Origin of the sequence: Aquabacterium sp., from assembly GCF_034003525.1 — a bacterium.
In the GTDB taxonomy this organism is placed as follows: domain Bacteria; phylum Pseudomonadota; class Gammaproteobacteria; order Burkholderiales; family Burkholderiaceae_C; genus Aquabacterium.
In genome coordinates this window covers 1-113,494 of the sequence record NZ_JAVEYN010000007.1, presented here as the reverse complement: position 1 = coordinate 113,494, position 113,494 = coordinate 1, and the positions used below count along the sequence as shown (strand labels likewise).

102 protein-coding genes and 1 riboswitch (1 of these 103 cut by a window edge) are annotated in these 113,494 nt (G+C 65.0%); of the genes, 58 read left to right on the top strand and 44 right to left on the bottom strand.

Annotation, left to right across the window (positions count from 1 at the left end):
- Positions 1-712 carry the 3' portion of an ATP-binding protein gene (locus RBT42_RS06330; protein ID WP_320363224.1) on the top strand. Its footprint begins 203 nt before the window's first position, so 712 of the gene's 915 nt are visible here — the last part of the coding sequence; its start codon lies beyond the left edge, outside the window; the stop codon is at positions 710-712.
- Entirely contained in the window at positions 705-1,205 is a 501-nt protein-coding gene (locus tag RBT42_RS06325) for an NUDIX domain-containing protein (RefSeq protein ID WP_320363223.1), read from the top strand. Before RBT42_RS06330 ends, RBT42_RS06325 begins: the two co-directional genes overlap by 8 nt.
- A gap of 29 nt (positions 1,206-1,234) precedes the next feature.
- Here the strand turns inward: RBT42_RS06325 and RBT42_RS06320 are convergent, their stop codons facing one another.
- Together RBT42_RS06320 and RBT42_RS06315 are read right to left on the bottom strand one after the other, a co-directional pair.
- Positions 1,235-1,468: a hypothetical protein gene (locus RBT42_RS06320; protein WP_320363221.1), complete on the bottom strand. Its 234-nt coding sequence runs from the start codon at positions 1,466-1,468 to the stop codon at positions 1,235-1,237.
- A gap of 210 nt (positions 1,469-1,678) precedes the next feature.
- The gene (locus tag RBT42_RS06315) at positions 1,679-1,987 is read right to left on the bottom strand and encodes an SWIB/MDM2 domain-containing protein (RefSeq protein WP_300157166.1); all 309 of its coding nucleotides are present in this window, start codon (positions 1,985-1,987) and stop codon (positions 1,679-1,681) included.
- Between the two features lie 235 nt (positions 1,988-2,222).
- On the opposite strand from RBT42_RS06315, the gene RBT42_RS06310 reads away from it, so the two are divergent.
- The gene (locus RBT42_RS06310) at positions 2,223-3,488 is read left to right on the top strand and encodes an NADH:flavin oxidoreductase/NADH oxidase family protein (RefSeq protein ID WP_320363216.1); all 1,266 of its coding nucleotides are present in this window, start codon (positions 2,223-2,225) and stop codon (positions 3,486-3,488) included.
- Positions 3,489-3,501: 13 nt separating this feature from the next.
- On the opposite strand, the gene RBT42_RS06305 is transcribed toward RBT42_RS06310, so the two are convergent.
- The 8 genes from RBT42_RS06305 to RBT42_RS06270 form a co-directional block, all read right to left on the bottom strand.
- Positions 3,502-4,515, bottom strand: a complete 1,014-nt coding sequence (locus RBT42_RS06305) for an extracellular solute-binding protein (protein ID WP_320363214.1) — start codon at positions 4,513-4,515, stop codon at positions 3,502-3,504.
- Between the two features lie 32 nt (positions 4,516-4,547).
- A complete protein-coding gene (locus RBT42_RS06300; protein ID WP_320363213.1) occupies positions 4,548-5,231 on the bottom strand; it encodes a Fe2+-dependent dioxygenase in 684 nt (227 codons plus the stop codon).
- Positions 5,225-6,340: an alpha-hydroxy acid oxidase gene (locus tag RBT42_RS06295; RefSeq protein WP_320363211.1), complete on the bottom strand. Its 1,116-nt coding sequence runs from the start codon at positions 6,338-6,340 to the stop codon at positions 5,225-5,227. Before RBT42_RS06295 ends, RBT42_RS06300 begins: the two co-directional genes overlap by 7 nt.
- 71 nt (positions 6,341-6,411) lie before the next feature.
- Positions 6,412-8,694: a TonB-dependent siderophore receptor gene (locus tag RBT42_RS06290; protein ID WP_320363209.1), complete on the bottom strand. Its 2,283-nt coding sequence runs from the start codon at positions 8,692-8,694 to the stop codon at positions 6,412-6,414.
- A 168-nt stretch (positions 8,695-8,862) separates the two neighbouring features.
- On the bottom strand, positions 8,863-10,782 hold the full coding sequence (gene feoB / locus RBT42_RS06285) for a ferrous iron transporter B (RefSeq protein ID WP_320363207.1): 1,920 nt from the start codon (positions 10,780-10,782) through the stop codon (positions 8,863-8,865).
- A complete protein-coding gene (locus tag RBT42_RS06280; protein WP_320363303.1) occupies positions 10,779-11,033 on the bottom strand; it encodes a FeoA family protein in 255 nt (84 codons plus the stop codon). Before RBT42_RS06280 ends, feoB begins: the two co-directional genes overlap by 4 nt.
- 155 nt (positions 11,034-11,188) lie before the next feature.
- On the bottom strand, positions 11,189-12,160 hold the full coding sequence (locus RBT42_RS06275; protein ID WP_320363205.1) for a TerC family protein: 972 nt from the start codon (positions 12,158-12,160) through the stop codon (positions 11,189-11,191).
- Positions 12,161-12,579: 419 nt separating this feature from the next.
- Complete coding sequence (locus RBT42_RS06270) at positions 12,580-14,154, bottom strand: M48 family metalloprotease (RefSeq protein WP_320363203.1); 1,575 nt, start codon at positions 14,152-14,154, stop codon at positions 12,580-12,582.
- 212 nt (positions 14,155-14,366) lie between these two features.
- Between RBT42_RS06270 and moaC the strand changes: the two genes are divergently transcribed.
- The gene (gene moaC, locus RBT42_RS06265; RefSeq protein WP_320363201.1) at positions 14,367-14,843 is read left to right on the top strand and encodes a cyclic pyranopterin monophosphate synthase MoaC; all 477 of its coding nucleotides are present in this window, start codon (positions 14,367-14,369) and stop codon (positions 14,841-14,843) included.
- Between the two features lie 28 nt (positions 14,844-14,871).
- Here the strand turns inward: moaC and RBT42_RS06260 are convergent, their stop codons facing one another.
- A complete protein-coding gene (locus RBT42_RS06260; protein WP_320363199.1) occupies positions 14,872-16,671 on the bottom strand; it encodes a PglL family O-oligosaccharyltransferase in 1,800 nt (599 codons plus the stop codon).
- Between the two features lie 221 nt (positions 16,672-16,892).
- On the opposite strand from RBT42_RS06260, the gene hpf reads away from it, so the two are divergent.
- The 3 genes from hpf (at position 16,893) to hprK (ending at position 18,997) form a co-directional block, all read left to right on the top strand.
- Positions 16,893-17,243: a ribosome hibernation-promoting factor, HPF/YfiA family gene (hpf, locus tag RBT42_RS06255; RefSeq protein WP_320363197.1), complete on the top strand. Its 351-nt coding sequence runs from the start codon at positions 16,893-16,895 to the stop codon at positions 17,241-17,243.
- A gap of 254 nt (positions 17,244-17,497) precedes the next feature.
- Complete coding sequence (locus RBT42_RS06250) at positions 17,498-17,968, top strand: PTS sugar transporter subunit IIA (RefSeq protein WP_320363301.1); 471 nt, start codon at positions 17,498-17,500, stop codon at positions 17,966-17,968.
- Positions 17,969-18,034: 66 nt separating this feature from the next.
- Entirely contained in the window at positions 18,035-18,997 is a 963-nt protein-coding gene (hprK, locus tag RBT42_RS06245) for an HPr(Ser) kinase/phosphatase (protein WP_320363195.1), read from the top strand.
- A gap of 5 nt (positions 18,998-19,002) precedes the next feature.
- On the opposite strand, the gene fur is transcribed toward hprK, so the two are convergent.
- Positions 19,003-19,458: a ferric iron uptake transcriptional regulator gene (gene fur, locus RBT42_RS06240; protein WP_320363193.1), complete on the bottom strand. Its 456-nt coding sequence runs from the start codon at positions 19,456-19,458 to the stop codon at positions 19,003-19,005.
- 138 nt (positions 19,459-19,596) lie between these two features.
- On the opposite strand from fur, the gene RBT42_RS06235 reads away from it, so the two are divergent.
- The 5 genes from RBT42_RS06235 (at position 19,597) to RBT42_RS06215 (ending at position 23,817) form a co-directional block, all read left to right on the top strand.
- On the top strand, positions 19,597-20,145 hold the full coding sequence (locus tag RBT42_RS06235; protein WP_320363191.1) for an outer membrane protein assembly factor BamE: 549 nt from the start codon (positions 19,597-19,599) through the stop codon (positions 20,143-20,145).
- Positions 20,146-20,226: 81 nt separating this feature from the next.
- Positions 20,227-21,063 (top strand): 4-hydroxy-tetrahydrodipicolinate reductase, encoded by an 837-nt coding sequence (gene dapB / locus RBT42_RS06230; RefSeq protein WP_320363189.1) that lies wholly within the window; start codon positions 20,227-20,229, stop codon positions 21,061-21,063.
- Positions 21,064-21,085: 22 nt separating this feature from the next.
- Positions 21,086-21,736 (top strand): MotA/TolQ/ExbB proton channel family protein, encoded by a 651-nt coding sequence (locus RBT42_RS06225; protein ID WP_320363187.1) that lies wholly within the window; start codon positions 21,086-21,088, stop codon positions 21,734-21,736.
- Between the two features lie 12 nt (positions 21,737-21,748).
- On the top strand, positions 21,749-22,183 hold the full coding sequence (locus RBT42_RS06220; RefSeq protein WP_320363185.1) for a biopolymer transporter ExbD: 435 nt from the start codon (positions 21,749-21,751) through the stop codon (positions 22,181-22,183).
- Positions 22,184-22,317: 134 nt separating this feature from the next.
- Positions 22,318-23,817: an AMP nucleosidase gene (locus RBT42_RS06215; RefSeq protein ID WP_320363183.1), complete on the top strand. Its 1,500-nt coding sequence runs from the start codon at positions 22,318-22,320 to the stop codon at positions 23,815-23,817.
- A gap of 28 nt (positions 23,818-23,845) precedes the next feature.
- Here the strand turns inward: RBT42_RS06215 and RBT42_RS06210 are convergent, their stop codons facing one another.
- A complete protein-coding gene (locus RBT42_RS06210) occupies positions 23,846-24,163 on the bottom strand; it encodes a HigA family addiction module antitoxin (protein ID WP_320363182.1) in 318 nt (105 codons plus the stop codon).
- A 147-nt stretch (positions 24,164-24,310) separates the two neighbouring features.
- Here RBT42_RS06210 and RBT42_RS06205 point away from each other — a divergent pair, with 147 nt between their 5' ends.
- Positions 24,311-25,108, top strand: coding sequence for a Crp/Fnr family transcriptional regulator (locus RBT42_RS06205; protein WP_320363181.1), 798 nt, complete (start codon positions 24,311-24,313; stop codon positions 25,106-25,108).
- Here the strand turns inward: RBT42_RS06205 and purT are convergent.
- Positions 25,096-26,349 (bottom strand): formate-dependent phosphoribosylglycinamide formyltransferase, encoded by a 1,254-nt coding sequence (gene purT / locus RBT42_RS06200; protein ID WP_320363179.1) that lies wholly within the window; start codon positions 26,347-26,349, stop codon positions 25,096-25,098. The two genes, RBT42_RS06205 and purT, sit on opposite strands and share 13 nt — an antisense overlap.
- 105 nt (positions 26,350-26,454) lie before the next feature.
- Here purT and RBT42_RS06195 point away from each other — a divergent pair, with 105 nt between their 5' ends.
- Both RBT42_RS06195 and RBT42_RS06190 read left to right on the top strand, forming a co-directional pair.
- Complete coding sequence (locus RBT42_RS06195) at positions 26,455-27,240, top strand: 5'-methylthioadenosine/adenosylhomocysteine nucleosidase (protein WP_320363177.1); 786 nt, start codon at positions 26,455-26,457, stop codon at positions 27,238-27,240.
- A 64-nt stretch (positions 27,241-27,304) separates the two neighbouring features.
- Positions 27,305-27,607, top strand: coding sequence for a DUF962 domain-containing protein (locus RBT42_RS06190; RefSeq protein ID WP_320363175.1), 303 nt, complete (start codon positions 27,305-27,307; stop codon positions 27,605-27,607).
- A gap of 98 nt (positions 27,608-27,705) precedes the next feature.
- Here RBT42_RS06190 and ssb read toward each other — a convergent pair whose 3' ends face one another.
- Positions 27,706-28,230, bottom strand: a complete 525-nt coding sequence (gene ssb / locus RBT42_RS06185) for a single-stranded DNA-binding protein (protein WP_320363173.1) — start codon at positions 28,228-28,230, stop codon at positions 27,706-27,708.
- A 175-nt stretch (positions 28,231-28,405) separates the two neighbouring features.
- On the opposite strand from ssb, the gene RBT42_RS06180 reads away from it, so the two are divergent.
- Entirely contained in the window at positions 28,406-29,158 is a 753-nt protein-coding gene (locus RBT42_RS06180) for a class II glutamine amidotransferase (RefSeq protein ID WP_320363171.1), read from the top strand.
- Positions 29,159-29,188: 30 nt separating this feature from the next.
- On the opposite strand, the gene RBT42_RS06175 is transcribed toward RBT42_RS06180, so the two are convergent.
- Complete coding sequence (locus RBT42_RS06175; RefSeq protein WP_320363169.1) at positions 29,189-29,977, bottom strand: SDR family NAD(P)-dependent oxidoreductase; 789 nt, start codon at positions 29,975-29,977, stop codon at positions 29,189-29,191.
- 115 nt (positions 29,978-30,092) lie between these two features.
- On the opposite strand from RBT42_RS06175, the gene RBT42_RS06170 reads away from it, so the two are divergent.
- The 5 genes from RBT42_RS06170 to RBT42_RS06150 all read left to right on the top strand — a co-directional run bounded on the left by RBT42_RS06170 (position 30,093) and on the right by RBT42_RS06150 (position 36,263).
- Positions 30,093-30,548: a thioesterase family protein gene (locus tag RBT42_RS06170; protein WP_320363167.1), complete on the top strand. Its 456-nt coding sequence runs from the start codon at positions 30,093-30,095 to the stop codon at positions 30,546-30,548.
- The gene (recQ, locus tag RBT42_RS06165) at positions 30,545-32,386 is read left to right on the top strand and encodes a DNA helicase RecQ (protein ID WP_320363166.1); all 1,842 of its coding nucleotides are present in this window, start codon (positions 30,545-30,547) and stop codon (positions 32,384-32,386) included. The genes RBT42_RS06170 and recQ overlap by 4 nt, the downstream gene beginning before the upstream one ends.
- A gap of 210 nt (positions 32,387-32,596) precedes the next feature.
- The gene (locus RBT42_RS06160) at positions 32,597-33,604 is read left to right on the top strand and encodes a porin (protein WP_320363164.1); all 1,008 of its coding nucleotides are present in this window, start codon (positions 32,597-32,599) and stop codon (positions 33,602-33,604) included.
- Positions 33,605-33,899: 295 nt separating this feature from the next.
- Entirely contained in the window at positions 33,900-34,979 is a 1,080-nt protein-coding gene (locus RBT42_RS06155) for a porin (protein ID WP_320363162.1), read from the top strand.
- A gap of 210 nt (positions 34,980-35,189) precedes the next feature.
- On the top strand, positions 35,190-36,263 hold the full coding sequence (locus RBT42_RS06150) for a porin (RefSeq protein ID WP_320363160.1): 1,074 nt from the start codon (positions 35,190-35,192) through the stop codon (positions 36,261-36,263).
- A gap of 62 nt (positions 36,264-36,325) precedes the next feature.
- On the opposite strand, the gene metW is transcribed toward RBT42_RS06150, so the two are convergent.
- The 3 genes from metW to RBT42_RS06135 form a co-directional block, all read right to left on the bottom strand.
- A complete protein-coding gene (gene metW, locus RBT42_RS06145) occupies positions 36,326-36,910 on the bottom strand; it encodes a methionine biosynthesis protein MetW (protein WP_320363158.1) in 585 nt (194 codons plus the stop codon).
- Between the two features lie 11 nt (positions 36,911-36,921).
- Entirely contained in the window at positions 36,922-38,133 is a 1,212-nt protein-coding gene (gene metX, locus RBT42_RS06140) for a homoserine O-succinyltransferase MetX (protein WP_320363156.1), read from the bottom strand.
- Positions 38,134-38,184: 51 nt separating this feature from the next.
- Positions 38,185-38,259, bottom strand: a riboswitch (SAM riboswitch).
- A gap of 31 nt (positions 38,260-38,290) precedes the next feature.
- Positions 38,291-38,911 carry a glutathione S-transferase N-terminal domain-containing protein gene (locus RBT42_RS06135; RefSeq protein ID WP_320363154.1) on the bottom strand — a complete coding sequence of 207 codons (621 nt, stop codon included), beginning with the start codon at positions 38,909-38,911 and terminating at the stop codon, positions 38,291-38,293.
- A gap of 225 nt (positions 38,912-39,136) precedes the next feature.
- Between RBT42_RS06135 and purB the strand changes: the two genes are divergently transcribed.
- The 4 genes from purB (at position 39,137) to uvrA (ending at position 45,181) form a co-directional block, all read left to right on the top strand.
- The gene (purB, locus tag RBT42_RS06130) at positions 39,137-40,510 is read left to right on the top strand and encodes an adenylosuccinate lyase (RefSeq protein WP_320363152.1); all 1,374 of its coding nucleotides are present in this window, start codon (positions 39,137-39,139) and stop codon (positions 40,508-40,510) included.
- Between the two features lie 15 nt (positions 40,511-40,525).
- A complete protein-coding gene (gene pyrF, locus RBT42_RS06125) occupies positions 40,526-41,365 on the top strand; it encodes an orotidine-5'-phosphate decarboxylase (protein ID WP_320363150.1) in 840 nt (279 codons plus the stop codon).
- Between the two features lie 57 nt (positions 41,366-41,422).
- Positions 41,423-42,088, top strand: coding sequence for a hypothetical protein (locus RBT42_RS06120; RefSeq protein WP_320363148.1), 666 nt, complete (start codon positions 41,423-41,425; stop codon positions 42,086-42,088).
- 153 nt (positions 42,089-42,241) lie between these two features.
- Positions 42,242-45,181 (top strand): excinuclease ABC subunit UvrA, encoded by a 2,940-nt coding sequence (gene uvrA, locus RBT42_RS06115; protein WP_320363146.1) that lies wholly within the window; start codon positions 42,242-42,244, stop codon positions 45,179-45,181.
- 60 nt (positions 45,182-45,241) lie between these two features.
- Here the strand turns inward: uvrA and metH are convergent, their stop codons facing one another.
- From metH to RBT42_RS06100, 3 genes are all read right to left on the bottom strand, one after another.
- Complete coding sequence (metH, locus tag RBT42_RS06110) at positions 45,242-47,989, bottom strand: methionine synthase (protein ID WP_320363299.1); 2,748 nt, start codon at positions 47,987-47,989, stop codon at positions 45,242-45,244.
- Between the two features lie 244 nt (positions 47,990-48,233).
- Positions 48,234-48,476, bottom strand: a complete 243-nt coding sequence (locus tag RBT42_RS06105; RefSeq protein WP_320363144.1) for a YdcH family protein — start codon at positions 48,474-48,476, stop codon at positions 48,234-48,236.
- 95 nt (positions 48,477-48,571) lie between these two features.
- Entirely contained in the window at positions 48,572-49,762 is a 1,191-nt protein-coding gene (locus RBT42_RS06100; RefSeq protein ID WP_320363142.1) for a patatin-like phospholipase family protein, read from the bottom strand.
- 152 nt (positions 49,763-49,914) lie between these two features.
- Between RBT42_RS06100 and recA the strand changes: the two genes are divergently transcribed.
- From recA to gap, 13 genes are all read left to right on the top strand, one after another.
- Positions 49,915-50,988 (top strand): recombinase RecA, encoded by a 1,074-nt coding sequence (gene recA / locus RBT42_RS06095; protein ID WP_320363140.1) that lies wholly within the window; start codon positions 49,915-49,917, stop codon positions 50,986-50,988.
- Complete coding sequence (recX, locus tag RBT42_RS06090) at positions 50,975-51,472, top strand: recombination regulator RecX (protein ID WP_320363138.1); 498 nt, start codon at positions 50,975-50,977, stop codon at positions 51,470-51,472. Before recA ends, recX begins: the two co-directional genes overlap by 14 nt.
- Before the next feature lie 184 nt (positions 51,473-51,656).
- Positions 51,657-52,817, top strand: a complete 1,161-nt coding sequence (sucC, locus tag RBT42_RS06085; RefSeq protein WP_320363136.1) for an ADP-forming succinate--CoA ligase subunit beta — start codon at positions 51,657-51,659, stop codon at positions 52,815-52,817.
- A gap of 23 nt (positions 52,818-52,840) precedes the next feature.
- A complete protein-coding gene (gene sucD / locus RBT42_RS06080) occupies positions 52,841-53,734 on the top strand; it encodes a succinate--CoA ligase subunit alpha (RefSeq protein WP_320363134.1) in 894 nt (297 codons plus the stop codon).
- Positions 53,735-53,806: 72 nt separating this feature from the next.
- Positions 53,807-54,508, top strand: a complete 702-nt coding sequence (locus RBT42_RS06075; RefSeq protein WP_320363297.1) for a TerC family protein — start codon at positions 53,807-53,809, stop codon at positions 54,506-54,508.
- Positions 54,509-54,524: 16 nt separating this feature from the next.
- A complete protein-coding gene (locus RBT42_RS06070) occupies positions 54,525-56,060 on the top strand; it encodes a serine/threonine-protein kinase (protein WP_320363132.1) in 1,536 nt (511 codons plus the stop codon).
- Positions 56,061-56,102: 42 nt separating this feature from the next.
- The gene (locus tag RBT42_RS06065; protein ID WP_320363130.1) at positions 56,103-56,906 is read left to right on the top strand and encodes a Stp1/IreP family PP2C-type Ser/Thr phosphatase; all 804 of its coding nucleotides are present in this window, start codon (positions 56,103-56,105) and stop codon (positions 56,904-56,906) included.
- Positions 56,907-56,954: 48 nt separating this feature from the next.
- Positions 56,955-57,713 carry an FHA domain-containing protein gene (locus RBT42_RS06060; protein ID WP_320363128.1) on the top strand — a complete coding sequence of 253 codons (759 nt, stop codon included), beginning with the start codon at positions 56,955-56,957 and terminating at the stop codon, positions 57,711-57,713.
- Between the two features lie 30 nt (positions 57,714-57,743).
- Entirely contained in the window at positions 57,744-58,568 is an 825-nt protein-coding gene (locus RBT42_RS06055) for a 3',5'-cyclic-nucleotide phosphodiesterase (RefSeq protein WP_320363126.1), read from the top strand.
- A 230-nt stretch (positions 58,569-58,798) separates the two neighbouring features.
- A complete protein-coding gene (locus RBT42_RS06050) occupies positions 58,799-59,317 on the top strand; it encodes a pilin (protein WP_320363124.1) in 519 nt (172 codons plus the stop codon).
- Positions 59,318-59,480: 163 nt separating this feature from the next.
- Complete coding sequence (locus RBT42_RS06045; protein ID WP_320363122.1) at positions 59,481-60,227, top strand: pilus assembly protein; 747 nt, start codon at positions 59,481-59,483, stop codon at positions 60,225-60,227.
- Positions 60,228-60,577: 350 nt separating this feature from the next.
- A complete protein-coding gene (gene tkt / locus RBT42_RS06040; protein ID WP_320363120.1) occupies positions 60,578-62,623 on the top strand; it encodes a transketolase in 2,046 nt (681 codons plus the stop codon).
- A gap of 51 nt (positions 62,624-62,674) precedes the next feature.
- Complete coding sequence (gene gap / locus RBT42_RS06035; protein ID WP_320363118.1) at positions 62,675-63,676, top strand: type I glyceraldehyde-3-phosphate dehydrogenase; 1,002 nt, start codon at positions 62,675-62,677, stop codon at positions 63,674-63,676.
- A gap of 120 nt (positions 63,677-63,796) precedes the next feature.
- On the opposite strand, the gene RBT42_RS06030 is transcribed toward gap, so the two are convergent.
- The 3 genes from RBT42_RS06030 to RBT42_RS06020 are packed head-to-tail and all read right to left on the bottom strand — an operon-like array spanning position 63,797 to position 66,112.
- A complete protein-coding gene (locus RBT42_RS06030) occupies positions 63,797-64,672 on the bottom strand; it encodes a hypothetical protein (protein ID WP_320363116.1) in 876 nt (291 codons plus the stop codon).
- Complete coding sequence (locus RBT42_RS06025) at positions 64,630-65,550, bottom strand: biotin--[acetyl-CoA-carboxylase] ligase (RefSeq protein WP_320363114.1); 921 nt, start codon at positions 65,548-65,550, stop codon at positions 64,630-64,632. The genes RBT42_RS06030 and RBT42_RS06025 overlap by 43 nt, the downstream gene beginning before the upstream one ends.
- A 34-nt stretch (positions 65,551-65,584) precedes the next feature.
- Entirely contained in the window at positions 65,585-66,112 is a 528-nt protein-coding gene (locus RBT42_RS06020; protein ID WP_320363112.1) for an SET domain-containing protein, read from the bottom strand.
- A gap of 94 nt (positions 66,113-66,206) precedes the next feature.
- Between RBT42_RS06020 and RBT42_RS06015 the strand changes: the two genes are divergently transcribed.
- The 5 genes from RBT42_RS06015 (at position 66,207) to RBT42_RS05995 (ending at position 73,331) form a co-directional block, all read left to right on the top strand.
- Positions 66,207-68,861 (top strand): DNA topoisomerase III, encoded by a 2,655-nt coding sequence (locus RBT42_RS06015; RefSeq protein ID WP_320363109.1) that lies wholly within the window; start codon positions 66,207-66,209, stop codon positions 68,859-68,861.
- Positions 68,862-68,955: 94 nt separating this feature from the next.
- Positions 68,956-70,020 (top strand): phosphate ABC transporter substrate-binding protein PstS, encoded by a 1,065-nt coding sequence (gene pstS, locus RBT42_RS06010; protein ID WP_320363295.1) that lies wholly within the window; start codon positions 68,956-68,958, stop codon positions 70,018-70,020.
- A 63-nt stretch (positions 70,021-70,083) separates the two neighbouring features.
- Positions 70,084-71,124, top strand: coding sequence for a protein-methionine-sulfoxide reductase catalytic subunit MsrP (gene msrP, locus RBT42_RS06005; protein ID WP_320363107.1), 1,041 nt, complete (start codon positions 70,084-70,086; stop codon positions 71,122-71,124).
- Complete coding sequence (locus RBT42_RS06000; RefSeq protein ID WP_320363105.1) at positions 71,124-71,756, top strand: protein-methionine-sulfoxide reductase heme-binding subunit MsrQ; 633 nt, start codon at positions 71,124-71,126, stop codon at positions 71,754-71,756. The genes msrP and RBT42_RS06000 overlap by 1 nt, the downstream gene beginning before the upstream one ends.
- A gap of 90 nt (positions 71,757-71,846) precedes the next feature.
- Positions 71,847-73,331 carry a diguanylate cyclase domain-containing protein gene (locus RBT42_RS05995; protein ID WP_320363103.1) on the top strand — a complete coding sequence of 495 codons (1,485 nt, stop codon included), beginning with the start codon at positions 71,847-71,849 and terminating at the stop codon, positions 73,329-73,331.
- Positions 73,332-73,350: 19 nt separating this feature from the next.
- Here the strand turns inward: RBT42_RS05995 and RBT42_RS05990 are convergent, their stop codons facing one another.
- The gene (locus RBT42_RS05990; protein ID WP_320363101.1) at positions 73,351-79,371 is read right to left on the bottom strand and encodes an excinuclease ABC subunit A; all 6,021 of its coding nucleotides are present in this window, start codon (positions 79,369-79,371) and stop codon (positions 73,351-73,353) included.
- 172 nt (positions 79,372-79,543) lie between these two features.
- Here RBT42_RS05990 and RBT42_RS05985 point away from each other — a divergent pair, with 172 nt between their 5' ends.
- On the top strand, positions 79,544-80,629 hold the full coding sequence (locus RBT42_RS05985; RefSeq protein WP_320363294.1) for a GGDEF domain-containing protein: 1,086 nt from the start codon (positions 79,544-79,546) through the stop codon (positions 80,627-80,629).
- Between the two features lie 7 nt (positions 80,630-80,636).
- Here RBT42_RS05985 and RBT42_RS05980 read toward each other — a convergent pair whose 3' ends face one another.
- From RBT42_RS05980 to RBT42_RS05950, 7 genes are all read right to left on the bottom strand, one after another.
- Entirely contained in the window at positions 80,637-81,059 is a 423-nt protein-coding gene (locus tag RBT42_RS05980) for a universal stress protein (protein WP_320363099.1), read from the bottom strand.
- A 62-nt stretch (positions 81,060-81,121) separates the two neighbouring features.
- Entirely contained in the window at positions 81,122-81,901 is a 780-nt protein-coding gene (locus RBT42_RS05975) for a metallophosphoesterase (protein WP_320363097.1), read from the bottom strand.
- Between the two features lie 27 nt (positions 81,902-81,928).
- Positions 81,929-82,648 carry a UPF0149 family protein gene (locus RBT42_RS05970; RefSeq protein ID WP_320363095.1) on the bottom strand — a complete coding sequence of 240 codons (720 nt, stop codon included), beginning with the start codon at positions 82,646-82,648 and terminating at the stop codon, positions 81,929-81,931.
- A 99-nt stretch (positions 82,649-82,747) separates the two neighbouring features.
- Positions 82,748-84,643, bottom strand: coding sequence for a propionate--CoA ligase (locus RBT42_RS05965; protein ID WP_320363093.1), 1,896 nt, complete (start codon positions 84,641-84,643; stop codon positions 82,748-82,750).
- Positions 84,644-84,780: 137 nt separating this feature from the next.
- The gene (locus tag RBT42_RS05960) at positions 84,781-84,966 is read right to left on the bottom strand and encodes a hypothetical protein (RefSeq protein ID WP_320363091.1); all 186 of its coding nucleotides are present in this window, start codon (positions 84,964-84,966) and stop codon (positions 84,781-84,783) included.
- 18 nt (positions 84,967-84,984) lie between these two features.
- Positions 84,985-85,920, bottom strand: a complete 936-nt coding sequence (gene lpxC / locus RBT42_RS05955) for a UDP-3-O-acyl-N-acetylglucosamine deacetylase (RefSeq protein ID WP_320363089.1) — start codon at positions 85,918-85,920, stop codon at positions 84,985-84,987.
- An 86-nt stretch (positions 85,921-86,006) separates the two neighbouring features.
- Positions 86,007-87,224 carry a class I SAM-dependent methyltransferase gene (locus tag RBT42_RS05950; RefSeq protein ID WP_413785863.1) on the bottom strand — a complete coding sequence of 406 codons (1,218 nt, stop codon included), beginning with the start codon at positions 87,222-87,224 and terminating at the stop codon, positions 86,007-86,009.
- 20 nt (positions 87,225-87,244) lie between these two features.
- On the opposite strand from RBT42_RS05950, the gene RBT42_RS05945 reads away from it, so the two are divergent.
- From RBT42_RS05945 to RBT42_RS05920, 6 genes are all read left to right on the top strand, one after another.
- On the top strand, positions 87,245-88,042 hold the full coding sequence (locus RBT42_RS05945) for an SDR family oxidoreductase (RefSeq protein WP_320363087.1): 798 nt from the start codon (positions 87,245-87,247) through the stop codon (positions 88,040-88,042).
- 5 nt (positions 88,043-88,047) lie between these two features.
- Positions 88,048-88,419 (top strand): dihydroneopterin aldolase, encoded by a 372-nt coding sequence (locus tag RBT42_RS05940; RefSeq protein WP_320363085.1) that lies wholly within the window; start codon positions 88,048-88,050, stop codon positions 88,417-88,419.
- A gap of 110 nt (positions 88,420-88,529) precedes the next feature.
- Positions 88,530-89,522, top strand: a complete 993-nt coding sequence (gene ttcA / locus RBT42_RS05935; protein ID WP_413785862.1) for a tRNA 2-thiocytidine(32) synthetase TtcA — start codon at positions 88,530-88,532, stop codon at positions 89,520-89,522.
- 1 nt (position 89,523) lies between these two features.
- Complete coding sequence (locus RBT42_RS05930; RefSeq protein WP_320363080.1) at positions 89,524-90,132, top strand: DUF4136 domain-containing protein; 609 nt, start codon at positions 89,524-89,526, stop codon at positions 90,130-90,132.
- A 25-nt stretch (positions 90,133-90,157) separates the two neighbouring features.
- Positions 90,158-91,552, top strand: coding sequence for a bifunctional UDP-N-acetylglucosamine diphosphorylase/glucosamine-1-phosphate N-acetyltransferase GlmU (gene glmU / locus RBT42_RS05925; RefSeq protein WP_320363078.1), 1,395 nt, complete (start codon positions 90,158-90,160; stop codon positions 91,550-91,552).
- Positions 91,553-91,597: 45 nt separating this feature from the next.
- The gene (locus tag RBT42_RS05920) at positions 91,598-92,425 is read left to right on the top strand and encodes a J domain-containing protein (protein ID WP_320363076.1); all 828 of its coding nucleotides are present in this window, start codon (positions 91,598-91,600) and stop codon (positions 92,423-92,425) included.
- A gap of 4 nt (positions 92,426-92,429) precedes the next feature.
- Here the strand turns inward: RBT42_RS05920 and RBT42_RS05915 are convergent, their stop codons facing one another.
- Positions 92,430-92,927, bottom strand: coding sequence for an Lrp/AsnC family transcriptional regulator (locus tag RBT42_RS05915; RefSeq protein ID WP_320363074.1), 498 nt, complete (start codon positions 92,925-92,927; stop codon positions 92,430-92,432).
- A 161-nt stretch (positions 92,928-93,088) separates the two neighbouring features.
- On the opposite strand from RBT42_RS05915, the gene glmS reads away from it, so the two are divergent.
- The gene (gene glmS, locus RBT42_RS05910) at positions 93,089-94,969 is read left to right on the top strand and encodes a glutamine--fructose-6-phosphate transaminase (isomerizing) (RefSeq protein ID WP_320363072.1); all 1,881 of its coding nucleotides are present in this window, start codon (positions 93,089-93,091) and stop codon (positions 94,967-94,969) included.
- A 314-nt stretch (positions 94,970-95,283) separates the two neighbouring features.
- On the opposite strand, the gene RBT42_RS05905 is transcribed toward glmS, so the two are convergent.
- Positions 95,284-96,201: an alpha/beta hydrolase gene (locus RBT42_RS05905; RefSeq protein ID WP_320363070.1), complete on the bottom strand. Its 918-nt coding sequence runs from the start codon at positions 96,199-96,201 to the stop codon at positions 95,284-95,286.
- 42 nt (positions 96,202-96,243) lie between these two features.
- Complete coding sequence (locus tag RBT42_RS05900; protein WP_320363068.1) at positions 96,244-98,733, bottom strand: flavin-containing monooxygenase; 2,490 nt, start codon at positions 98,731-98,733, stop codon at positions 96,244-96,246.
- Between the two features lie 131 nt (positions 98,734-98,864).
- Between RBT42_RS05900 and RBT42_RS05895 the strand changes: the two genes are divergently transcribed.
- From RBT42_RS05895 to RBT42_RS05880, 4 genes are all read left to right on the top strand, one after another.
- On the top strand, positions 98,865-99,899 hold the full coding sequence (locus RBT42_RS05895; protein WP_320363066.1) for an AraC family transcriptional regulator: 1,035 nt from the start codon (positions 98,865-98,867) through the stop codon (positions 99,897-99,899).
- A gap of 1,535 nt (positions 99,900-101,434) precedes the next feature.
- Positions 101,435-101,797 carry a hypothetical protein gene (locus RBT42_RS05890; RefSeq protein WP_413785865.1) on the top strand — a complete coding sequence of 121 codons (363 nt, stop codon included), beginning with the start codon at positions 101,435-101,437 and terminating at the stop codon, positions 101,795-101,797.
- A 65-nt stretch (positions 101,798-101,862) separates the two neighbouring features.
- Entirely contained in the window at positions 101,863-102,525 is a 663-nt protein-coding gene (locus RBT42_RS05885) for a cupin domain-containing protein (RefSeq protein WP_413785861.1), read from the top strand.
- A complete protein-coding gene (locus RBT42_RS05880) occupies positions 102,522-103,661 on the top strand; it encodes a flavin monoamine oxidase family protein (RefSeq protein ID WP_320363062.1) in 1,140 nt (379 codons plus the stop codon). Before RBT42_RS05885 ends, RBT42_RS05880 begins: the two co-directional genes overlap by 4 nt.
- Here RBT42_RS05880 and RBT42_RS05875 read toward each other — a convergent pair.
- Both RBT42_RS05875 and RBT42_RS05870 read right to left on the bottom strand, forming a co-directional pair.
- Positions 103,647-103,883 carry a hypothetical protein gene (locus RBT42_RS05875; protein ID WP_320363060.1) on the bottom strand — a complete coding sequence of 79 codons (237 nt, stop codon included), beginning with the start codon at positions 103,881-103,883 and terminating at the stop codon, positions 103,647-103,649. The genes RBT42_RS05880 and RBT42_RS05875 overlap by 15 nt on opposite strands.
- A gap of 85 nt (positions 103,884-103,968) precedes the next feature.
- A complete protein-coding gene (locus RBT42_RS05870; protein WP_320363058.1) occupies positions 103,969-104,217 on the bottom strand; it encodes a hypothetical protein in 249 nt (82 codons plus the stop codon).
- A gap of 167 nt (positions 104,218-104,384) precedes the next feature.
- On the opposite strand from RBT42_RS05870, the gene RBT42_RS05865 reads away from it, so the two are divergent.
- Positions 104,385-107,390, top strand: a complete 3,006-nt coding sequence (locus RBT42_RS05865; RefSeq protein WP_320363056.1) for an EAL domain-containing protein — start codon at positions 104,385-104,387, stop codon at positions 107,388-107,390.
- 56 nt (positions 107,391-107,446) lie between these two features.
- Here RBT42_RS05865 and RBT42_RS05860 read toward each other — a convergent pair whose 3' ends face one another.
- The 3 genes from RBT42_RS05860 to RBT42_RS05850 all read right to left on the bottom strand — a co-directional run bounded on the left by RBT42_RS05860 (position 107,447) and on the right by RBT42_RS05850 (position 110,417).
- Positions 107,447-108,259, bottom strand: coding sequence for a hypothetical protein (locus tag RBT42_RS05860; RefSeq protein WP_320363054.1), 813 nt, complete (start codon positions 108,257-108,259; stop codon positions 107,447-107,449).
- A gap of 18 nt (positions 108,260-108,277) precedes the next feature.
- The gene (locus tag RBT42_RS05855) at positions 108,278-108,868 is read right to left on the bottom strand and encodes a malonic semialdehyde reductase (protein ID WP_320363052.1); all 591 of its coding nucleotides are present in this window, start codon (positions 108,866-108,868) and stop codon (positions 108,278-108,280) included.
- A 103-nt stretch (positions 108,869-108,971) separates the two neighbouring features.
- Entirely contained in the window at positions 108,972-110,417 is a 1,446-nt protein-coding gene (locus RBT42_RS05850) for a DUF692 domain-containing protein (protein ID WP_320363050.1), read from the bottom strand.
- A gap of 164 nt (positions 110,418-110,581) precedes the next feature.
- Here RBT42_RS05850 and RBT42_RS05845 point away from each other — a divergent pair, with 164 nt between their 5' ends.
- Positions 110,582-110,824, top strand: a complete 243-nt coding sequence (locus RBT42_RS05845; protein WP_320363048.1) for a VF530 family protein — start codon at positions 110,582-110,584, stop codon at positions 110,822-110,824.
- On the opposite strand, the gene RBT42_RS05840 is transcribed toward RBT42_RS05845, so the two are convergent.
- The 3 genes from RBT42_RS05840 to RBT42_RS05830 are packed head-to-tail and all read right to left on the bottom strand — an operon-like array spanning position 110,812 to position 112,858.
- Positions 110,812-111,309 (bottom strand): hypothetical protein, encoded by a 498-nt coding sequence (locus tag RBT42_RS05840; RefSeq protein ID WP_320363046.1) that lies wholly within the window; start codon positions 111,307-111,309, stop codon positions 110,812-110,814. The two genes, RBT42_RS05845 and RBT42_RS05840, sit on opposite strands and share 13 nt — an antisense overlap.
- Positions 111,310-111,347: 38 nt before the next feature.
- Positions 111,348-111,626, bottom strand: coding sequence for a DUF427 domain-containing protein (locus tag RBT42_RS05835; protein WP_320363044.1), 279 nt, complete (start codon positions 111,624-111,626; stop codon positions 111,348-111,350).
- Positions 111,623-112,858: a CBS domain-containing protein gene (locus RBT42_RS05830; protein WP_320363042.1), complete on the bottom strand. Its 1,236-nt coding sequence runs from the start codon at positions 112,856-112,858 to the stop codon at positions 111,623-111,625. Before RBT42_RS05830 ends, RBT42_RS05835 begins: the two co-directional genes overlap by 4 nt.
- A gap of 90 nt (positions 112,859-112,948) precedes the next feature.
- On the opposite strand from RBT42_RS05830, the gene RBT42_RS05825 reads away from it, so the two are divergent.
- A partial coding sequence (locus RBT42_RS05825) for an SbmA/BacA-like family transporter (protein WP_413785860.1) occupies positions 112,949-113,494 on the top strand: 546 nt, incomplete at its 3' end.

The window sequence follows — 113,494 nt, the reverse complement described above, 5'->3', positions numbered from 1 at the left end:
CACCTATGCCGATTTGCAGGAGGTGGACACCCAGAAGGAGCGCTTCGCCCGCAACCTCGCGCAGTTCGTGGCGGGCAAGCCGGCCAACAACGTGTTGCTGTCGGGTGCCCGCGGTACCGGCAAGTCCTCGCTGGTCAAGGCAGGTCTGCAAGCCCATGCTGCCCAGGGCCTGCGCCTGATCGAGGTCGACAAGGTCGACCTGATCGACCTGCCTGATCTGATCGAACTCGTGAGCACCCGTCCTGAGCGCTTCATCATCTTCTGTGACGACCTGAGCTTCGACGAGGGCGAGCCTGGCTACAAGGCACTCAAGTCCATCCTCGATGGCACCGTGTCTGCCGGTGGGGGCAACGTGCTGCTGATGGCCACTTCCAATCGCCGCCACCTGCTGCCCGAATACCACTCTGACAACGCCACCTACAAGCACACCAGCGATGGCGAGCTGCACCCCGGTGAAGGCGTGGAGGAGAAGATCTCCCTGTCCGAGCGATTCGGCCTGTGGATCAGCTTCTACCCCTTCACCCAAGACGAATACCTGGCCATCGTGGCGCAGTGGCTGAGCCACTTCGGCTTGCCCGACGACGTGATGAACGTGGCCCGCCCGCAGGCTCTGCTGTGGGCGCTGGAGCGCGGTTCACGTTCGGGTCGCGTGGCCTACCAGTTCGCCCGCGATTACGCTGGCCGCGACCACACCGGGGCCGGCCATGTCTGAGGCCTCGACCGAGCGCAAGTCCTATCACGTGATGGACGCCACCGACCGCACGCCGGTCGAGGTGGCTGTCGGCGTGCTGATCGAGCGCGATGCCCAGGGGCGCGAGAGCCGCTTCCTGCTGACCTCACGGCCGCAAGGCAAGGTGTATGCGGGCTACTGGGAGTTTCCGGGCGGCAAGCTGGAGGCCGGTGAATCGGTCGAGCAGGCCCTGCGTCGCGAGTTGCACGAAGAGATCGGCGTCACCATTGGCGAGACCCATCCCTGGCAGGTGGAGCTGATGGACTACCCGCACGCGCGCGTGCGCCTGCATTTCTGCAAGGTGTACGAATGGCAGGGTGAGTTTGAAATGAAGGAGTCGCAGCACATGGCCTGGCAGACGCTGCCGGTGGAGGTGGGACCGGTCTTGCCGGGCACCATCCCGGTGTTGCAGTGGCTGGCCGCGGAGCGGGGCCACACCGGCTTGACCCACCATCAGGTGGGCGAGCCGGGTTGAGCGCAGCGCCTCCAGCGAGGCGCGCTCGATCAGTTGCTGGCGGCGCTGGCCACAGCCGAGGCAGCTTCCACCACCGCAGCGGCTTCGCTGGCCACTGGAGCGGCTTCGCTGGCGGGGGCTGCCACGGCCGACGCGGCGCTGTCGCTGTGTTCCACTTCGATGCCGTGCTTTTCACCGCCCATGTCGATGTCGCCACCGCTCTTCATCAGCACGAAAATGGCCAGGGCCGCGAAGGCCACAAAGGCCACCAAAATCTTCCACATGGGGTTCTCCTGAAAGTGGTTCACAAAGACGGATACCTGTTGGGCATCGGGCGCGGCCCGGCGTGGGGCAGCGCGGCACATTGTGCGTCACCCCTCAGGGCGACGCTCTCCGTAGCTTCCCTGTGGCGAGCATGAAAAAAGCCCGGCAGGGCCGGGCTTGAGGCGTGTCACGGGCTGGGCTCGTCAGCACAGCCGGTGGCAGGTATGGGATCAGCTCAGTTGCTGACTGACCAGCTTGGTCAGTTCGAACATGGTGACCTGGTCCTTGCCGAAGATGGGCTTGAGCTTGGCATCGGCATTGATGTTGCGCTTGTTGGCCGCGTCTTGCAGGTTGTGAGCCTTGATGTATTCCCAGACCTTTTTGGTGACCTCGGTGCGGGGCAGCGGGGCGGCGCCGATCACGGCTGCCAGCAGCGGGCTGGGGGTCAGAGGCTTGAGGAAAGCCGCATTGGGGGCGCGCTTGGCTGCGGGAGCCTTGGTGCCTTCGGCCTTGGCCGGGGCTTTCTTTGCAGTTGCCATGTGTATCACTCCAATTTTGGTGAGTCAGATCTGATTCGAGCCCAGGCGCAGGCCCGCTGATGCGAGCGCCTCTCTGGGACTTGCCTTTGGGATGGTAATGCTTTTCCTGGGCAAAACGGGGCCGTGACACCCTTTGTACCGTGTTGTGCCCCCCGAAAACCGTCATCTCGCGGACTTTCGTGTTCAATCCGGGGGCGTGCTTTCCGCGGGTTGTCCTATTTTATTGGAGTCCTGAATGTTGCCTCAAGCTGTCCTGGCCCAGTCCCTGTCACTGCCTCGTGGGGGTGTGTTGAAGAACCGCATTTGTAAATCGGCGATGAGCGAGGCGCTGGGCACACGCCAGGGGCATGCCACGCCGGAGCTGGCTCGCCTGTATGGCACCTGGGCCGACGGGGGCGTGGGCCTGTGCATCACGGGCAATGTGATGATCGACCGGCGCGCCTTGGGGGAGCCCGGCAACGTTGTCATCGAGGACGATAGCCAGATGGCCGCGCTGCAAGCCTGGGCGACGGCGGCCACGCGGCAGGGCACGCAGTGCTGGGTGCAGCTCAACCATCCCGGCAAGCAGGCCCCCAAGGGTTTGAACCAGGAGAACGTGGCGCCATCGGCCGTGCCGTTTCGCCAGGACATGCAGGCCTTTTTTCCGACGCCGCGCGCGCTCACCGATGCCGAGGTGCGCGAGTTGATCGCACGCTTTGGCCGAGCGGCGGGTATCGTCCAGCGCGCTGGCTTCACCGGCGTGCAGATCCACGGTGCGCACGGTTATCTGGTCAGCCAGTTCCTCTCGCCGCATCACAACCAGCGCACCGACGAGTGGGGTGGCACACCGGAGAGGCGTCGTCGCTTTGTGCTGGCGGTGCTGGCCGCGATGCGCGAAGCCGTCGGCGCCGATTTCCCGATCGGCATCAAGCTGAACTCGGCCGACTTTCAGCGTGGCGGCTTCACCGAAGAGGAGTCGCTCGACACCATCCGCGCCCTGGCAGAGGCCGGCATCGATCTGATCGAGATTTCCGGCGGCACGTACGAAGCCCCTGCGATGACCGGCGTGAAGACCGCAGGCGCGCCGGGGAAGGAGAGCACCCGACAACGCGAGGCCTACTTCTTGGCCTTTGCCGAGAAGGCCCGACAGGCGGTGTCTGTGCCGCTGGTGGTGACCGGCGGGTTTCGGTCGCTGGAGGGGATGGCGGCCGCGATCACCTCAGGGGCGGTGGACATGGTGGGCCTGGCGCGGGCCGTGGGGATCGAGCCCGATGTGGTCAACCGCCTGCTGGCGGGGCAGGCACCCCGTCAGCAGGTGCGCCCCATCAAGACGGGCATCCCCATGATCGACCGCATGGGGCTGATGGAGGTGAGCTGGTACACCGGACAGCTCAAGCGCATCGGCCGTGGCGAGGCGCCCCGGCCGAATGAGAGTGGCTTGTGGGTGTTCTTGAAGACGGTGTTCAAGCAGATGGGGCTGGGGCGCAAGAAGCGGCCAACGCGTTTGCGGGCCACGTCTTGATCACGGCCGCAACTCAGCGATAGCCAGCGCGGTCCAGCAACTTCTGCGCGGTGACCAGGTGGCTGGACAGCACGTTCAGGGGCAGCGTGTCGGCCTTGAAGGCGCCGAGGTCGTCCAGCCCTTCGTTGTCGATCTTGACACCGGGGACGGCAGGCCACTCGTTGTTGCCTTCTGCCAGGTAGCGTTGTGCTTCGTCGCTGGCCAGGTATTCGAGGAAGCGAATGGCGGCTTCCTTGTTCTTGGACGTCTTGATCACACCGGCGCCGGATACATTGACGTGCGTGCCATAGCTGGCCTGGTTGGGCATGACGATGCCCAGGCGCTTGATCAGATTGCGCTCTTCCACGCGTTCCGAGTTGAGAAAGCGGGCCAGGTAATAGGTGTTGGAGACGGCGACACCGCATTCGCCTGAAGCCACCGACTTGATCTGATCATTGTCGCCACCGCGCGGCGGCATCGCGAAGTTGGCCACCATGCCCCGTGCCCATTGCTCGGTTTTGGCTTCACCGTTGTGGGCCACCAGGCCGGCCACCAGTGAGAGGTTGTAGGGGTGATTGCCGGAGCGGCTGCAGACCAAACCCTTGAGCTTGGGGTCTGCCAGCGACTCGTAGGTGGACACGTCGGCGGGCTTGACCTGCTTGCGGTTGTAGATGATCACGCGCGCACGTGTCGAGAAGGCGAACCAGGTGGGCGAGCGCAGGTGCGCGGGGATCCGTGCCTCCAGAACCTTGGATTTGACGGGTGCAAAGATGCCCCAGGCATCGGCCACAGCCAGGTTGGCCGCATCGACCGTGATCAGCACATCGGCGGGGCTGTTGGCGCCTTCGTTGCGGATGCGCTCGAGCAACTCCTCGGCGCGGCCATCGAGCCGGTTGATCTTGATGCCAGTCTGCTGGGTGAAATTGCTGTAGAGCGCTTCATCGGTTTGGTAGTGGCGTGCAGAGTACAGGTTCAACACCTGATCTTTGGCATGCGCGCCGACACACGCAGCCATCACAGAGAGGGACAGGACAAGTTGCTTGATCATGAGGTGGTCCGATGAAAGGGGGGCCGCGGGGCTCAGGTGCTGGCCCAGCGGCGCAGGAGGTTGTGATACACGCCGGTCAGCTTGAGCAGGCGCGGGTCGTCGGGTTCGGTCAGGGGCGTGAGGGCCTGGATGGCTTCGTCCAGATCGAACAGCAGGGAGCGCTCGCCTTCGTCGCCAACCATGCTCTCTATCCAGAAAAACGAGGCGATGCGTGCCCCCCGGGTGACCGGTGTCACGCGGTGCAGGCTGGACGAGGGGTACAGCACCATGTCGCCCGCAGCGAGCTTGACGCACTGGACGCCGAACGGGCCTTCGATCTCCAACTCACCACCGTCGTACTCGTCAGGCTCGGCCAGGAACAATGTGGCAGACAGGTCGCTGCGGACCGTGATGTTCGTGCCGGGCACCTGCATGACGGCGCTGTCGACATGGGCGCCATAGGTGCCACCGTCCGCGTATCGGTTGAACTTGGGTGGGTAGATTTTCTTGGGCAGGGCGGCCGAGATGAACGTGGGCATGCTCCCCAGGCGGCGCAGCACGTGGTTGCCCAACTGCACCGCTGCTTCTGAGCCGTCGTCCAGTTGCTGGTTCTGTTTGACGCTGCGCGCCAAGGTGCCAGCCGTTTGGCTGCCGTCTTGCCATGTGGCACGTGCCAGCACGTCACGGAATTGCCGGACTTCATCATTGCTCAGAACATTCTCGATGGGGATCAGCATGGGGCGACTCCGTTGCCGGACGAATGGATTAGATCCGGGGTGATGTCCGCCAGGGTGGCGCAGCCGGCCTGGGCCATGCACAACTCCAGCTCTTCGCGCAAGGTGCGCAGCAGATGGGCCACGCCCAGTGCCCCGGCCACAGCCAAGGCGTAAACCTGCAGGCGACCGATCAGCACGGCGTGGGCGCCCAAGGCGATCGCCTTGAAGATGTCGCTGCCGCTGCGGATGCCACTGTCGAGCAGCAAGGGGTAGTCAGGGCCTAAGGCCGCGCGGATGGCTGGCAGCACGCTCAGGCTGGCCGGTACGCCATCCAGGGCGCGCCCACCATGGTTGGACACAATCTGCGCCGCCACGCCCATCGCTTGCAGGGCTTTTGCATCGTCAGGGCGCAACACGCCTTTCACCACCACCGGCAGTTGGCAGTGGCGCACCAACCATGCCAGGTCGTCCCAGGTGGGGGCATCGGCCATGAAGCCTTGGAAGATGATGCTGTCACCTTCGTTCAAGGTCCGTGTGGGCGGCTGAGGGTAGGGGCTGAGGTTGACCGCCTGGATGTCGTTGGGCAGCACGAAGCCCTGGCGCTGCAAGCGCAGGCTGGGGGCTTTGATGGTGGTGTCCAGGGTGACCACCAGAGCGCTGTAGCCAGCCTGCTCGGCCCGATGCACCAGGTCCAGCGTCACGGCGCGGTCTGGCTGAAAGTACAGCTGAAACCATTTGCGCGACGCGGCCTGCGCGATCTCCTCCATCGGGATAGAAGACAGGGTGCTGGTGACGAAGCAGGCATCCATCGCGGTGGCAGCCTGGGCGCTGGCCATTTCGCCCTGAGGGTGCACCAGTTTCTGGTAGGCCACCGGGGCCAGCAAGATGGGATGAGGAAGCGCTTGTCCCAGCAGGTTCAGGTGGGTGTGTCCCTGCGTCAAGGGACGCAGCAGGCGTGGGCTGAGCCAGGCCTGTGCAAAGGCCTGTGTGTTGGCGTGTAGCGTGCGCTCTTCGCCACTCGCGCCGGCAATGTAGTCCAGAACGCTGCTCGACAGCCGCTCGCGTGCCGCTCCTTCGTAGTCACGGGCGACCAGGATGTCGGGCGGGATCTGGCTCAAAGTGTGAGACATGCTCGGATGACTGGTGTGACGTGCAAACACGAATGGCCGGACACAGGGTCCGGCCAGATTGTCGCAGTCTCTTAGAAGTCGTAGTTCAAGGTCGCGCGCACGTTGCGGGCATCACCCAGGTAGGTGAAGGTGCCGGATGTGTATGTGGCGAGGTAGTGCTTCTTGTCCAACACGTTGCCGATGTTGACGCGTGCACTCAGGTTGCGGTTGAACCTGTACGACGCAAACAGATCCACCAAACCGTACCCTGGCACCTTGCGAGACCCCGCCACAGATTCAGGGCTGCCGGAGTACTTGTGGCTTTGGTAAGTGTAGGTGCCGCCAAAGCTGAACTTGGGTGTCAACTTGTAGTTCAAGAGCACCGATGCGGTGTTCTTGGCGAAATTGGCCAGGCCCTTGCCGACATTGGAGGCGGTGGTCGACGCCAGAATCTCCGAGTCCATCACGGCCACCCCCGCCTGCGCACTGAGCTTGCTGGTCAGGTTGCCCGCGAGTCCCAACTCATAGCCTTGTACGCGGTACTTGCCGGTGTTGAGCGCACCTTCTTGGGAGTAGTTGTCGGACGTGGTCTGCTCCATCACATCAGACTTGGTCACCCGGAAGAGGGCTGCCGTGGCCAGCAGCTTGCCGCCCATGAGGTTCCATTTGGTGCCCAGTTCGATGTTCTCGGACTTCTCGGGCTTGCTGTTGTCCGAGAAGTATTGAAGCTTCTGATCCAGCGTGGCCGAGCCTCCTGGCAAGCACAGTCCACCATATCCGCAACTGGTCACATCGGATTCGCCACCGTTGAAATCGCTTCCGGTGCTGTAGTTAACGTATACGTTGGCGTGTGGCAGGAACTTGTAGGTGGCGCCGGCTTGGTAGTTGGTCAGGGTGTCATGGAGCGAATAGCGTGCGCCGCTATTCGTGTTGCTGTAGTCGATGCGATCCAGCCTTACGCCGCCGAAAACGGTCCACTGATCATTGATGTCAATGGCGTCCATTGCTGACACTGCCACCGTTTTGTTGAGCCATTCGCTGGTTTTGGCGCCTTTGCTGATCGTGCGGTTGATGGCATTGCGGTCGCCTTCGTAGCGCAAGCAGTGCGCCGGAGTGGGGCCGCTTCGACCTGAGGACGTGCAGTTGGTTGCGTTACCGTTGGTGATGTTGTATCTGCCATTGTCGACTGCGTGATCAGACAACTCCAGGCTGAAGATCATCGCGTGCTTCATGCCCGCGAAGGTGCGTTCCAGATGCAGGTTGGTCTGATTGGCAAAGTAGGCAACTTCTTGTCGTCCCTGATGCGTGCTCAAGGCGATCGCGCCAGCAGGCGAGATCGCGTCTTTGGCACCGGTGACAACGTAGCCATTCTCGGTTGTCCCGTAACGGGTGAGGTTGCTCACCTTGGTTTGATCATCAACCTGATAGTTCATGCGGAGGGTGAACGTGTCGATCGTTGACTTGAGGAAGTCTTCCGATTGAACATAGACCGGAACGTTTTCGCGGGGTTGGCCATCCACAAACCATGAACCCAGGTCGGGTTGGTCTTCGCCTTCCAGGTGGTAGTAGTCGGCGGTGATGTTGAGCTTGTCGGTCAGCTTGTGGTGCAAGGACAGCGCGACACCTTGGCGTTCCCGATCGGCCGGGCCGCGATCCGGCACTTCCTGATAGGCCTTCAACAGGTTCACGCGCAAGGCGGTGTCGTCGCTGAAGGCGTGGTTGGCGTCCAGTGTCAGACGGTAAAAATCATCGGTGCCCACGCCAGCCGACAGCTTGGTGAAGTCGGCGTCGGTGGTGGCTTGTTTGGTGATGGAGTTGACGGCGCCGCCGGTGGCGCCACGGCCTGCGAAGGTCGCGCTGGGGCCCTTGGTGATTTCCACTTGCTCGGTGGCGAAGGATTCGCGCACGGTCATGCCGGGGTCGCGCAGGCCGTCGACGAACACGTCGGAGCGTGCTTCCTGGCCGCGGATGATGTAGCGGTCACCGAAGGCGTTGCCGTTCTCACCGGTGCCCAGGGTGATGCCGGGTTGGGTGCGCAGGATCTCGCGCAGGTCCGTGCGGCCTGTGTCCAGCAGTTGCTGCTGTGTCAGCACGGTGATGGTGGCCGGGGTTTCAGCCAGCGGCTTGACACGACGCTCGTCACCCGATGTCCTGGCCTTGTAGGCGGCACCGGGTTCGCCGTGCGGGTTGTGGTCCGGTGCGCGCACCGTGACGCTCACGGGTTTGACTTCCACCACTTCTTGAGCCGAGACCAGTGTCGGCAGCAGCAGGGCTGTTGTGGCACCAATGGCCAGCGTCGTGCGGGCGAGAGGGGTCGATGGCGTGGTGCTGGCGACGCGCAGGCTGCGCGGACGTTTCAGGTTGGAGGTCGTCATGTGGCGGAGAAAGATGGTGAATCTGAATGGAAGCGCGAAGACGGTCGGTCGCTCATCAAGAGATCGAGCGGCTGATTGATTGAAATCAATAACAAATGATAACGATTCGCAATTGCGATGTAAAGCGGTGCGTTGTATCCACGCACGCGCCTGTTCAGTCGGGTGTGTTCACCCCGCCCCCAACATCAACGCCCCCCGATACGTCACAAACGACGCCACATACGCCAGCACGAACAGATAGCCCCCTGCGATCAGCGCCATCTTCCAGCCGCCCGTTTCACGCTTGATGGTGGCCAGCGTGCTCAGGCACATCGGCGCGAACACGTACCAGGCCAGCAGCGACAGGGCGGTGGCCAGTGACCAGTCTTGCTGCAGGATGGGGATGAGCGCATCGGTGGCACCATCGGCCACGCCTGACAGCGCGTACACCGTGCCCAGTGCGCTCACCGCCACTTCGCGGGCCGCCAGTCCGGGCACCAAGGCGATGCTGATCTGCCAGTTGAAACCAATCGGCTCGAACACCACGGCCAGGGCCTTGCCCAGCATCCCGGCCAGGCTGTACTCGATCGCGGGCGCCGTCGCGCCGACTGGTGGTGCGGGGAAGCTGGAGAGGAACCACAGCAAGACGGTCAGTGTCAGGATGATGCCCCCCACGCGGCGCATGAAAATCTGCACCCGTTGCCACAGCCCCACGGCCACGTTGCGCAGGTTCGGCCAGTGGTAGGTTGGCAGCTCCATCATCAGGCTGCGCACTTGCCCCCGGGTGGTGAACTGTTTGAGCACCCAGGCCACGGCCATGGCTCCTGCAATGCCGGCCACATAGAGGCCAAACAGCACCAGACCCTGCAGCGACAGTCCGCCGGCCAGCTCACGGTTGGGCACAAAGGCCCCGATCAGCAGCGCGTACACAGGTAGGCGTGCCGAGCAGGTCATCATGGGCGCGATCAGGATGGTGACCATGCGGTCGCGCGGGTTGGCAATGGTGCGCGCGGCCATGATCCCGGGAATCGCGCAGGCGAAGCTCGACAGCAGAGGGATGAAGGAGCGGCCCGACAGACCTACCGAGCCCATCAGGCGGTCCAGCAGGAAGGCCGCACGCGGCAGGTAGCCCGACTCTTCCAAGATCAGGATGAAAAAGAACAGGATCACGATCTGGGGCAGGAAGACCACCACCCCGCCCAAGCCCGCCACGAGGCCGTCTACCAGCAAGCTGCGCAGCCAGCCCGACGGCAGCAGTCTGCCCAGGGCTTCACCGAACCACGATGTGGCTGCTTCGATCCAGCCCATGGGCGTTTCGGCCCAGGCAAACACGGCCTGGAACACCAGGAAGAGCACCGCTGCCAGCAACAGGGGGCCCACCACCGGGTGCAGCACCATGCGGTCGATCCGATCGCTCAGCAGGTGCGGCACGCTGGTGTCCAGTCCCAGTCGTTGCAGGATGCCGCGCACGGCCTCATGGTCGCCTCGCGAATCCGTCTCGGGACGGGCAGGCGCGGCCGCGGGGGGCGCGGTGTGGCTGGCTGCGAAGGCCTCGGGTGCGGTGCGGCCCCAGATGCTGGTGTCGTCCAGCAACTGCCTAAGCTCCTCGGCGCCATGGTTGTGCACGGCCACGGTCTTCACCACCGGCACTCCCAACTCGACGCTCAAGGCCTGCGGGTCGATGTGCAACCCGCGGCGCTGGGCCAGGTCCACCATGTTCAGCGCCACCACGCACGGCAACCCCAGGCGCTTGACGGCCAGAACCAGGCGCAGATTTCGTCGCAGGTGGGTGGCATCCACCACGCACACCACCAGGTCCGGGCGCTTCTCACCCTTGGCGTGCCCATTGAGCACATTCACCGTCACCGACTCGTCGAGTGAGCGAGGGTGAAGGCTGTAGGCCCCCGGCAGGTCCAGCAGGCGCAAGACCTTGCCCGCTGGCGTCACCAGTCGGCCCTCCTTGCGCTCCACCGTCACGCCGGCATAGTTGGCCACTTTCTGATGGCTGCCGGTCAGGCGGTTGAACAGGGCGGTTTTGCCGCAATTGGGGTTGCCCACCAGCGCGACCAAGGGGCCGCCGCGGTGCACATGGACGACGGCTTCTTTCATGGGGCAGCTTTCAGCTCGTTCACGCGCACGTGGATGCAGTCGGCCTCGGCGCGGCGCAAGGCAAAAGTGGAGTCGCCCACGCGCACCACAAGCGGGTCACCCCCGGGCATGGCGCGTGCCATGATCTGCACATGCTCGCCTGGCATGAAGCCAATCTCGGCCAGCAGGCGCCCCCATTCAGGGCTGTGTTCCGGCGGGATCACCTCGGTGACGAGGGCCGTGCGGTGCGAAGGGAGTTGGCTCAACGGCATGAGGGCCGTGGCGGAGGAGGGCGCAGACATAGGCAAACAGCATGCGGCCCCGCATGAGGGCATGCGAGACCGAAGGAACCCGATGCCCCATTGTAACGAGAATGATTCTCGTCCGCACCGTGTGGTCGCCGCAGCCGGTGCGGCGACCCGCGGCCTCAGCGCTCGACGGTCTTGCTCCCGCCAATCTTCGGCGCGGTCTTGACGCTCCAGATCATCGTGATGGCCAGGATGCCGATCACCACCCCCAGCGAGACCAGCACCGGAATCTTGTAGAAGTCGATCACCAGCATCTTCGTGCCGATGAAGACCAGAATCACCGCCAGGCCATAGTTCAGCAGGTGGAACTTGGCCGCCATCGCCGCCAGCAGAAAGAACATCGCCCGCAGGCCCAGGATGGCGAAGATGTTGGACGTCAGCACGATGAAAGGGTCGGCCGTGATCGCGTAGATGGCGGGAATCGAGTCCACCGCAAAGATCACGTCGGTGAAGCCGACCAGGGTCACCACCAGCAGCAGCGGGGTGGCAATGCGGGCGCCGTTCTGCACGGTCCAGAAGCGCTCGCCATCGAAGTGCTTGCTCACGGGCATGACCTTGCGTAAGATCTTCAGTGCGGGGTTGTCTTCCAGATCGGACTCCTCATCGGCCCCGCGCCACATCTTGATGCCGGTGAACAGCAGGAAGGCGCCGAACACATACAGGATCCAGTGGAACTCCGCGATCAGCCAACCGCCGATCAGGATCATCACCGTGCGCAGCACGATGGCCAGGATGATGCCGATCATCAGCACCCGCTTCTGGTAGGCCGCGGGCACCGAGAAGTAGGTGAAGATCATCAGGAAGACGAAGATGTTGTCCACCGCCAGCGATTTCTCGATGAGGTAGCCGGTGAGGAACTCGACGGCCTTGGTGTGCGCCACCGCCGCGCCCTGATCCTGCGCAAAGGCCCACCACAACAGCACGTTGAACGCCAGGCTCAGGGCCACCCAGATGGCCGACCAGCGGATGGCCTCCGGCACGGTGACCTCATGCGCACCTTGTTTCTTGAGGACGACAAAGTCCACGAACAAGGCCAGCAACACAAAGACGATGAAAACGGACCACAACCACAGTGGTGCGAGGGTGTGCATGCAAATCTCCTGTCGGCACGAACATGGGCAACCCACCATGGGCTGCGCAGCATGAAGCGCCGAAAGGTCTTGCAAAGCAGACAGGCGTCTGCCGAGTGCCCCGGATGGGTGGCTCGCTCGGGCACCCAACGTGTTGACGAGGCATCACCCGCGCGTGAGCGTGGTGCTACTCCCCCTTCGGTCAGCGCCGATGATACCGAAGTTGGTGATCCCGGATGCGTGGGTGGGGCGGTAGGCAAAAAAAGGCCGCCAAGGAGCTGGCCCCTTGGCGGCGAAGGAAAAGAAGGTGGAGCCCCACACCCCACCTACACCATGGCTGGTGTCGCTGGCGACCCAAGGAGACCTTGTGACCGCTTGCACGTATGTTAATGCGAATCATTCGCAAATAGTAAATAACCAAGCCATCGACAGGGATAAACTCAGTTGTCGTCGCGCAGGTCCTCGCGCTGCTGGCGCTGCCAGACCTTGAGGCGGGCGTCCATCACGCTCAGCTCGATCACATCGGCCGCATCGGGGCGACGGAAGCGCTGGTGCGCACCCTGGATCCGGTCGATGGCGCCGGGCAGGTCGCCCAGCGCTGCGGTGGCTTCGGCATCGGCCCGGATGGCGCGCAGCGGTTGTTCCAGTCGGCGCCACAGTTCCGACAGCAAGGCCCAGGCGGCGGCATCGTGCGGGTGCTGGCTCAGATGGGTCTGCAACTGGTTGGCCGCGTCACGCCACTGGTTTGCCTGGCTGCCCGACGCGGGTTGCGCCAGCGCCAGACGCGCGTTCAGCAGCAACTCGGGGCGACCGGCCTCGGGCGCCGCCATCGGCGAAGCCAAAGCGGGGCGTTTCAGCGCGGCCACCGCCTCCCGGGGACGCTGGGCCTCGAGCAGCCCTTCGGCCTCGCTCAAGGTCAGAATGCGCCACACCAGGGGTTGTTGGGACGCCGGCAGGCTCAAAGTGGCCTGACGTGCCTGATCCATGGCCGCAGTGGCTCCGGCGGTCTGGCCTGTGCGTTGCTTGGCCAAGGCCACGGTGTAGTGCACACGCACCCGCTGCAGCGCGCTGGCGCCCTCTGGCGGGGTCAAGGTGGCCAGGCGGTGCAAGGCATCGCTGCGCGGGTCCATCAGCACCTGTGCGCGTGCCGACATCAACGCATGCCAGGCTGTGCGCTGGTGCTCCGACGGTCGCGCTCGCAGCGCCTGGGTCCAGCCATCGGGCCCCATGCGGGCGCGGGCCTCGCCAATGCGCTCGCTGGTCAGCGGGTGGGTGCGCAGATAGGGAAAGCTGCCGTCGTCATTGAGGCGCGAAGCCTGTTGCAGGTGTTCGAACATGCGTGCCATGCCGCCGGGCTCAAAGCCGGCTTCCGACAACACTGTGAATCCGACCCGGTCGGCCTCGCGCTCCATGTCACGCGAAAAGTTCAACTGCCCCTGGATCGTGGCCGCCTGACCGCCATAGATCAGGGCCTGGGCGGCGGCCGGGTTGCGGCTGGCCGCCAGGATGCCCAGCACCATCGAGGCCATGCTCATCCACGAGGTGCGCGCCTGCTGCCCCATCATGCGGGCGATGTGGCGTTGCGTCACGTGCGATAACTCGTGCGCCAGCACCGAGGCCAACTCGTCCGTCGTCGTGGTCATCGCCATCAGGCCCAGGTGCACCCCGATGTAGCCCCCGGGCAGCGCAAACGCGTTCACCGACTTGTCGCGCACCAGGAAGGGCTCCCAGGCGTGGCTGTCCTCCAGATCCGGGCCGATCTCACCGCGCTGGCGGCCCGCCCTCAGCAGGTCATCCCACAGCGCCTGCACATACTCCAGCACCAGTGGATCGTCGATCACGGCCGGGTCGCTGCGGATGGCGCGCATGATGCGGTCCCCCAGGCGGCGCTCGGCCCGGGGCGACAGATCCTGCCCCACCGAGTCACCCAGCGCGGGCAGGTTCAGGGGGGCGGGAGGCGTGCGTGCCTCCTGCGCCAGCACGCCGGTGCTCACCGGCACGGCACACAGGACCATCGCCAGCGCGCACGGCCAGCGTCTCAGACGCTGAAGCGGAGTCGGTGTCAGTGGTGAGGGAGGGGCTGGGCGGCCCGAGGTAGGAAGCGAAACCATGAGCGCGTGATTCAAGGCGGACGCTGCAGTATGCTGCGAAGCGATGTCCTTGAGAGCCTGCGGGTGTCTCAAAGTTCGGATGCTTGAACTTCTTTACGCAGCCTGCCTGCCGCACCATGACCGAGTTGACCCATTTCGATCCCCAGGGCCAGGCCCACATGGTGGACGTCTCCGCCAAGGCCGCCACCGTGCGGGTGGCAGTGGCCCAGGGCCGCATCGTGATGCTGCCCAGCACCCTGGCGCTGATCGCTGACGGTCGGGCCGGCAAGGGAGACGTGCTCGGCGTGGCGCGCATTGCCGCCATCCAGGGTGCTAAGCGCACGTCTGACCTGATCCCGCTATGCCATCCGCTGGCGCTGTCGAAAGTGGCCATCGAGTTTGAACTCGACGAAGCGGCCAGCGCCGTCACCTGCCGCGCCACGGTGCAGACCGTGGGACCCACCGGGGTGGAGATGGAGGCCCTCACCGCCGTGCAGGTGGGCCTGCTCACCATTTACGACATGTGCAAAGCAGCGGAGAAAGGCATGCTCATCACCGACGTGCGCCTGCTCGAAAAGCAAGGCGGCAAGTCCGGGCACTGGCAGGCCGCCTGACAAGGTCGGCCGCTCACCACGCGCCCCCTCAGGGCAGCAACTCCCGCCAGGCGTAATGCCGCTGCGGCGGCGCGCACTGGAAGGGCGCCTCCTGGCCTGGCGTCGGCGGGGCATCGCAGGCCGCCAAAAAGGCCTTGGCCGACCCATTCTTGAACTCCTTCAGCCGTGCCACGACAAAGCGAGCCTTGTCGACCTCGCCATGCTCGGCCAGTGAGCGGGCATAGGCCATCATCAGGCGAGCATCCAGCAGGTTGTGCAAGGTGCGGCGAAACGCCTGCGGCGGCAGGCTGGGGTCGTCCTTGTCCGCCACCGTGACCTCGGCATAGTCGGCCTGATAGCCCCACCAGGGCATCTGCTTGGCAAAGGCGATGCGACGATCCAGACTGGAGGCCCCGGGGCGCGGTGCATAGATGTTGGCCGCCGCCTGGTAGTCGAGCGCGCACCAGATGGCCATCAGGGCCATTGCCACGCCGCCCGCCAGCCGCCAGCGGGGACGGGCGGCCTCGGCCTCACGCGCCGCGCCCTGGCGAGCCGCCAGGCCCAGGCCCCAGGCAAAGGCGGTCGGCAGCAAGAAGTAGCTGTACCACAGCGGGTACTCCAGCAAGCTGTGCAGCCCGGCGGTGGTCACGATCACGGCTGCCGCGCCCACGGTGGCCGGCTCGCCCGTCTGACGCTCCCCCTCCGAGCCCGGGCGCACCAGGGCCCACCAGCCCCACAAGGCCAGTACGCTCAACACGACGGCCGCTGGCAGCCCCAACTCCACCGCCCACTGCAGCACCACGTTGTGCGTGTGGTCGAAAAAGGCCACGGGCCGGGTAGGGAAGGGCGTCAGGGTCCACGCGAGGTTGAACTCGCCGTAGCCCACGCCCCACCAGGGGTGCTGCTGGATCAGGCTCAGCACATTGGCCCAGATCTTGAAGCGCGACGAGGAAATGTCGCTACCGTCATGCAAGCGAGTCTCACCGGCGAAGGCCACGGCCCGGTCGGCATGGGCCAGCAGCCACATCCCGCCCCACCAGGCGCCGTACAGCAGGGGGGCGGCCGCCAGCGTCACGCGCAGCGTGCGGGGCAGGCGGCGGTCCAGCACGCCCCACGCCGTCAGAAAGACCATGGCCACCATGCCGGTGCGCGAGGCCGTCATCACGATGCCACCAATGCACAGGGCCACGCCCAGCGCCGCCACACCGGGCAGCAGGCGCCGCCGCGCGCCGAGCCAGGCCATCCCCGCTGCGGCAAACACCAGCAAGGTGCTGAAGTGATTGGGTTGGCGCAGGTTGCCCACGGCGCGGCCGGCCATGTTCGGCCGGGCGATGAAGTTGCCATCGGCCCAGCCGGGCAGGAACACCTGCACCGCTGCGAGCAGCAGGCCCACGGCCCCGGCTGCGGCCAGGGCCGCAAAGAACAGCTCGGCGATGCCGTCGCGCGTGACGGCGCGACCCTGCCGCCAGCCACTGTGAAACACCAGCAAGGCCGCCAGACTCAGTCCGCCGCCCATCAGGCTCAGTCCGATCGGCAGCGTGCCGAACCCCCAGGAGCCGAACGCGGCTGCGGTCAGCACGGCCAGCAAGCCAGTCAAGGCGCAGCGGCCGGCCTGGGCGCGCGGCGGGGCAGCCAGGTCCGCTCCACCGGGCACGCGACCCATCCAGGCCAGCCACAGCCCCCAGCCCAGCACCGCCAGGGCCTGGTTGTAAAACGTCACGGAGGGCGGGTCGTGGGCCGCAATCAGGGTCGGGGCCACGATGGCCAGCAGGGCCCAGGTCCACCCGGCGGAGGACTGGGCCAACGCGGCGCTTGACGGGTGCGAAGTGCCAACATCAGGTGTGCTCATGGACCGCTATTGTCGGCCCAGTCGGGCCGTCAGATTGACCTGTCTCAAGAGGCGAAATCTTTTCCGGGAGAAGTGTCGTTGATCCAGACAAACCCCCATGTCATGCCCTTGTCATCGGGCCTGGACATGGGCACACTGGATTTCCGGGTGGCGCTCAAAGCACCTCTCAGGTGCCCAGTCAGCCGGTTGTTTTGAAACCCCTGCTCTCGAAAGGAGGCAGTATGAATTTGACGATCAGTGGCCACCATCTTGAAGTGACTCCCGCCCTGCGCGAGTACGTGATGACCAAGCTGGAGAGAGTGACCCGTCATTTCGACCAGGTCGTGGACATCACGGTGTTGTTGTCGGTTGAAAAGCAAAAGGAAAAGGAACGTCGCCAAAAAGCGGAAGTCACTTTGCACGTCAAGGGCAAGGACATTTTTGTGGAGAACGCCCACGAAGACCTCTACGCTGCCATTGATCAGCTGATGGACAAACTGGACCGTCAGGTCTGCCGTCACAAGGAACGTACCCAGGATCATCACCACGAATCCATCAAGCACCATGACCTTGGAATGGATGCCATGCAATAAGCACGCGGCAACCCGCGTAGCGAGCAGTGTGCTTGGTGCGACCTGATTGCGGGTCGCCGGCGCAGGTGAGCACCAAGTTGACGGCCCTCAGGGGCCGTTTTTCGTGGGCGAACGGTGGGGAAAACGCATGCCGCTTGCTGCGGCGCAGCATTCGGCGCAAAATCCTGTGAAACCCGTATCTTTTCCTATAATCCGCCGCTCACCCTCCCCGTCGCCGGGGCATGGCCTTTGCCGTCCAGCCTGCCTATCACCAGATGAACCGTCTTTCCGCTATCCTTCCCGTCAGCCAGGTGCTGGTGGACGTGGACGCCACGAGCAAGAAGCGCGTCTTCGAAGCGGCAGGCTTGCTGTTTGAGAACCAGCACGCCATCGCACGGGCCACCGTGACGGACAACCTGTTCGCCCGTGAACGCCTGGGCTCCACCGGGCTGGGGCATGGCGTGGCCATCCCGCATGGCCGCATCAAGGGTTTGAAGCACCCGCTGGCGGCGGTCATCCGCCTCAGCCACCCCATCCCCTTTGATGCGCCGGATGACGAGCCCGTCAACCTGCTGATCTTCCTGCTGGTGCCCGAGGCCGCCACCCAGAGCCACCTCGAGATCCTCTCCGAGATCGCCGAGATGCTCTCCAACCGCGAACTGCGCGAGCGGCTGCGCACCGAGGCCGACGCCGTCGAGGTACATGGCCTCATCGAGCGCTGGCGTCCCCTCAAATCGGTAGCCTGAGCGGTCCGCGGGCGTGCGTTTGCGGCATCATGCGCTTGTGAGTAGGATGCCCCCCACCTTATGCCCGTGAGCCTCAAAGAACTTGCCATCATCAGCGCTGAGGCGCTGTTCGAAGCCAACCGATCGGCCCTGCATTGGGAGTGGGTGGCCGGACACGCCCACCCCGAGCGTCGGTTTGACGAAGCTGCGGTGCAGTTTGCCCAGTCGGCCGCTGATCTGGTGGGCTACCTGAACTACATCCACCCCTATCGGGTTCAGATCGTCGGGCGCCGCGAAACCGCCTACTTCACGAACGCCACCCCCGAGGACCAGGAGCGTCGCATCCAGCGCATCGTGACCCTGGAGCCGCCCGTGGTGGTCGTGGCCGATGGCGAAGCCCCTTCCGACAAACTGATGGCCATGTGCGGGCGCGCGGGCATCCCGCTGTTCGTCACGCAAGAGCCGGCCGGCCATGTCATCGACGTGCTGCGCGGCTACCTCACCCACCACTTTGCCGAGCGCATCACCCGCCACGGGGTCTTCATGGACATCCTGGGCCTGGGCGTGATGCTCACCGGCGAATCCGGCCTGGGCAAGAGCGAACTGGGGCTGGAGCTGATCTCGCGCGGTCACGGTCTGGTGGCCGATGACGCCGTCGACCTGTACCGCGTCTCGCGCACCGCCATCGAAGGTCGCTGTCCCGAGTTGTTGCAAAACCTGCTGGAAGTGCGCGGCATCGGTCTGCTTGACATCAAGGCCATCTTTGGGGAAACGGCGGTGCGTCGCAAGATGCGCCTCAAGCTCATCGTGCATCTGGTCCGCAAGGAAACCATGGAGCGTGAGTTCGAGCGCCTGCCCTATGAGCCTCTGTATGAAGAGGTGATGGGCGTGGCCGTGCGCAAGGCCGTGATCGCCGTGGACGCCGGCCGCAACCTGGCCGTGCTGGTCGAAGCCGCCGTGCGCAACACCGTGCTGCAACTGCGCGGCATCGACACCTACAAGGAATTCACCGAGCGCCACCAGCGCGCCATGGAGCGCGGTGGCCTCTGAGGGGGTCAACCGTGATGGTGGGCGTGCCCGCCAGTGCCGCCCTTGGCCTGGCATTCCGGGCGATTGCAAACCACGTACAGTGACAGCGCGTGGTCCTGCAGCTTGTAGCCGCGCTCTTCGGCGATCTGCTGCTGACGCCGCTCGATCTCGGCGTCGTAGAACTCTTCCACACGGCCACAGTGCACGCACACCAGGTGGTCGTGGTGCTGGCCTTCGTTGAGCTCGAACACGGCCTTGCCAGCCTCGAAGTGGTTGCGTGACAGCAGGCCGGCCTGTTCGAACTGCATCAGCACGCGGTAGACCGTGGCCAGGCCAATGTCCGACCCCTCATTGAGGAGGACCTTGTAGACCTCTTCGGCCGTCATGTGGCGCTGCGCAGCCTGTTGAAAGACCTCGAGGATCTTGATGCGGGGCAAGGTGGCTTTGAGCCCGCTGCTCTTGAGTTCTTCTGCGTGATTCATCGTGGGCTCCATCGTGCGGGCAGTACCTGATCGGCGCCGCTAGAATGCCCAATGATATCGACATGGCTCCGACCTTTGAAACCGTCGGGCCATCTTGGTGCGCCTTTTGTGTCCTTCCGTATGAACCGAGCCTCTTCCATGACGCAGACCCCGCTTCGCCGAGTCCTCCTTGCCTTGGCCCCCGTCGTGCTGTTGACCGCCTGTGGCAGCACCGGCAACGTGTCCTGGAGCAAGCCCGAGACCCTGTTCGGGCTGCTCGAGCCCTACCGCATCGACGTGGTGCAGGGCAACGTCGTCACCCAGGAGGTGATGGCCCTGATCCAGCCGGGCCTGGGCCGTGCGCAGGTGCGCGAGATCCTGGGCACGCCGCTGCTGGCCGACCCCTTCCATGCGAACCGCTGGGACTACGTCTTCACCATCCGCCGCCAGGGCGTGCCCGACCAGAAGCGCACCATCACCGTTTTCTTCGAGAACGACGTGGTGGCCCGCTTCGACACGGCCGAACTGCCCTCCGAGAACGAGTTCGTCGCCTCGATCGCCAAGCCACTGGACCGCAAGGACGCCCCCGCGAACCTGACGCCCGAGCAGATCGCCAAGCTGCCCGTGCCTGTCCAGACACCGGCGGCCACCCTCAGCCCCCAGGGCGCGGTGCGCAGCTACCCGCCGCTGGAAAGCGGCAGCCGCTGAGTTTCTGCTGCCCCCTGTTGTTGCCTTGTTTTTCAGGCTCCGTTCAACGGGGCCTTTCCTGACCGTCTACCGAGTATCCGCATGAGCACCGCCGCCTCCATCCCTGCCAGCCACCCCCACCACGCCATCGCGATCGCGGGCGCATCGGGCCGCATGGGGCGCATGCTGATCGAAGCCATCCAGAACGCCCCGGATGCCCGCCTGGCTGGCGCGCTCGACATTCCCGGCAGCCCGGCGCTGGGCGCCGATGCGACCGCCTATCTGGGTGTCCAAAGCGGTGTCGTCATCACCTCTGACCTGCACGAAGGCCTGAAGAACGCCAAGTACCTCATCGACTTCACGCGTCCCGAAGGCACCCTGGCCCACCTGCGCGTCTGCCGCGAGCTGGGCGTCAACATGGTCATCGGCACCACCGGTTTCACCGACGCGCAAAAAGCCGAGATCCAGGACGCTGCGCGCGACATCGCCATCGTCATGGCCCCCAACATGGCCGTGGGCGTCAACGTCGTCTTCAAGCTGCTGGCGCAGGCCGCCAAGGCGCTGAAGGAAGGCTATGACATCGAGATCATCGAAACCCACCACCGCCACAAGGTCGACGCCCCCAGCGGCACGGCCCTGAAGATGGGCGAGGTGGTGGCCGAGGCCGTCGGGCGCGACCTCAAGGAATGCGCGGTCTATGGCCGCGAGGGCGTGACCGGCGAGCGCGACCCGTCCACCATCGGTTTTGCCACCATCCGCGGGGGCGACGTGGTGGGCGACCACACCGTGCTGTTTGCCGGCATCGGCGAGCGCATCGAGATCACGCACAAGTCTTCCAGCCGTGCCACCTACGCGCAAGGCAGCCTGCGCGCCGTGCGTTTCCTGGCCAACCAGCCCCATGGCCTGTTCGGCATGGACGACGTGCTGGGGCTGAAGTAAACCAAGCCGCGCGCACGCCACCATGCAGGGTCTGGCAACGTACTGGTACCAGGCGGACACCGTGGGCCGAGCCGTGGCCTTGGTGCTGCTGCTGATGTCCATCAGCGCCTGGGCGGTCATTTTCTGGAAAGCCTGGCTGCTGGCGCGGGCGCGCCGTGACCTGCGTGTGGGCACGACAGCCTTCTGGCGCGCCGCCGATCTGGCCTCCGCCCGTTCGGCCCTGCAAACGCTGGACCGCGACGGTGTGCTGCTGCCCCTGGTGGACGCCGCGCAGGCCCCCGAGGCCCCTGGCACCTTGGCCACCCGGGCCTTGCCCGAAGCCCAGTTCACCCGCCGCCTGCGCGACAGTCTGCATGGCGTGCTCGTGCGCTTGCAGGCCGGTCAGGTGCTGCTGGCGTCGGTGGGGGCTGTGTCGCCCTTTGTGGGCCTGTTCGGCACGGTTTGGGGTGTGTTCCACGCCATGCAGGCCATCAGCCAGTCGGGCTCGGCCGCGCTTGATCAGGTTGCTGGTCCGGTGGGCGAAGCCCTCATCATGACGGCGGCGGGCCTGGCCGTGGCCATCCCGGCGGTGCTGGCCTACAACCTCTTTGGCAAGCGCATCGGGCAAATTGAGGCCGACCTCGAAGGCTTCGCCCTCGACCTGCGCGACACCTTGCTCGGCCGTCCTGACTGAGGCAACGTCACCATGGCTTTCGGCCGCCTGACACGCCCCCAGGGCCAGCGCCCCTTCAGCGACATCAACATGACGCCGCTGATCGATGTCATGCTGGTGCTCCTGATCATCTTCATGGTCACGGCCCCCCTGCTGACGGCCCGCTTGCCGCTGGACCTGCCCAAGGCCGATGCGCCACCTGCCGCCGCGCCGCCGGCCGCCCTGCAGGTGGCCTTGCGGGCCGACGGGCGCGTCTACCTTGACGAGCGGGAGAGCACGCTGGCGGTGCTCGCCAGCCGCGCGGCCACCTTGGCGCGCCAGCGGCCCGACACCGAGGTGCAACTGCGCGCCGACCAGAGCGTGCCCTACGGTCGCGTCGCCGAGCTCATCGGCGTGATCCAGCAAGCCGGCCTGCAACGCGTCGCCTTCGTCACCGAAGCGGCGCCTGGCGCCACACCGGCACCCTGATCTTCGCCGGTGGCCCTCTGCCTGCGCGGTGTCGGCTCGACACGACAGCGCGGCACCTCCTGCATGGCGGGCTGGCACAGCCACGTTGATGCGGCGCACAATGGGTTCACGTTGACTGTTGGTCAGGACCTGAGATGGCAGCCCCGAAGTTCCCCACCCAGCGATTCGACCAGGCCGATGCGGCCCTGGCGTATGTGACCCAGCTCTACGACGCGCAGATCGCGCACCTGCGTGAGGCCTTGCAGCGTTTCGTGGCGGGCGAGACCTTCCGGCATCCGGTGCGCGCCAAGTACCCCTTCGTGCGCATCCACACCGACACCGTGGCCCGCGCCGACTCGCGCCTGTCCTACGGCTTTGTGGCTGGCCCCGGCACCTACGAAACCACGCTGACCCGGCCCGACCTGTACGCCAACTACTACCGCGAGCAGTTCGAGCTGCTGCTGGGCAACCACGGCGTTTCGCTCGAAGTGGGGCTGGGTAGCGACCCCATCCCCATCCACTTCAGTCTGGGCGAGCACCAGCACCTCGAAGGCAGCCTCACGCCCGAGCGTCGCCTGCTGTTGAGCGACCTGTTCGATCTGCCCGACCTGGCCTCGATGGACGACGGCATTGCCAACGGCACCTATGACCGACGCGGCGGGGCCCCCCGACCGCTGGCGCTGTTCACCGCGCCGCGCGTGGACTACTCGCTGCACCGCCTGCGCCACTACACCGGCACCTCGCCCGAGCACTTCCAGAACTTCGTGCTGTTCACGAACTACCAGTTCTACATCGACGAGTTCGTGCGCATGGGCCACGAGTTGATGCGCCATGCGCACGATCCCGCCCATCCGCGTGACGACGATGACTGCATCGCCTTCGTCGAGCCCGGCAACGTCATCACCCGCCGGGTGGGGCAGGCGGTGGAAGCCATTGACGCCCAGGGCGCAGTGCCGCCGCGCCTGCCGCAGATGCCGGCCTACCACCTGGTGCGCAAGGACCGCAGCGGCATCACCATGGTCAACATCGGGGTGGGGCCGGCCAACGCCAAGACCATCACAGACCACATCGCGGTGCTGCGCCCGCATGCGTGGCTCATGCTGGGCCACTGCGCCGGTCTGCGCAATTCACAGCAACTGGGGGACTACGTGCTGGCCCACGGTTACGTCCGTGAAGACCATGTGCTCGACGAAGACCTGCCGCTGTGGGTGCCGATCCCGCCGCTGGCCGAAATCCAGCTGGCGCTCGAAGGCGCGGTGGCCGATGTGACCCAGCTGCATGGCTACGAGCTCAAGCGCATCATGCGCACCGGCACCGTGGCGTCCACCGACAACCGCAACTGGGAGTTGTTGCCGCAGCGCGAGCCCGAGCGGCGTTTCAGCCAGAGCCGCGCCGTGGCGCTGGACATGGAAAGCGCGACCATCGCGGCCAACGGCTTCCGCTTCCGGGTGCCCTACGGCACCTTGCTGTGTGTAAGCGACAAGCCGCTGCATGGCGAACTCAAGCTGCCGGGCATGGCCAACCAGTTCTACCGCGAGCGGGTCGATCAGCATCTGCGCATCGGGCTGCGCGCCCTGGAGCGCCTGCGCGCCAACCGCGCGGAACAGCTGCACAGCCGCAAGCTGCGCAGTTTTGCCGAGGTGGCGTTTCAGTGAGTGGTGGGGCCTCAAGGGGCCCCACCACTCACGCGGCTTTCAGCTCGCCGTGCAATTCGTGAGCCGGCGCGACCTCGCGGCGGATCTGCTCGCCCGCCAGTTCGGCTGCCACACGCAGGTCGTACGCGGTTTGCAGGTCCATCCAGTACTGCGGCGAGGTGCCGAAGTAGCGGGCCAGACGCAGGGCCGAGTCGGGGCTGATGCCGCGGCGTTCGCGCACGATGTCGTTGACACGGGGGGCAGGCACATGCAGGCGGATGGCCAAGCCGCTGGCCGACAGGCCTTGGGGTTCCATGAACTGGGCGCGCAAGATCGCGCCGGGGTGTACTGCGGGGGTGGTCGTCATGAGGACTCAGGGTTGCTCGTCGAGATGCAGGGGATCGTATGGGGTTTTCCCTGATTTGATTGTCGTTTGAGTGACAATTTGATGTGATCCATCTAACTCAGGCACAGAAGTGTCCGAAAATCCTCTGATCACGACCATCATCCCGACATGAAGCCGCGCTCGGAGCCCACCCCCACCAACCTCCTGCCGGCCCTCCAGACCCATCGCTGGTTTGCCAGTTGCCCCGCGCCTTTTCAGGAGGCCCTGATCGCGCGCTCGCGTCTGGTCTACCTGCAGGCAGGCGAAAGCCTCTTCAGCCGTGGGGGCCAGCCCGAGGCCCTGTGTTGCGTGGTCGCTGGCGCGCTCCGGCTGGGGTCGGTCAACCCGGCCGATGGCAGCCAGCGTCTCACGCTGTACGTCGAGCCCTATCAATGGTTCGGCGAAATCGCCCTGATCGACCAGTTGCCGCGCAGCCAGGACGCCGTGGCCGACATCGCCTCGACGGTGCTGGTGGTCTCGCGCCCGCTGATCGAAGCCTGGCTGGAGCTGCACCCCCAATACTGGCGCGATCTGGCGCGTCTGGCCTGCGGCAAGCTGCGCCTCATGCTCACGGCGCACGAAGACAACGCCAGCCTCTCGCTGGAGCAGCAACTCGCACGCCGCCTGCTGTTCTCCGTCACCAACTTCGGGCAGGCCACCCAGGGCGCGGCGCGCCGGCATGTGCGGCTGCCTCAGGCCTATCTGGCGCGCATGCTGGGCGTGTCCCGCCAGACCATCAACAAGCAGCTGCGCGCCATGGAGCGTGAGCGCGTGCTGGTGCTGCGCTACGCCGAGATCGAGATCATCGACATGCCGGCCCTCGTCGCCAGGGCTGGCGCCATCGATCCGGCGCTGGTGCAGTCTTTCGACCCGATGGCGCCTGCGGGCACGCCGCCCGCCTCGCCGGCGTCCGATCAGCCGCGCTGAGCGGCTTTCACCCGAACCCGGCTGGCCGCGGTGCGGGCTTTGGCGCGGGCGGCCTCCACGTCCTCGGCGGTGGCCAGCGCCACGCCCATGCGGCGCTTCACAAAGCTCTCAGGCTTGCCAAACAGGCGCAGGTCGGTGCCCGGTTCGGCCAGCGCTTCGGCCACGCCTTCGAACACCACGTCCTGGGCATCCACCCCGCCGTAGATCACCGCCGACGCCCCCGGGGCCCGCAAGCGGGTGTCCACCGGCAGCCCGAGGATGGCGCGTGCGTGCAGCTCGAACTCGCTTTGCACCTGGGTGCCCAGCGTGACCAGACCGGTATCGTGCGGGCGCGGGCTCACCTCGCTGAACCACACCTGGTCGCCCTTGACGAACAGCTCCACCCCGAACAGGCCTTGACCGCCGAGGTTGTCGGTCACCGCCTTGGCGATGTCGCGAGCCCGCTGCAGTGCCGTCGGGCTCATCGGGTGGGGTTGCCAGCTCTCCACATAGTCACCGCTGACCTGCAGGTGGCCAATCGGCTCGCAGAAATGCGTTGCAATCTGGCCTGCCTCGGCGCCACGCCCGGCGGCGCGCACCGTCAGCTGCGTGATCTCGTAATCGAAGTCGATGAAGCCCTCGACGATGACCCGGCCATGGCTGACACGCCCGCCCTCCATCGCGTAGTCCCATGCGGCGGCCACATCGGCGGGGCCATCGATCTTGCTCTGGCCCTTGCCCGACGAACTCATCACCGGCTTGACGATGCAGGGGTAGCCGATGCCGGGCTGGCCGTCGAGGCCATCGATGGCGGTCTGCAGCTCGGCCAGCGAGTCGCAGAAGCGATAGGGGCTGGTCGGCAGGCCCAGGGTCTCGGCCGCCAGGCGGCGGATGCCTTCGCGGTCCATGGTCAGGCGGGCGGCCCGGGCTGTGGGGATCACGCGCACCACACCAGCCGCTTCCAGCTCTTCGAGCACCGGTGTGGCAATCGCCTCGATCTCTGGCACCACCAGATGCGGGCGCTCGGCTTCGATCAATGCGCGCAGCTGCGCCGGGTCGCTCATCGTGATCGTGCGGGCGTGGTGGGCCACCTGCTGGCCGGGCGCGTGCTCATAGCGGTCCACCGCGATGGTCTCCACCCCCAGCCGTTGCAGCGCGATCAGCACCTCCTTGCCCAGCTCACCTGATCCCAGCAGCATGACGCGGGCGGCCGAGGGCGACAGCGGGGTACCCAAAGAGACGGACTGGAGGGCAGAGGACATGAGGCGATCCTGTCAGGCAAAAGTGGAGGGGAGTGGTGGGCTCGATTGTCGCCTGAGCCGCGAATGCGGCGATGATGGGCGCCTTCCCGTTTGGTTCTGCTTTCCATGTTGTCGACCCCTGGCCGCATTGGCGTGATCGCCGCCCTCCCTGAAGAACTCCAGTCCCTGCTCGATGCCATGCCCGATGCCGAGCCCGTCCAGCGCGCCGGCCGCACCTTCTGGTGCGGTCACCTGCAGGGCCGTGACATCGTGGCGGTGCTCTCGCGCATCGGCAAGGTGGCCGCGGCCACCACCACCACCGTGCTGCTCACCGAGATGGCCTGCCGGCAGATCATCTTCACCGGCGTGGCCGGCGGCCTGGGCGCCGAGGTGCGCGTGGGCGATGTGGTCGTGGCCGATGCGCTTGTGCAGCACGACATGGACGCCTCTCCGCTGTTCCCGCGCTACGAGTTGCCGGGCCTGGGCGTCAGCCGCCTGCACCCACCCGCCGATCTGACCGCCCGCGTGGTGAGCGCCGTGCGCGAAGCCCTGAGTCCCTACGCGCTCAGCGTCAACGGCCCCTTGCGGGATGTGCACCTCGCCACCCTCGGTCTGAGCCAGCCGCGTGTCCATCAGGGCCTGATCGCCAGCGGGGACCAGTTCGTCAGCGCCGCGGCCGACTGCGACACGCTGCGCCACCACCTGCCGGGCGTGCTGGCCGTCGAGATGGAGGGGGCGGCCGTCGCCCAGGTCTGCCACGACTTTGGCGTGCCTTACGTCGTGCTGCGCACCATTTCCGACCGAGCCGACGAGTCCGCACACGTCGACTTCCCGCGCTTCGTTCAGGCCGTGGCTTGCCGCTACGCCCTGGCCATGATCGAAGCCCTGCTGCAGTCCGACCGCGGGTCTTGACGCATGACGGCGGCGGGCGGCGTGCGGCATGCTGTGGGCACCGCCGTTGTGCACCGGAGTTGTCATGAGCCGCTACACCTCGTTCCGCGACTTTTACCCCTTCTATCTGTCCCAGCACGCCGACCGCACCTGTCGCCGCCTGCATTTCGTCGGCTCCTGGCTGGTGCTGCTGGTGCTGTTCACGGCCATCACCACCGGCAACTGGGCCTGGCTGTGGGGGGTGCCCGTGCTGGGCTATGGCTTTGCCTGGGTGGGGCACTTCTTCTTTGAGCGCAACCGGCCGGCCACCTTCACCTATCCGCTCTACAGCCTGATGGGCGACTGGGTGATGTTCTGGCAGACCCTGACCGGCAAGCTGCGTTTCTGACGCCTCTGAGCAGCGGGCACAAAAAAGCCCGAGGGCCGGGGCCGTCGGGCTGAGAGGCGCGCACCGCAGCAGCAGTGCGCGAAAGCGTTTTGTAGGTCTCAGAACGGAATGTCGTCGTCCATGTCGTCAAAGCCAGTCGACGACTTCTGAGCCGGGGCGGGCGCAGGTGCCGGACGCTGAGCAGCGGCCGGACGCGCTGCCGGGCGGCTCGGTGCCGACGGGGCTTCCTGGCTGTAGTCCTCGGGGTTGCCACCCTGGCCGCCGCCATAGCCACCACCGCTGCCGCCTTCACGGCCACCCAGCAGTTGCATCTGCTCGGCCACGATTTCGGTGGTGTAGTTGTCCTTGCCGTCCTTGTCCTGCCACTTGCGGGTCTTGAGGCGGCCTTCCACGTACACGGGGCGGCCCTTCTTCAGGTACTCGCCGGCAATTTCGGCCAGTCGGTCGTAAAACACGACACGGTGCCATTCGGTCTCCTCGACCTTGTCGCCGCTGTTCTTGTCTTTCCAGTTGCGGGTGGTCGCCACCGACACGTTGCACACGGCAGCGCCGCTCGGGGTGTAACGCACTTCGGGGTCGCGGCCCAGGTTGCCGATGAGGATGACTTTGTTGATGGAGGCCATGGCCTGATTCCTGATGGGTGATGGTTGGTTAAAAAGGGTGCCGTTAGTTAGCCCGGCGATTATGACCGTTGCCTCCGACCTGTCCAGTCCTCAGGAAGAGGGCACTCCTTCAGGTGAGCCGGGTTGCCCCTTGGTATCCTTCGATACCGTCCACCCTTCTCTTCAGGATTTCCCCATGTGTCAGCTGCTGGGCATGAACAGCAACACGCCCACCGACATCGTGTTCAGCTTCTCGGGCTTTGCCACGCGCGCCACCGAGCACGCCGACGGCTTTGGCATCGCCTTTTTCGAGGGGCGCGGCGTGCGCCTGTTTGTCGATCACCAGGCGGCAGTTGCCTCGCCCGTGGCCGAGCTGGTCAAGCACTACCCGATCAAGAGCCTCAACACCATCGCCCACATCCGCAAGGCCACGCAGGGCCATGTGTCGCTCGAAAACTGCCATCCTTTTGTGCGCGAGCTGTGGGGGCGCTACTGGGTGTTCGCCCACAACGGCAACCTGGTCGATTTCGAGCCCAAGCTGCACAGCACCTTCAAGCCGGTGGGCGACACCGACAGCGAGCGCGCCTTTTGCTGGCTCATGCAGGAGCTTGCCAAGAGCCACGCTGCCATGCCCTCGGTGGCCGAGTTGAACCACACCCTGGGCGAGCTGGTTCCGCAGGTGGCGCGCCACGGCACCTTCAACTTCATGCTCAGCCAGGGCGAGGCACTGTGGGTGCATTGCTCCACCCATCTGCACTACCTGCTGCGCCAGCACCCCTTTGGCCACGCCCGCCTGCAAGACCAGGACGTGGAAGTGAACTTTGCTGAACACACCCAGCCCGGCGACCGCGTGGCCCTCGTGGCGACCGAGCCCCTGACGCGTAACGAAGCCTGGGTGGCGATGCACAAGGGCCAGTTGCTTGCCTTCGTAGGCGGGCAACCGGTCTGAAGCGCTCATTCAAAGTAAGGCGTGACGACTTCAGCGTGGCGCCATGCGCAACGCGCCATCCAGGCGGATCACCTCGCCATTAAGATAATCGTTCTCGACGATGTGGCGCACCAGAGCCGCGTACTCGTCCGGCTGCCCCAGGCGGGCCGGGTGGGGTACGGTGGCGGCCAGCGAGGTCTGCGCCGCTTCCGGCAAGGAGGCCATCATCGGCGTGTGGAACACGCCCGGCGCCACGGTCATCACCCGGATGCGATCACGCGCCAGATCACGCGCGGCGGGCAGCGTCATCGCCACCACGCCGCCCTTGGAGGCGGCATAGGCCACCTGACCCATCTGCCCATCGAAGGCCGCGATCGAGGCGGTGTTCACGATCACCCCACGTGAGTCGATCTCACCGGCGTCCGCACGGGGTGGCGAGGCCAGCATGGCGGCCACCGCCAGGCGCATCATGTTGAAACTGCCCAGCAGGTTCACTTGGATCACCTTCTGGAACGAGGCCAGTTGATGCGGGCCGTCACGCCCATGCACTTTCTCGACGGCGGCCACGCCCGCGGCGTTGACCAGCACGTCCAGGCGACCAAAACGCGTCATCGTCTGGTTCACGGCGGCGCCGGCCTGGGCCTCGTCGCTCACATCGGTGGCTTGCCACAGCCAGCGCTCACCCTGCGGGTCACGCAGGCGCAAGGGGTTATCGTCCCGCGGTGCGGCGCGGTCGGCAATCAGCACCCGTGCGCCGGCTTCCCAGGCCATCAGACTCACGGCAGCCCCCAGGCCGGAACTGCCTCCGGTGACCAAAACCACGCAATCCGCCAGCTTCATTCAGACTCCTTTGTCACCCACCTATGGGCGTTCATCCGTTTTTAACACCACCGGTCCGGGCCGGCCAATGGCATCATCCCGGCCTGCATCACCGCCGCAGTTTGAGCCTTCGCCCATGAGCATCGAGAACCTGAACTGGGACCTCCCCCAGTTGCCCTACACCCTGAACGTCACCGTGCAGGAGTCCCACATCGACCTCATGCGCCACACCAACAACGTGGTCTACCTGCAGTGGCTCGAAGACGTGGCCTGGGCGCACTCGACCGCCCTGGGCCTTGGCCCACAAGAATATGAAGCGCTGGGGCATGGCATGGTCGTGCGCCAGCACGAACTCAACTACCTGGCCGCCACGCGCCTTGGCGAACGCATCGTGCTGGGCACCTGGCTGACCCGGGCCGACAAGCTGACGCTGCAGCGCCACTACCAGTTCATCCGCGAAGACGACGGGCTCACCGTGTTCCGGGGGCGCTCCGAGTTCGTGTGCGTGGACATCGCCGAAGGCAAGGTGCGGCGCATGCCCCCAGCCTTCGTGGCCGCTTACACCGGCGCCCTCGTGGAGCCCAAGCTGTGAACTCTCGCGGACCGCTGGCCATCCTGCAGGAAGTCTTTGGCTACACCGCCTTCCGGGGGCAACAACAGGGCATCGTCGACCACGTCACTGCCGGGCACGATGCCCTGGTGCTGATGCCCACGGGCGGCGGCAAGAGCCTGTGCTACCAGGTGCCCGCCATCGCCCGTCACCGGGCCGGCAAGGGCGTCACCATCGTCGTCTCGCCCTTGATCGCGCTGATGCACGACCAGGTCGGCGCGCTCGAAGAAGTGGGCGTGCACGCCGCCTTCCTGAACAGCACCCTCAGCCTGGAGGACACCCAGCGCATCGAGCGCGAGATGATGGCTGGTCGCATGGTGATGCTCTACGCCGCGCCCGAGCGGGTCACCAACCTGCGCTTTCAGGCGCAACTGGCCAGCTTGCATGAGCGCGGTCTGCTCAGCCTCTTCGCCATCGACGAAGCGCACTGCGTCAGCCAGTGGGGGCACGATTTCCGTGAAGACTATTTGCAGCTCAGCGTGCTGCACGAGCGTTTCCCGGACGTGCCACGCCTGGCCCTGACCGCCACCGCCGACGACCACACCCGCGCCGACATGATCGAGCGCCTGCAACTGCAGGACGCCCGCGTCTTCATCAGCAGCTTCGACCGCCCCAACATCCGCTACACCCTGGTCGAGAAGAACAACCCGCGCCAGCAACTGCTGCGCTTCATCCGCGACGAGCACGAGGGCGATGCCGGTATCGTCTATTGCCAGAGCCGCCGCAAGGTGGAGGAAACCGCCGACTGGCTGAACCAGGAAGGCCTCACCGCCTTGCCGTATCACGCCGGGCTCGACGCCAAGGTGCGCCAGCGTCACCAAGACCGCTTCCTGCGCGAGGACGGCATCGTCATGGTCGCCACCGTGGCCTTCGGCATGGGCATCGACAAGCCCGACGTGCGCTTTGTCGCCCACCTGGACCTGCCCAAGAACATCGAAGGCTACTACCAGGAGACGGGCCGGGCCGGGCGCGATGGCGGTGAGGCCGACGCCTGGCTTACCTACGGCTTGGCCGACGTGGTCAACCAGCGTCGCATGATCGACGAGAGCCCCGCTACCGACGACTTCAAGCGCATCCAGCGCGGCAAGCTCGACGCTCTTCTGGCGCTGGCTGAAGCCCATGATTGCCGGCGTGTGCGTCTGCTGAGCTATTTTGGCGAGGCCAGCCAGCCTTGCGGCAACTGCGACAACTGCCTGCGCCCCCCCGCCACCTGGGATGGCACCGACGCGGCCCGCAAGCTGCTCAGCTGCATCTACCGCTTTTGGCAGCATGGCCAGCAGCGCTTTGGCGCCGGCCACCTGATTGACGTGTTGCGCGGCAAGGAGACCGACAAGGTGCAGCAATACGGCCACCAGAGCCTGAGCACTTTCGGCGTGGGCGCCGACCTGTCCGAAAACCAGTGGCGCGCCGTGCTGCGCCAGCTCATTGCCCTGGGCCATGTGGTGGCCGAAGGCGAGTACAACACCCTGGCCCTGACCGACAGCGCCCGCGCCGTGCTCAAGGGTGAGGTGCAACTGACCTTGCGTGAAGCTGCTGAGGCCCCGCGTCGCAGCAAGGCTGCCAAGGGGGCGGGTAAGCCCGCCGCCCCGGTCGATCTGACGGGTGACGCCCTGGCGCGCTTCGGCGACCTGCGCGCCTGGCGCGCCGAGGTCGCCCGCGAGCACAACCTGCCGGCTTACATCGTCTTCAACGACGCCACGCTGGCCGACATGGCCCGCATTGCGCCCCAGACTTTGGGCGAGCTGGGGCAGATCAGCGGCGTTGGGGTCAAAAAGTTACAGGCGTATGGCGAGCAGATCCTGCGGGTCCTGAAACCCTGAACCTCGCCAAAAAGTGTTGCCGTTTGGCAACGAAATCACGTAAATTTCGGTCGCTCCCTAGGGGGAGCCAACGGATTTGTCCGGCTTTGGCTTGGCCCGACGCGCGTTTACTGTGCAGAATCAGTCCATCAGCTTCGGCTTGCGCCCCAACATGGCGTGACAACGCACCAAGCGCGTGCTGATGAATCCCTGAATCAAAGGAGAACCTGAATGTTCGCTAAGAAGAATCTGATCGCTGTTGCAGCTCTGGCTACCCTGGCTGTGTCGGCTCAAGCTCAATCGAGCGTGACCCTGTACGGTAACTTGGATGTCGCCGTTGCCCACACCAAGAACGAAAACTTCGTTGACGGTTCGGTCACTGGTGTTGAGTCTTCGATCCTGACCGAAAGCTTCTTCGGCCTGAAGGGTCAAGAAGACCTGGGTGGCGGCTTGAAGGCCATCTTCAAGCTGGAAGCCCCCATTGCTGTCGATACCGGCGCCGCTAACTCCAACCTGTTCAGCAAGAACGCCTACGTCGGCTTGGCTGGTGACTTCGGTACCGTGAAGCTGGGTAACCAAGAAAGCCTGTTCAAGACTGCTCAAGCTGCCTACAACCCGTTTGGTACTTCGGTGCTGTCGCCTGTTCAGACTCTGACTGGTGTGGTCGGCACGGTTGGTACTGTTTCGACTCTCGATCTGACCAGCAGCTGGAACAACACCATCGGCTATGAGTCCAGCAACTTCGGTGGCCTGACCTTTGCCGTGCAACACAGCGCCCGTGAAAACAGCACCGGTGCTTACAACGGTGGCGCCACCGCTGCCAGCGTGAACTACAGCGCCGGCGCGCTGGGTCTGTCGGCTGTCTACGGTGACGTTCGCTCTACCACCAATGCTCCTGCTGCTGTTGCCGAGCGCAACCGCACTTGGCTGCTGGGTGCTTCGTACGACTTCGGCGTGGTTAAGGCCTTTGCTCAGTATGGCCAAGACAAGCTCGAGTCGATCGACGACAAGGTCAAGGTTTGGCAAATTGGCGCCATTGTGCCTGTGACCGCTGCTGGTGGCGTGCACGCTTCCTACGGTCAAGCCAAGCTGGATGACACCAAGGCCAAGCAATTCTCGCTGGCTTACCACCACAGCCTGTCCAAGCGCACCAGCGCCTACGCTGGCTTGGCTGTTATCGACGCTGACGCAGACGAGAACCAAACCACTGTGGCCGTTGGTGTCCGTCACGCCTTCTGATCGGTCTCAGGTCGATCTGGCCTGATTCTCTTTGATCACCAAAGCGCCCTTCGGGGCGCTTTTTTTTTCACCTTAGAACGCACCAGATGGGGGATGTTTGTCCGGTTTGCGGTGGCGATGTTGGTGCTTGTGGCAAGAGTGATACATATTGTGCATTGCTGTGGTGCGGGCTGGCTCGTTCTTTGCTTTCTCCTTGGCTGTGAGGCACTTCCCTCTCACAATCGTCTCAAGGGCTGCGTGACAAAACCGTGATGCACCCCGGCTTCATTCCCCATTTCATTGCTAGGAGAACTTGATGTTTGCAAAGAAGACCCTGGTGGCCGCGGCCGCCCTGCTGGCTGTCGCTGGCGCTGCTCAAGCCCAATCCAGCGTCAAGCTGTATGGTTACATCGAAGCTTCGGTGGGCTCGTTCGAAGATTTCTCGGTTGCGTCCTCGGGAACCTTGGTCGGTGCTACCACCAGCCGCGCCACGAAGGTGGAAAGCGGCAACATGATGACCAGTTATATCGGCCTGTCGGGCTCTGAGGATCTGGGTGGTGGCTTGAAGGCCGAATTCGTGCTGGAGAGCTTCCTGGCTGGTGACACGGGCAGCAATGTGACCAACTTGGCTGGTGGCTTCTGGGGGCGTGGCTCGTGGGTGGGTCTGAGCGGCGATTTCGGTCGTGTGGCGCTGGGCCAGTATGACAACGCCTTCTTCACCATGGGCCTGCTGTACAACCCCTTCGGCTCGTCGATGACCTTCTCGCCCTCGATGGTGTCCTACTACAGCTTGGCAGGTTTCCAGGCGGCATCACTGGGCTATGACACTGGTTGGGTGAACTCCATCACCTACGAAACGCCGAATTTCGGTGGCTTCACTGCATCTGTTCAGTTCGCACCCAAAGAAACTTCGGCAGGTGGGGATGCAAAGAACAACTATTCCTTGTCGGCTGCCTACAATGCGGGCCCCTTGAGTGTTATGGGTGTATACACATCGTCGGGCAAAGTGGCTGGCAGTGCATACCTGGCTCGTCAAAAGAACGCAGGTATCGGTGCAAGCTATGACTTCGGCGTTGCCAAGCTGTCTGCGCAGTACTCGCAAATCAAGGATGAAACTGCTGGCGCTGACAGCAAGTCCAAGTTCTTCCAAGTTGGTGCCACGGTTCCTGTCACGGCCAATGGCAATGTGATGGTTTCTTACGGGCAAACCAAGTACGAAGATGGCTTCCTTGGCTTGGCCGATGGCAAGCTGCAGCAGTTCTCGCTGGGCTACGACCACTCGCTGTCCAAGCGCACCGGTGTGTACGCTGCACTCACCACCAAGAAGCTGAAGGACGCTGGTTTGGCTGATGACTCGGCCAACATCTTCGCCGTGGGCCTGCGTCACGCCTTCTAAAGTGCGACCACGCGACCATCTGTCAAGGCGCCTTCGGGCGCCTTTTTCAATGGTGCCGAACGATCGCTATTTAGGTTCCATCTGGGCTCAACTGCACCGCAATGGTTCATTTGGCTGTGATTTCTAGCGCGCTCATCCTGGCATGTTTTCTGCAAATCTGTATACAGTTTGCCGCGGTGGCAGACCTCATTCAGTGCACCAGGAGTCGCCATGTCCCATTCGAAAGTCCTACTTCCCATCATGTTTGCTGCCATGGGGGCATGTGCCTCAGCGCAGGCGCAGTCTTCCTTGCAACTCTATGGCGTGGTGGACATCGCCGCGGGATCGTTTCAGAACAGCGGCGCCGAGGGCAGCGCCGCCAATGCCCGTCTCACCAAGGTTGATGGCAACCAGATGATCACCAGCTTCATCGGCCTCAAAGGGACCGAAGATCTGGGCGGTGGTCTGAAAGCGGGTTTTGTCATCGAATCCTTTCTCCGACCTGACACGGGAGAATCCGGACGTTTTGGCTCGGGCGACCCCTTCTGGTCACGCGCGGCCAATGTCTGGGTGCAGGGCGGACTGGGTCAGCTCACCCTGGGGCGCCAAGGCAGCTTGCTGTTCGTGAACACCTTGCAATTCAATCCTCTGGGCTCGGCCTTTGGTTTGTCCCCGGCCATCCGTCTGACCTTCGGTTCACCTTGGGGCAATGACAAGTCAGACTCGGGCTGGAGCAACGCGCTGACCTACCAGACCCCCAATTTGTCAGGCTTCACCGGAGCTTTGCAGGTGCAGTTTGGTGAGGATGCGAGCAAGAACGAACGCACCAGTTATGCCCTGTCTGCCCGCTATGCCTCCGGTCCCTTTGCCATCGGAGGTGCGTGGCAAACGATGCGCTCTGCCGAGGCGCCCAAGCCCAGTCTCACGGCCGGCCAGGCGCAGAACTTCGGCATGTTGGGCGTGAGCTACGATGCCGGGTTTGCCAAGTTCTTCGGACAGTACGGAGCCTTTGCCAACAAGGGCTTCACCGGCGCCGTCAACATCGACACGCGTCTGTATCAGGTGGGCGCTGCCGTGCCGGTGACAAAGAGCGGGAAGCTGTTGGTGTCCTACGGGCAAAGCAAGGAAGAGGCGGCCAGCGGCTCGACGCCCGCAGATGTGAAGCACAGCATCTTGACCGTGGCCTACGACCATTATCTGTCCAAGCGCACCGACGTGTATGCCGCATTCATGCTCGACGATGAAGACAAGGCGAACTTCAAGAAGGGCTACACCTACACCGTGGGCGTGCGCCACGCCTTCTGATGTACGGTGTGTGAGTGTCCGCCAACGCGGCACTCACACACCAAGCTCAGCGGCCTGATCTCTCAGCGACGCTCGAACTTGAACACCGCCTTGCTGGCCATCAGGTTCGGCCAGCGGGTCACGATCTCACCCTCGTGAACGCCAAACGACTCGAGGATGCGCAGGCCGTTTTGCTCGGCCAGCACCTCGAAGTCGGCAAACGTGGCCACGCGGATGTTGGGCGTGTCGTACCACTGGTAGGGCAGGCTGCGCGTCACGGGCATGCGGCCGCGCAGCACGCTCAGGCGGTGCGGCCAGTGTGCAAAATTGGGGAAGCTGACGATGCCCTGCTTGCCGACGCGGGCGGTTTCGCGCAGCATGTCCACCGTGTTGCGCAGGTGTTGCAGGGTGTCGAGTTGCAGCACCACGTCGAAGCTGTTGTCCTCGAACAGGCTCAGGCCTTCCTCCAGGTTGCGCTGGATGACGTTGACGCCGCGCTGCACGCATTGCATCACCTTGGCATCGTCCAGCTCGATGCCGTAGCCGGTGCACTGGCGCGCGTCGCGCAGGTGCGCCAGCAGGGCGCCATTGCCGCAGCCCAGGTCCAGCACGCGCGAGCCCGGTGGCACCAGTTTCGCGATCACGTCATGCACATCGTGTTGGCTCATGCTCTCTTCCCTCACACCGCCACCTTCAGGGGGTGGCCCTGTGAGGTGATCAATGGCGCCTGCGCTGCCTGCAACTCCTGCGCAATCCGCTCGAAATAAGCGCGCACCACACCGTGGTAACGCGGGTCGTCCAGGAGGAAAGCGTCGTGCCCATGGGGGGCGTCGATCTCGGCGTAGCTCACGTCGTGGCGGTTGTCGACCAGGGCTTTGACGATCTCGCGTGACCGGGCGGGCGAGAAGCGCCAGTCGGTGGTGAAGCTGATGACCAGGAACTTGGCCAGCGCCTGGGCCATGGCGGCGGCCAGATCTCCGCCATGCAGGCGAGCGGGGTCGAAGTAGTCGAGTGCCCGGGTGATCAGCAGGTAGGTGTTGGCATCGAAGTAGTCGCTGAACTTGTCACCCTGGTAGCGCAGGTAGCTTTCCACCTGGAACTCGATGTCCTGCGTGCTGTAGTTGGGCGCATCGCCCAGCGTGCGGCCGACCAGTTCGCGGCCGAACTTCTCTTCCATCACGTCATCTGAGAGGTAGGTGATGTGGCCGATCATGCGCGCCACGCGCAGGCCGCGGCGGGGCACCACGCCATGCGCGTAGAAGTGGCCCTGGTGAAAGTCGGGGTCGGTGACGATGGCCTGGCGCGCCACTTCGTTGAACGCGATGTTCTGGGCCGACAGATTGGGCGCGGTGGCCACGGCCACGCAGTGGCGCACGCGCTGCGGGTGTTGCAGCGTCCAGCTCAGGGCCTGCATGCCCCCCAGGCTGCCACCCAGCACGGCCGCCAGTTGGTTGATGCCGAGTTGGTCCAGCAAGCGGGCCTGGGCATTGACCCAGTCTTCCACCGTCACCACCGGGAAATCCGAGCCATAAGGGCGGCCTGTGTCCGGATTGGTGTGCATGGGACCGGTCGAGCCGAAGCAGGATCCGGGGTTGTTGATGCCGATGACGAAGAACTTGCTGGTGTCCAGCGGCTTGCCGGGGCCGATCAGGTTGTCCCACCAGCCCTCGCTCTTGGGCAGAGGGCGGCCCTGCGCGTCGGCGTGGACGCCGGCGACGTGGTGCGAGGCGTTGAGCGCGTGGCACACCAGCACGGCATTGCTGCGGTCGGCGTTGAGTTGCCCGTAGGTCTCGTAGACCAGGGTGTAGTCTTTGAGCACGGCGCCGCTTTGCAGGGGCAGCGGCGCCTCAAAGTGCATGGAAGCAGGGGTGACGACCCCGAGAGAAGACATGACGCTACGATGTGCAATACAAAGAAAAAACCGGCCGCGCAACTAAGCAGGGGCCGGTGAGCAGCGCCCTCTTTAGCGGAATTTTTTGAGCGCCCGCAATCCGGACAAATCGGCGCTGTGAACCCAAGTGTAGCGCCAAACCGGCGCGCTGGGTGGGTCAGGCCGCCGGCGGCGCCGTGTCGGTGAAGCTGGGGCGCTGCATCAGTTTGCCGTAGAGCTTGTCGAGGTTGGGGTGGGTGCCGCGCCAGTCGATGTCCGCGAAGCGGAAGTCCAGATAGCCCAGGGCGCAACCCACCGAGATGTCGGCCAGGCTGTGATGGTTGCCGGTGCACCAGGGCTTGTCGCCCAACCCCTGGCTGAAGGCCTTCAGGCACTGCTCGATCTTGCTGTGCTGGCGCTCGATCCAGGCAGGGCTGCGTTGCGCGTCAGTGCGGCCCGACCAAGTCTGTTCCATGCGGGCCAGCACGGCGGCATCCAGCAGACCGTCGGCCAGGGCTTCCCAAGTACGCACTTCCACGCGTTCGCGTCCGCCCAGGGGGATGAGCTTGCCCACCGGCGACAGGGTGTCCACGTACTCGACGATCACGCGCGAGTCGAAAATGGCTTCGCCGCCGTCCATGACCAGACAAGGGACCTTGCCCAGCGGGTTGGCCTCGGCAATGCGGGTCTCGGGCGACCACACATCTTCCAGCTCGAACTTGTAGTCGAGCTTCTTCTCGGCCAGCACGATCCGGACCTTGCGGACGAAGGGGCTGGTGAGGGATCCGATCAGTTTCATGGCGAGGCGTGGGGTGGCGTTGAGACGATTTTAGCGGCCTGGCTCGAACCGGGAAGGGGGTAGGGGCTGCCGATGTGGAGGCTGGCCCCCAACAGGGGGAGCAGTGCACCACCGGCGGGAGGCTGGGGGATGCACTTGGCCAAGTGGCTCGCCGCAGTAAAATAACAGGTTGGCCTGCGCAGCACCGCGCAGGCGTGCTGATCCATTTCTCATTCGGACACCGCCATGAACCTGTCTGCCCTCTCCGCCCTGTCGCCGCTGGACGGCCGTTATGCCGCCAAGGTGGCCGCCCTGCGCCCGCTGCTGTCCGAATTTGGCTTGATGCACCGTCGTGTGCAGGTGGAAATCGAGTGGTTCATCGCCCTGTCCGATGCCGGTCTGCCCGAGCTGGCGCCCCTGTCGGAAGCCTCGCGCATGTTCCTGCGCGGCCTGGTGACGCATTTCTCCGAATCTGACGCGCAAGCGATCAAGGACATCGAGAAGACCACCAACCACGACGTCAAGGCCGTGGAGTACTGGATCAAGTCGCGTTTTGCCACGCACCCCGAGCTGGTGAAGGCCGGTGAGTTCGTGCACTTTGCCTGCACCTCGGAAGACATCAACAACACCAGCCACGGCCTGATGCTCAAGGCCGCGCGCGAGCAGGTGATCCTGCCGACCATCGATGCCCTGATCGGCACCATGAGCGGCCTGGCCCACAACCTGGCCGAGATCCCGATGCTGAGCCGCACGCACGGCCAGACCGCTTCGCCCACCACCGTGGGCAAGGAAGTCGCCAACGTGGTGGCCCGCCTGGCCAATGCCCGCGCGCGCATTGCCGACGTCAAGCTGCTGGCCAAGATGAACGGCGCCGTCGGCAACTACAACGCCCACCTGTCGGCCTATCCGGACAAGGACTGGGAAGCCTTCAGCCAGTCGGTCATCGAGCAGCAACTGGGCCTGACCTTCAATCCGTACACCATCCAGATCGAGCCGCACGACTACATGGCCGAGCTGTTCGATGCGGTGACCCGCCTCAACACCATCCTGATCGACTGGTCGCGTGACGTGTGGGGCTACATCAGCCTGGGCTACTTCAAGCAGCGCACCAAGGCGGGCGAAATCGGCTCGTCCACGATGCCGCACAAGGTCAACCCGATCGACTTCGAGAACGCCGAGGGCAACTTTGGCCTGGCCAACGCCGTGCTGACCCACCTGAGCCAGAAGCTGCCCATCAGCCGCTGGCAGCGTGACCTGACCGACTCCACCGTGCTGCGCAACATGGGCGTGGCGCTGGGCTATGCGCTGCTGGGCTATGACAGTCTGGCCCGCGGCCTGGGCAAGCTGGAAGTCAACCCCGAAGCCCTGGCACAAGACCTCGACAGCTCGTGGGAAGTCTTGGCCGAGCCGATCCAGACCGTGATGCGTCGCTATGCGCTGCCCAACCCGTATGAGCGCCTGAAGGAGCTGACCCGCGGCAAGGCCATCACGAAGGAGTCCATCCAGGCCTTCATCGAGACGTTGGAACTGCCCGAGGCCGAGAAGACCCGCCTGATGGCGATGACGCCGGGCAACTACATCGGCAAGGCCGTTGAGCTGGCTCAGCGCATTGGCAAGTAAGGCAAGGGCGCAGCCATGATCTTCACCGAGCAACTGCGTCACGCGCAGCAACAGAACAACTCGCTGCTGTGCGTGGGGCTGGACCCCGAGCCGTCGAAGTTCCCCGGCGACTGGAAGGGCCAGTCGGACCGCATCTATGACTTCTGCGCGGCCATCGTGGATGCGACGAAGGACTTGGTTTGCGCCTTCAAGCCGCAGATCGCCTACTTCGCGGCGCACCGTGCGGAAGACCAGCTGGAGCGGCTGATGGCGCACATGCGCCGTGTCGCTCCGCAGGTGCCGGTGATCCTGGATGCCAAGCGCGGTGACATCGGCTCGACCGCCGACCAGTACGCGCGCGAGGCCTTTGTGCGCTACCAGGCCGACGCCGTGACGCTGTCGCCCTTCATGGGCTTTGACACCATGGAGCCTTTCCTGAAGTACCCGGGCAAGGGCGTGATCCTGCTGTGCCGCACGTCGAACCCAGGCGGTTCGGACCTGCAGAACCTGCGTCTGGCCGATGTGGACGGTCAGCCTCGCGTGTACGAGCACATCGCCAAGCAGGCGCAAGGCCCGTGGAACACCAATGGCCAGATGGGCTTGGTGGTGGGCGCGACCTTCCCGGAAGAGATCGCCCGGGTGCGTGAACTGGCGCCGACGCTGCCCTTGCTGATCCCTGGCGTTGGGGCTCAAGGTGGGGATGCCGTGGCTACGGTCAAGGCCGGCCTGGCCACCGATGCCAGTGGCGCGATCACCGGCACCATCATCGTCAACAGCTCGCGTGCGGTGCTGTATGCCAGCAGCGGGGATGATTTCGCCAGCGCGGCCCGTCGCGTGGCGCTGGAAACGCGTGAGGCGTTGAACGCAGCGCGCTGACCCCACGCGCGGCGCACTCGCTGGACAGCCTTAGGGCGCATGACGCAGCATCGGTGCATGACACCGACTGCGTCGCGCCTGCCCTTGTGGTTCAAGCTGGCCTACACCGCCTTCGTGGCGGTGCTGGTGCCCACCTACTGGCACCACTACGGGCCTGGCAATTTCCTGTACTTCTGCGACCTGGCTTTGCTGCTCACCGGCGTGGCCATCTGGATGGAGTCGGCCGTGCTGGTGTCCGCGTGTGCGGTGGGCATCTTGCTGCCCCAGGTCTTGTGGATGCTGGACTTTCTGTTCACCGGACTCGGCTGGCCGATCACCGGGATGACGGCCTATATGTTCGAGCCCAGCATCCCGTGGTTCACCCGCTTTCTGTCGTTCTTCCAGTTCTGGCAGCCACCGGTGCTGGTCTGGCTGCTGTGGCGCCTGGGCTATGACCCACGGGGGCTGGTGGTGTGGTGGCCGATCGGTTGGGCGGCCATGCTGGCTTCTTATGTGTGGCTGCCGCCACCGCCTGCTCCAGCGGATCAACCGGGCTTGCCGGTGAATGTCAACTTCGTGTTCGGTCTGGATGGGCAGGGGCCGCAGACCTGGATGCCGCCGCATCTGTACCTCGGCGTGCTGATGCTGGCGTTGCCGACGTTGCTCTGGTGGCCTTCGCACTGGCTGTTGAGCCGGATCTCCGCTTTCGCCCGCGCCCCAGTCGGCAGATCGAAAGCACGTTGAGCGCGTTGTGAACGTGTGCTGGGCCGTGAGGCTTCCCGCCGCAACACTGGCGTCGAATGAGCAAGCCGACGTATCATGTTCGGTTGCCTTGGCCGCCGACACCTCGGTGTTGGACGTCTGCGCCGGGGCCATTTTTCTTGCATTGAGTCTCCCATGTCCCGCCCTGATGCCCCCGTCGTGCCCGGCGCCTCTGCCGATGTGGCTCCCTACCTCGCTCACGCGGTGCGATCAGCACCGTTGGCGGAGCGCACGCAGATCCAGATTCGGGGTGCCCGTACCCACAATCTGAAAAACATTGACCTGGATCTGCCGCGTAACCAGCTGGTGGTGATCACCGGTCTGTCAGGGTCGGGTAAGTCCAGTCTGGCGTTCGACACGCTGTATGCCGAAGGCCAGCGCCGTTATGTGGAGAGCCTGAGCGCCTACGCACGTCAGTTCCTGCAACTGATGGACAAGCCTGATGTCGATGTGATCGAAGGCCTGTCGCCCGCGATCAGCATCGAGCAGAAGGCCACCAGCCACAACCCGCGCTCCACCGTGGGCACTGTCACCGAGATCCACGACTACCTGCGGCTGTTGTACGCCCGTGCGGGCACGCCGTTTTGCCCGGAGCATGGCGAGCCGCTTCAGGCTCAAAGCGTGAGCCAGATGGTCGATGCCGTGCTGGCGCTGCCCGAGGAGACCAAGCTCATGATCCTGGCGCCGGTGGTGCGCGACCGCAAGGGCGAGCACGTCGAGCTGTTTGCGCAGATGCAGGCGCAAGGCTATGTGCGCTTTCGCATCAATGGCCAGGTGGTCGAGGCGGCCGACTTGCAGCCGCTGGTCAAGAATGAGAAGCACAACATCGACGTGGTCATCGACCGACTGAAGGTTCGGTCGGACATGACGCAGCGCCTGGCCGAAAGCTTCGAGGCAGCCTTGCGTCTGGCCGAGGGCCGCGCGCTGGCGTTGGAGATGGACAGTGGCGTTACGCACCTGTTCTCGGCCAAGTTTGCCTGCCCTATCTGCAGCTATTCGCTGTCCGAACTGGAGCCGCGGCTGTTCTCCTTCAACTCGCCGCAGGGCGCGTGCCCAACCTGCGACGGTCTGGGCCATGTGATCGCGTTCGATCCGCAGCGCGTGGTGGCCTTCCCGTCGCTGAGCATCGGCAGCGGGGCCGTCAAGGGCTGGGACCGCCGCAACCCTTACACCTATAGCCTGATCGAATCCATCGGTCGGCATTACGACGTCGACATCGAGCAGCCCTTCGAAGAGTTGCCCGCCCACGTGCAGCAGGTGCTGCTGTTCGGCTCGGGCACCGAGGAGATCGAGTTCACCTACGAGGCCGATGGCACCAGTGGCAAGAAGCGCAAGGTCAAGCGCTCGCACCCGTTCGAAGGCATCATCCCCAACTTCGAACGCCGCTTCAAGGAAACCGACTCCAGCGCCGTGCGCGAAGAGTTGGCGCGCTATCAGCAACCCAAGGCCTGCCCCGCCTGTCACGGCACGCGTCTGCGCACCGAGGCGCGTCACGTCAAGCTACTCGATGCGCACACGGGTGACACCAAACCCATCTACGAGATCGCCCACGCGACCCTGGCCGAGGCGCAGCACTACTTCGAGCACCTGCACCTGCAAGGCGCCAAGGCCGAGATCGCGGCCAAGGTGGTCAACGAGATCCGCTCGCGCTTGCGTTTCCTCAATGACGTGGGCCTGAACTACCTCAGTCTGGATCGCAGTGCCGACACTTTGTCAGGCGGTGAGGCGCAGCGCATCCGCTTGGCCAGCCAGATCGGCTCGGGCCTGACGGGCGTGATGTACGTGCTCGATGAGCCCAGTATCGGCCTGCACCAGCGCGACAACGACCGCTTGATCGGCACCTTGCAGCACCTGCGCAACCTGGGCAACAGCGTGCTGGTGGTCGAGCACGACGAGGACATGATCCGCGCCGCCGACCATGTCGTCGACATGGGGCCGGGTGCCGGCGTGCATGGTGGGCGTGTGCTTGCACAGGGCACCCCCGAAGAGGTCCAGGCGAATCCGGAGAGCATCACCGGCCGCTATCTTGCGCGGGCGCTGCGCATCGAGGTCCCCACCCGCCGCCATGCCTTCACCGACGAGACGCCGCGCTTGCGCGTGGTCAATGCGCGCGGGCACAACCTCAAGGGCGTCACGGCCGACTTCCCAGTGGGCCTGCTGACCTGCGTCACCGGGGTGTCGGGTTCGGGCAAGTCCACCTTGGTCAATGACACCCTGTATGCGGCGGTCGCTCGCAAGCTGTACCAGAGCCACCTGGATCCCGAGCCGCATGACGAGATCGAGGGCCTGGAGCTGTTCGACAAGGTCATCAACGTGGACCAGTCCCCGATTGGCCGCACGCCACGCAGCAACCCGGCCACCTACACCGGTCTGTTCACGCCGATCCGCGAGCTGATGGCCGATGTGCCGGCGGCGCGTGAGCGCGGCTATGGTGCAGGCCGCTTCTCGTTCAACGTGGCGGGCGGTCGCTGCGAAGCCTGCCAGGGCGACGGCATGATCAAGGTCGAGATGCACTTCCTGCCGGACGTGTACGTGCCCTGCGATGTGTGCCATGGCAAGCGCTACAACCGCGAAACGCTCGAGATCCAGTACAAGGGCCTCAACATCCACGAGATCCTGAACCTGACCGTGGAAGCCGCGCTGGCCTTCTTCAGCGCCGTGCCCACCATCGCCCGCAAGCTGCAGACGCTGATGGACGTGGGCCTGGGCTACATCCGCCTGGGGCAGGCCGCGACCACGCTGTCAGGTGGTGAAGCGCAGCGCGTCAAGCTGGCGCTGGAGCTGTCCAAGCGCGACACGGGCCGCACGCTCTACATACTGGACGAGCCGACCACCGGCCTGCATTTCTACGACATCGCCTTGCTGCTCAAGGTGCTGCACCAGCTGCGCGACGCGGGCAACACCATCGTCATCATCGAGCACAACCTGGACGTCATCAAGACCGCCGACTGGTTGATCGACATCGGGCCGGAAGGCGGCTCCGGAGGCGGTCAGGTGTTGGTGGCCGGCACCCCCGAGCAGGTGGCCGCGCACGATGGCAGCCATACCGGGCGTTATCTGAAGCCCTTGCTGTGACGACATGAAAACGGGGCCACGCGGGCCCCGTTGTCCTTTACCGCCCATTCAGGCGGGTCATCACGACAGCAATGGTGCCAGTGCACGTTCCGCGTCGGTGACCGACAGGCCGGTGCGCAGCGCCCAGTCTTCCACCTGATCGTGGCCGATCTTGCCCACGTTGAAGTAGGTCGCATCGGGGTGGGCCATGTAGAAACCGCTCACGCTGGCGGCCGGCATCATTGCCAGGCTTTCCGTCAGGTGCATGTGCACGTCCGCGGCGTCGAGCACGCGGAACATCTCGCGCTTGACCGTGTGGTCAGGGCAGGCCGGGTAGCCCGGTGCCGGGCGGATGCCGCGGTACTGCTCCTTGATCAGGGCCGTCTTGTCGAGGGCCTCGTCGGCGGCATAGCCCCAGAACTCGGTGCGCACCCGCTCGTGCATGCGCTCGGCAAAGGCCTCGGCCAGGCGGTCAGCCAGGGCCTTGAGCATGATGGCCGAGTAGTCATCATGGTGGGCCAGGAACTCGGCTTCCTTCTTCTCGATGTTCAGGCCCGCCGTCACGGCGAACATGCCGATGTAATCGGGCTTGGCGTCACGTGGCGCGATGAAGTCGGCCAGCGAGCGGTTCGGGCGCTTGACGCCATCGACCACCGGACGCTCGGTCTGCATGCGCAGCGGGTCCCAGCACATCAGCACCTTGCTGCGCGACTCGTCCTCGTAAATCTCGATGGTGTCATCCTGGACCGACTGCGCCGGGTACAGGCCGATCACGCCATTGGCCGTGAGCCAGCGGCCCTCGACGATCTTCTTGAGCATGGCCTGCGCGTCGGCGTAGACCTTGCGGGCTTCCTCGCCCACCACGGCATCGTCCAGGATGGCAGGGAAGGGGCCGGCCAGATCCCAGGTCTGGAAAAACGGACCCCAGTCGATGTAGGCGGCCAGCTCACCCAGGTCGTAGTTCTTGAACACGCGCCGGCCGATGAACTTCGGCACCGTGGGCGTGTAGGTGGCAAAGTCCACCTCGGCCTTGTTGGCGCGGGCCTCGGCCAGCTTCACCAGCGGCGTGGCCTTCTTGTTGGCATGCAACTGGCGCACATGTTCGTAGTCGGCGTTCAGCTCGGCGATGTAGGCCTGCTGGCGCTCGGGACTGAGCAGATCGGAGCACACGCCCACCGCCCGCGAGGCATCGGGCACGTACACCACGGGGCCCGAGTAGTTGGGCGCAATTTTCACGGCCGTGTGCACGCGCGAGCAGGTCGCCCCGCCGATCAGCAGAGGGATCTGGCGCGAGCGGAAGTACTCGTCGCGCTCCATCTCGGCGGCCACGTACTGCATCTCTTCCAGCGAAGGCGTGATCAGGCCGGACAGGCCCACGATGTCGGCGCCCACTTCCTTGGCCTTGGCGAGGATGTCCTTGCACGGGACCATCACGCCCATGTTGACCACCTCGAAGTTGTTGCACTGCAGGACCACAGTGACGATGTTCTTGCCGATGTCGTGCACATCGCCCTTCACGGTGGCGATCACGATCTTGCCCTTGGCCTTCACATCGCCGCCGGCCAGCTCCAGCTGGCGCTTCTCTTCCTCGATGTAAGGCACCAGGTGGGCCACGGCCTGCTTCATCACGCGGGCCGACTTCACCACCTGCGGCAGGAACATCTTGCCCGCGCCGAACAGGTCGCCCACGGTGTTCATGCCGGCCATCAAGGGGCCTTCGATCACGTGCAGCGGGCGCCCGCCCTTGGCCTTGATCTGCTGGTAGCACTCTTCGGTGTCGACCGTGATGAAGTCGGTGATGCCATGCACCAGGGCGTGGCTCAGACGGCTTTCCACCGTGGCCGGGTGCTCGGCCGTGCCGCGCCAGGCCAGCTTGGCGCTGTCGTCTTTGGCGGCGCCCTTGACCTGTTCGGCAATGCCCAGCAGACGCTCGGTCGGCGTCAGCGAGGTGTCTTCGCCGTCCTTGAACACCGGCTGACGGTTCAGCACCACGTCTTCGACCAGCTCGCGCAGCTGGGCGTCGAGGTCGTCGTACACGCCGACCATGCCGGCGTTGACGATGCCCATGTCCATGCCCGCCTGGATCGCGTGGTACAGGAACACGGTGTGGATGGCCTCGCGCACCGGCTCGTTGCCGCGGAAGCTGAACGACACGTTCGACACGCCGCCCGACACCTTGGCGCCCGGCAGGTTCTGCTTGATCCAGCGGGTGGCGTTGATGAAGTCGACCGCGTAGTTGTCGTGCTCTTCGATGCCGGTGGCAATCGCGAAGATGTTCGGATCGAAAACGATGTCCTCGGGCGGGAAGCCCACCTCGTCCACGAGGATGCGGTAAGCGCGCTCGCAGATCTCGATCTTGCGCTGGTAAGTGTCGGCCTGACCTTGCTCGTCAAAGGCCATCACCACGGCGGCCGCGCCATAGCGCTTGATCAGCTTGGCGTGGTGCAGGAAACTCTCGACGCCTTCCTTGAGCGAGATCGAGTTGACGATGCCCTTGCCCTGGATGCACTTGAGCCCCGCCTCGATCACCTCCCACTTGGAGGAGTCGATCATGATGGGCACGCGTGCGATTTCCGGCTCGCCCGCGATCAGGTTCAGGAAGCGCACCATGGCGGCCTTGCTGTCGAGCATGGCCTCGTCCATGTTGATGTCGATGACCTGGGCGCCGTTTTCCACCTGCTGGCGCGCCACCGACAGGGCGTCTTCAAAGCGGCCCTCCAGGATCATGCGCGCAAAGGCCTTCGAGCCCGTCACGTTGGTGCGTTCGCCCACGTTGACGAACAGCGAGCCCTCGCCGATGTTCACCGGCTCCAGACCGGACAGGCGCATGGGCGGCACGGCGGCGGCGTGGGGCAGGGCGGTGTCGCCAGACGGCGAGGCGGAAGGGGGGCGGGCGGACTCGGTCATAACCCTCCATTTTAGAGGGCGGGCCAGGGCAATGTCTGGCCCATGCCGCGTCTGGCCCACAAAAGGAAAGGGCACCGCGCTTGTGACGCGATGCCCAGAGGCGCTGTCGAGGCGACTTGATCAAGCCGCCCGCAGCGATTGCCTTAACTTGTGATGCGGTGCCGGATCAGGCCTTCAGCAAGGCGTACAACTCGTCCTTGAGGACGACGCGCAGCTTCTTCTTGGTTTCCAGCTCGGCATCCGAGCCATGTTCCACGCCGGTTTCCAGGCGAACCACGGCCTTGTCGACCTCTTCGTAGTCGCGGTGCAGGCGCGCGAAGTGGGCGTTGCTGGTCTTCAGGGTGTGGATCTTGTCCTTGAACTCAGGAAAGTCGCGGCCCAGCGGGTGGTTGTCGAGGTCTTGTCCCATGGTGTCTCCTGTCGAAGGTCGTTGAAGTGGAGGAAGAACGGGTCTTCCGTTGAAGGTATCTTCTGCCTGATTTCAGCTTGCAGATTTGCGGCAAATCAAGTTTGAGTGGGTGGCGAGGCGATCTGCTGCAAAAACGTCTCGTGGATGTCGAACGAGCTTTCTGCGCCCACCTGATGCCGATGCGCCTTCAGCCACTGGTCGGCGGCCTGGTGCCCCAGGCGGTGCAGCTCCTGCAGGAACGCCCAGTCGGTGTTGAACTTGCTCGACGCGTTGAAGGCGCCCATGCCGCCGTCATCGGCCACCATGTGCATGTGCAGCCGCTTGTACTGTCCGCGGTCCAGCTTGTGCTCGTCGATCAGGCGTTTGACGAAGGCGATGGCCCGCATCTCGCTCACAAGGCTGGCGTTGAAGGTGATCTCGCTGAGTCGGTCGATGATGTCGATGCTGCGCGTCGGGTTGTCCAGGCGCTGCAGCGGCGTCAGGCGCACCAGCAGGATGTCGATGCCGGTGGTCTCGTAGATCAAAGGATAGAGCGCCGGGTTGCCGGTGTAGCCACCGTCCCAGTAGGGCTCGCCGTCGATCTCGACCGCCTGGAACACGAACGGCAGGCAGGCCGAGGCCAGCAGCGCATTGATCGACAGCGACTGGGCCGTGAACACCCGTGCCTGTCCGGTCTGCACCGAGGTGGCCGTGACGAACAGCGGGATGCCGCACTGCGCGCAGCCCTGGTGCAGCGCGGCGGCGTCCACGTGGCGTTGCAGCACGGCCTCGAGCGGGTTCAGGTTGAGCGGGTTGAACTCATAGGGGCTGAACGAGCGCATGAACAGGTTCAGCCACTGGTAGGCCGGAAACTGGTCGAAGTTGAACTCGGTTTTCAGCAGCCCATTGGCCTGGATGTTCAAGGGCGAAAACAGCGGGCCGTGGCGGCTCACGTCGCGCCAGAACTCGCGCAGGGACTTCTGCGCTTCCTGTCGGGCGGCCGCGTCGCCGCCTTCGAGGTAGCCCCTCACATAGCCCGTCAGCAGGACCGCGCCATTGAGCGCGCCCGCGCTCGTGCCCGAGATGCCTCCGAAATCGAGCCCGTCGGCCTCGAGCAGGCGGTCCAGGACACCCCAGGTGAAGGCGCCATGCGAGCCGCCGCCTTGCAAGGCCAGGTTGACGCGCGGCCGTGTGCCAGGCTGCGCCGTGCCACCGCTTCGGGCGCGCCGGGGGCGTCGGTGCGCCTGATGGTCTTCTTCCAGCCGCTGCGTGCTGGCCTGGTCCTTGGGCGTGCGCTTGGAACTCATGGAACCAGTCTAGCGGCAAATGCTGCGTTGCAATATGCGCGTGGCGCCACCCCAATCGGAGGGGCGAAAATTATTTGCGAAAGTACTGTATGAATGTCCAGCTTTTGCCATAATGCACCCAAGCCAATCACTGAACCTTCCGGAGACCTCGCATGGACGCCAACGCCAAATCTGCCCTCAGCACCGAAAAAGCCAAAGCCTTGCAGGCCGCCTTGGCCCAGATCGAGAAGCAGTTCGGCAAGGGCTCCATCATGCGCCTGGGCGAGGGCGAAGTGGTCGAAGACATCCAGGTGGTGTCCACCGGCTCGCTGGGCCTGGACATCGCCTTGGGCGTCGGCGGCCTGCCGCGCGGTCGCGTGGTCGAGATCTACGGCCCCGAGTCATCCGGCAAGACCACGCTGACCCTGCAGGTCGTGGCCGAGATGCAGAAGCAAGGCGGCGTCTGCGCCTTCATCGACGCCGAACATGCGCTGGACGCCCAGTACGCCCAGAAGCTCGGCGTCAACCTGCAAGACCTGCTGATCTCGCAGCCTGACACCGGCGAGCAGGCCCTTGAAATCGTCGATGCGCTCGTGCGCTCCGGCTCGGTCGACCTGATCGTGGTGGACTCGGTGGCCGCGCTCACCCCCAAGGCCGAACTCGAAGGCGAGATGGGCGATGCCTTGCCCGGCTTGCAGGCGCGCCTGATGAGCCAGGCCTTGCGCAAGCTCACGGCCACCATCAAGAAGACCAACTGCATGGTCATCTTCATCAACCAGATCCGCATGAAGATCGGCGTGATGTTCGGCAGTCCCGAAACCACCACGGGCGGTAACGCCTTGAAGTTCTACGCTTCCGTGCGCCTCGACATCCGTCGCATCGGCTCCATCAAGAAGGGCGACGAGATCATCGGCAACGAAACCAAGGTCAAGGTTGTCAAGAACAAGGTTTCGCCGCCGTTCAAGACGGCCGAGTTCGACATCCTGTACGGCGAGGGCATCAGCCGCGAGGGCGAAATCATCGACCTGGGCGTGACCGCCAAGATCGTGGACAAGTCGGGCTCCTGGTATGCCTACAACGGCGAAAAGATCGGCCAGGGCAAGGACAACGCCCGCGAGTTCCTGCGCGAGAACGCCGACCTGGCCCGCGAGATCGAGAACAAGATTCGCGACTCGCTGGGTGTGGCGCTCTTGCCTGCCGCTGTGGCCGGTGGCAAGGCCGACACGGTGGAAGATGACGAGGTCTGATCCTCCGGACACCGGCCCCCGGGTCTCCCGCCGCCCGACCTTGTCGCTCAAGGGGCGGGCGCTGAAATGCCTGGCCGCGCGGGAGCACTCCCGCGTCGAGCTGACCCGCAAGCTCGCCCCCCATGCCGAGTCGCCAGAGCAGGTGGCCCAGGTGCTCGACGAGCTGGAGCAAAAGGGCTGGCTGTCAGCCCAGCGCTTTGCCGACTCCATGCTGCACCGCAAGGCCGCGCGCTACGGGGCGGCCCGCCTGAAGGCCGAACTGGCCCAGCATCAACTCCCGTCCGAGGTGGCCCACGCCGCCACCCAGAGCCTGCGCGACACCGAGTTCGAGCGCGCCCATGCCCTGTGGCTGCGTCGCTTTGGCGAGCCGGCACAGTCGCCAGAAGACAAGGCGCGCCAGATGCGCTTCCTGCTCAACCGCGGGTTCGCCTCGGATGTTGTGCGCCGCGTCATTCGGGGCGACGGCTTGTTGACAGGCGAGTGAAATCCGCCGAAATTAGGTGGAAACCCCAGACCACGCCCCCCTCTGTTCATGGGGGCGCCGATGTATGCTGAGCGGTGAACCGCGCGAGACCTGACAGACGTTCGCGTGTACCCGCCTCCGCCCGATCGGATGAGGCGGGTTTGCCATGTTCGACAAGAACGCAACACCTGACTGCGAGAACCCCATGAAGATTCATGAATACCAAGGCAAAGAGATCCTGAGCCGATTTGGCGTGCCGGTCCCAAGAGGTATCCCGGCTTTTTCCGTTGACGAAGCTGTCGCGGCAGCTGAAAAGCTGGGCGGCCCGGTCTGGGTGGTCAAGGCCCAGATCCACGCCGGTGGTCGCGGCAAGGGTGGTGGCGTGAAGGTGGCCAAGTCCATCGACGACGTGCGTCGCCTGTCCAGCGAAATCCTGGGCATGCAGCTCAAGACCCACCAGACTGGCCCGGAAGGCCAGAAGGTCAACCGTCTGTACATCGAAGACGGCGCTGACATCCAGAAGGAATACTACGTGTCGGTCGTGACCGACCGTGCCACCCAGAAGGTGGCGTTCATTGCCTCCAGCGAAGGCGGCATGGACATCGAAGAAGTGGCGCACAGCACGCCCGAGAAGATCATCACGGTCTACATCGACCCGCTGGCAGGTCTGACCGACGCGCAAGCCCAGGAGATCGCCGACGGCATCGGCATGCCGGCCGACTCGCAAGCTCAAGCCAAGGACATCTTCAAGAAGCTGTACCAGTGCTACATGGAAACCGACGCGTCGCTGGTTGAAATCAACCCGCTGAACCGCGACGGCAAGGGCAACGTCATCGCCCTCGACGCCAAGTTCAACTTCGACGCCAACGCCCTGTTCCGCCACCCCGAAATCGTGGCGCTGCGCGACCTGGACGAAGAAGATCCCGCTGAAATTGAAGCCTCCAAGTTCGACCTGGCCTACATCCAGCTCGACGGCAACATCGGCTGCTTGGTCAACGGCGCCGGTCTGGCCATGTCCACCATGGACACCATCAAGCTGTTCGGTGGCGAGCCCGCCAACTTCCTGGACGTCGGCGGTGGCGCCACGGCCGAGAAGGTCACCGAAGCGTTCAAGATCATGCTGAAGAACCCCGATGTCAAGGGCATCCTGGTGAACATCTTCGGCGGCATCATGAAGTGCGACACCATCGCTGACGGCGTCATCACCGCCTGCAAGGCCGTGAACCTGAACGTGCCGCTGGTGGTCCGCATGAAGGGCACCAACGAAGACCTGGGCAAGAAGATGCTGGCGGACTCCGGTCTGCCCATCATCGCCGCCGATTCGATGGCCGAAGCCGCGACCAAGATCGTCGCCGCTGTCGCCTGAGCCCAGAACACAAGGACTTCGTCATGAGCATTTACATCAATAAAGACACCAAGGTCATCACCCAAGGCATCACGGGCAAGACCGGTCAATTCCACACTCTGGGCTGCCAGGCTTACGCCAACGGCAAGAACGCCTTTGTCGCGGGTGTGAACCCCAAGAAGGCCGGCGAGAAGTTCTCCGACATCCCCATCTACGCCTCCGTCAAGGAAGCCGCCCAGCAAACCGGCGCCACCGTGTCGGTGATCTACGTGCCGCCCGCTGGCGCCGCTGACGCGATCTGGGAAGCTGTCGAGGCCGATCTGGACATGGTCATCGCCATCACCGAAGGCATCCCTGTGCGCGACATGCTGATGGTACGCAACAAGATGAAGGCCAAGGAAGCTGCGGGTGGCAAGAAGACCCTGCTGCTGGGCCCCAACTGCCCCGGCCTGATCACGCCCGACGAGATCAAGATCGGCATCATGCCCGGTCACATCCACCGCAAGGGCCGCATCGGCGTCGTCTCCCGTTCGGGCACGCTGACCTATGAAGCCGTGGCACAGTTGACCGAACTGGGCCTGGGTCAATCCAGCGCCGTCGGCATCGGTGGCGACCCCATCAACGGTCTGAAGCACATCGACGTGATGAAGGCCTTCAACGACGACCCCGACACCGACGCCGTCATCATGATCGGTGAAATCGGTGGTCCGGACGAGGCCGAAGCCGCCTACTGGTGCAAAGACAACATGAAGAAGCCCATCGTTGGCTTCATCGCCGGTGTCACCGCCCCTCCGGGTAAGCGCATGGGCCACGCCGGCGCGCTGATCTCGGGTGGTGCCGACACGGCCGATGCCAAGCTCGCCATCATGGAAGAGTGCGGCTTCACCATCACGCGCAACCCGTCGGAAATGGGCAAGCTGCTCAAGGGCCTGCTCTGATCTGAGTTCGCTTTTCTTGCCGACAGGCCCCCATCAGCCCCTACACTCAGGGGCTGATTTTTTTTGAGCATGATGGAATCCTTGCTGACACCCGAATTCTGGCTGGCGGTTGGCCAGATTGTCATGATCGACATCCTCCTGGGGGGGGACAACGCCGTGGTGATCGCCCTGGCGTGCCGCAACCTGCCGCCCGAGCTGCGCCGACGCGGCATTCTCTGGGGGACGGCCGGCGCCATCGTGCTGCGCGTGGTGCTGATCTTCTTTGCCATGTCCCTGCTCGCGCTGCCCTACCTGAAACTGGTGGGTGCGGCCCTGCTGCTGTGGATTGGTGTGAAGCTGTTGGTGCCCGAAGAAGAAGGGCATGGCAACCTGCAGGCCAGCGACAAGCTGCTGGGGGCCATCAAGACCATCATCATGGCCGACTTCATCATGAGTGTGGACAACGTCATCGGCATCGCCGGTGCGGCGCAGACCAGTGGGCATGACGGTCATCACATGCCCTTGGTGATCTTCGGCCTGCTGGTCAGCATCCCCATCATCGTGTGGGGCAGCAGTGTCGTGCTCAAGATGATGGACCGCTTTCCCATCATCATCACGGCCGGCGGCATGTTGCTGGGCTGGATTGCCGGCACCCTGGCGGTGAGCGATCCGGCCACCTTGCATCTGATGCCGGCGAGCCCCGCCGTGCACTACGGTGCGGGCGTCGTGGGTGCTTTGCTGGTGCTGACGCTGGGCAGCCTGCTGGCCCGCCGCGCAGCAGCGGGCGAAACCTGATTCACAAGGCTGAACGATGTCGCTTCTGGACGGTTTGGTCGTTTTCACGGCGCTGCTGCTCGGCATCGGCCTGTGGTTGTGGCGGCAACTGCGCGCGCGCGAGCAACGGCCTACCCATCGGCTGACGCGCCCCAGCGCCCACGATTCCTCCGCCTTTGTCGACACTGCGCCGCTGGACGATCGCCCTGGCTCGCCAGCACGGGCCCTCGACGACGCCGATGACGGCCCGGCCACGGTCATGTCCTACATGGACGTGCCCACCAACACGCGCCCCCAGTCCGAGTTCTCGGCCTCGAACTTGTCGTCGCTGTTCCCAGAAGACATCGAGCCCGACACCGGACCGTCGACCTTGCCGCCCGCGCTCAAGCCCACGCAGGATGGCAACGACCTGTTGCGCATCCGCCAGGCGCTGCGCGATCTGGATGCGGGCGCGCTGGACCTTGCTTGGGACGCCCTGCGTGGCTTTGTGCCCGAGCCCGGGCACCGCGACATCGCACTGGAGACCATGGACCGCGTGGCCCAGGCCTTCGAGCGGGCGTCACGTTACGAGCAGGCGCGCGACGTGTACGAACACATGGTCGACATCGAGCCTGAGCGCCACCACCTCAAACCGCGCCTGATGCGCGCCCGGGGCTTGGCCCAGGCCGCCACCGCACAGCGTTGGGGCACGGTGCCCACACCGATCTCGCCCCTGGCGCCGCAGACCGAGCGCAAGCAGTTGGGCAAGTATGTGGTCGAAAAGGAAATCGGCCGGGGTGCGATGGGTGCGGTCTACCTGGGCTATGACCCGGTGAGCGACCGCAAGGTGGCCCTCAAGACCATGTCCCTGAGCCAGGAGTTCAGTGGTGCCGACCTGGCCGACGCCCGGGCGCGCTTCCTGCGCGAGGCCGAGATGTCCGGCCGCCTGCAGCATCCCGACGTGGTCAGCATCATCGACGCGGGCGAAGCCGATGGGCTGGCCTACATCGCGATGGAGTTGGTCGAGGGCATCGACCTGAGTCCGTACACCTTGCCCGGCCGTCTGCTGCCCGTGCGCCAGGTGCTGCTGACCATCGCCCGTGTGGCCGAGGCCCTGGCCTACGCCCACGAACGCGGCGTGACCCACCGTGACATCAAGCCCGCCAACATCATGATCGACCCAGCGGCCGACCGTGTGAAGGTGATGGACTTTGGCGTGGCCCGCGTGGCCGATGCCGCCCGCACCCGCACCGGCGTGGTGTTGGGCACGCCCACTTTCATGTCTCCCGAGCAGCTCTCGGGCCAGGTCATCGACGGACGCAGCGACCTGTACTCACTGGGCGTGACCCTGTTCCAACTGCTCACCGGCCAGTTGCCCTACCGCAACGACTCGATGGCCACCTTGATGCGCGCCATTGCACGCGAGAAGGTGCCCAATGTGTGCGACCTGCGGCCCGAGTTGCCGCCCGCGCTGGGCGACATCGTGGCCCTGGCGCTCGAAAAGCATCCCAACACCCGCTACGCGAATGGCCGGCAGATGGCCGACGACCTGCGGGCTGTGGCCGTTCGGCTCACCCCCCCAGTTCTCGCCTGAGCGAGCTCTGTCTGATCACCAAAACACAGCGACAATCAGTCCATGAACTTCGAGTTCTATAGTCAAACCGATACAGGGCGGGTGCGGACCAACAACGAAGATTCGGTCGCCCTGGACGAAAGCTGTGCTGTCGCCGTGCTGGCCGACGGCATGGGCGGCTACGCCGCAGGCGAAGTGGCCAGCGGCATGGCCTGCGACTTCATCAAGGCCGAACTGGGACGCTGGCTGCACGAGGCCTCGGCCGCCGCCAGCGACGCCGACGTCAAGCGGGCCATGGACATCTGTGTCGACAACGCCAACCAGGCGATCTTCAGTGCGGCCAACTCCAACCCCACCTATGCCGGCATGGGCACGACCTTGGTGCTGGGCGTGTTTCGGCCGGGCCGTCTGCTGATGGGACACATTGGCGATTCACGCGGCTACCGCTGGCGCAACGGGGTGTTGCAGCAGATCACCAAAGACCATTCGTTACTGCAAGAGCAAATTGACGCTGGCATGCTGACTCCCGAACAGGCGCAGTACGCCGCCAACAAGAACCTCGTCACCCGCGCACTGGGCGTGGAAGACATGGTGCTGCTGGAAACCCATCAGCACGACGTGGCGTCGGGCGACGTGTACCTGATGTGCTCCGATGGGCTGTCCGACATGTTGCGCGATGCCCAGATTGCCGAGATCATGGCCGCACACCCGAGTTTGTCCGACATGGGGGAAGCCCTTGTCGCCGCCGCGAACGAAGCGGGGGGGCGGGATAATATTGCCGTGGTGCTGGCCCGGGCCTCGGGCACGAACGAACCGTCGGCCACCAAGTCGTGGTGGCCGTTCAAGCGCCTGGGTGGGCATGCTTGATTGTCATTGACTGATCCAAACGATAGATCCAAACCCGAGGGGTTTCGCATGGGAAAACTGGTTGTCTCGCTCGATGGCGTGGTCATCAAAGAAGTCCAAATCACCAAGGACAAAACCACCTTGGGCCGCCGTCCGTACAACGACATCGTGATCGACAACCTGGCTGTCAGCGGGGAGCACGCCGTGCTGCAAATGGTGGGCAGCGACGTGTTCATTGAAGACCTCAACAGCACCAACGGCACCTACATCAACGGCCGCGCGGTCAAGAAGCAGCTGCTGCAGCACAACGACACGGTCGAGATCGGCAAGTACAAGATCAAGTTCCTGGGCGAGGAGAGCAACGAGTTCGAGAAGACCATGATCATGCGTCATGGCTCACCCGCCGCTGCCCCGTCGGCCTCGCCGCTGGCGGGTGGCTCGCCCATGGCCGCGTCGCGGCCGGCACCGGTGTCGCCGGCCGCCACCTACACGCCGCAGGCTGCCGCCGGTTTCGGACACTCGGCGCCGGGGGGGCTGGCCTCGGGTTTTGGTGGGCTGGCGCCCCAGGCGCCCGCCCTCATCAAGGTGCTCAATGGGGCTGCTGCTGGCCGCGAAGTGCCCTTGACCAAGGTGGTGACCACCGTGGGCAAACCCGGCGTGCAGGTGGCCTCGCTCACCAAGCGCCCGGGGGGCTATGTGTTTGCCCACGTCGAGGGCGCCGCTCGCCCCTTGATCAATGGCTCGCCCGTGGGGTCTGAGCCGGTGCACCTCAAGAGCGGCGACACCATCGAGCTGGCTGGCACGCAGATGCAGTTCATGCAGGGCTGATGCGGGCGCCTGCGTGTTGGAGGCCCTGAGATGATCCGTGTGCTGGGTTGCTCGGGCTCGATTGCGGCGCGGTGCCACACCACGTCGTTTTTGCTGGACGACGACATCTTGATCGATGCCGGCACGGGCGTGGGCGAACTGCGCCTGGACGAGCTGGCTCGCATCAACCACATCCTCATCAGCCACAGCCACCTGGATCACATCCTCAGCATCCCCTTGCTGGCCGACAGTGTGATCAAACTGCGCATGGGCGGCGCCGGCCCTGCTGCGCTGCGGCCGGTGCATGTGCATGCCTTGCCTGAAACCTTGCAGGCCATGCGTGACCACCTGTTCAACGGCGTGATCTGGCCTGATTTCACGCGGCTGCCGAGTGTGCAGCACCCGATTTTGGTGTTCCACGAACTGGCGGTGGGCGATGTGCTGTCGTTTCCGGCGCGTGGTGCTTTGCCCGAGCGTGTGGTGCATGTGCTGCCTGCTGCGCACACGGTGCCGGCGGTGGGCTTTGGTGTGGAAACGCCGCTGGGCTGGTGGGTGTTCACGGGGGATACCGGCCCCAACCCCGCGCTGTGGGATGTGCTGGCCGGCCAGAAAATTGCGCAACTGGTGATTGAAACCGCCTTTGGCGACGAAGAGGCTTACCTGGCCGAGATCAGTGGGCACCTGTCGCCGCAGACGCTGGCGCAGGAGTTGTTGTTGCTGGATGGTGAGGTGAGTGTGTACATCACGCACCCCAAGCCGGGCGAGGTGCCAGCGGTGTTGTCGCAGATTCGGGCGCTGGACACGCGGCATGTGATCGAGCCGCTGCGGGAGGGGCAGCGGTTTCATGCGCCCGTGGTGGATAGACGGCAGATGTGACGGGAATGGTCACTTGTGTAGGTGGGTGACATTTTAGGATGCTGCGTTTCGACACAATGCTGACAGCTTCGGGTTGTTTTTGAGGCGTATCAACCCGCCTGCGTGGTGAAATTCACGGTTGTGAGGGTGTTGAGACTTGGCACGCCCCCTGCATTCAAGTGGTGTGCAGCCCCGGGTCCGGGGTTTCTGACAACCGACTTTCATACGGGCTCAGTCCCAAGGAGTTGACCATGCAAGTGATGAAGCAAGTGCAAAAGGGTTTCACCCTGATCGAACTGATGATCGTGGTCGCGATCATTGGTATTCTGGCTGCCGTGGCACTGCCGGCTTACCAAGACTACACGATTCGTGCGAAGGTTACTGAAGGCTTGAGCTTGGCCTCCTCGTATAAAACTGCGATTGCCGACACATTCGCATCCCGTGGGCCGACTGGTATGGCTGCCTGTACGGATGCTGCGACTTGTCAAACTATTGGCGTCACCTACGTTCAGAATAATCGCAATGTCAGCGCTATTACCTCTGCAGCGAATGGCAAAATCACTATTGCATACACTGCGGCCGTTGTGCCTGCTGCTAACAGTAATGTGATTCTTGCTCCGCAAACCAACGCCGCTGCCCCTGTTGACTTGGACTTGAGCCTTGCTGCCAGCGCAGGCGCACCCTTCCAGTGGCAATGTCGTCCAGCTGCTACCGCCGGTGTAGAGGCAAAGTATTTGCCTGCAAACTGCCGTAACACTGCTGCTGACTAATTTCTCTCGGCATGAGCAAAGGCCACGTGTGTTCCACGTGGCCTTTTTCTATATTTTCATGCTGCACATGCATAGCAGAGGGTGCTTGGGCTGGTTCGCTTTGTGGCATTACTAATCTTAGGGTATGAGCGGGAGTCGCGTAAAAGTAGCAGCTCGGGCTGCCATGATTCACCTTCTGGTGTCGGTGTTTGTGGTGTCTTTGTTGATTCTTGGTGCGCTGTGGTGTTGGTATCCCAATCCATACAGGCTGGTTGCAGGCGGCTATCACCTTATGGGGATCTTGGTTGCAGTTGATGTTGTCTGTGGTCCATTGCTGACGCTGGTGTTGTTCAATCCGCTCAAAGGGCGGCGCGAAACTATGGCCGACATGCTGCTCATTGCCGGCATTCAGCTCGCAGCTCTTGTTTATGGCGTCAATACAGCGTTTGAGGCGCGGCCTTTGTACCTCGTTCACGAGGTGGATCGCTTTCGCGTGATCAGTCACCCGGACTATCTAGGGGTTGATGTGAAGCCGGTACTGGAGATGCTGCCGCCTGAGATCGCGCCGCGATGGTATCGTGGCCCAGTGACTGTTGGTATCCGTGAGCCAGCCAATAATGAGGAGCGCCAAACGGTCATGCTGGATTCGGTATCGGGCGGGCGGGATTATTCGCAGCGTCCTGATTTTTACATTCCCTATGACGATACTTATCGTCCTAAGGTTGTGCGCCACGCGCGGCCGCTTCGGATGCTGATTGAGCGCTATCCTCAGGCCGCTGTAGAGGCTGCTGCAGTACTGCAGCGTTATGACGTCCCGATGGACAAGGCGTTGTTCCTGCCTGTGCAGCACAAGCAAGATTGGGTGGTGGTCATGGACCAATCGGCTCGCATTTTGGGCTTCCTTCCGCACGATGGGTTCGCATTACGGTGAACCGGTAAGGGTGGTGGTGTGTGCCCTCAGCCAGCGCAACAGAGCTGAACGCCATGGTGTCAATTCCTCTGGTTCAGAGGCCTCCAGAAGTGCAGTTTCGTCGTGATCAATCTCGGTGGGCATCATCATTCCCCTGGCTCAGGTAGTCCCTCGTCGCTTTGCTGCTCAGGATGGTCGTTCTGAGGAAAACTAGCCATCCTCCTCGGCAAGCTGTACCAAGTATGAGACGCTTGCGGCGTGGGTGGTTCGGGCCAGACGCCTGCCAACGGTGCAGTACCACAACTTCTGTGCCGCACCGCGAGGGCTCCCCGGGCTAAAATGCCGGTTTTCCGTCTCTGCGCCCTCCCACCATGCCCAACTCCACCAAGAACATCACTGCCATGGCCAACGCCATCCGTGCGCTGGCCATGGACGCCGTCCAGCAAGCCAACTCCGGTCACCCCGGCGCCCCGATGGGCATGGCCGACATGGCGGTGGCTTTGTGGGGGCGCCATCTGCGCCACAACCCGGCGCAGCCGCAATGGGCTGACCGTGACCGCTTTGTGCTGTCCAACGGTCATGCGTCGATGCTGATCTACTCTCTGCTGCATCTCACTGGCTACGAACTGTCGATCGACGACCTCAAGGCCTTCCGCCAGATGCACAGCAAGACCCCCGGTCACCCCGAAGTGGGCATCACCCCGGGCGTGGAAACGACCACGGGTCCGCTGGGGCAGGGCATCACCAATGCCGTGGGCATGGCCCTGGCCGAGAAGCTGCTGGCCACCGAGTTCAACCGCGAAGGCCACAGCATCGTCAACCACTACACCTACGCCTTCCTGGGCGATGGGTGCCTGATGGAAGGCATCAGCCACGAAGCCTGCGCGCTGGCTGGCGCCTGGAAGCTCAACAAGCTGATCGCCCTGTACGACGACAACGGCATCTCCATCGACGGCCAGGTCACGCCCTGGTTCATCGACAACACGCCGCAGCGTTTCGCCGCCTACGGCTGGAACGTGATCGCCGATGTGGACGGCCATGATGTGGACGCCATCGACGGCGCCATCGAGAAAGCCAAGCTGAGCACCGACAAGCCCACGCTGATCGTGTGCAAGACGTCCATCGGCCACGGTTCGCCCAACCGCGCCAACACCGCCAAGGCCCACGGCGAGCCCCTGGGCCCTGATGAAATCAAGCTGACCCGCGAGAACCTGGGCTGGACGCATGGCGCGTTCGAGATCCCTGCCGAGGTCTACGAAGACTGGAATGCCAAGGCCGATGGCGAGCTGCTCGTCAACGACTGGAACCAGCGCTTCGACGCTTACGCCAAGGCCTTCCCCGAACTGGCTGCCGAGTTCACCCGCCGCATGGCTGGTGAGTTGCCAGCCAACTTCGCCGAGATCGCAGTGCAGGCTGTGGCCGCAGCTCATGACAAGGCCGAGACCGTGGCCAGCCGCAAGGCCAGCCAGATTGCGCTGGAGTTCTTCACCGCTGGCGTGCCGGAAATGCTGGGCGGCTCGGCTGACCTGACCGGCTCGAACCTGACCAACACGAAGAGCACCCCCGCTTTCCGCGTGGACGACGAAGGCAAGGTCGTGCTGACCGATGGCAAGCCCGGTCGCCACATCAACTACGGCGTGCGCGAATTCGGCATGGCGGCCATCATGAATGGTGTGGCCCTGCACGGCGGCTACATCCCTTACGCTGGCACCTTCCTGACCTTCTCGGACTACAGCCGCAACGCCATCCGCATGGCCGCGCTGATGAAGACCCGCGTGGTGCACGTGTTCACCCACGACTCCATCGGTCTGGGCGAAGACGGCCCGACCCACCAGTCGGTGGAGCACGCCGCCAGCCTGCGTCTGATTCCCGGCCTGGATGTCTGGCGTCCGGCTGACACCACCGAAACCGCCGTGGCCTGGTCGATGGCGCTGGCTAACAAGCATCGCCCCAGCGCGCTGCTGCTGTCGCGTCAGAACCTGCCTTACGCGCCCAAGGCCGATGCCGACGTGATCACCCAAGGTGCTTACGTGCTGGCCGAGCCTTCGGAAGTGGGCCTGAAGAAGAAGCCCGTGGCCGTCATCATCGCCACCGGTTCGGAAGTGCAACTGGCGCTGCACGCCCAGCAGCAACTGGCTGAGCTGAAGATCCCGGTGCGCGTGGTGTCGATGCCCTCGACCACCGTGTTCGATCGCCAGCCGATGGACTACAAGAAGGCTGTGCTGCCCAACAAGCTGCCGCGCATTGCCATTGAAGCCGGCGTGACCGACTTCTGGTGGAAGTATGGCTGCGACGCCGTGATCGGCATCGACACCTATGGCGAGTCGGCCCCGGCTGGCGTGCTGTTCAAGCACTTCGGCTTCACCACCGAGAACGTGGTGGCGACGGTGCGCAAGGTGCTGTCCAAGAAGAAGTAAACAGGTTTCCTGAGCGGTTTTTCGTTTTCTTAGAGCAAGGTAGACAAGATCATGACCATCAAGATTGGTATCAACGGTTTTGGCCGCATCGGCCGCATGGTGTTCCGCGCTGCTGTGCAGAACTTCGCCAACGACGTCGAAATCGTCGGCATCAACGACCTGCTGGAGCCGGACTACCTGGCTTACATGCTGAAGTACGACAGCGTGCACGGCCGCTTCAAGGGTGATGTCTCGGTGGACGGCAACACCCTCGTCGTCAACGGCAAGAAGATCCGTCTGACCGCCGTGAAGAACCCCGCTGAACTGAAGTGGGACGAAGTGGGCGCCGACGTCGTGATCGAGTCGACCGGTCTGTTCCTGACCAAGGAAACCGCTGAAGCCCACATCAAGGCTGGCGCCAAGAAGGTCATCATGTCGGCTCCTTCCAAGGACGACACCCCGATGTTTGTCTACGGCGTGAACGACAAGACCTACGCCGGTCAGACCATCATCTCCAACGCTTCGTGCACCACCAACTGCCTGGCCCCCGTGGCCAAGGTGCTGAACGACACCTTCGGCATCAAGCGCGGTCTGATGACCACCGTGCACGCTGCCACGGCCACGCAAAAGACCGTGGACGGCCCGTCGAACAAGGACTGGCGCGGTGGCCGCGGCATCCTGGAAAACATCATCCCCTCGAGCACTGGCGCTGCCAAGGCTGTGGGCGTGGTGATCCCTGAGCTGAACAAGAAGCTGACCGGCATGTCCTTCCGCGTGCCCACCTCCGACGTGTCGGTGGTGGACCTGACCGTGGAACTGAACCAGGAAGCTTCGTACGAAGACATCTGCAACGCCATGAAGGCCGCTTCGGAAGGCGCCATGAAGGGCGTGCTGGGCTACACCGAAGACAAGGTGGTGGCCACCGACTTCCGTGGCGAGAGCTGCACCTCGGTGTTCGATGCCGAAGCCGGTATCGCCCTGGACAAGACCTTTGTGAAGGTTGTGGCCTGGTACGACAACGAGTGGGGCTACTCGAACAAGTGCCTGGAAATGGCTCGCGTCATCGCCAAGTGATCTGATGAGGCTGGGTGGCCGAGGCCACCTGCGCTGTGATCGCCAAACCTCCTTGGGCTCGCGCCCTTGGAGGTTTTTTTGTACCTGTCGCTAGGATGGGTCGCGGTCCTTAGGGATGCGTCAAGGGCACGCCGCAAAGCGCTTGCCCTGAGGCAGGCGCACGCCGTTGAGGCTGGTCTGTACGCTGGCAGTGGCCTGCGGCACGATGACGTTCTGGGCCTGCATGCGCGGGCGGATGACGACGACGCGGGCCGAGCGCACGCCGCGTTCTTTCAGTTTGCCGAGGGCCGCCTGGGCTTCGTTCAGGCGCTCATAGCGGCCCAGCACAAAGCCATTGGCCAGGCTGGTGGGGGTGCGCACTTCGCGGAAGCTGATGCCGCCAATCGCCTTCAGTTCGGCCTGCTTGCGGTTGAAGATTTCGCGGTCGGGGTAGGGGCCCATGTAGACGAACCACACACCCTCGATGGTGACGTCTTCGGTGCGCCAGCTTTCGCGGGGCAGGATGCCCTGCAGGTTCGAGGTCACGATGCCCATCTCGACGGAGCCGAAGGGGCCAGCGGCCAGGCAGGCGGTGGGTTCTGCGGCGACGGTGGCCGAGGGCGCATCGTTGGGGGCGGAGGCCGACTCGGCTGGCAGCAGGGCGCCGTCGGTTTCCCCTGACGCCGCAGAGGCGGCTGCGGCGGCCGACGCAATGGCCTGCGCCAGGGCAGCCGATGCGGCGCTGGCCGAGGGCATCACCTCGGGCGGGATCACTTCCAACTGGTCGGCATGGCGTTGCAGGCTCAGCCGTTGAGGCTCGTGTTGCTGGGAGGGGTGGACGCCCACCACGGTGGTGAGCCAACCCTGGGTCCAGCTGAAAAAGGCCAGGTTGAGAAGCAGCAGGATCAGCACCAGGGAGCGCAGCATGGGCGAGGAGGCCGGGTCGGTTCGAGTGGGGTTGAGGGAGGTGGGCGTCAGGCGGTGTGCGGGCGCACGCTGACGTCGCCGCTGTGCCATGCCTGCACACCTTGTTCAGTATGCACGAGCAAGGCGCCTTGGGCGTCCACGCCGTGTGCCACACCCGTCTGAGTAGGTGGGTGGCCGTCGGCCGGATACTGGCCGGGGGTGCTCCACAGGCCCACGCTTTGGCCACGCAGCACGTCGCGCTGGGCGTAGGCGGCTTGCAGGGGTACAAAGCCCTGGGTGGCGAAGGTCTGCACGCCGCGGATCAGCGCCGGGGCCATCCAGGCCCACACGTCGCCGATGCGAGGGGGGGCGGCCGGATCGACCTCGGCGAGGCTGGCCGAGCCCGCCGGCGCCGAGCCTGGGCGCGTATTGAGTCCCACGCCGATGACCACCCAGCGCTGACCCTCTGGCAGGCCAGGGGCGGGGCTGGCTTCGATGAGGATGCCGCCGAGCTTGCGGCCGGCCAGCCAGAGGTCGTTGGGCCATTTCAGGCCGATGGGGCCAAGAGGCCAGGGCGCGCCCTGGCCGGCATCGAGCGCTTCAGCCAGCGAGAGGCCCACGGCCAGCGACAAGGCGCTGGCGCCCCCGGGGATGCGGGCCAGATCAAGCGGCAGGCCCAGCGAGAAGGTCAGGGTGTCACCCGCTTCGGCCAGCCAACTGCGGCCCAGGCGGCCGCGACCTGCAGTCTGACGGGCGGCCGCGAGCAGGGTGGGTGCGGTCTCGCCACGGCGGCCCCGGGCCATCAGCTCGGTGTTGGTGGAGCCAAGCTCGGGCAGCACCTCAATGCTCAGGTCGGGGCAGGTGGCGTTGCTGGCCAGCCAGATGCGCTCGGCGGCGCCGTTCAGTTCGGCCAGCACCGGGCCCAGTGCGTCCTGCGCGGGCTCGTGGCCGATGTGATCAGGGCGGGGCGCGGGTGGCAGGGGGGACATGGTCTGGCGCAGTTGGCAACAGTAGCGCGTTGCTTCAGCGGCGCTTGCGTTCCTTGGGAGCCAGCATGGTGCCGCGGCAGGTGGGGGCGCCGCACCAGCAGGCATATTCCTTCTTGAGCTTGGGCGTCATGCGGGCGTCGATGACCAGGCCATAGTCGAAGAAGAGCTCTTCCCCGGGTTCGATGTCACGCAGGGCGTCGAGGAAGACGCGGTTGCCGACCTGCTCGGCTTCGAGGTTGGGCTCGCACGAGTGGTTGATCCACTTGGCCGAGTTGCCCTGGTACTTGCCGTCGATGACGTGGCCGTCGTCGAGGTGGAAGTAGAAGGTGTGGTTGGGCTGCTCGGGGTCGTGCGGGTGGCGCTCGAGCGCCTCTTCCCAGGTGATGATTTCGCCCTTGTACTCGAGCACGCGCTCACCGGCCTGGATGGAGCGCACGGCGTAGACGCCCTTGCCGTGGATGCCCGAGTCACGCACCTGGGTGCGGCGACCGTGGCCAGAGGCCTTGTCGCTGTGCGCAGCGGTGCGGGCGGCGGGCGTGGGTTTGTGCGCGGCTTGCGTCATCGACCAGTGTGTTTATATTGAAATGTGCGGGTGCGCGCGTGCGTGCGCGCGAGAAACCCGATTGTATGAACGGTTTGCATATATAAACACGCCCATGAGCAAAGCCCTGGTCATTGCAGAAAAGCCTTCGGTTGCCCAAGACATCGTGCGCGCGCTGACGCCGGTGGATGGCAAGTTCGAGAAGCACGATGAATATTTCGAGAGCGAGCACTATGTGGTCAGCTCCGCCGTCGGCCACCTGGTCGAGATCAAGGCGCCGGAAGAGTTCGACGTCAAGCGCGGCAAGTGGAGTTTCGCGAACCTGCCGGTGATCCCGCCGCACTTCGATCTGAACCCGATCGACAAGAGCAAGGGGCGCCTCAATGCCCTGGTCAAGCTGATCAAGCGCAAGGACGTCACCACCCTGATCAACGCGTGTGACGCGGGGCGCGAAGGGGAGCTGATCTTCCGCCTGATTGCGCAGTACGCGCAAGACAGCACGGCCACGACGCGCGCCAAGGGCCTGGGCAAGGACGTGAAGCGCCTGTGGCTGCAGAGCATGACGCCCGCGGCCATTCGCGACGGCTTCGAGTCGCTGCGCACCGATGAGCAGATGCTGCCGCTGGCCAGCGCCGCGCGTTGCCGCTCAGAGGCCGACTGGCTGGTGGGCATCAACGGCACGCGGGCGATGACGGCGTTCAACTCGCGCGACGGGGGCTTTTTCCTGACCACCGTGGGCCGGGTGCAGACGCCGACGCTGTCCATCGTGGTGGAGCGTGAAGAAAAGATCCGCAAGCACGTGTACCGCGATTACTGGGAAATCCGCGGCAGCTTCGATGTGGCCGCAGGCAGCTACGACGGCAAGTGGTTTGACCCGGAATTCAAGAAGGTCAAGAACGCAGCAGAGGGCTCGCAAGAGGCCGAACTGAAGGCTGATCGCGTCTGGTCGGCCGCCGAGGCGCAGGCGATTGCCGATGCGGTGCGGGGCCAGGCTGGCACGGTGTCCGAAGAGGCCAAACCCAGCAGCCAGTCCAGCCCGCTGCTGTACGACCTGACCACGCTGCAGCGTGAGGCCAACTCGCGCTTTGGCTTCAGTGCCAAGACCACGCTGTCGCTGGCCCAGGCGCTGTACGAAAAGCACAAGGCCCTGACCTACCCGCGTACCGATTCGCGTGCGCTGCCCGAGGACTACCTGGCGGTGGTCAAGGACACGATGGGCATGATCGCCAACGAGGATCTGCCGGGCCCGCTGCGCGAGCTGGCCATGCACGCCCGCAAAGCGGTCAACGATGGTTATGTGAAGCCCAACAAGCGCGTGTTCGACAACGCCAAGGTGTCGGACCACTTTGCCATCATCCCGACGATGCAGGCGCCGCGCAGCCTCACCGAGGCCGAGGCCAAGCTGTACGACATGGTGGTCAAGCGCTTCATTGCGGTGTTCTACCCGGCGGCCGAGTTCATGGTCACGACCCGCATCACCAAGGTGCTGGCTGCGGGCAAGGTGCACCACTTCCAGACCAATGGCAAGGTGCTGGTCAAGCCGGGCTGGCTGGCCGTGTATGGCAAGGAGGCCGCCGAAGAGGGCGACGACACCACCTTGGTGGCCGTGCAGCCGGGAGAGGCCGTGCGCAACGAGGACGTGCTCGTCAATGCGCTCAAGACCAAGCCGCCCGCCCGCTACACCGAAGCGACGCTGCTGAGCGCCATGGAAGGCGCCGGCAAGCTGATCGACGACGAGGAGCTGAAGGCGGCGATGACCGAGAAGGGCCTGGGCACGCCAGCGACCCGCGCGGCCATCATCGAAGGGCTCATCACCGAGAAGTACCTGTTCCGTGAAGGCCGCGAGATGATCCCGACGGCCAAGGCTTTCCAGCTGATGACGCTGTTGCGCGGCCTGGGCGTGGAAGATCTGACCAAGCCCGAGCTGACCGGCAACTGGGAATTCAAGCTGGCCGAGATGGAGAAGGGTCGCCTGAGCCGCGAGGCCTTCATGGCCGAGATCGAGGCCATGACCCAGCGCGTGGTGCAAAAGGCCAAGGAATACGACCGCGACACCATCCCGGGCGACTACGCCACGCTGAGCACGCCCTGCCCGAACTGCGGTGGCGTGGTCAAGGAAAACTACCGCCGCTTCACCTGCACGGGCAAGGGCGGTGGCGATGCCGAGGGCGCCACCGGTTGCGGCTTCAGCATGACCAAAATCCCGGCCGGCCGCAGCTTCGAGCTGCACGAGGTGGAGCAGCTGCTGCGCGACCACAAGATCGGGCCGCTGGAGGGCTTCCGCTCGAAGGCGGGCTGGCCGTTCACGGCCGAGCTGCGCATGGTGCGCGACGAGGAGTCGGCCAACTGGAAGATGGAGTTCGACTTCGGCGAGGACGCGAAGAAGGACGAAGGCTCGGGCGAGGCGGTGGACTTCAGCGCGCAGACCAGCCTGGGCAAGTGCCCCAAGTGCGGCGGCGACGTGTACGAGCACGGTGCCAACTATGTGTGCGAGCGCACCACCGGCACGCCCACCTGCGACTTCAAGAGCGGCAAGATCATCTTGCAGCAGCCGGTGACGCCGGAGCAGATCACCAAGCTGCTGGAGACGGGCAAGACCGACCTGCTGGAGAACTTCGTCTCGAACAAGACGCGGCGCAAGTTCAAGGCCTTCCTGAGTTGGGATGCCAAGACCGGCAAGGTGGGCTTCGAGTTCGAGCCGCGCGCGGCCAAGGCGCCCGCTGCCAAGAAGACCGCTGCCAAGAAAGCCGCTGCCAAGAAGGCCGCCTGACGCGGGGTGACCTAAGGTGACCTTGTGTCACATGCCTGACGCACTCGCTTTGTACATTTCGCGGGTTTGAGTGAACCTGGAGAAGTGTTTGGCAATGCAGTGGCGTCGGGCGTGGGGCAGGCAGTGGTGCGTGTGGGGTGTGATGGCGGTGAGCGCCTGGCTGACGCCGGTGCATGCCGAGGTGGCGATCAAAGGGGCAGGGGCCACCTTTCCGTCGCGGGTATATGACCGCTGGACGGCCCGTTTCATGGCCGAGCGTCCGGGCCCAACGATCCAGTACCAAGGGACCGGCTCGGGCGATGGCATACGCCAGGCCAAGGCCCGCACGGTGCACTTCGGAGGCACCGACAACCCCTTGAGCGCTGCGCAACTGGCTGAACACAAGCTGGTTCAGATCCCGCTGCTGGTGGGGGGCTTTGTGCCCGTGGTCAACCTGCCCGGCGTGCAGCCCAACGAGTTGGTGCTCAGTGGCGAGGTGCTGGCCGACCTGGCCCGTGGCGCGATCAAGGTCTGGAACGACCCGCGCATTGCCGAGCTGAATCCGGGCCTGAAGCTGTCCGCGCTACCGGTGGTGCGGGTGGTGCGCGAGGACAAATCGGGGTCAACCGAGGTGTGGGTGCGCTATCTGGCCGACTCGTCGCCCGCATTTGCCCAGGCGGTGCCCATCAGCCAGAAGCCGGCCTGGCCGGGCGAGACGCTGGCGGCCAAGGGCAACGATGGCGTGTCGAACCTGGTCAAGGCCACGCCCGGCAGCTTCACCTATGTGTCGTATGACCGGGTGGTCAAGGACAAGTTGGTGGGCGTGCGCCTGCGCAACCGCACCGGGCAGGTGCTGAGCGCCTCCGAGGCGGGCTTCCGCGCGGCCATCCTGGCGTCGGACGTTTACCGCAAGGGGGACGACACGGCCAGCCTGCTCAATCGCCCACGGCCGGACGCCTGGCCGATCACCTCGACCAGCTTCGTCTTGCTGGACGCGCGCCCGACGAAGATGAGCGAGGCGGACTGGACCGCGCGCTTCGTGTACTGGTGTTTCATGCACGGTGATGAGTTGACGCGTGGGACAGGCTTTGCGCCCTTGCCCGCGACCGTGCAGGCGCGGCTGGCGGGCCGGCTGATGCGCATCCGAGGCCCTGCCGGCGAGTTGACCAATTTTCAGTGAACCGGCAGCCCGGCGTGGCCCGGTGTAAGGTGCGGCCCTGTCTTCCCCCGGTGGAGTTTGGCCATGCCTTTGATCCTGACTTCTCGACACGCGGCACATCCCGACAGTGGGCAGGTGCACCCCGTCCCCAGTGACATCACGCCCCGGTCGGTGTATGCCAATCGACGGCAATGGTTGCGTGAGGCGGCCTGGATCGGGGGCGGCGCGTTGGCCGCCTCAGCCTGGCCGACGGCCCTGGCTCAGACGCCGCCACCCGCTGGGGCCAGCACCGTGACACGTCCTGGCAAGCGGGCAGCCTTGCCGGCGGTACGCAGCAGCGTGCCGGGGGCGTTGGCGGTGGACAAGCTCACGTCGTATGAGCACATCACCACGTACAACAACTTCTACGAGTTCGGCACCGACAAGTCCGACCCGGCTGAGTATGCCCACAGCCTCAAAACCCGGCCCTGGACGCTGAGCATCGAGGGCGAGGTGGGGCGGCCGCTGAAGCTGGGGCTGGACGAGTTGCTCAAACTGGGCGCGATGGAAGAGCGCATTTACCGTCTGCGTTGCGTGGAGGGGTGGTCCATGGTGATCCCGTGGGTGGGCTATTCGCTGTCCACGCTGTTGCAGCGCGCGCAGCCCACCAGCCGGGCCAAGTTCGTCGAATTCATCAGCTTGGCCGATGCGCAGCAGATGCCCGGCGTGCGCAGCAGCGTGCTGGACTGGCCGTATGTGGAAGGCTTGCGCATCGACGAGGCCATGCACCCGCTGACGCTGATGGCGTTTGGCCTGTATGGCGAGGTGCTGCCGCCGCAGAACGGCGCGCCGCTGCGCTTGGTCGTGCCCTGGAAGTACGGGTTCAAGAGCGCGAAATCGATTGTGACGATTCGTCTGACCGAGAAACCCCGCCCGTCGAGCTGGATGCTGGCCAACCCGCGTGAGTATGGCTACTACTCGAACGTGAACCCGACGGTGGACCACCCGCGCTGGAGTCAGGCGAGCGAGCGCAGAATCGGGGAAGGGGGGCTGTTTGCACCGCGCAAGCCCACCCTGATGTTCAATGGCTACGGCGCCCAGGTGGCGCAGCTGTACGCGGGCATGGATTTGAGGAAGTTTTACTGATGGCCTTGTCGATGGCGAACCAATGGTTGCTCAAGCCCTGGGGCAAGCCCCTGTTGTGGGCAGTGGCGGCGGTGCCGGCCGTGGCCCTGCTGGTGGGCGCGTTGACCGATGGCTTGGGCGCGAACCCGGCGCAGACGCTGATTCAGGAAACGGGGGAATGGGCGCTGCGCTGGCTGTGGCTGACCCTGCTGGTGACCCCGCTGCGCGAGATGGCGTCCCTGCCGGCGCTGCTGCGCTACCGGCGCACGCTGGGGGTGACGGCCTTTGTGTACGCGGTGCTGCACCTGCTGTCGTACGCCTGGCTGGACAAGGGATGGGTGATCAATGACATCGTGGCCGATGTGTTCAAGCGCAACTTCATCCTGGTAGGCATGTTGACCTTCCTGGTGATGCTGCCGCTGGCGCTGACCTCCTTCAATGCCGCCATCCGCGCCCTGGGTGGGCGCAAGTGGCAGCTGTTGCACAAGCTGGTCTACGCCGTGTCGCTGCTCGGGCTGCTGCACTTCTACCTGAAGAAGGCTGCCAAGAACGATGTGAGCGAGGTCATGGTCTACGCGGTGCTCCTGGCCTTGTTGCTGGGCTGGCGTGTGGTGCGCCGCGGCGGCATCTTGGCGATGTTGCGCGTGCGTTGACCGCAGCCACACCGTTCCGAAGTTCATAATAGACAGCGCGTTGGGCCCACTGGCCCACGTCGGCTGTCTATCTCAAACCGCGCGCTTCCCATGCCCTTGTCCCACCTACCGCGCCTGTCTCGTTCCATGGTCGTGGCGGTGTCGCTGTTCCTGCTCTTCGATTTCGCGGCCCTGGGCTTGAACGTGTGGATGTCGGTGAAGATCGAGCGCGAGGCGGTGGGCATCAACCTGGCGGGGCGTCAGCGGATGCTGTCGCAGCGCATGGCCAAGGTCTTGCTGCAGCTGGAAGATGCTCAGCGGGCCGGTGAATCCCTGGCCGAGCCGATGCAGGAGCTGGCCCTGACCTCCGAGTTGTTCGACCAGACTTTGCAGGGCTTCTGGGAAGGCCGTGAAACCGAGGGCGGCCAAGGCGAGCGCGTGTACCTGGCGCCGGTGGCCCAGCCGCACACGCGGCAGTTGGTGGCGCAGGCCCGGGAGATCTGGGACCCCTATCGCGAGCTCAGCCGCGGCGTGCTGGTGTCCGATGCCGCGCAGTTGCGCGAGCGTCTGCCGGTGGTGGTGGCCTATGCCAAGGCACACAACCTGGAGCTGCTGTCGCTGATGAACGCGCTCACCACCGAGCTGGAAGCGTTGACGCGCCGCGAGGCCACCCGCATCCGCTGGTACCAGGGCATCACCTTCACGCTGGCGCTGATCAACTTTGTGGGTGTGTTCGCCCTGTACCAGCGGCGCATCCGGCGGGCGAACGAGCAGCATGATCTGCTCGACGAGGTCATCCACAAGGTTGCCGCCTGTGTGATGGTGCTGGACGAGGATGGCGTCACCGTCATCAAGAGCAACCACACCGCCGAGCGCCTGTTCGGGCGGGAGCCCGGGGCACTGATCGGCGTGCGCTTTGATCAGCTGGTCACGCAACGTGGGGGCGACACGGTGGGCCTGCGGCCGGATGGCAGCACGTTTCCGGTGGCGATCGAGCGCCATGCGACGTTTCTGCATGGCCGCCGCCTGTTCGTGGAGACGGTGCATGACGTCACCGAGCAGCGCCGCACCGAGGCGCACCTGACGGGCCTGGCGTACCACGATGCCTTGACGCAGTTGCCCAATCGCCTTTTGTTCGATGACCGGCTGCGCATGGAGATGGCGCGGGCGCGTCGCCATGGCCAGCAGCTGGCGGTGTTGTTCATCGACCTGGACCGCTTCAAGGGCGTCAACGACGTGCACGGCCATGAGATGGGGGACCTGCTGCTCAAGAAGGTGGCCCAGCGCTTGCGCGATTGCCTGCGCGAAAGCGACACCGTGTCGCGCCGGGGCGGTGACGAGTTCACGGTCATCCTGGGGGATGTGCATGGGTCGGACGATGCCGCGCGCGTGGCGCAGTCCATCGTGGCGCAGATGGACGCGCCCTTCCACATCCAGAACGTGAGCCTGCACATCGGGGCCAGCGTGGGCATCTGCCTGTACCCGGCGCAGGCGCGCGATGTGAACGCCTTGCTGGCCGGGGCCGACGAGGCCATGTACCGCGCCAAGATGATGGGGCGCGGCACCTACTGTTTTCACAAGCGCGATGAGGACTGAGGCCGGATCGCCGGCCTGATCAGGCCGATGTGGCGCGGTGCAGCACTCCCTTGAGCGCCACCCCCGTGTGGGTCTTGCGCTTGACGATCTCATCGGGTGAGCCAGCTGCGGCCACCTTGCCCCCGCCCGTGCCACCTTCCGGCCCCATGTCGATGACCCAGTCGGCCTCGGCGATCACGTCCAGATCGTGCTCGATGACGACGACGCTGTGGCCCCCATCGACCAGGCGGTGCAGCACGCGGATGAGCTTTTCCACATCGGCCAGGTGCAGGCCCACGGTGGGCTCGTCGAGCACATACAGGGTGTGTGGCGCCTTCTGGCCGCGTCGGGTGATGTCGTCGCGCACCTTGCTGAGTTCGGTCACCAGCTTGATGCGCTGGGCCTCGCCGCCGGACAGAGTGGGCGAGGGCTGACCCAGCGTGAGGTAGCCCAGGCCCACGTCCTGCAGCAGCTTGAGCGGGTGAGCGATGGACGGCATGGAGGCGAAGAACTCGACGGCTTCGTCCACCTCCATTTTGAGCACATCACCAATGTGCTTGCCGCGCCAGGTGGCCGCCAGCGTTTCGGGGTTGAAGCGCATGCCGTTGCAGGTGTCGCAGTGCACCTTCACATCGGGCAGGAAGGCCATCTCGATGGTGCGGATGCCCTGGCCTTCGCAGGCCGGGCAGCGGCCTTCGCCGGTGTTGAAGCTGAAGCGGCCGGCGGCCCAGCCACGGGCGCGCGCTTCCAGCGTGTCGGCAAACAGCTTGCGGATGGTGTCCCAGAAGCCGATGTAGGTGGCCGGGCAGGAGCGCGGCGTTTTGCCGATCGGCGTCTGGTCCACTTCGAGCACGCGGTCGACCTGGCCCCAGCCTTCGAGTCCGTCGCAGCCGGTCCATTGCGGGATGGTGGTGGCGCGTTCCTTGAAGGGGATGCTGACGGCGGCGTGCACGTTGGTCAGCAGCACATCGCGCGCGATCGTGGACTTGCCGGAGCCCGACACGCCGGTGACCGCGACCAAGCGCTGCAAGGGCACCTGAACGTCCACGCCTTGCAGATTGTGCAGCCGGGCGCCTTTCAGGTGCAAGGTCGGCGTGCCGGCGTCCACTGCGCGGCGACCGATGGCTTGACCGTCGGCATCAACTCGCAAGGGGTGCTGCATGGGCGCACGCAGACAGCGGCCCGTCACCGAGTCGGGCGCGTCCATGATGTCTTGCACGCTGCCCTGCGCGACCACCGTGCCACCACGCACGCCGGCGCCCGGGCCGATGTCGATGACATGCTCGGCGCGGCGGATGGTGTCTTCATCGTGTTCGACCACGACCAGGGTGTTGCCCTCGGCGCCCAGGGTGTGCAGGGCATCGAGCAGCAGCTGGTTGTCGCGCGGGTGCAGGCCGATGGTGGGCTCGTCCAGCACATAGCAGACGCCCTGCAGGTTGCTGCCCAGTTGCGCAGCCAGGCGGATGCGCTGGGCCTCGCCGCCCGACAGCGTGGGCGCGGCGCGGTCCAGGCTCAGGTAGCCCAGGCCGACCTGCTCCATGAAGGCTAGGCGCGACTTGATCTCGCTGACGATGTCGCGGGCAATCGTGGCTTCGCGGCCATCGAGCTTGAGCTTCTCTGCCCATTTGCGGGCATCCTTGACGGCCAGCGCCGACAGCTCGGCAATCGACTGGCCGCGCAATTGCACCGCCAGTGCCACCGGGTTGAGGCGCGCGCCATGACAGGTGCCGCATGCGGCGTCGGTCATGTCTTCTACATCGGGTTCGGCAAAGGTCTGTTCTCGACCCGATTCGCGGCCCTTCTTCTCGTCGGGCTGCGAGTCGTCCATCACCTTGCGCTGCTCGCGCGTCAGGGCCAGGCCCGTGCCCACGCAGTCGGGGCACCAGCCGTGCTTGCTGTTGTAGCTGAAGAGGCGTGGGTCGAGCTCGGGATAGCTGGTGCCGCAGCTCGGGCAGGCGCGCTCGGTGGAGAACACCTTGACGCGACCCATGCGCAGTGTGGACTTGCCGGTGGCCAGCGCCTCGGCCAGGCCTTCCAGCCCGGTGATGAGGTGGACCACGCCCTTGCCGTGCTCCAGCGCCTGGGCCAGCAGCTCGCGCAGGCGGGGCTCGTTCTCGGGCGTGACGACCACGTCGCCCACCGGCAGCTCGATGGTGTGCTCTCGGTAGCGGTCGATCTTCGGGCCCTTGGCCGTGCCCCAGCCCGCCGTGGGCAGGAACTCGCCGTCCACGCGCAGGTGATCGAAGCCCTTGCTCGACGCCCACTTGGCCAGCTCGGTGTAGATGCCCTTGCGGTTGACGACCAGCGGCGCCATCAGGCCGATGTGCTGGCCGCGGTAGTCGCGCACCCATTGGGCCGCGATGGCCTCGGGGGTTTGTGGCAAAACCGGGATGGGGTGACCGTCTTCGTCGACGCAGGTGGTGCAGTGCTGCGTGCCCAGTTTGACGAACAGCAGGCGCAGGAAGTGGTGCACCTCGGTGGTGGTGCCGACGGTGGACTTGCGCCCGCCGCGCGACAGGCGCTGCTCGATGGCCACGGTTGGCGGGATGCCATAGACCGCGTCCACCTCCGGGCGACCGGCCGGCTGCACCAGCGAGCGGGCATAGGCGTTGAGCGACTCCAGATAGCGGCGCTGGCCTTCGTTGAACAGGATGTCAAAGGCCAGTGTGGACTTGCCCGAGCCTGACACACCCGTGATGACGTTGAACTTGCCGCGCGGGATGTGGACGCTCAGGCCCTGGAGGTTGTTCTCGTGCGCGTTGACGACCTCGATGCTGTCGTGACCCGGGGCGGTGGCGGCGCGGGCCCGGCGCTCGTCGCGGCGGGCCTTGATGAGGGCTTGCAGCGAGGGGCCATCATCAGCGGTGTCACGGCCCAGGTGGTAGGCGGGGGCCTTCTCGGCCACCTGCAAGACCTGCGCGGCGTTGGCGGCCTCGCCTCGGTCGGCCGGGGCGGGCGGCGCAGGCACCTCCAGGCCCAGGGCTTGCTCGTACTCGCGCAAGGCGATGGCGGTGTGGGTCTGACCCAAACGCAGCTGCTCCGGCGGTCCGTAGGCCACCAGCTGGCCCCCTGCGTCGCCACCCTCGGGGCCCAACTCGATCAGCCAGTCGCACGCGCGGATCACATCGAGGTTGTGCTCGATCAGGATGATGGAATGGCCCGCGTCCAGCAGCTTCGCGAAGGCGCGCATCAGTTTGGCGATGTCGTCGAAGTGCAGGCCCGTGGTGGGCTCGTCGAACATGAAGAGCGTGCCCTTGCGGGCGAGCTTTTGGCGCGACTTGCTGGCCTGTTGCGCGGTCTCGACCAGGTGGCCGGCCAACTTCAGCCGCTGCGCCTCCCCACCCGAGAGCGTCGGCACCGGCTGGCCCAGCTTCACGTAGTCCAGGCCCACATCGGCCAGCGGCTGCAGCGCGCGCACCACGTCCACGTCCTGCGCGAACAGGCGCACGGCCTCGGCCACCGTCAGCTCCAGCACGTCGGAAATGCTGAGCTTCTTGTTCAGCCGCTCGATGGTGACCTCGCGCACCTCGGCGCGGAAGCGGGTGCCGTCGCAGTCCGGGCAGCGCAGGTACACGTCGGACAGGAACTGCATCTCGACGTGCTCAAACCCGGAGCCGCCACAGGTGGCACAGCGCCCCGTGCCTGCGTTGAAGCTGAAGGTGCCCGCGGTGTACTTGCGTTCGCGTGCCAGCGGCGTCACGGCAAACAGCGTGCGCACCGCGTCGAAAGCGCCCACATAGCTGGCCGGGTTGGAGCGGGCCGTCTTGCCAATCGGCGATTGGTCCACGAAGTTGACCGCGCTCAGCCAGTCGGCGCCCAGCAGCTCGTCGTGTTCGCCCGGCGAGTCGGTGGCCAGGCCGAAGTGGCGCAGCAGGGCGGGGTGCAGGATGTCCTGGATCAGCGTCGATTTGCCCGAGCCGCTCACGCCGGTCACGCCCACCAGGCGCTGCAGCGGGAACTCGATGTTCAGGTTCTTCAGGTTGTGCTGACGCGCGCCCTGCAGGATCAGACGCGGCGTGTTGTCCTGCACCGGGCGACGCAGGCCCAGACCGATGGTGCGGCGGGCCCCCAGGTAGGCGCCGGTCAGGGTCTCGGCCCGCTTGAGCTCATCGGGTGAGCCATCGAACACGATGCGGCCACCCTGATGGCCCGGTCCAGGGCCCATGTCGATCACGCGGTCGGCGGCCAGCATCACGGCGGGGTCGTGCTCGACCACGACCAGCGTGTTGCCGGCATCGACCAGGCGCTGCATGGCCACGTTGATGCGGTCCATGTCGCGCGGGTGCAAGCCAATGGAGGGCTCGTCCAGCACGAATAGGGTGTTGACCAGCGAGGTGCCCAGCGCGGTCGTCAGGTTGATGCGCTGCACCTCGCCGCCCGACAGGGTGCGGCTTTGCCGGTCCAGCGTCAGGTAGCCCAGGCCCACGTCCACCAGGTACTTCAGGCGGGTGCGGATCTCGTCGAGCAGCAGTTGCAGGGCCTCGGCGTCTTCCTGATGGGCCAGCGTGACGAAGGAGAAGAGGCGTTGCAGCTGCGAGATCGGCAGCAGCATGACATCGTGCAGGTTCAGGCCGGGCAGGGTTTCCAGCACCTCACGCGACAGGCTGGCACCGTTGGGCTTGAAGCGTTTGGCCGGGGCCAGCACAGCATCGGCGTCTTCACGCGAACCCAGGCGCCACAGCAGCGATTCGGTCTGCAGGCGTGCGCCTTCGCAGGTGGGGCAGGGCGTGTAGCTGCGGTATTTCGACAAGAGCACGCGGATGTGCATCTTGTAGGACTTGCTCTCCAGGTATTCGAAGAAGCGCTTGATGCCGTACCACTGCTTCTGCCACTGGCCCTTCCAGTTCGGGTCACCGTCGAGCACCCAGGCCTTGTGCTCGGGCGTCATCTGCGACCAGGCCAGGTCGCGCGGCACGCCGGCTTCGCCCGCGTACTTGATCAGCTCTTCTTGGCACTCGGCCCAGGCGGGCGTCTGGATGGTTTTGATCGCGCCACCGCGCAGCGTCTTCTTGGCGTCAGGGATGACGAGGCCCCAGTCCACGCCGATGACGCGACCGAAGCCGCGGCAGGTCGGACAGGCGCCGGCTGCCGAGTTGAACGAGAACATGCCCGGCGTGGGCGCGCTGTAGCGGCGGTGGCTGTCCGGGCAGTGCAGGCCAGCCGAGAAGCGCCACAGTTCAGGTTCGCTGTCGTCACCCGATTCGGGCAGGGCATAGACGGTGATGTGGCCGCTGCCGCGTTTGAACGCCACTTCCAGGGCTTCCATCACACGGGGGCGGTCGAGGTCGGCGCCCGTGGGGTCGGCCCCGATGCGGAAGCGGTCGGCCACCACGTCGAGCACCAGTCGCTCGTCGTCGCCCAGTTCGGCGCTGGCGGCATCCTTCGTCTTCTTGCTGGACTTCTTCGCCGCAGGCTTCTTCTTGGCTGCCGCGCTCTCTTCGTCCAGCGAGGCCGCCACCTGCGCACTCGTCAACGCCGCCGAGGGCAGGTCACGTGCTTTCACCACGCGCTGCGCCTGGATGCGCGAAAAGCCGCTGACCGACAGCCATTCCTCCATCTGCGCGGGCGTGGTGTGGGCCGGCAGCACCGCGCCAAAGGTGACCACCACGCGGCGCCCGTCCGGCGTGGCCGCACAGCGCCGCAGCAGCTCGGCAAACACCGACTGGGGTGTGTCTTCGCGCACCAACTGGCCTGTGTCCTGGTCGAACAACTGCGCCCCGCGTGCGAACAGCAGCTTGAGGTGGTCGTTCAGCTCGGTCATCGTCCCCACGGTCGAGCGCGAGGTGCGCACCGGGTTGCTCTGGTCGATGGCAATGGCTGGCGGCACACCCTCCACACGGTCCACGGCGGGGCGGTCCATGCGGTCGAGGAACTGGCGCGCGTAGGCGCTGAAGGTCTCCACATAGCGGCGCTGGCCTTCGGCATACAAGGTGTCGAACACCAGGGAGGACTTGCCCGAGCCGCTGGGCCCCGTCACAACCGTCAGCTCACCCGTGTGGATGTCGAGGTCGAGGTTCTTGAGGTTGTGCTGGCGGGCGCCTCGGATGCGGATATCGGACATGGGTCACCTTCTAAGGGTCTGCCGCAGGGAGATACCGCGGCATGAGCGCGCAAACATTCTAGAGATGCCAGAAAGTCACGACCTGCGGCGGGACAAATATCCCGGCGACAGCTTGACGTCAAGGGGGTGTGGGGATAATGGGTTTGTGTTCAGGAGTGTGAACTTGCGATTCATGTTGGATCTGCTGTTGGGCCGCGAAGCCCGGCAACGGGGTTATGTGCTGCGGACCTTGTTGGCGGCCTCCGGCTATCTGCTCGGGGTGCTGATCGCCGAGGTCGCGCTGTCGATTGGCGTCGCCGATCTGGCTCCGGCACGCGTGTTCCAGGGGGCGGCGCTGACGGCCGGCCTCATCAGCTATGCCATGGTGCGCTGGGGCTGGACCCGGCAGTTTCGTGATCCGGCGCTGACGGTGGCGCAGATGCTCGTGGGTCAGACGATGGCGGCGGTGGCCTACATGCTGCTGCACGAATTCCGCGGCGCCCTCATTGGCTTGAGCGTGGCCGTGACGTCCTTTGGCACGTTCAGCCTGTCGCGCGATCGGCAGTGGGCAATGAGTTTGTATGCCCTGCTCACCATGGGGACGGGCATGCTCTGGATGAGTGTGCGCGACCCGGTCAACTTCCCGCCCGAGGTCGAGGCGGTGCACTTCCTGATCCTGCTGATCCTGCAGTCCATGGCCGCCTTGCTGGGGGCCCAGTTTGGGGAGATGCACCGCCGTCTGCGCACCCGCAAACGGGAGCTCGAAGCCGCGCTGGAGCGCATCCAGGAGTTGGCCAACCGAGACAGCCTCACGGGCTTGTACAACCGCCGCCATGCGCAGGAGATGGCCGATCACCATGTCCACCTGAAGGTGCGCCATGGCCGCGCCCTGGCCATTGCTCTGATCGACCTCGATCACTTCAAGCGGGTCAACGACGAACACGGTCACGCCATGGGGGACCAGGTGCTGCAGACCTTTGCGCAGCAGGCCCGTCAGGTCACGCGCGATGCCGACATCGTGGCCCGCTGGGGCGGCGAGGAGTTCCTGATCCTGATGCCGGACACCTCGGCCGATGGGGCGAGGTTGTTGGTCGAGCGTCTGCGCGAGGCCGTCTCCGGTGTGCGCGTCAGCGAGGTGGCGCCAGAACTGCGCATCACCTTCTCAGCCGGCATCACGGCTTATCAGCCCGGCGAGACCACGGACGAGGCCGTGCACCGGGCCGACGAAGCCTTGTACGAGGCCAAGTCGGCCGGTCGCAATCGCAGTGTGGTGGTTTGAGCGAGGCTCAGCGCACCAGCAACACCGGGGTCTTGCACGACGCCATGACCTTGGTGGCCACCGAGCCGGCCACCAGGTTCATGAAGTTGCTGTGGCCGTGCGAGCCCATGATGATCAGGTCGTACTTGCCCTTTTCGGCCATCTTGGCGATGACGTCGGGGGCGTGGCCGATCTTCCCCTGGTAGGACGTGGCCAGGTCGTGCTTGGCCGTGAACTTGCGGATGGGCTTGAAGATGGCCTCGGCCGTGTCCTCGTAGTAGGACTTGAGCTGGTCGGCGGGGAACATGGCGGCCGCGTGTGGCGGGATCTGTGGCACCACGGTCAACACGGTGAACTCATGTTGGCCAGTGATCCATTCTTCATGTGTGGCCAGCCAGGCCAGCATGCGCTTGGTGTAAGAGCTGCCATCCACGGGGAGCAAGATCTTCATGGGGTTCCTCGGTTGTGTTGACGGAAAAACGTGTCGTGCACGCACAGCGAGCAGTCTAGATCCTAGACCCGAACGCAGCAGCTGCCATCGTAGCCGGCTGATTCGTTTTTGTGACCGTGACCGCGGGCATTGCTGACCACGCGGGTGACGCCGCGCTCGTGCGGGACCAGGTAGTCGTGCCGGCAATGCAGGTGACCGTGCAGCCACAGGGCCACGCCGGGCATCAGTTCGTCGTCTGCGTTGCAGAAGCTGGCGGTGCCGGGCTGGCGACCGTAGCGCGGGTCGGCGCTGCGCAGGCTGGGGCCGAAGTGGGTGATGACGACGGTGGTGTCCCAGGGTTCGTCGGCACTTGGCGGTCGTGCCAGTTCAGCGGCCAGCCAGTCGCGGCACAACAGGGCTTCGGCGCGCACGGCCGCCGGATCAAAGGGCTGACCGTGACGCGTGGACCGCATCACGTTGACGAAGTAGTTGGCCGCCCGCATCGCGCGGGGTCGCTGGGCCTCGCCAAACAGGTCGAAATCGCACCAGCGCGTGGTGCCCAGAAAACGGATCACCCGGCCGTCGGGCGCGGTGACAAAGGCGGTTTCGCGCTCCAGCAAGGTCAGGCCGAGTTGCGCCGCGCGCTCGCGCAGGCCTGCGAGGGCCTCGTCCACATCACGGCGGTCGAACTCGTGGTTGCCGGGCACGAACAGCACCGGCACCGGCCAGTCGGCAAAGCGCGACAGGCCTTGCCAGCTGCTGTCCACGTCACCGGCCAGCACCAGCAGGTCGGCGCCAGGGGCTGGTGTGGGCGTGAAGTCCTCGGTTTCCAGGTGCAAATCCGACAGCACCTGGATCGTCAAGCGACCGTCAGAACCGCCCGAGCGCAATCAGTTGGCCCCGTGGCAGTTTTTGTACTTCTTGCCGCTGCCGCAGTGGCAGGGGTCGTTGCGACCGAGCTTGGGGTGCTCACGCACCACGGTTTCGACCTTGTGGCTCTCGGCCAGGCCGATCTGGGCCAGGTCCACCACGTCGAACACCAGGGCTTCAATGGCCTCGTCCAGGTTCTTGAGCGGGTGCTCTTCGTCCAGGGCCTTGGTCAGGGCCTGCTGGGTCTCGTCCTGCTCGGGCAGGTGACGCCAGATGGAGTCCAGCAGGTCGGGCACGCCCGACAGCGCGGCTTCTTCCAGCTGCGGGAAGTTGGCCAGCGCCCATTCGAAGCCGGCGGCCCAGTAGCCGATGCCTTCCAGCGCGTCTTTGCCTTCGACTGGCTTGCCGTCGTCGTCCTCGATCATCGGCACGATGGGGTCGAACCAGCCGTCTTCCAGAATGCCGCGCAGGATCTCGTCCTTGCGGCGGGTGATCAGGCTGACCAGGCGGTCGTGCTGGGCTTCGCTCCAGCCTTCGATGCCGGGCTCGGGCATGCCTTCGGTGCCGAAGATCGGCGGCAGCCAGTCCTCCGGCTGCAGCAGCACGGGCTGCACCAGCACACCAGCGAGGTAGCCGTCCAGAATCACGGCGTCGACGGTTTCAAAGGGTGCGGGCACAGCGGCCAGCAGCTCGTCGATTTCGTTGATTTCGGCGTCGGTGAGCGCAGGCGTCTTTTTCATGGTCGGGCAATTCAGGGCGTCAAAACCCGCATTGTGCGACAAGGGCCTGCGCTTGACCATCCCGAGCGCCGTGCACGGGCGCTCGCGACACGCTCAACGTCAGCGTTGCGCCGCTTCCTGCAGCTGTTGCAGCGCGGTCGGGTCTTCAATGGTGCTCAGGTCGCCGGTGTCGCGGCCCTCGCACACCGCCTGGATGGCGCGGCGCAGCAGTTTGCCCGAGCGGGTCTTGGGCAGCACGTTGACGAAGTGCACGCGCGCCGGACGGGCCACAGCGCCCAGTTGCTGGTCCACCGTGTGCATGATCTCGGATTCGAGCTGTTGGCGGCCGGCGTCGTCCACCACGCGGCTGGCATCGCGCGGCACCACGAAGGCTTTGGCCACCTGACCCTTGAGCGCGTCGGCCACGCCCACCACCGCCACCTCGGCGACACCGGGGTGGCTGCTGATGGACTCCTCGATTTCGCGGGTGCCCAGGCGGTGGCCGGCCACGTTGATCACGTCGTCGGTGCGGCCCAGGATGAAGTAGTAGCCGTCGGCATCGCGAATGCCCCAGTCGAAGGTGTTGTAGACCTGCTTGTGCGGGAAGGTGGACCAATAGGTGCTCACAAAGCGTTGGTCATCGCCCCACACGGTCTGCAGGCAGCCGGGGGGCAGTGGCCCTTCGATGGTCAGCACACCCTTCTGGTTCGGGCCGGTCAGCTCCTCGCCGGTCTGGTCGTCCAGCAGCTTGACCTGGTAGCCGGGCATCGGGAATCCCGGCGAGCCCAGGCGCGGCGTCAGCGTTGGGTCCACGCCGCGTGCCAGGCTCAGGATGGGCCAGCCGGTTTCGGTCTGCCAGTAGTTGTCGATGATGGGCTTGCCGATGGCCTCGCCAATCCAGGCGGCGGTCGGTTCGTCCAGCGGCTCACCGGCCAGGAACAGCTGCTTGAGGCTGGACAGGTCGTGGCGCTTGAGGCAGTCCGGGTCCTGTTTCTTCAGCACGCGGATGGCGGTTGGCGCCGAGAACATCACATTGACCTGGTACTTCTCGACGATGGACCACCAGATGGCGGCATCCGGGCGGATCGGCAGGCCTTCGTAGATGATGGTCGTCATGCCGGTGAGCAGCGGGCCGTAGACGATGTAGCTGTGGCCCACGACCCAGCCGATGTCGCTGGCGCAAAAGAAGGTCTCGCCCGGCTTGCCGCCATACACCTGCTCCATCGAGGCCGCCAGGGCCACGGCGTAGCCGCCGGTGTCGCGCTGCACACCTTTGGGCTTGCCGGTGGTGCCGCTGGTGTAGAGCGTGTAGCTGGGGTGGGTGGCTTCGACCCACTCGCAGGGCACGATGGCGTCCATCACGCTGCTGCGGGCGTCCCAGTAGTCCACGTCGCGCGGGGTCTGCATCTCGGCGGGGGCCAGCTTGCGGTCGACCAGCAGCACATGGGGCACGTGGTGGGTGCTCTGGCGCAGGGCCTCGTCCAGCAGCGGCTTGTAGGGGATGACCTTGCCGCCACGCGAGCCGGCATCGGCGCTGACGATGACGGTGGGCCGGGCGTCGTCGATGCGGCTGGCCAGCGCGTGGCTGGCAAAGCCGCCGAACACCACCGAGTGGATGGCGCCCAGGCGCACCGTGGCCAGCATGGCGATCACGGCCTGCGGGATCATGGGCATGTAGATCAGCACCCGGTCACCCTTGCCGACGCCCAGGCCGTGCAGGATGGCGGCCATGCGTTCGACCTCGACCAGCAACTGGCCGTAGCTGATCGTCTCTTCGGTGTTGGTCTCGGTGGAGACGAAGACCAGGGCGGGCTGGTCGGCCCGGTCGTGCACATGGCGGTCGACCGCGTTGTGACACAGATTGGTCAAGCCGCCCACAAACCATTTCGCAAAAGGCGGTTGGCTGTGGTCGCAGACCGTGTCGAACGGACGGTGCCAGTGGATGCGGGAGGCCTGTTCGGCCCAGTAAGCGTCGCGTTCGTGGATGGAACGCTCGTACAGCGCGCGGTAGCTCATGCTTGCTCCTGATTGCCTCAGCGGGTAGCCGAAGCTTCAGGTCGAAGATGCTAGAGCGCCCCTTGATTCAGGGGGGAGGGGAGTATCCCGTGGTGAGTTGCGCAGGACGTCAGAACTTGATCGAGCTCAAGTTCGGGTCAGATGAACACCGCCGCACGGCGCAGCACGATCAGGCCGATGAAACACAGGCCCAGCACCACGCCCCAGCGCAAGGACAGCATGGCCCATTGTCGCCAGCGCGGCTGACCGGTGACTGTGAACACCGCCATGTTCAGCAGGAAGGACAGGGCGAGGATCATGCCCAGGGTGCGAAACAGAACCATGCTGGGCAACCTCAGTCCTTACCAGGCCGGGGCCAACTCGGCCATGCCACGCGGCGCCTTGGCCTCGTCCTCGAACGTGACAATCTCCCACGCATCCTGCTGCGCCATCAGCGCGTGCAGCAACTGGTTGTTCATCGCGTGGCCCGACTTGTAGGCGGTGTAGCTGGCCAGCAGCGGGTAGCCCGCCACGTACAGGTCGCCAATGGCGTCCAGAATCTTGTGCTTGACGAACTCGTCGTCGTAGCGCAGGCCATCGGCATTGAGCACGCGGTGCTCGTCCACCACGATGGCGTTGTCCATGCTGGCGCCCAGGCCGAGGCCGCGCGAGCGCATCATCTCGACGTCCTTGGTGAAGCCGAAGGTGCGGGCGCGGGCGATGTCGCGCTTGTACTGGCCGGTGCTGAAATCGAACTCGACGCGCTGGCCGGTCTGGTCGACCGCGGGGTGGTCGAAGTCGATCTCGAAGGTCAGCTTGTAGCCGTGATACGGCTCCAGGCGCGCCCACTTGAGCGAACGGCCTTCACCCTCACGCACCTCGACGGGCTTGAGCACGCGCAAGAAGCGCTTGGGCGAGTTTTGCAACTCGATGCCGGCGCTTTGCAGCAGGTACACGAACGCCGCTGAGGAGCCGTCGAGGATGGGCACTTCCTCGGCGGTGATGTCCACATACAGGTTGTCCAGCCCCAGGCCGGCGCAGGCCGACATCAGGTGCTCGATGGTGTTGACCTTGGCCAGCCCCGGATCACCACCGGGCGAGATGGTGGTGGCCATGCGGCAGTCGCACACCGCCCCGGTGTTGACGGGGATGTCCACCGGCTCGGGCAGGTCCACGCGGCGGAACACGATGCCGGTGTTGACCGGCGCCGGGCGCAGCGTCAACTCGACGCGCTGGCCGCTGTGGAGCCCCACGCCCACGGCGCGGGTGAGGGATTTGAGGGTGCGTTGTGGCAGCATCCCGCCATTATCGCGTTTGCCCTGATTTTGTGCAGTCAATCGGGTCTATGACGCCGATTGAAAATGTCACACGTCGTCGCGCTGCGTCACAGGGTGTGTGTGCGGTCGCCGTGCGCAAAGCCGATGGCCTCGAACCATGGGCCTTTGACGAAGCCGATGACCTTGAACAGCTCGCCCATCTCGTGCTCGGCCAGCAGCATCTGCATGGCGCCGCGGGCCTTGAACTGCTCGGCGGTGCTGGCCTCGGCGGTGCGCGCCAGGGCTTCGCCCAGGCCGCAGTTGGTCAGGAAGCGGCCCTGCGAGGTGTAGCCCAGCACCTCCCAATTCGCTTCCTGGCCGGCCAGCGCGATGCCGGTGAAGTTGACGTGGCTGGTGATGTCCTTCTCGCCCACTTTGACCAGCGGGTCGGTGTCACTCTGGTGCAGGTGGTGGCACATCAGCGTGCCGCCGGTGCGCTGGGGGTGGTAGTACTCGGCCTCGGGGAAGCCGTAGTCGAGGAAGAAGGCCGCGCCGCGCGTCATGCGTTCGGCCAAGGTGGTCACGAAGGCCTCGGCCTGTCCGTGGGTTTCGGTGACGGTGCCGGGCACGTACTCGCTGTCGGCGCGCTCGGTGGGGGGGCGCACGCCCTCGGGCGCGGGGCGGTCCAGCCAGACGAAACGGGGGGTGGTGTCAGAGCTGGCGTCGGCTGTGGCTTCGGCCGGGGTGTCCGTCCCCGCCAGGCCCACGCCGCGCTCCAGCCAACGCTGGCCATCCCAGCTCATCAGGTGCACGGGCATGGCGTCCAGCACCTCGTTGCCCACGATCACGCCCTCCATCGTGTCGGGCAGGCTGTCGGCCCAGATCACCTTGTGGACGAGTTCGGGGTGTTCCTTTTGCAGGCGCTGGTGCTGCCGGTCGCGCAGCGTGCCCGACAGGTCGACGATGGTGTAGCGCGTGATGCCTTCGCCCAGCTCGCCCAGCAGTTGCTCGGCCAGCGCGCCGGTGCCCGCGCCGAACTCCCAGATCTCGTTCGTGCCGGTGGCGTCCAGGGCTTGGCGCAGCTGGGTGGCCACGACCTGACCAAAGATTGGCGTCAGTTCCGGGGCGGTCACGAAGTCGCTGCCGTCTTGCGGACCGGCGCCGATCACGCGTCGGCCACCGCTGTAATAGCCCAGCCCCGGGGCATACAGGGCCAATTCCATGAAGCGCTCGAAGCGCATCCAGCCGCCGCGTTCACGGATTTCGTGGGCAATCAGGTCGGCCAGCGGGTGGCCGTTCAGGGGGGCGGCCACTACACTGTGGTCCGTTGTCGTCTGGCGGTTCATGCCCCATTGTAAAAAGACCCATGCCTGATTTGTCTGATCCCTTGCCTTCGCCATTGGGTTCCGGTGCGCGCCGGGTGGCCCTGGTGACCGGCGCCGGCAAACGCCTGGGCCGCCACATTGCCCTGACCCTGGCCCAACAAGGCTGGGACGTGGCCGTGCATTGCCGCGCCTCGCGCACCGAGGCCGATGCCACGGCCGACGAGATCCGCGCCCTGGGCCGACAGGCCGTGGTGCTGAGCGCTGACCTGTCCGATGAAGCGGCGGTGCGGGCCTTGTTGCCGCTGGCTGTGGCCGAACTGGGGCAGGTCGATGCCGTCGTCAACAGCGCGTCCACCTTCGAGTACGACACCGCCGCCACCTTCAGCTACGCGATGCTGGAGCGCCACCTGCGCGCCAACACCGCGCCAGCCATCGTGCTGGCGCAGGTGCTGGCCGAACACGTGGCCCAGCGTGGGGCACAAGGCGCCGTCGTCAACCTGCTGGACCAGAAGCTGTGGAACCCCAACCCGGACTTCCTCAGCTACACCCTGTCCAAGGCGGCCTTGGAGTCGGCCACCACCTTGCTGGCGCTGGCCCTGGCGCCCGCCGTGCGTGTGGTCGGCGTGGCCCCCGGCCTGACGTTGACCAGTGAATGGCTGCAAGGCGAGGCCTTTGCCCAGGCCCACCGCCTGTCGCCCTTGGGGCGCTCGTCCACCCCCGAGGATGTGGCGGCCACGGTGGCCTTTGTCCTGGGCAACCGCTCGATGACGGGCACCACACTGCTCGTCGATGGCGGCCAGCACCTTCAGCGCTTCGAGCGCGACTTTTCCATGATGTGAGAGACATGTCCCTGACCAAAGGCAACCAGACCCTGAACCTGACCGGCTTGCGCTTCGACGCCAACCTGGGCGTGCTCGACCACGAGAAAACGGCGCCGCAGCCCATCATGGTGGACGCCGAGCTGAACATGGGCAGCCAGCCCCTGCTGCCCAGCGACGACGACCTGATGCACGTGCTGGACTACCGTCGCGTGCGCACCATCATCATTGAGGAGTGCACAGCCCAGCACGTCAACCTGCTGGAGACGCTGATCGGCAAGCTGTGCAAGCGCCTGATGGAGTTGCCCGGCGTGCAAGGCGTGCGCGTGAAGATCGCCAAGCTGGAAATCTTTGACGACTGTGAAGTCGCCATCCACATGGAAGCGGGCCAGTGGTGAGGCCCTGAGACCCGGCGCCCTTGGAACGGCCCGGGTTCTGCCCCGACCTGAGGGGGCAATGCAGGGGGCGGGTTTGGCGTCTGAGAGTGAATCGGCGAAAATGGAGGGTTATGACCCCAGCCGCCCCCGCCATGTCCGAATCCATCCTGTCGCCTGAAGCCGTTGACACAGCCGATGCCGCCGAAGCCGCGCGCCTGAAGAAGGAAGCCTTCGAGCGCAACAAGCTCAGCAAGCGCCTGCACCGTGAAGTGGGCGAAGCCATCACCGACTTCAACATGATCGAAGATGGTGACAAGGTCATGGTGTGCATGTCGGGCGGCAAGGACAGCTACGCCATGCTCGACATCCTGATGAACCTGCAAAAGCGGGCGCCCATCCAGTTCGAGATCGTGGCCGTCAACCTCGACCAGAAGCAACCAGGCTTCCCTGAGCATGTGCTGCCCGAGTACCTGACCAAGGTCGGCGTGCCCTTCCGCATTGAAGAGCAGGACACCTACAGCGTGGTCAAGCGCGTGGTGCCCGAAGGCAAGACCACCTGCTCGCTGTGCTCGCGCCTGCGCCGCGGCATCCTGTACCGCGTGGCCACCGAACTGGGTTGCACCAAGATCGCCCTGGGCCACCACCGCGACGACATCCTGCAGACCCTGTTCATGAACATGTTCTTCGGCTCCACGCTCAAAGGCATGCCGCCCAAGCTGGTGACCGACAACGGCGAGCACGTCGTGATCCGCCCGATGGCCTACTGCCGTGAGCAGGACCTGGCCAGATACGCCGAGCACCGCGAGTTCCCCATCATCCCGTGCAACCTGTGCGGCAGCCAGGAAGGCTTGCAGCGTCAGCAGATGCGCGAGATGATCAACGAGTGGGATCGCAAGTTCCCCGGCCGCGTGGACAACATGTTCACCGCGCTGTCGAACATCATTCCCTCGCACCTGATGGACCGCAAGCTCTATCCGTTCACGACGATCCAGGCCACCGGCAAGCCCATGCCCGGCGGCGACATCGCGTTCGACGAGGACGAAGGCTGCGGTGATGTGAACAATGGCCTGCCGGCCGAGACCGCGGTGTCTCTGTCGGCCATCCCGATCCGAAAGGCGGTGTGACATGCGACGCTGGCTGCTGGCTGTTCTGTGGTCTCTGAGTGTCTTGGGCTTGGCCGGTTGTGCCGGCACCCCGAACGTGGTGAGCCAGGTGTCCAGCTATGGCAGCTGGCCGACCGGTCGCGCGCCGGGCACGTATGTCTTTGAGCGCCTGCCTTCGCAGCAGGCCCAGGCAGGCCTGCAAGACAAGCTGGAAGCCGCGGCTGCGCCGGCCTTGAGAGCCGCCGGTTTCCGCAAGGTCGACAAGCCGGAGCAGGCCGAGGTGAGCGTGCAGCTCAGTGCCCAGAGCCGCGAAGACCGCAGCATGCGCTACGACCCCTTCTGGGGCGGTGGCCGCTTCGGTTTGGGTGGTTGGTGGGGCAGCGGTGGCTGGGGCGGCATTGGCCTGAGCATGCAGATGGAACCCACCTGGGTGCAGATGCAGGTGGACCTGCTGATCCGCGATCGCCGCAGCAACCAGGTACTGTATGAAACCCATGCGGTGCACGACCGCCAGAACACCGTGGACCTGGGGCTGTTGCCCTACCTGTTCGAGGCTGCGCTGAAGGACTTTCCGCACCCGGCCGTCAGCCCCCGCACCGTGACCGTCACGCGGCCGGTGGACAATCGCTGACCATCCCATTCAATTCAGGTTTTTCATGTCGCTTTCCATCGTCATCATGGCCGCGGGCAAAGGCACCCGCATGAAGTCTTCGCGTCCCAAGGTGCTGCACAAGCTGGCCGGTCGGCCCATGTTGTCGCATGTGATCGCCAGCACCTCGGGCCTGCAGGCTGCGCAGCAGGTGGTGATCACGGGCCATGGCGCCGAGATGGTGGAAGCGGCGATGAAGACCGAGTTTGCGCAGGCCCCGCTGCAGTTTGTGCGCCAGGAGCCTCAGCTGGGCACCGGCCACGCCGTGCAGCAGGCCGTGCCCGCGCTGCCCGATGACGGCATCACCCTGATCCTCAACGGTGACACGCCCCTGATTCACGCCAGCACGGCGCAAGCCCTGGTGGACGCCTGCGCGGGCGACAAGCTGGCGCTGCTGACCATCCGTCTGGACGACCCGACCGGCTATGGCCGCATCGTGCGCGACGAGACCGGCGTGAAGGTGCTGGCCATCGTCGAGCACAAGGACGCCACGCCGGAGCAGCGTGCCATCTGCGAGGTCTACACCGGCATGATGGCCGCGCCCACTGCGCGCCTGAAGCACTGGCTGTCGCAGCTCAACAATGACAACGCCCAGGGCGAGTACTACCTGACCGACGTGGTGGCCATGGCCCAGGCCGAGGGCCTGAGCGTGGTGGCCGCACAGCCGCGCGACGAGGTGGAGGTGCTGGGTGTCAACAGCCCGGCGCAGCTGGCCGACTTGGAGCGTCGCCATCAACGTGCCCAGGCCGAGCGTCTGATGGAGCAGGGCGTGCGCCTGGCCGACCCGGCTCGCTTTGACCTGCGTGGCACCTTGCAGTGCGGCCAGGATGTGGACATCGACGTCAACTGCATCTTTGAAGGCAAGGTGGTGCTGGGCGACGAGGTGCAGATCGGTGCGAACTGCGTGATCCGCAATGCCACGATCGCCCGCGGCGCGGTCATCCATCCCTTCACCCACATCGACGGCGACACGCTGGGCGCGCACGTCGGCGAAGGCTCGCTCATCGGCCCGTTTGCCCGTCTGCGCCCCGGTGCGCAACTGGGCAACGAGGTGCACATCGGCAACTTCGTCGAAGTGAAGAACAGCACGCTGGGCAACGGCGCCAAGGCCAACCATTTGGCCTACCTGGGCGACGCGACTGTGGGCGAGCGCGTCAACTATGGCGCGGGCAGCATCACCGCCAATTACGACGGGGCCAACAAGCACCGCACCGTGATCGGCGACGATGTGCACGTGGGCTCGAACTGCGTGCTGGTGGCGCCTGTCACCCTGGGCGCGGGTGTGACCATCGGCGGCGGCAGCACCATCACCAAGGATGTGCCGCCTGAAAGCTTGGCCGTGGCGCGCGGCAAACAGGTCACCCTGGCTGAGTGGAAACGCCCCCAGAAAATCAAGCGCTGAACGGCTAACATCCTGTCACCACTTGCTGTGCCGGATGTTGTTGCCGTGAACCACTACGAACGCTTGAAAGTCACCCAGGACGCCCCGCCTGAGGTGATCCGCGCGGCGTACCGGGCGCTGGCACAGGCGTTGCCGCAGGACGAGCACCGCGAGGCGCGGCTGATCGAACTCAACGCGGCTTATGAAACGCTGATCGACCCGGACACCCGGCAGGCCTATGACACGGTGCTGGCCGTGTCGGTGCCCGACATCGTGGTCGACGAGGACCCCAACCTGGACATCACGCTGGACGAGCTGGCCTTGTCGCCGGACGCGCTGTCGCCCGGTGGCGCACCCGGCGCTGCGAGCGAGGCGGCCCAGGCCGATCCGGACATGGGCGACCCCTGGCAGGGGGCTTATGAGGCCTCGGCCTACCAGCCGCCCAAGCACTGGACCCGCCAGCCCCTGGTGTGGATGGCCGGGGGTGTGGTGCTGTTGATGATGGCGGCGGGTGGTGTGGCGCTGTGGCAGATGCAGAAGGCCAACCAGCTGTCTCAGGGCATGGCGGTGCAACTGGGTGAGGCCGCTTCTGCGGTGCCCGATGAGCTGGCCCGCGTCCCGATGACGACCGATACCGCGGGCGCGCTGAGCGTCGAGGACCTGTCGCGCTTGTCGGACGAGGAGTTGCTGGAGGTGCTGCCCGCCTTGGACGAGGTCAAATCCTCGCGCAGCGTGCGTGAGCTGTCTTCGGTGGCGTCGCCCAGCTCGCCGCGCGGCGCAGCGAGTGCACGTCACCCGCTGGACGGCGCGCCTTTGAACCTGCGCACCGAGGGCGAGCTGATCGACCCGCTGGCCCCCACGGCGTCGTCACCGGCTTCCCCGCGCGGCCGCTGAGGCTTCAGACCGGTGGCAGCGGAATTTGCGTGCCGAACTTGGCGCGTTTGACCGCGAAGAAGGCGCGCACATTGCGCACCTGGTGGTGGGCGGTGAACAGGCGCTGCGCCAGGGCCTGGTAGGCCGGCATGTCGGGCACCTGCACCACCAGCACGAAGTCGGGTCCCGGTGACACCCGCCAGCATTGCTGCACCTGGGCGTCGGCCACCACATGGGCTTCGAAGGTGTCCAGCGCTTCCTGCGTCTGCACATCCAGGCTCACCTCCACCAGTGCGCTCACGCCCCAGCCCAGCGCCTCGGCCACCCGGTGCGGTGACAGGATGGCGACCTGTTTTTCGATCACCCCCTCGTCGCGCAGGCGCTTGAGCCGGCGGTGACAGGTGGCGGGCGAGAGGTGGGCCAGATCGGCCAGGGCCTGGTTGGACAGGCTGGCGTCGTCCTGCAATAGCGCGAGCAGGCGCAGATCGGTGGCATCCAGATGAAGGGGGTTGATGGCATCCATGGATGAATATTTCACCACATACGTAGTTTGGTTTGAAAATTTCTCTGATGAATGGGGTGTGGATGTTTGTTGCGTTTGGGGTTTGAAATAGACGGGAAATTTCTCTTCAATGTCTCTACGATGCGGAATCGTTTGACTTTTCCGTGTGGGAGCAGCAAAGCATGTGTGGCATCGTCGGCGCCGTAGGCTCGCGCAACATCGTTCCGGTTCTGGTCGAGGGCCTCAAGCGCCTGGAATACCGGGGCTATGACTCCTGCGGTGTGGCCGTGCTGCAAGACGGGCAACTGCGCCGCTCGCGCAGCACCCAGCGTGTGGCCGAACTGGGCCACCAGACCGAGCAAGACGGCATCGACAGCACCGTGGGCATCGCCCACACCCGCTGGGCCACGCACGGCGCCCCCGCGGTGCACAACGCCCACCCGCACTTCTCGCACGGCCCGGGTGCCGACGCGCCCACCACCAAGCCCGGTCGCGTGGCACTGGTGCACAACGGCATCATCGAGAACCACGAGGAACTGCGCCGCGAACTGCAGGCCAAGGGTTATGTGTTCCTGAGCCAGACCGACACCGAGGTGATCGCCCACCTGGTCGATCACCTGTACGACGGCGATCTGTTTGCCGCCGTCAAGGCCGCCACCCTGCGTCTGACCGGTGCCTACGCGATTGCCGTGTTCCACCGCGACGAGCCGCAGCGCGTCATCGGTGCCCGTCAGGGCTCGCCCCTGATCATGGGCGTGGGCGGGGCGGACGCCAGCGAGCGTTTCCTGGCGTCGGATGCCATGGCGCTGGCCGGCGTGACAGACCAGATCGTGTACCTTGAAGAGGGCGATGTGGTGGACCTGCAGCCGGGCCGCCACTGGATCGAGCACCTGGGCGCCGATGGCGTGCACCAGCGCGTGGAAGCCGAGCAGCGCCCGGTGCGCACCGTGACCGCGCACAGCGGCGCGGTCGAGCTGGGCCCGTACCGCCATTACATGCAAAAGGAGATCTTCGAGCAGCCGCGCGCCATCGCCGACACGCTCGAAGGCGTCGAGGCCATCACGCCCACGCTGTTCGGTGCCGAGGCCGAGGCCGTGTTCAACCAGATCGACCGGGTGTTGATCCTCGCCTGCGGCACCAGCTATTACTCGGGTTCGGCCGCCAAGTACTGGCTGGAGTCGATTGCCAAGATCCCCACGCAAGTGGAGATTGCCAGCGAGTACCGCTACCGCGACAGCGTGCCCGACCGGCGCACCCTGGTCGTCACCATCAGCCAGTCGGGCGAGACCGCCGACACGATCGCGGCGCTCAAGCACGCGCGCAGCCTGGGCATGACGCACACGCTGACCATCTGCAACGTGAGCACCTCGGCCATGGTGCGCGAGTGCAAGCTGGCCTATGTGACGCGTGCCGGTGTGGAAGTGGGGGTCGCCTCGACCAAGGCCTTCACGACGCAGCTGGCGGGCTTGTTCCTGCTGACGCTGACGCTGGCCAAGCAGCGCGGCCATCTGACGGCGGAAGCCGAGGCTCAGCACTTGAGCGCCATGCGCCACCTGCCCGTGGCTTTGCAGGCCGTGCTGGCGCTGGAGCCGCAGATTGTTGCCTGGGCCGAAGCCTTCGCCCGCAAGGACAACGCGCTCTTCCTGGGCCGAGGTCTGCATTACCCGATTGCCCTGGAAGGTGCGCTCAAGCTCAAGGAGATCAGCTACATCCACGCCGAGGCCTACCCGGCGGGTGAACTCAAGCACGGCCCGCTGGCGCTGGTGACGGCCGAGATGCCCGTGGTGGTGGTGGCACCCAACGACACCCTGCTGGAGAAGCTCAAGAGCAATATGCAGGAAGTGAAGGCGCGCGGTGGCGAGTTGTACGTGTGCGCAGACGTGGACACGCAGATCCAGGCTGAGCCGGGCATCCATGTGATTCGCCTGCCCGAGCACTATGGTGCGTTGTCGGCCATCCTGCATGTGGTGCCGCTGCAGTTGCTGGCGTATCACACGGCGTGTGCGAAGGGGACGGATGTGGACAAGCCTCGGAACTTGGCCAAGTCAGTGACAGTTGAGTGAGTGTTTTATAATGTGAAATATGATATTTTTGGCAAGTAAAGTCGTAAGCAAAGAAGCCAGCGTCTCATTGAGAGGAGCTGGCTTTTTTTGTTGGGTGTCGGATTACTAGGCTGAGATCGGGAAACGGACAGTGGTGTCTGACCGCTAAAGGCTGATAGCAGCCGTTCGTGCCCCTCACTCGAACGACCGCACTCAGAGCCCGAAGCTGACTTCGCCTTGGCAGCACCAAGCCGACGAAAAAGCGAGATTGGGCAGGTGCTGCTTTAGCCTCATCCTCCCCCCCAGGAGGACTCACCCACCAACTGGTAGCACGTTCACCGACGCAGAAACTTCAATTGGTGTGCCAGCACCTCTGGAAATAGCGGATCGAAGTAGGGATCGAAATGGTCGGCGTCGATCTCGATCACCTGCACATTCGGATTGCCGACACGCCGAACCTTGTCTGACACGAAAGGGGCAACCGTGTCACTGGTGGCGCCGATCATCAGCATCGGGACCTTCACATCCTTTAGACGAAGCCAGGGCCGATAAAACGGCATGGTGAGCGCAGACTTCGCCGCCACGCGGTTGTCGTAGCCGAGATGAGGCAGAGCCGCCATGGCGCGCTCCATTGCATCCCAGGCCCCGTCACGGTCCATGGTGCCAAATTCACCCTCGCGCGAGATGGTCGGAACGTAGATCAACGCGCCAGGCTTGATCAGATCCAGCAGGCCGAGCATGCTCAGCTTCAGGAGCCGACCCAACGGTGTGGCGAAGGTCGCGGCCCGGCCGTCAAGCATGGGCACCTGGATGATGGCGCCCGTGAGCTCAGGATGCTGAGATGCCAGATCGACCACATGCCCGCCGCCAAAGGACGTGCCCCACAGCGTGATTTGATGAGCGTCCACCATGGGCTGCGACTTCAGGTGAGCCAGCACTGTATCGGCCACGCGCGTTCTACGCCAGGGGTTGATGCCTTGCCGCGGAAAGCCGCCACTGGCGCCCCAGCCCGGATAGTCGAACTCCATCACCGCAAAGCCGGCTTCGACAAAGCTGTGGGTGAACGAGGAGGTCATTGCCATCTGAACGCTGCCCCAGCCACCCAGCATGAGGATGGCGGGCAACTGCTGATCGGTGCGCGTGTCCTCCGGCACGTGGAGTGTTGCACCGCACAGCGCACCCTCTGCGGTGAAGGTGGACTTGATGGCGCGCACGCGCACATGCGACGTGTCTGGATAACGGCGAGACTTCACTTTGGAGCTCCGAAGGTCATTGAATGCGGTGAACGTGAGGGGTCAAAGAACCATGGCCTTGCCGATGGGCTCTCCTGCGGTCACAAACCAAGCATGTCGAGGTGCTTGGCCTTGCGTCCTCTGCGCTGCGAACGCGACCAGGCGGCTCACGGCGTTTGCACTCGAGGCAAGGAAGGCCGCCTGAAGTTGGAACACATGCCAACGGCCTGTGTACACCTCCAACTGGCAAGGCACACCACAACTCGCGGCACGGGTGCTCAATCGGGTCGAGTCGGATGCCAGGATCTCCTGGTCACCCACTTGAATCAGCATGGGCGGCAGGCCCTGTAGATCGGCTTGCAGAAGATGTGCGTTCTTGTCCGGTGCATACCAGCGCACGGCCTGCTTCAACCAGGCCACATTGAGCATGGGATCGCGCGCCGAAGCGGACTGGATGGTCTCGCTTGACAAGCTCGTGTCCAGGAACGGCGACAGCAGCATCAGCCCGGCAGGCAAAGGCTCGCCCGCATCGCGCAGCGTCAACGCCAGGCTCAGAGCCAACCCACCGCCCGCAGAATCGCCACACACCACGATCTGCCGGGGTGGCACACCTCGTTGGAGCAAATGGCGATAGCAGCTCAGTGCGTCTTCGAGGGCAGCGGGGTGAGGATGCTCTGGCGCCAGCCGGTACTCTGGGATCCAGACCGTCTGGCCGGCAGCGGCCATGCGCGTTGTCAGACAGCGGTGGGTTCGGGCACTGCCCACGCAGAAGCCGCCGCCATGCAGGTAGAGGACGGTGGTGCCATGGGCTTCAGCCTGTCCCTCGACCTGCCTGGGCGAAATCACTTCGGTGGTGATGCCTGCAATCTCACAGCGTGCGATCTGGACACGTTTATCACAGGGCATCAGGCGTGACAAGGCGCTCACGATGAAGCGTTGTGTACTCACCCCCACAGGCGGTCGAATGAGGGCCTTGAACGTCACGCGCAGAAGCGTCCTCAACATGCTTGCGGTGAAGGACTCCACCCCACCCAGTGGCTCGGCATGCCGCACAACCGTCCCATCGCCACCTCTCGGCTCGGTGAAGTTGTAGGCCTTGAGCGATGAGTAACGTGTGAGCCAGCGGTAGCCGAAGGTGAAGCCCGGCCAGTTCGTGCTGTTGTGCCCGTTTGCATCCACATACCAACTCTTGCAGCCTTGCCACACGGTGGACCTCAAACGCTTTTGGATGGCGCCATTGAAGCGGGCGTAGCGTTGCGCGTCGACCTCTATCGTGCTGGCGCCTACCTTTTGCGCGGCCTTCATGCACCGCAAGACATGCGCAATCTGGCTTTCCAGCATGTAGATGATGGAGTTGTGGCCCAGGTTGGTGTTGGGACCATAGAGCATGAAGAAATTGGGGAAGCCCGGCACTGTCATGCCCAGATAGGCTTGTGCGCCTTGGCGCCACGCCTCATTGAGCTCCAGTCCTTCGCGCCCGGTGATCCTCATGGGCGCCAGGAACTCGGTGGCCGCGAAGCCGGTGCCGTAGACGATGGCATCAGCAGGATGGTGCTGGCCATCCACCGTCTCGACACCATCGGCCGTGATGCGGCGAATGCCCTGGGTCACCAGGTTCACGCTGGGCTTGGCCATGGTCGCCAGGTAATCGTTGGACAGCAGGATGCGCTTGCACCCGATCTGGTAGTCAGGCGTCAGTTGCGCACGCAGCTTCGGGTCTTGCACTTGCCGCTGAAGCATTGCCTTGAAGGGGCGCCCCCCCAACAGCTCCATCAAGGCCTTGATGTGAGTGAAGCCGAGTGCCCGGCTTTCGTATTGGGCATAGATGCGAGCCCTGTGCAGGGCCATCGTCCAGGGCACCATCCTGAACAAGGTCTTGCGCCAGCCTGCATACGGACCGTCGGGGCGCGGCAAGATGTAGGCGGCCGAGCGCTGAAACACCGTCAGCTGACTCACTTGGCTCGCGATGGCGGGCACAAACTGGATGGCTGAAGCCCCCGTGCCGATCACCGCGACGCGCTTGCCTGTCATGTCATAGCGGTGGTCCCAGCGGGCGGAGTGACAAACATGCCCCTGGAAGCTGTCCATCCCTTCCAGCTTGGGATAGACGGGGCGGCTGAGCTGCCCTGTGGCCGTGACCAGAAAACGGGCTTGCAAGACCTGGCCACTGGTCAAGGTCACGGTCCACAGCGCGAGCTCTTCGTGGAAGCGCGCTTGCGCCACTTCACAGCCAAAGCGAATGGAAGGCAGCAGGCCGTATTTCTCGGCACAGTGCTGCAGGTATTGATGAATCTCGGCTTGAGGCGCGAACACCCTGGACCAGTTCGGATTGGGCTCAAACGAGAACGAGTACAGGTGCGACGGCACATCGCAGGCGGCACCTGGATAGGTGTTGTCTCGCCATACGCCGCCGACATCGTGCTGTTTTTCAAGGATGAGGAAATCGCCCAGGCCTGCCTTCTTTAAAGCGATGGCCATTCCGATGCCCGCAAAGCCGGTGCCGATGATGATGGTGTGAAGAGGGGGACTTCCCTCAGAGCCGATTCGCTGCATGTTTAACAACTTCGCCAAAGGTCTGTTCGATGAGGGCAGATCATGCGCAAAACCACCGGAGCTGAGAATGTTGACTGAGGTCAAACACTTTATGATTTGGGCCACTCATCTCGGTATTCACCCACCCATCCATGAACTTCTGGGACTTCAAGCGCAGTCCGGCGAGCGTCCGGCTTTTGGCCGAGTTTGGCCAGGAGCAGGGGCTGGACATCGCCAAGATCCTGGCGGGCTCCCGCTTGAAAGCGACTGACCTGGAAGATCCAGCCATCGAAATCGATGCCAGCCAGGAACTGTGTGTGGTGGGCAACCTCATTCGCGCATGCAGGCAACCTGGACTGGGGTTGGAAGTGGGCGTGCGCTACAACTTCGCGTCCTATGGACTATGGGGCTTGGGCCTCATCAGTTGCGCGACCGTTGCCGACGCGTTGACGATGGCCTTGCGCTTCATCCCCTTGACGTTTGCCTTCTGCCGCATCTCGGGGGATCTGGACAGTGAGATGTACACGCTGACCTTCGAGGCCCCGAACGTCGAGCCGGCGGTTCAGCGCTTCCTGGTCGAGCGCGATGTAGCGGCAGCCTCCCGCCTACTCAAGGAGGTCATGGGGTCGGATTTCGCTTTGTCACGGTTCACCCTCCAGCACACCGTGGAACGTGCTCCCGAGTGGCTGGACGGTCTTCTGCGCATCGGGTGCGTCCGTCCTGAATTGGGTGCCAGCAGCAACAGCCTGTCTGCTGATCGCAAGCTGTTGAGTGTGCGACTTCCTCAGGCCAATCCCGTCACGGTGGCCATGTGCGAGCGAGCCTGCGAGGAATTGATGGAGCGGCGCCGCGCCCGTCTGGGTACCAGCGAATACATACGCCAATATCTGGCAGCGGCACCGCTCAACATGACGCCTGATTTGCATCAGGCTGGGCGTGCGCTCGGTCTCAGCGACAGGACACTGAAGCGGCGCCTTCAAAATGAAGGCATCTCCTACAGGATGCTGCTGGCCGAAGTGCGCGGCCGACAAGCCAATCAGTTGCTGGCGGATGCAACGTTGTCGCTCTCCGAGATCTCCGAGCGCATGGGCTTCAGCGACCTGTCCAGCTTCTCCCAAGCGTACAAGCGATGGTTCGGTGTGGCTCCTAGTGTCGGTCGAATATCTGCAAGAGGTGGTTTGACCTGATTGATTCCACCGAATGACTTCTTGCGACACTCACCCAACATCTATGCCGGTGCATCCGCGCAGGCGGGAAGTGTTCGTCCTGAACGGTGACAGGAAGGGCCGCTGTCCTTCGGTATGAGCCGGGGCACCTCCCCGTAGTTGACACGAGGTAACGCCTTGAATGCCTGTGGCGCAGGCCTGCACGTTACGCAACTCGATGGGAGACCATCATGGGCACCACTGGCAACGCCACCTCTCGCGAGCCTTGGAATAAGGGCAACATCGTAGGGCAGAGTGCGAGAACACGCGCTCTTCAACCTGCGCATCGACAGCACGCTCGACAGAGTGACGTCGGGTGTAACGTCATCGTGTGAGGTCATCGACACTCAATGAGCGATGTTGGCGACAGCGGTCGTTCAGGCATTCGTCTCGAACGTCTCAGATCAGCCTGAAGGAGTCCTAGAGCAGAGCTTCGATGCTCTAAAGGTCAGTCGCAAGAACTAGCGTCCGTCAGTCGCAAAAATGTGGCGCCATTAGCAGCTACGTTGGCGCCCTACGGCGGAGAGGTTCTCCCGAGGGGCGATGTTTACGACTTCGGCATCTCACCGATCTGTTAATCCGTGTCGTAAGTCCTTGCCTCACAGTGAGTGATGTTTACGACTTTATTTGTCAAAAATAATGATTTTCGACCATGAACGTTGAAAACATCGCATCCAAGTCGAAGGTGCTGCAGTAACGGCGAATGCCTCCTTGCCTGAGGTACCTTGATGGACGGGCCAATGTCCTGGCTGGGCACTGGCCCGTCGTGCTTTCTGGCTCAGGTCAGGCTGCCCAAGCAGGATCCTCTGCACGTCGGGCGCTACCGGGCGCTTCGCGCGTCTCCATCGCCAGCACCTTCATTGACGTTCGCGTGGCGGTCTGCACGTCGGTCCATGAACGTTATCTGTTCTGCATTTGACTCATCAATGAGTCGGATTTGATGGCTTTAGGCGCACAAAAAGCGCGCCAAATTGACGACACTTCCGCCGTGCCCGTAGTTCCACAGGATTGTCATGGCCGTTAGCCCACCTCCCACCGTCAATGTGATCGACCTCACCGCCAGGCTCGGCCTGTACGCCCTGCGGGAGTTGGGCGTCACCACGAGCGCCGAGAGTGGTTGCTGGCGTCAGATCGCGCTGGGTGGCGTATCCGTGGCTCCCCGGCTCGACTGGCACCGCCCCGCCGTGGTCGACGAACTGACGGCGCCAGCGCCGGACTGCGCCGCCACCATCTTGCTGGTCGGTCCGGGCTCGGCGCCCACCTTGCGGGCTGCGCTGGCCTTGCTGGCGCCGCTCACCGACACGCCGGTCTGGGCTTTCCTGATGCCCAACGCCCTGGTGGAGACCACCGTTTTCAAGGCGCTTCCCCCTGAGCAGGCGGCGCGCATGCTGGCCTATCAGTTGCCTGACAGCAGCCCCCAGACGTTCTGGTTCGTGCTGATGGAGCAACTGGGCAAGCTCAGCGCCATGGCCGACCTGGCACTTCAACCATCCCACAACTTCTCACAGGACAACAATATGAGCTCGAACCTGAAGCAATGCATGGACGCCGCAATGACCATTGATGGCGCCATGGCGGCCGCTCTGGTGGACTACCGCAGCGGCATGTGCCTGGCCCAGGCGGGCGGCGGCCTCAATCTGGATCTGGCGGCAGCGGGGAACACGCAGGTGGTCAACGCCAAGCTCAAGACCATGGAGTCGCTGGGCCTGCGTCGCGGCATTGAAGACATCCTCATCACCCTGGCAGATCAATACCACCTGATCCGATTTGTGCCCAACAACCAGGGCCTGTTCCTCTACCTGGTGCTGGACAAGGCCAAGGGCAATCTGGCGCTGGCACGCTACAAGCTGACGGACATTGAGCGCTCGCTCAAGGTCTGAGGCGCTTCCTCCCGCGATCGAAGGCCTACGATGCGGTCTTCCGTGTTTGTCGACTCACCACTGCCATGCTCATTCACTCGGATTTTTCACGTCGGGCTGTCGTGACGGCCGAAGATCACCGCTGGGTGGCCTCGCCTCAGCCGGGCGTCGAGCGCGTGATGCTCGACCGCATCGGCGCCGAGCGGGCCCGTGCGACAAGCCTCGTGCGCTACCAACCCAACTCCATTTTTCCTACGCACGGGCATCCGGGCGGTGAGGAAATCCTCGTGCTGTCCGGCACCTTCTCGGATGACAGCGGCGACTACGGGCCTGGCTGGTACCTGCGCAATCCACCAGGCTCGTCGCATCAGCCCTCGAGCCTCGACGGCGCGCTGATCTTCGTGAAGCTCTGGCAGATGGCAGCAGGCGAGTCGACCACGGTGCGGGCCAACACCCGTGACTCAGCCTTGTGGCACCGAGCAGGCGACAAGGAGGTGTGTCCGCTGTATGAGAGCTCACATGAGCAGGTGAGCCTTCAACGGTTCCCGTCTGGCGCCCCGGTCCGCGTGGACACGCAGGGCGGTGCGGAGTTGCTGGTGCTCGATGGTCAACTGAGCGAGGGGCATGAACGGTTCGCACGTGGCAGCTGGATGCGCCTGCCGCCGGGCCACAGCTGTGCGCTCACGGCAGGCGCCGCCGGCGTGACGATCTACCTCAAGACGGGCCATCTGGCAGTGCTCATCGCATGAGCCAGACCAGTGCACGTGTCGCCATCATTGGCGGCGGTCTCAGTGGGCTCACCGCGGCCCTGCTGCTGGAACAGCAGGGCATGCGCGACGTCGTGCTGTTCGAGGCGCGTCACACGCTGGGCGGCCGCATCCTGTCGGTGGATGCCCGCGGAGCGGTTGTGGATGCCAGCGCGTCGGCGCTCGACCGCTTCGACCTCGGACCCAGCTGGTTCTGGCCCGATTTCCAGCCTCAGCTCGATCGGCTCGTGACGGAACTCGGGCTGCAGCGCTTTGCGCAATTCGAAGACGGCGACCTGCTCGTCGAACGATCGCCCCACGAGGTGCCGCTGCGCATGAAGGGGTACGCCACCTCGCCCCCCTCGATGCGCTTGGCCGGCGGCACGGGCGTGCTGATCGCCGCGATCTGTGCTCGGCTCCAGCACACCCGCTTGCACACGGGGCAGACCGTGCGGCGCCTGTGCCAGCGCGGCTCTCACATTGAACTGCACTGCGATGATGCAGCGGGGGAGCGCCACACCTGGCGTGTCGAGCAGGCGCTGCTGGCGCTGCCGCCTCGCCTGGCCGAGGCGCGCATCGCCTTCGAGCCGCCGCTGCCGCCCGAACTGGCTAGCCGCTGGCGTGCCACGCCGACCTGGATGGCGCCGCACGCGAAGTACGTGGCCCTTTACGACACGACGTTCTGGCGCGAGCAGCGCCTGTCTGGCGCCGCACGAAGTGCCCTGGGGCCGATGGCCGAGGTTCACGACGTCTCCATGCCCGATGGCCATGCGGCGCTGTTTGGCTTTGTGGGGGTGCCCGCGCGGGTGCGTCGCCAGGTCAGCGAGGCCGAGCTGCGTGCGCACTGCCGGGCGCAACTGGGGCGGCTGTTCGGTGAGCGTGCTGCCACGCCCATTGCCGATGCCTTGAAGGACTGGGCGATGGACCCGTTGACCGCCACGGAGGCGGACCAGGACGCCGGAGGGCAGCACGGCGAGGCTCCGCCCAGCCGTGCCGACAGCGGGCCTTGGCAGGGTTGTCTGACCGGCATCGGCAGCGAGTGGTCGCAGCAGTTCCCGGGTTACCTGGCCGGCGCGGTCGACGCGGCCATCCGGGGTGTGCGGGAATGTCTGGCGGCCGCCCGCTCAGCAGCGCCCTGATCGCCGGCTGCGCGGTTGCAGCTTGTCCAGCTCCGCGATCTGCTGCTTGAGCAGGAGCATCAGGGTGCGCGCGTCGTCCACTTCCAGCGACAGGCAGCTGATGACGCCGCCTTCTTCGCGCGCCGGGCGCGGCTGCACCAGCACTTCCACGCCCAGTTCGATCAGGCCTTTGTGGTGCCGGGCAGATTTCAGGCGCTGAATTTCGATGTCGTACGTTTTCATGAGCGTGGGGGCAAAGAGGTGCAAAGAGAGCCAGGCGCGATTGTCAGGGCAAGACCTGCCGCCATGAGGCTCGGTGGCGTGCCGCTCACGCCTGCTGGTCAATCCATGCGGTGGCCACGGCAAAGCCATGATCCTCCGCGTCCTGCATCAGGGCGAAGTGCCGCCCCTCGGTGGGCATCTTCACTTCTTCCTCGGTTTCCGAGCCGCGCACATAGGCGCTGACCACAAACTGTCGGTTGGGCGCGTCCCAGGCGGTCACCACGCGGATGCGAAACCCGCTGTGGGCGCCAATGGCCTCTTCCTGGTCGACGCCGCGTGTGACTTGATGGTCCATGACGAGACTCCTGTGCCGAGACAGCCCATCGTAGCCACCTTGCACATTCATGGAAAGCGGTCGGATGGAATGGATCTCATTCCAAGGCAGAATGACATCCCGCCAGGGCCTGACGCCCGTCTTGCCCGCTTTCCTTGCCCCGTACCGACGTGTCGCCTCCCTCCGTCATGCAACAGAGAAGAAAGACCATCCTCCTGGCCCTGGTGGCCACGGTCGTGGCCTTGAACCTGTTCCTTGTCGGACTGTTCACGGTGGCCTTGGGCGAAGCCAAGCTGCGCAAGGAGGCCGAGGTGCGCACCACGGTCGACAACCTGGCCTTGCTGCTGGACCAGAACGTGTCGTCTTCGATCCGTGGGATCGACCAGTCCCTGCGCGAAGTGCAACTGCACCTGGAGCGCGCCCTGCGCAACCAGACGCTGCTGGACGATCCGGAGGTGGGGGCGCTGGTGACTTTCCATCACAATTGGCTGGCGCAGATCGCGGAGTTGCGCGTCTCCGATGAGCGGGGCAATGTCATGTTGGGGCACCGCGTGACACCCGACACCCGCGTGAACTATGGCGATCGCGATTTCTTCGTCGCCCACCAGGCCCACAACGACGGGCGCACGCAGGCGAGCAAGCTGCTGTACGGACGCATTGCGGGTGACTGGATCACGGTGTTTTCGCGCCGCTACAACCATCCCGACGGCCGTTTTGCGGGCGTGGTCACCGCGGCCGTGCCGGTCAGGCACTTTCAGGAACTGCTGTCGGGCCTGAAAATGGGGGCGCGGGGCATTGCGCTGATGCGTGACACCGACATGACCCTGATCGCACGGGCCCCGCGCCTGGATGCGCCGGCTGGCCAGATCGGACGCCGGGGCGGCTCGCAGGAGCTGGCCGACCTGCTCGCCTCGGGGCAGTCACACGCCACCTTTTACAGCGCACGCACCGCCGATGGCGTCAACCGCACCAATGCCTATCGCAAGCTCGCCCTGATGCCGGCCTTCGTGGTAGTGGGCATGGGCGAGGACGATTATCTGGCGCAGTGGCGTGACGACGTGCGCAAGGCCGCCATCCTGTCAGGCCTGTTCCTGCTGGTGACCGTGTGCACCGCCTGGCTGCTGTGGCGCCTGATCCGCGCGAACGAGCGGGCCCACCGCCGCAGCCAGATCCTGTTGCAGAACGCCAGCGACGGCATCCACATCATCGACCTGCAGGGGCGGGTGATCGAGGCCAGCGATTCCTTCTGTCGCATGCTGGGGGTGTCGCGCCAAGAGGCCATCGGCATGAGCGTGACGCAGTGGGACGTCGCCTTGTCCGAGGCGGAAATCCGTGCGTTGATTGCGCGCGTCCATGCCTCGCGCGAGGTGACCACCTTCGAGACCACGCACCGCCGTCGGGATGGCAGCGAGCGTGCGGTCGAGATCACGGCCTTCTCGCTGGATCTGCATGGTCAGCCGGTGGTCTTCGGGTCCGCCCGCGACATCACGGAGCGCAAACAGGCCGATGAGAACCTGCGCATTGCGGCCACGGCCTTCAACTCCCAGGTGGCCATGCTGATCACCGACGCGCAGCAGCGCATCGTGCGTGTCAACGCGGCGTTCACCGAGGTCACCGGCTATGCGGCCGACGAGGTCATCGGGCAGACGCCGCACCTGCTCAGTTCGGGCCGTCACGATGCGGCGTTTTACGCGCTGATGTGGTCCGAGCTGCAAGAGCGCGGCTCCTGGCAGGGCGAGATCTGGAACCGGCGCAAGAGTGGCGAGATCTACCCGCAGGCGATCTCCATCGGTGCCGTCAAGGACGAGCGTGGTCGCGTCACGCACTATGTGTCGACCTTCATCGACATCACGTCGAACAAGACGTCCGAAGAGCAGGTGCGCAAGCTTGCCTTCTTCGACCCCCTGACTCAGTTGCCCAACCGGCGCCTGCTGCTGGAGCGTCTGGAGCACGCCTTGCGATCGTGCGCCCGCCACAAGAGCAAGGGTGCGCTGCTGGTGGTCGACCTCGACAACTTCAAGTCGGTCAACGACACGGTGGGACACCACGAGGGTGACCTGCTGCTGGAGCAGGTGTCGCGCATCTTGCAAAGCTGCGTGCGCGAGGAAGACACCGTGGCCCGTCTGGGCAGCGACGAGTTCGTGGTGATGCTCGAGGCGCTGAGCGAGGACGACATGGAGGCCGCCCGCCATGCAGAGATCGTGGGCACCAAGATCCTGCAGGCCTTGCACCGGACCTTCCAGCTGGGCAGCTCCGAGCACCGCGGCTCAGCCAGCATCGGGATCACGCTGTTTGGCGAGAACCCCGCCGAGAGCGTGGACGAGCCCTTGAAGCGCGCCGATCTGGCCATGGCGCAGGCCAAGCTGGCGGGGCGCAACCACCTCTGCTTCTTCGATGCGAAGATGCAGGCCGACATCCACGCGCGCGCCGAGCTGGACGCGGGCCTGTGGTCGGCGCTGGAGAAGGGGCAGTTCTTCCTGCAGTACCAGCCGCAGGTCTCGGCCGAGCGGCAGATCATCGGGGTGGAGGCGCTGGTGCGCTGGCGCCATCCTGAGCGGGGCATGGTCTCACCGGCCGATTTCATTCCGGTGGCCGAAGACAATGGCCTGATCGTGCCGCTGGGGCGCTGGGTGATCGAGACCGCCTGTGCGCAGCTGGCGCAGTGGGCGAGCGACCCTGACAAGGCGGGATTGAGCATCGCCGTCAACGTGAGTGCGCGGCAGCTCCGCCAGGAGCGCTTCGTGGCCGATGTGTGCGAGATCCTCGACCGCACGGGGGTCAACCCGGCTCGCCTGGAACTGGAGCTGACCGAAAGCTCGCTGGTGACCGATGTGGAGAGCGTGATCCGCAAGATGGATGCGCTCAAGGCACGCGGCGTGTGTTTTTCGCTCGATGATTTCGGGACCGGCTACTCTTCGCTGGCCTACCTCAAGCGCCTGCCGCTGGACCAGCTCAAGATCGACCAGGGCTTTGTGCGCGACATCCTGGACGACCCGAACGATGCGGCGATTGCGCGCACCGTCATCGTGCTGGCCGAGAGCCTGGGTTTGAAGGTGATCGCCGAGGGGGTGGAAACCGAAGCGCAGTCGGCTTTCCTGGGACGGCAAGGCTGCCACGCCTACCAGGGCTATCTCTTCAGCCGGCCCTTGAATGTGGCCGACCTGGAGGCCTTCCTGGCTGCCTGGCGGCCCTGACGCCTGACGCCGGTCGCGCGCTTGTGAAGGCAAGGGCCTCGGGCGTCACCGCCGGCTCAGTTCGGCCGAACGTAGGGCAGCAAGGCCTTGGCGGCTTCGATGCGCAGACCCATGTCAATGGCCGCGTTGTTCATCACGTCGAGCAAGAAGCGATGTGGGTCGGTCTGCGAGCCCGTTGGTGAGTGCCCGGTCGCGGCTGGTGTGGCTGGAGCGCCGTTCGCTGGCGGTGCGGCGGTCGGCGTTGTCTGCAGGGCTGCCGTGGTGACACCGAGCGGCGCCTGCGCCGCCGCCCACTCGGCGGGCGAGATGCTGAGCAGGCGCGCCAGCAAGTCTGCCTGTCCTTCCAGATTGGGCGGCAGGTCGAGCCAGGGCGTATCGTTGAAGACGGGCGCCAGATCGGGGGCGACGAAGGCCGACCACTGCTCCGGGCGCTCAGGCTCCGCTGGGATCGGACGTGCGTGTCGCACCCCGTGCGGGGCGGTGGCCTCGTGCACCGGCCACAGGTCCACGCGGGCGGAGGCGATGTCGCCCAGGTAACGGGCTTGCAGGCCACGCAGGACCGCGTGGCCCTGTGCCGCCGACACGCCCTGTTGCAGCGAGAACCACAGCTGATGGCCGTCGCTCCCGGACACGGCAATGGCCGGTGCGGGCCAGCCCAGGTCCAGCTGTACGCCCTGCCACACGCGCGACAGGGCGCTCCAGTCGGCCGGGCGGGCCAATTGCAGCACCAGCGCGCGCACGCGGCCTTGCCCATCGACCAGGGCGCTCGCGTCGAGCGGGTCGGCTTGCAGCACCGCATCGAGGCCGTCAGGGCGGCCAGCGCCCGCAGGTGCGTACAGGCGCCGCCATTCGGATTGCAGACGGTTCATGGCGCGTGCCGACCCCACTCAGAGGATGCGAGCGACGTCGTCAAACGGCAGGCGCGGGCCACGCGGATAGACCCCATCGGGCGCACCATAGCCCAGGTTGACCAGGAAATTGACCCGCCACTGGCCTTCCGGGAAGAGGGCCGCATTCACCTGGGCCGCATCAAAACCGGTCATGGGGCCGCAGTCCAGCCCCAGGGCGCGGGCGGCCAGGATCAGGTAGGCGCCTTGCAGGGTGCTGTTGCGGAAAGCGGTGGTTTCGGCCAGGGCGGGGTTGCCGTCGAACATCGGCTTGGCGTCGTAGGCGGGGAACTGCGTGGGCAGCTGATCCTGAAAGCGCAGGTCTGACGCGATCACCACCGTCACCGGGGCGGCGCGGGTCTTGTCGACGTTGCCGGGGCTCAGGGCGGGCAGCAGCTTGGCCTTGGCCGCGTCGCTGCGAAGGAAGAGGTAGCGCGCGGGCTGGCAGTTCATCGAGGTCGGACCCCACTTGAGCAGGTCGTAGAGCTGATGGATCGTTGCATCGCTCACGACCTGGTCGGTGAACCCATTGAAGGTGCGGGCTTGCACAAAGAGCTGGTTGAGGGCGGCGGTGTCGAGGGACTGTTTCACAGAGGGCGCTCCGAAAGGAAATGGCAATGCGGTTGCCATCCTATGCGATGCGCGCTCGGTGTTTGGGCGGTGGGGGTGTTGGGCAGGTGAGCCACGAGGGCCTTCACGCCGCCTGGATGTGCATGACGCTGTGCACGGGGGGCAGGGGCGGGGGCAACTGGCCTGCCTCCAGCGCCTCCAGCACCTGGGTCGGGTCGACCGACCAGTGCAGTTGCGTGCTGTCGCCATGCAGGCTGGCGCGGATGAGGGCGTGCTCGAAAGCCAGCACCTCGCACAGGTGCGGCAGGTGGGGCCAGTGCCCGAGGTGCCCCCAGACAAAGGCCGCGAACTGCTCGGCCTCCAGCGCGGCACAGGGCTGCGGCGGGCTGTGGCGCGCGTAGGCCTGCAGCAGGGCCTCGGTGTCGTCTTCACCCAGACCCAGCAGCAAGGTGGTGAGTGTGAGGCGCAGGGTGCGGGTCAGGTTGGCCCGCCGAGAGCCCTGGATCAGCTGCGCCAGCAGCGCGCAGCCGGGGTCGCGCACCAGGGCGTCGTTGGGTGGGGCCTCGCCATGCAAGGCGGCGGCCAGCTGGCACTCCCAGGCGCGCACCGCGGCGTGGTCTTCCGGTCGGCTGTGGCCGGCGGCCGGTGGGGTTGCTCGGCCCGGGGCCACGTGCACCATGCGTGGTGCGCGCAGCGCCCACATCGTCTGCATCAGGCTCAATTCCTGAGCCACATCGTCCAGTCCCAGTGCGGCCACATGCTCGGGCAGGATTTCGAACACCAGTGCACCCAGCGCGGGCAGCTGTGGAATCCAGCGTGCCGCCAGCTCGATCACCGGCTCAGGAATCCGCCCGTTGTGGGCGTCCAGCCAGTAGGCGCCGTGTCGACTGCCGCCGGCCAGGTGCACCTCCCACACGCGCTCCAGCGGCAGGCTGGCCATCACCTCGTCCACCGACTGGCGCCCGTTGCAGGCGTTGCACCACAGGTTGTGCAGGTCCAGCACGATGCCGCAGTCGCTGGTCTCGGCCACGGCCGCGAAGAAGTCGCCATCGCTCATCTCGCTGGCCTGGGGGCGCAGGTAGTTGACGCCGGTCTCGAAGGCCATCGGGCGGTCGACAGCGCTGCGCAGCCGCTGCAGGTTGTCGGCCGCCACGCGGGCGGTGGCAGGTGTCTGGCTGGGCGGCAGCAGAAAGCCGGCGTGCTCGATCTGGTCGAGCGGCTCGGGGCCACCCTGGGGGCGCGCGAAGCGGTTCAGGCTCAGGTGCTCGCTGACCCAGGCCGGCGCCAGTTGCGTGACCGCGTCCTGCAGCAAGTTCAGGTGGTCGAGCGGGTCGGTCACGGTGCCGCCCACCGGATGACCCATGCCGTGGATCAGCCTGGCCTGGGGCAGGGCGGCCAGCTCGTCGAGCAGGGCCGCGTTGGGCCGGTAGCGCCAGCCTTGGCGGTTGTCGTGGCGCATCTCCCAGAACGCCTGCGGTTCGATCTCGACCACCGTGGCGGGCGAGTTGGGCTCCCTCAGCAAGGGGGCCAGGATCGGCCAGTACACCACGCCCACGCCCAGCGCTTGCATGGCGATGCCCTCATCGGCCACCCTGCAGGGGGCATGGCAGCACGGCAAGGTGTGAACGAGGCGCTTTGGCCATGATGCGCTCCTGGTTGGGTGACCCGGTCAGACTAGCGGGCGACCTTCCCCAGCGTCCATCCCTAGTTTGATTTGGGTTACAAACTCGTCCCATGAGCGACCAAGAACAACCCCGCAACCCGCTGCACGGCCTGACGCTGGAGCGGCTCCTCACCGACCTGGTGGACTACTACGGTTGGGACGGCCTGGCCCAGCGCATTGCACTGCGCTGCTTCGCGCAGAACCCCAGCATCGCCTCCAGCCTCAAGGTGCTGCGCAAGACGCCCTGGGCGCGTGAGAAGGTCGAGGGCCTGTACCTCTACACGCTGCGACAGAGCCGTCGTCAGGACGGCTGAGCAAAGCCGCTCTCGATCCAGCGGATGGCGCTGGCGCTGTTGAGCTTGAAGTCCGGGCGCACGCGCACCTGGGCCACGGGCTCGCCCTCTTCGTCCAGCGCGGCCAGCAAGGCGTGCGGCTCGAATTCGTCGGGGACGATGTCGAGGGTGACCTGCCAGCTGGCGCCGGCCGCCTGCACGGACACGTTCTTGTGCAATTGCGCGCGCAGCTGCTGCTCGTGGCGCCGGATCACCTCCGAGGCGGTCTTGACCAAGGTGTGGAAGGCCGATACGTCCAGCGGCTTGGGGTTTTTCTTGTCGCGGCCCATGGTCCAAGGCCCGACCAGGGCGGGCTCGGACTCGCCGTCCACATACATGGCCACGGCCCAGCCGTCGTCGTCTTCGTTCTTGATGACCCGCGCGGTCCAGCCGTTGTCGGCCCACACGCGGGCTTCCTTGATCGTTTCGGGGGTGTCGGCTTCGGAGGGGAGATCGGAATCGTTCACGGGGATCAGTCTGGGGTGCGCAAGCTCAAGTTCGGTGGTCAATCGACGATGGCCACGCCGGCCGTGAAGGCCACGCGGTCTTTCAGGTTCGCCGCCGACTCGCTGGGCTCGGGATAGTGCCAGACGGCGTCGGCCTTCATCTCGCCGTTGACGAACAGGCTCTGGTAGTAGGCCTGGCCCTTCCAGTCGCTGGTGCGGTGGTTGCTGAAGCTGGTGTACTCGCTCTTGAGCGCTGCCTGGGGAAAGTAGTGTTCGCCTTCCACGGTGACGATGTCGTCGCTCTCTGCCACCACCACACCGTTCCAGATCGCCTTCATGCCGCACTCCTGTTGATTGAGGCGCCCATGCTAGCGCAGCTGCCCGCCGTGGCGGGCGCACCGGTCCCGCCGGCCGACAGGGCAATGTGCTTGTACAGCGCTGCAATCAGGTCCGACTGCGTCACCATGCCCAGCACCTGACGGCGTTCGTCGATGATCGGCACCCGGTGCAGGCCCTTGTCACTGAGCTGCTGCACCAGGGTGGCCACCGGCGTGTCCGGCGTGGCGCTGATGACCTGGGCGCTCATGATCTGCCCCACCACCTCGGCCTTGGTGGAGTTCGGGCCGGGCGTGCGCCGCAGCAGCCCTTGCAGGCTCGCCGCCAGGCCGGCGGTGCGTGTGTCGTCCATTTGCCGCAGGAAGTCGGCCACGGTCAGGATGCCGATCAGGCGCTGGAACTTGTCCACCACGGGCAGGGCCTTGACCTTGTGCCGGCGCAGCAGCTGCCAGGCCTCCTCCAGCTCGGTGGCGAACTCGACCGTCACGACGTCGCGCGACATGATGTCGCCACAGGTCAGGCCCACATGCCGCTCGAAGGCATGCGACACCGCCAGGTTGTACAGCGTGATCAGCTCGCTCTCCTGCACGTCGACAAAGCTGTCGAGCTGCTTGACCGCGTGCGCCAGGTCGGTGTGGTCCAGCCCGCCGCGTTGCAAGGGGGAGGCATCCCGGGTCTGGTGGCGGGGGGAGGCGGTGTCCGCCGGGGCCTGGTAGGGATAGGGCCGGCGCCACAGTAGCCGGTGGATGAGCACCGCCCCCAGCAAGAGCACGCCCACGTTCAGGCCCACCATCTCCAGCGTGTGCCACACATCGATCACGCGGCCATGGTGCTCGTGCACGATCAACAGCGCCAGGGCGCCCCCCGGTGGGTGCAGGCAGTGCATGCGCGCCATCAGCCACACCGTCAGGCCCACCGAGACGGCGGCCGCCCAGCCGGCATGGGGGATCAGGGTCACACAGGCCAGACCGGTCAGTGTGGCCACCAGGTAGCTGCCGAACACGGGCCAGGGCTGGGCCAGGGGGCTGTGCGACAGCGCGAACAGGATCACCACGCTGGCCCCGATCGGCGCCATCAGCCAGGCGTGGGCGCCGGGCACCAGCGGCAAGACCAGGGCGCTCAAGGCCACGCTCAACAGCGCACCCAGGCTGGCGCGCCGGCGCTCCGGACGAGACAAGGCAGGCGTGTCGGCGGTCAGCAGATGCAGGAGCCGACGAAGCAGGGCAGCGGGCATGGGCACAGGGGAACCAAGGAAGGCACCATTGTGGTGCCTCTGAAATAAGCCGTGGGTCCAGAGGGCATGTGACAAACCCGCAGCCTTACCATGTCCCACCTGCATCCCTTTGCCACCATGAGCCCCGCTGCCGTCCCAGGTTTCAACGCCAAACTATGGCGTCGCTTCGCCCACATCGCGGCCCCTTACTGGCGCACCTCCGAGGAGCGCTGGCGGGCGATGGGCATGCTGGGCCTGCTCATTGTGTTGCTGCTGGGGCAGACCGGCTTCAACGTGCTCTTCAACCACGAAACGGGCGAGTTCACCTCGGCCCTGGCCGCGGGCGACGCCGAGCGCTTTTGGGCCTCCATCTGGCGCTACACCGCCATCCTCGCGGCGGCCGTGCCCATCTACGGCCTGTACTACTACGTGCGCGACATCCTGGGCCTGCGCTGGCGCCGCTGGCTGACCCAGCACTTCCTGACGCGCTACTTCAGCGGGCGGGCCTACTACCGGCTCCATGCCGATGCCGGCATCGACAACCCGGACCAGCGCATCGCCGAAGACATCAACTCTTTCACGCAGCAGTCCCTGTACTTCTCGATGATCGTGCTGTCTTCGGTGATCCAGCTCGTGGCCTTTGCCGGGGTGCTATGG

Bases quoted from the DNA above. Each gene is read 5' to 3' on its own strand.
- RBT42_RS06325 (WP_320363223.1), top strand. From the start codon at position 705: ATGTCTGAGGCCTCGACCGAGCGCAAGTCCTATCACGTGATGGACGCC.
- RBT42_RS06320 (WP_320363221.1), bottom strand. From the start codon at position 1,468: ATGTGGAAGATTTTGGTGGCCTTTGTGGCCTTCGCGGCCCTGGCCATT.
- RBT42_RS06315 (WP_300157166.1), bottom strand. From the start codon at position 1,987: ATGGCAACTGCAAAGAAAGCCCCGGCCAAGGCCGAAGGCACCAAGGCT.
- RBT42_RS06310 (WP_320363216.1), top strand. From the start codon at position 2,223: ATGTTGCCTCAAGCTGTCCTGGCCCAGTCCCTGTCACTGCCTCGTGGG.
- RBT42_RS06305 (WP_320363214.1), bottom strand. From the start codon at position 4,515: ATGATCAAGCAACTTGTCCTGTCCCTCTCTGTGATGGCTGCGTGTGTC.
- RBT42_RS06300 (WP_320363213.1), bottom strand. From the start codon at position 5,231: ATGCTGATCCCCATCGAGAATGTTCTGAGCAATGATGAAGTCCGGCAA.
- RBT42_RS06295 (WP_320363211.1), bottom strand. From the start codon at position 6,340: ATGTCTCACACTTTGAGCCAGATCCCGCCCGACATCCTGGTCGCCCGT.
- RBT42_RS06290 (WP_320363209.1), bottom strand. From the start codon at position 8,694: ATGACGACCTCCAACCTGAAACGTCCGCGCAGCCTGCGCGTCGCCAGC.
- feoB (WP_320363207.1), bottom strand. From the start codon at position 10,782: ATGAAAGAAGCCGTCGTCCATGTGCACCGCGGCGGCCCCTTGGTCGCG.
- RBT42_RS06280 (WP_320363303.1), bottom strand. From the start codon at position 11,033: ATGCCGTTGAGCCAACTCCCTTCGCACCGCACGGCCCTCGTCACCGAG.
- RBT42_RS06275 (WP_320363205.1), bottom strand. From the start codon at position 12,160: ATGCACACCCTCGCACCACTGTGGTTGTGGTCCGTTTTCATCGTCTTT.
- RBT42_RS06270 (WP_320363203.1), bottom strand. From the start codon at position 14,154: ATGGTCCTGTGTGCCGTGCCGGTGAGCACCGGCGTGCTGGCGCAGGAG.
- moaC (WP_320363201.1), top strand. From the start codon at position 14,367: ATGACCGAGTTGACCCATTTCGATCCCCAGGGCCAGGCCCACATGGTG.
- RBT42_RS06260 (WP_320363199.1), bottom strand. From the start codon at position 16,671: ATGAGCACACCTGATGTTGGCACTTCGCACCCGTCAAGCGCCGCGTTG.
- hpf (WP_320363197.1), top strand. From the start codon at position 16,893: ATGAATTTGACGATCAGTGGCCACCATCTTGAAGTGACTCCCGCCCTG.
- RBT42_RS06250 (WP_320363301.1), top strand. From the start codon at position 17,498: ATGAACCGTCTTTCCGCTATCCTTCCCGTCAGCCAGGTGCTGGTGGAC.
- fur (WP_320363193.1), bottom strand. From the start codon at position 19,458: ATGAATCACGCAGAAGAACTCAAGAGCAGCGGGCTCAAAGCCACCTTG.
- RBT42_RS06235 (WP_320363191.1), top strand. From the start codon at position 19,597: ATGACGCAGACCCCGCTTCGCCGAGTCCTCCTTGCCTTGGCCCCCGTC.
- dapB (WP_320363189.1), top strand. From the start codon at position 20,227: ATGAGCACCGCCGCCTCCATCCCTGCCAGCCACCCCCACCACGCCATC.
- RBT42_RS06225 (WP_320363187.1), top strand. From the start codon at position 21,086: ATGCAGGGTCTGGCAACGTACTGGTACCAGGCGGACACCGTGGGCCGA.
- RBT42_RS06220 (WP_320363185.1), top strand. From the start codon at position 21,749: ATGGCTTTCGGCCGCCTGACACGCCCCCAGGGCCAGCGCCCCTTCAGC.
- RBT42_RS06215 (WP_320363183.1), top strand. From the start codon at position 22,318: ATGGCAGCCCCGAAGTTCCCCACCCAGCGATTCGACCAGGCCGATGCG.
- RBT42_RS06210 (WP_320363182.1), bottom strand. From the start codon at position 24,163: ATGACGACCACCCCCGCAGTACACCCCGGCGCGATCTTGCGCGCCCAG.
- RBT42_RS06205 (WP_320363181.1), top strand. From the start codon at position 24,311: ATGAAGCCGCGCTCGGAGCCCACCCCCACCAACCTCCTGCCGGCCCTC.
- purT (WP_320363179.1), bottom strand. From the start codon at position 26,349: ATGTCCTCTGCCCTCCAGTCCGTCTCTTTGGGTACCCCGCTGTCGCCC.
- RBT42_RS06195 (WP_320363177.1), top strand. From the start codon at position 26,455: ATGTTGTCGACCCCTGGCCGCATTGGCGTGATCGCCGCCCTCCCTGAA.
- RBT42_RS06190 (WP_320363175.1), top strand. From the start codon at position 27,305: ATGAGCCGCTACACCTCGTTCCGCGACTTTTACCCCTTCTATCTGTCC.
- ssb (WP_320363173.1), bottom strand. From the start codon at position 28,230: ATGGCCTCCATCAACAAAGTCATCCTCATCGGCAACCTGGGCCGCGAC.
- RBT42_RS06180 (WP_320363171.1), top strand. From the start codon at position 28,406: ATGTGTCAGCTGCTGGGCATGAACAGCAACACGCCCACCGACATCGTG.
- RBT42_RS06175 (WP_320363169.1), bottom strand. From the start codon at position 29,977: ATGAAGCTGGCGGATTGCGTGGTTTTGGTCACCGGAGGCAGTTCCGGC.
- RBT42_RS06170 (WP_320363167.1), top strand. From the start codon at position 30,093: ATGAGCATCGAGAACCTGAACTGGGACCTCCCCCAGTTGCCCTACACC.
- RBT42_RS06160 (WP_320363164.1), top strand. From the start codon at position 32,597: ATGTTCGCTAAGAAGAATCTGATCGCTGTTGCAGCTCTGGCTACCCTG.
- RBT42_RS06155 (WP_320363162.1), top strand. From the start codon at position 33,900: ATGTTTGCAAAGAAGACCCTGGTGGCCGCGGCCGCCCTGCTGGCTGTC.
- RBT42_RS06150 (WP_320363160.1), top strand. From the start codon at position 35,190: ATGTCCCATTCGAAAGTCCTACTTCCCATCATGTTTGCTGCCATGGGG.
- metW (WP_320363158.1), bottom strand. From the start codon at position 36,910: ATGAGCCAACACGATGTGCATGACGTGATCGCGAAACTGGTGCCACCG.
- metX (WP_320363156.1), bottom strand. From the start codon at position 38,133: ATGTCTTCTCTCGGGGTCGTCACCCCTGCTTCCATGCACTTTGAGGCG.
- RBT42_RS06135 (WP_320363154.1), bottom strand. From the start codon at position 38,911: ATGAAACTGATCGGATCCCTCACCAGCCCCTTCGTCCGCAAGGTCCGG.
- purB (WP_320363152.1), top strand. From the start codon at position 39,137: ATGAACCTGTCTGCCCTCTCCGCCCTGTCGCCGCTGGACGGCCGTTAT.
- pyrF (WP_320363150.1), top strand. From the start codon at position 40,526: ATGATCTTCACCGAGCAACTGCGTCACGCGCAGCAACAGAACAACTCG.
- RBT42_RS06120 (WP_320363148.1), top strand. From the start codon at position 41,423: ATGACACCGACTGCGTCGCGCCTGCCCTTGTGGTTCAAGCTGGCCTAC.
- uvrA (WP_320363146.1), top strand. From the start codon at position 42,242: ATGTCCCGCCCTGATGCCCCCGTCGTGCCCGGCGCCTCTGCCGATGTG.
- metH (WP_320363299.1), bottom strand. From the start codon at position 47,989: ATGCGCCTGTCCGGTCTGGAGCCGGTGAACATCGGCGAGGGCTCGCTG.
- RBT42_RS06105 (WP_320363144.1), bottom strand. From the start codon at position 48,476: ATGGGACAAGACCTCGACAACCACCCGCTGGGCCGCGACTTTCCTGAG.
- RBT42_RS06100 (WP_320363142.1), bottom strand. From the start codon at position 49,762: ATGAGTTCCAAGCGCACGCCCAAGGACCAGGCCAGCACGCAGCGGCTG.
- recA (WP_320363140.1), top strand. From the start codon at position 49,915: ATGGACGCCAACGCCAAATCTGCCCTCAGCACCGAAAAAGCCAAAGCC.
- recX (WP_320363138.1), top strand. From the start codon at position 50,975: ATGACGAGGTCTGATCCTCCGGACACCGGCCCCCGGGTCTCCCGCCGC.
- sucC (WP_320363136.1), top strand. From the start codon at position 51,657: ATGAAGATTCATGAATACCAAGGCAAAGAGATCCTGAGCCGATTTGGC.
- sucD (WP_320363134.1), top strand. From the start codon at position 52,841: ATGAGCATTTACATCAATAAAGACACCAAGGTCATCACCCAAGGCATC.
- RBT42_RS06075 (WP_320363297.1), top strand. From the start codon at position 53,807: ATGGAATCCTTGCTGACACCCGAATTCTGGCTGGCGGTTGGCCAGATT.
- RBT42_RS06070 (WP_320363132.1), top strand. From the start codon at position 54,525: ATGTCGCTTCTGGACGGTTTGGTCGTTTTCACGGCGCTGCTGCTCGGC.
- RBT42_RS06065 (WP_320363130.1), top strand. From the start codon at position 56,103: ATGAACTTCGAGTTCTATAGTCAAACCGATACAGGGCGGGTGCGGACC.
- RBT42_RS06060 (WP_320363128.1), top strand. From the start codon at position 56,955: ATGGGAAAACTGGTTGTCTCGCTCGATGGCGTGGTCATCAAAGAAGTC.
- RBT42_RS06055 (WP_320363126.1), top strand. From the start codon at position 57,744: ATGATCCGTGTGCTGGGTTGCTCGGGCTCGATTGCGGCGCGGTGCCAC.
- RBT42_RS06050 (WP_320363124.1), top strand. From the start codon at position 58,799: ATGCAAGTGATGAAGCAAGTGCAAAAGGGTTTCACCCTGATCGAACTG.
- RBT42_RS06045 (WP_320363122.1), top strand. From the start codon at position 59,481: ATGATTCACCTTCTGGTGTCGGTGTTTGTGGTGTCTTTGTTGATTCTT.
- tkt (WP_320363120.1), top strand. From the start codon at position 60,578: ATGCCCAACTCCACCAAGAACATCACTGCCATGGCCAACGCCATCCGT.
- gap (WP_320363118.1), top strand. From the start codon at position 62,675: ATGACCATCAAGATTGGTATCAACGGTTTTGGCCGCATCGGCCGCATG.
- RBT42_RS06030 (WP_320363116.1), bottom strand. From the start codon at position 64,672: ATGGCACAGCGGCGACGTCAGCGTGCGCCCGCACACCGCCTGACGCCC.
- RBT42_RS06025 (WP_320363114.1), bottom strand. From the start codon at position 65,550: ATGTCCCCCCTGCCACCCGCGCCCCGCCCTGATCACATCGGCCACGAG.
- RBT42_RS06020 (WP_320363112.1), bottom strand. From the start codon at position 66,112: ATGACGCAAGCCGCGCACAAACCCACGCCCGCCGCCCGCACCGCTGCG.
- RBT42_RS06015 (WP_320363109.1), top strand. From the start codon at position 66,207: ATGAGCAAAGCCCTGGTCATTGCAGAAAAGCCTTCGGTTGCCCAAGAC.
- pstS (WP_320363295.1), top strand. From the start codon at position 68,956: ATGCAGTGGCGTCGGGCGTGGGGCAGGCAGTGGTGCGTGTGGGGTGTG.
- msrP (WP_320363107.1), top strand. From the start codon at position 70,084: ATGCCTTTGATCCTGACTTCTCGACACGCGGCACATCCCGACAGTGGG.
- RBT42_RS06000 (WP_320363105.1), top strand. From the start codon at position 71,124: ATGGCCTTGTCGATGGCGAACCAATGGTTGCTCAAGCCCTGGGGCAAG.
- RBT42_RS05995 (WP_320363103.1), top strand. From the start codon at position 71,847: ATGCCCTTGTCCCACCTACCGCGCCTGTCTCGTTCCATGGTCGTGGCG.
- RBT42_RS05990 (WP_320363101.1), bottom strand. From the start codon at position 79,371: ATGTCCGATATCCGCATCCGAGGCGCCCGCCAGCACAACCTCAAGAAC.
- RBT42_RS05985 (WP_320363294.1), top strand. From the start codon at position 79,544: ATGTTGGATCTGCTGTTGGGCCGCGAAGCCCGGCAACGGGGTTATGTG.
- RBT42_RS05980 (WP_320363099.1), bottom strand. From the start codon at position 81,059: ATGAAGATCTTGCTCCCCGTGGATGGCAGCTCTTACACCAAGCGCATG.
- RBT42_RS05970 (WP_320363095.1), bottom strand. From the start codon at position 82,648: ATGAAAAAGACGCCTGCGCTCACCGACGCCGAAATCAACGAAATCGAC.
- RBT42_RS05965 (WP_320363093.1), bottom strand. From the start codon at position 84,643: ATGAGCTACCGCGCGCTGTACGAGCGTTCCATCCACGAACGCGACGCT.
- RBT42_RS05960 (WP_320363091.1), bottom strand. From the start codon at position 84,966: ATGGTTCTGTTTCGCACCCTGGGCATGATCCTCGCCCTGTCCTTCCTG.
- lpxC (WP_320363089.1), bottom strand. From the start codon at position 85,920: ATGCTGCCACAACGCACCCTCAAATCCCTCACCCGCGCCGTGGGCGTG.
- RBT42_RS05950 (WP_413785863.1), bottom strand. From the start codon at position 87,224: ATGAACCGCCAGACGACAACGGACCACAGTGTAGTGGCCGCCCCCCTG.
- RBT42_RS05945 (WP_320363087.1), top strand. From the start codon at position 87,245: ATGCCTGATTTGTCTGATCCCTTGCCTTCGCCATTGGGTTCCGGTGCG.
- RBT42_RS05940 (WP_320363085.1), top strand. From the start codon at position 88,048: ATGTCCCTGACCAAAGGCAACCAGACCCTGAACCTGACCGGCTTGCGC.
- ttcA (WP_413785862.1), top strand. From the start codon at position 88,530: ATGACCCCAGCCGCCCCCGCCATGTCCGAATCCATCCTGTCGCCTGAA.
- RBT42_RS05930 (WP_320363080.1), top strand. From the start codon at position 89,524: ATGCGACGCTGGCTGCTGGCTGTTCTGTGGTCTCTGAGTGTCTTGGGC.
- glmU (WP_320363078.1), top strand. From the start codon at position 90,158: ATGTCGCTTTCCATCGTCATCATGGCCGCGGGCAAAGGCACCCGCATG.
- RBT42_RS05915 (WP_320363074.1), bottom strand. From the start codon at position 92,927: ATGGATGCCATCAACCCCCTTCATCTGGATGCCACCGATCTGCGCCTG.
- glmS (WP_320363072.1), top strand. From the start codon at position 93,089: ATGTGTGGCATCGTCGGCGCCGTAGGCTCGCGCAACATCGTTCCGGTT.
- RBT42_RS05900 (WP_320363068.1), bottom strand. From the start codon at position 98,733: ATGCAGCGAATCGGCTCTGAGGGAAGTCCCCCTCTTCACACCATCATC.
- RBT42_RS05895 (WP_320363066.1), top strand. From the start codon at position 98,865: ATGAACTTCTGGGACTTCAAGCGCAGTCCGGCGAGCGTCCGGCTTTTG.
- RBT42_RS05890 (WP_413785865.1), top strand. From the start codon at position 101,435: ATGAGCTCGAACCTGAAGCAATGCATGGACGCCGCAATGACCATTGAT.
- RBT42_RS05885 (WP_413785861.1), top strand. From the start codon at position 101,863: ATGCTCATTCACTCGGATTTTTCACGTCGGGCTGTCGTGACGGCCGAA.
- RBT42_RS05880 (WP_320363062.1), top strand. From the start codon at position 102,522: ATGAGCCAGACCAGTGCACGTGTCGCCATCATTGGCGGCGGTCTCAGT.
- RBT42_RS05875 (WP_320363060.1), bottom strand. From the start codon at position 103,883: ATGAAAACGTACGACATCGAAATTCAGCGCCTGAAATCTGCCCGGCAC.
- RBT42_RS05870 (WP_320363058.1), bottom strand. From the start codon at position 104,217: ATGGACCATCAAGTCACACGCGGCGTCGACCAGGAAGAGGCCATTGGC.
- RBT42_RS05865 (WP_320363056.1), top strand. From the start codon at position 104,385: ATGCAACAGAGAAGAAAGACCATCCTCCTGGCCCTGGTGGCCACGGTC.
- RBT42_RS05860 (WP_320363054.1), bottom strand. From the start codon at position 108,259: ATGAACCGTCTGCAATCCGAATGGCGGCGCCTGTACGCACCTGCGGGC.
- RBT42_RS05850 (WP_320363050.1), bottom strand. From the start codon at position 110,417: ATGCAAGCGCTGGGCGTGGGCGTGGTGTACTGGCCGATCCTGGCCCCC.
- RBT42_RS05845 (WP_320363048.1), top strand. From the start codon at position 110,582: ATGAGCGACCAAGAACAACCCCGCAACCCGCTGCACGGCCTGACGCTG.
- RBT42_RS05835 (WP_320363044.1), bottom strand. From the start codon at position 111,626: ATGAAGGCGATCTGGAACGGTGTGGTGGTGGCAGAGAGCGACGACATC.
- RBT42_RS05830 (WP_320363042.1), bottom strand. From the start codon at position 112,858: ATGCCCGCTGCCCTGCTTCGTCGGCTCCTGCATCTGCTGACCGCCGAC.